This window comes from Bartonella sp. AA97HXZ, from assembly GCF_042196985.1.
In the GTDB taxonomy this organism is placed as follows: domain Bacteria; phylum Pseudomonadota; class Alphaproteobacteria; order Rhizobiales; family Rhizobiaceae; genus Bartonella.
Genome location: NZ_JBHIRC010000001.1, coordinates 1 through 115,343, shown reverse-complemented (window position 1 = coordinate 115,343; position 115,343 = coordinate 1). Strand labels below are relative to the sequence as shown.

At 37.1% G+C, this 115,343-nt stretch carries 94 protein-coding genes, 1 tRNA gene and 6 pseudogenes (1 of these 101 running past the window's edge); 43 read left to right on the top strand and 58 right to left on the bottom strand.

All coding sequences use genetic code 11. The annotated features are described in order from the left end of the window. Positions 1-274, top strand: partial view of a BA14K family protein gene (locus ACFINE_RS00505; RefSeq protein WP_375620701.1) — the final stretch only. Its footprint begins 512 nt before the window's first position; 274 of the gene's 786 nt are visible here — the last part of the coding sequence; the start codon falls outside the window, past its left edge; its stop codon occupies positions 272-274. Between the two features lie 68 nt (positions 275-342). Here the strand turns inward: ACFINE_RS00505 and ACFINE_RS00500 are convergent. Further along, positions 343-654 (bottom strand): annotated as a pseudogene (locus ACFINE_RS00500) (MBL fold metallo-hydrolase); the annotation flags it as partial. Between the two features lie 4 nt (positions 655-658). Here ACFINE_RS00500 and ACFINE_RS00495 point away from each other — a divergent pair. Together ACFINE_RS00495 and ACFINE_RS00490 are read left to right on the top strand one after the other, a co-directional pair. Beyond that, a pseudogene (locus tag ACFINE_RS00495) lies at positions 659-1,057 on the top strand (sensor histidine kinase); the annotation flags it as partial. Between the two features lie 472 nt (positions 1,058-1,529). Beyond that, a complete protein-coding gene (locus ACFINE_RS00490; protein WP_375620700.1) occupies positions 1,530-2,153 on the top strand; it encodes a BA14K family protein in 624 nt (207 codons plus the stop codon). A 69-nt stretch (positions 2,154-2,222) separates the two neighbouring features. Here the strand turns inward: ACFINE_RS00490 and ACFINE_RS00485 are convergent, their stop codons facing one another. Continuing rightward, positions 2,223-2,873 carry an MBL fold metallo-hydrolase gene (locus ACFINE_RS00485; RefSeq protein ID WP_375612975.1) on the bottom strand — a complete coding sequence of 217 codons (651 nt, stop codon included), beginning with the start codon at positions 2,871-2,873 and terminating at the stop codon, positions 2,223-2,225. Positions 2,874-3,018: 145 nt separating this feature from the next. Here ACFINE_RS00485 and ACFINE_RS00480 point away from each other — a divergent pair, with 145 nt between their 5' ends. Together ACFINE_RS00480 and ACFINE_RS00475 are read left to right on the top strand one after the other, a co-directional pair. Beyond that, on the top strand, positions 3,019-3,723 hold the full coding sequence (locus tag ACFINE_RS00480; protein ID WP_375612976.1) for a response regulator: 705 nt from the start codon (positions 3,019-3,021) through the stop codon (positions 3,721-3,723). Between the two features lie 8 nt (positions 3,724-3,731). Next, a complete protein-coding gene (locus ACFINE_RS00475) occupies positions 3,732-5,072 on the top strand; it encodes an ATP-binding protein (protein ID WP_375612977.1) in 1,341 nt (446 codons plus the stop codon). Positions 5,073-5,117: 45 nt separating this feature from the next. Here ACFINE_RS00475 and ACFINE_RS00470 read toward each other — a convergent pair whose 3' ends face one another. Both ACFINE_RS00470 and ACFINE_RS00465 read right to left on the bottom strand, forming a co-directional pair. After that, positions 5,118-5,618: a YbjN domain-containing protein gene (locus ACFINE_RS00470; RefSeq protein ID WP_273724125.1), complete on the bottom strand. Its 501-nt coding sequence runs from the start codon at positions 5,616-5,618 to the stop codon at positions 5,118-5,120. A 403-nt stretch (positions 5,619-6,021) separates the two neighbouring features. Further along, positions 6,022-6,267 (bottom strand): accessory factor UbiK family protein, encoded by a 246-nt coding sequence (locus ACFINE_RS00465; RefSeq protein WP_273791228.1) that lies wholly within the window; start codon positions 6,265-6,267, stop codon positions 6,022-6,024. A 305-nt stretch (positions 6,268-6,572) separates the two neighbouring features. Here ACFINE_RS00465 and lgt point away from each other — a divergent pair, with 305 nt between their 5' ends. The 4 genes from lgt (at position 6,573) to ACFINE_RS00445 (ending at position 10,805) form a co-directional block, all read left to right on the top strand. Further along, positions 6,573-7,451 (top strand): prolipoprotein diacylglyceryl transferase, encoded by an 879-nt coding sequence (gene lgt, locus ACFINE_RS00460; protein ID WP_375620699.1) that lies wholly within the window; start codon positions 6,573-6,575, stop codon positions 7,449-7,451. Continuing rightward, positions 7,426-8,505 carry a class I SAM-dependent methyltransferase gene (locus tag ACFINE_RS00455; RefSeq protein WP_375620698.1) on the top strand — a complete coding sequence of 360 codons (1,080 nt, stop codon included), beginning with the start codon at positions 7,426-7,428 and terminating at the stop codon, positions 8,503-8,505. The genes lgt and ACFINE_RS00455 overlap by 26 nt, the downstream gene beginning before the upstream one ends. Positions 8,506-8,607: 102 nt before the next feature. Further along, the gene (gene pgeF / locus ACFINE_RS00450) at positions 8,608-9,399 is read left to right on the top strand and encodes a peptidoglycan editing factor PgeF (RefSeq protein WP_375620697.1); all 792 of its coding nucleotides are present in this window, start codon (positions 8,608-8,610) and stop codon (positions 9,397-9,399) included. Between the two features lie 473 nt (positions 9,400-9,872). Next, positions 9,873-10,805 carry a ribose-phosphate pyrophosphokinase gene (locus tag ACFINE_RS00445; RefSeq protein ID WP_375620696.1) on the top strand — a complete coding sequence of 311 codons (933 nt, stop codon included), beginning with the start codon at positions 9,873-9,875 and terminating at the stop codon, positions 10,803-10,805. On the opposite strand, the gene ACFINE_RS00440 is transcribed toward ACFINE_RS00445, so the two are convergent. Then, positions 10,802-12,301 carry a helicase HerA domain-containing protein gene (locus ACFINE_RS00440; RefSeq protein WP_375620695.1) on the bottom strand — a complete coding sequence of 500 codons (1,500 nt, stop codon included), beginning with the start codon at positions 12,299-12,301 and terminating at the stop codon, positions 10,802-10,804. The genes ACFINE_RS00445 and ACFINE_RS00440 overlap by 4 nt on opposite strands. A 292-nt stretch (positions 12,302-12,593) precedes the next feature. Between ACFINE_RS00440 and ACFINE_RS00435 the strand changes: the two genes are divergently transcribed. Both ACFINE_RS00435 and pth read left to right on the top strand, forming a co-directional pair. Next, entirely contained in the window at positions 12,594-13,223 is a 630-nt protein-coding gene (locus ACFINE_RS00435; RefSeq protein WP_375611180.1) for a 50S ribosomal protein L25/general stress protein Ctc, read from the top strand. Positions 13,224-13,298: 75 nt separating this feature from the next. Then, positions 13,299-13,925, top strand: a complete 627-nt coding sequence (gene pth, locus ACFINE_RS00430; protein ID WP_375620694.1) for an aminoacyl-tRNA hydrolase — start codon at positions 13,299-13,301, stop codon at positions 13,923-13,925. A gap of 176 nt (positions 13,926-14,101) precedes the next feature. Here pth and ACFINE_RS00425 read toward each other — a convergent pair whose 3' ends face one another. Then, entirely contained in the window at positions 14,102-14,845 is a 744-nt protein-coding gene (locus ACFINE_RS00425) for a L,D-transpeptidase (protein ID WP_375611178.1), read from the bottom strand. Between the two features lie 265 nt (positions 14,846-15,110). On the opposite strand from ACFINE_RS00425, the gene ychF reads away from it, so the two are divergent. Then, a complete protein-coding gene (gene ychF, locus ACFINE_RS00420; protein ID WP_375612983.1) occupies positions 15,111-16,214 on the top strand; it encodes a redox-regulated ATPase YchF in 1,104 nt (367 codons plus the stop codon). Positions 16,215-16,373: 159 nt separating this feature from the next. Here ychF and ACFINE_RS00415 read toward each other — a convergent pair whose 3' ends face one another. From ACFINE_RS00415 to petA, 4 genes are all read right to left on the bottom strand, one after another. Next, positions 16,374-16,814 carry a PRC-barrel domain-containing protein gene (locus ACFINE_RS00415; RefSeq protein ID WP_375611176.1) on the bottom strand — a complete coding sequence of 147 codons (441 nt, stop codon included), beginning with the start codon at positions 16,812-16,814 and terminating at the stop codon, positions 16,374-16,376. Positions 16,815-16,924: 110 nt separating this feature from the next. After that, positions 16,925-17,821 (bottom strand): cytochrome c1, encoded by an 897-nt coding sequence (locus ACFINE_RS00410; protein WP_375620693.1) that lies wholly within the window; start codon positions 17,819-17,821, stop codon positions 16,925-16,927. Next, positions 17,815-19,071, bottom strand: coding sequence for a cytochrome bc complex cytochrome b subunit (locus tag ACFINE_RS00405; protein WP_375620692.1), 1,257 nt, complete (start codon positions 19,069-19,071; stop codon positions 17,815-17,817). Before ACFINE_RS00405 ends, ACFINE_RS00410 begins: the two co-directional genes overlap by 7 nt. A 4-nt stretch (positions 19,072-19,075) precedes the next feature. Next, on the bottom strand, positions 19,076-19,624 hold the full coding sequence (petA, locus tag ACFINE_RS00400) for a ubiquinol-cytochrome c reductase iron-sulfur subunit (RefSeq protein WP_375620691.1): 549 nt from the start codon (positions 19,622-19,624) through the stop codon (positions 19,076-19,078). A 726-nt stretch (positions 19,625-20,350) separates the two neighbouring features. Here petA and ACFINE_RS00395 point away from each other — a divergent pair. Beyond that, a complete protein-coding gene (locus ACFINE_RS00395) occupies positions 20,351-20,827 on the top strand; it encodes a tRNA (cytidine(34)-2'-O)-methyltransferase (protein WP_375620690.1) in 477 nt (158 codons plus the stop codon). A gap of 452 nt (positions 20,828-21,279) precedes the next feature. Here the strand turns inward: ACFINE_RS00395 and ACFINE_RS00390 are convergent, their stop codons facing one another. Beyond that, positions 21,280-22,533 carry a CCA tRNA nucleotidyltransferase gene (locus ACFINE_RS00390; RefSeq protein ID WP_375620689.1) on the bottom strand — a complete coding sequence of 418 codons (1,254 nt, stop codon included), beginning with the start codon at positions 22,531-22,533 and terminating at the stop codon, positions 21,280-21,282. 245 nt (positions 22,534-22,778) lie between these two features. Here ACFINE_RS00390 and ACFINE_RS00385 point away from each other — a divergent pair, with 245 nt between their 5' ends. The 5 genes from ACFINE_RS00385 (at position 22,779) to ACFINE_RS00365 (ending at position 31,092) form a co-directional block, all read left to right on the top strand. Next, positions 22,779-23,810 carry an AAA family ATPase gene (locus tag ACFINE_RS00385; RefSeq protein WP_375612988.1) on the top strand — a complete coding sequence of 344 codons (1,032 nt, stop codon included), beginning with the start codon at positions 22,779-22,781 and terminating at the stop codon, positions 23,808-23,810. Continuing rightward, a complete protein-coding gene (locus ACFINE_RS00380; protein WP_375620688.1) occupies positions 23,811-24,722 on the top strand; it encodes a DUF58 domain-containing protein in 912 nt (303 codons plus the stop codon). Continuing rightward, complete coding sequence (locus ACFINE_RS00375) at positions 24,719-27,517, top strand: DUF4159 domain-containing protein (protein ID WP_375620687.1); 2,799 nt, start codon at positions 24,719-24,721, stop codon at positions 27,515-27,517. Before ACFINE_RS00380 ends, ACFINE_RS00375 begins: the two co-directional genes overlap by 4 nt. Next, on the top strand, positions 27,514-29,610 hold the full coding sequence (locus tag ACFINE_RS00370; RefSeq protein ID WP_375620686.1) for a glutamine amidotransferase: 2,097 nt from the start codon (positions 27,514-27,516) through the stop codon (positions 29,608-29,610). The genes ACFINE_RS00375 and ACFINE_RS00370 overlap by 4 nt, the downstream gene beginning before the upstream one ends. 597 nt (positions 29,611-30,207) lie before the next feature. Next, positions 30,208-31,092 (top strand): metallophosphoesterase family protein, encoded by an 885-nt coding sequence (locus ACFINE_RS00365; protein WP_375620685.1) that lies wholly within the window; start codon positions 30,208-30,210, stop codon positions 31,090-31,092. Between the two features lie 1,375 nt (positions 31,093-32,467). Here ACFINE_RS00365 and ACFINE_RS00360 read toward each other — a convergent pair. The 12 genes from ACFINE_RS00360 to ACFINE_RS00305 all read right to left on the bottom strand — a co-directional run bounded on the left by ACFINE_RS00360 (position 32,468) and on the right by ACFINE_RS00305 (position 46,923). After that, entirely contained in the window at positions 32,468-33,292 is an 825-nt protein-coding gene (locus ACFINE_RS00360; protein ID WP_375620684.1) for an outer membrane protein, read from the bottom strand. A 451-nt stretch (positions 33,293-33,743) separates the two neighbouring features. Continuing rightward, the gene (locus tag ACFINE_RS00355) at positions 33,744-36,668 is read right to left on the bottom strand and encodes a bifunctional [glutamine synthetase] adenylyltransferase/[glutamine synthetase]-adenylyl-L-tyrosine phosphorylase (RefSeq protein WP_375620683.1); all 2,925 of its coding nucleotides are present in this window, start codon (positions 36,666-36,668) and stop codon (positions 33,744-33,746) included. A 91-nt stretch (positions 36,669-36,759) separates the two neighbouring features. Further along, positions 36,760-38,142, bottom strand: coding sequence for an ATP-binding protein (locus tag ACFINE_RS00350; protein ID WP_375620682.1), 1,383 nt, complete (start codon positions 38,140-38,142; stop codon positions 36,760-36,762). Beyond that, complete coding sequence (locus ACFINE_RS00345; RefSeq protein ID WP_273791552.1) at positions 38,139-38,825, bottom strand: response regulator transcription factor; 687 nt, start codon at positions 38,823-38,825, stop codon at positions 38,139-38,141. Before ACFINE_RS00345 ends, ACFINE_RS00350 begins: the two co-directional genes overlap by 4 nt. Before the next feature lie 72 nt (positions 38,826-38,897). Then, on the bottom strand, positions 38,898-40,409 hold the full coding sequence (locus tag ACFINE_RS00340; protein ID WP_375611163.1) for a Do family serine endopeptidase: 1,512 nt from the start codon (positions 40,407-40,409) through the stop codon (positions 38,898-38,900). 216 nt (positions 40,410-40,625) lie between these two features. Then, the gene (locus ACFINE_RS00335; RefSeq protein WP_375611162.1) at positions 40,626-41,036 is read right to left on the bottom strand and encodes a cytochrome c-type biogenesis protein CcmH; all 411 of its coding nucleotides are present in this window, start codon (positions 41,034-41,036) and stop codon (positions 40,626-40,628) included. Between the two features lies 1 nt (position 41,037). Further along, positions 41,038-43,017 (bottom strand): heme lyase CcmF/NrfE family subunit, encoded by a 1,980-nt coding sequence (locus ACFINE_RS00330; RefSeq protein ID WP_375620681.1) that lies wholly within the window; start codon positions 43,015-43,017, stop codon positions 41,038-41,040. A gap of 7 nt (positions 43,018-43,024) precedes the next feature. Beyond that, positions 43,025-43,504, bottom strand: coding sequence for a cytochrome c maturation protein CcmE (gene ccmE, locus ACFINE_RS00325; RefSeq protein WP_375611160.1), 480 nt, complete (start codon positions 43,502-43,504; stop codon positions 43,025-43,027). A gap of 72 nt (positions 43,505-43,576) precedes the next feature. Further along, positions 43,577-44,347, bottom strand: coding sequence for a tetratricopeptide repeat protein (locus ACFINE_RS00320; RefSeq protein ID WP_375612997.1), 771 nt, complete (start codon positions 44,345-44,347; stop codon positions 43,577-43,579). Positions 44,348-44,581: 234 nt separating this feature from the next. Continuing rightward, the gene (locus tag ACFINE_RS00315) at positions 44,582-46,000 is read right to left on the bottom strand and encodes an ATP-binding protein (RefSeq protein ID WP_375611158.1); all 1,419 of its coding nucleotides are present in this window, start codon (positions 45,998-46,000) and stop codon (positions 44,582-44,584) included. Beyond that, entirely contained in the window at positions 46,000-46,665 is a 666-nt protein-coding gene (locus tag ACFINE_RS00310; RefSeq protein ID WP_375620680.1) for a response regulator transcription factor, read from the bottom strand. Before ACFINE_RS00310 ends, ACFINE_RS00315 begins: the two co-directional genes overlap by 1 nt. 21 nt (positions 46,666-46,686) lie before the next feature. After that, positions 46,687-46,923: a hypothetical protein gene (locus ACFINE_RS00305; protein ID WP_375620679.1), complete on the bottom strand. Its 237-nt coding sequence runs from the start codon at positions 46,921-46,923 to the stop codon at positions 46,687-46,689. Between the two features lie 346 nt (positions 46,924-47,269). On the opposite strand from ACFINE_RS00305, the gene ACFINE_RS00300 reads away from it, so the two are divergent. The 4 genes from ACFINE_RS00300 to ACFINE_RS00285 all read left to right on the top strand — a co-directional run bounded on the left by ACFINE_RS00300 (position 47,270) and on the right by ACFINE_RS00285 (position 51,883). After that, complete coding sequence (locus tag ACFINE_RS00300; protein ID WP_375620678.1) at positions 47,270-49,420, top strand: transglycosylase domain-containing protein; 2,151 nt, start codon at positions 47,270-47,272, stop codon at positions 49,418-49,420. 17 nt (positions 49,421-49,437) lie between these two features. Further along, positions 49,438-50,034: a DUF1214 domain-containing protein gene (locus ACFINE_RS00295; RefSeq protein ID WP_375620677.1), complete on the top strand. Its 597-nt coding sequence runs from the start codon at positions 49,438-49,440 to the stop codon at positions 50,032-50,034. Then, entirely contained in the window at positions 50,027-50,566 is a 540-nt protein-coding gene (locus ACFINE_RS00290) for a hypothetical protein (protein WP_375620676.1), read from the top strand. The genes ACFINE_RS00295 and ACFINE_RS00290 overlap by 8 nt, the downstream gene beginning before the upstream one ends. Positions 50,567-51,097: 531 nt before the next feature. Beyond that, positions 51,098-51,883 carry a DUF1499 domain-containing protein gene (locus tag ACFINE_RS00285; protein WP_375620675.1) on the top strand — a complete coding sequence of 262 codons (786 nt, stop codon included), beginning with the start codon at positions 51,098-51,100 and terminating at the stop codon, positions 51,881-51,883. A 1,938-nt stretch (positions 51,884-53,821) separates the two neighbouring features. On the opposite strand, the gene ACFINE_RS00280 is transcribed toward ACFINE_RS00285, so the two are convergent. Further along, a complete protein-coding gene (locus tag ACFINE_RS00280; protein ID WP_375620674.1) occupies positions 53,822-54,655 on the bottom strand; it encodes a hypothetical protein in 834 nt (277 codons plus the stop codon). 254 nt (positions 54,656-54,909) lie between these two features. On the opposite strand from ACFINE_RS00280, the gene ACFINE_RS00275 reads away from it, so the two are divergent. From ACFINE_RS00275 to ACFINE_RS00265, 3 genes are read left to right on the top strand one after another with little or no spacing between them, the layout of a single operon-like run. Then, on the top strand, positions 54,910-56,577 hold the full coding sequence (locus ACFINE_RS00275; RefSeq protein WP_375620673.1) for a peptidase domain-containing ABC transporter: 1,668 nt from the start codon (positions 54,910-54,912) through the stop codon (positions 56,575-56,577). Further along, a complete protein-coding gene (locus tag ACFINE_RS00270; protein WP_375620672.1) occupies positions 56,567-57,892 on the top strand; it encodes an HlyD family type I secretion periplasmic adaptor subunit in 1,326 nt (441 codons plus the stop codon). Before ACFINE_RS00275 ends, ACFINE_RS00270 begins: the two co-directional genes overlap by 11 nt. Continuing rightward, positions 57,892-58,356: a toxin-activating lysine-acyltransferase gene (locus tag ACFINE_RS00265; RefSeq protein ID WP_375620671.1), complete on the top strand. Its 465-nt coding sequence runs from the start codon at positions 57,892-57,894 to the stop codon at positions 58,354-58,356. The genes ACFINE_RS00270 and ACFINE_RS00265 overlap by 1 nt, the downstream gene beginning before the upstream one ends. Before the next feature lie 231 nt (positions 58,357-58,587). Here ACFINE_RS00265 and ACFINE_RS00260 read toward each other — a convergent pair. After that, positions 58,588-58,662: transfer RNA gene (locus ACFINE_RS00260), tRNA-Gln, on the bottom strand. Between the two features lie 881 nt (positions 58,663-59,543). On the opposite strand from ACFINE_RS00260, the gene ACFINE_RS00255 reads away from it, so the two are divergent. Beyond that, positions 59,544-60,146 carry a superoxide dismutase gene (locus ACFINE_RS00255; protein ID WP_375620670.1) on the top strand — a complete coding sequence of 201 codons (603 nt, stop codon included), beginning with the start codon at positions 59,544-59,546 and terminating at the stop codon, positions 60,144-60,146. A gap of 82 nt (positions 60,147-60,228) precedes the next feature. Here the strand turns inward: ACFINE_RS00255 and ACFINE_RS00250 are convergent, their stop codons facing one another. Continuing rightward, positions 60,229-62,322 carry a S9 family peptidase gene (locus ACFINE_RS00250; RefSeq protein WP_375620669.1) on the bottom strand — a complete coding sequence of 698 codons (2,094 nt, stop codon included), beginning with the start codon at positions 62,320-62,322 and terminating at the stop codon, positions 60,229-60,231. A gap of 855 nt (positions 62,323-63,177) precedes the next feature. On the opposite strand from ACFINE_RS00250, the gene ACFINE_RS00245 reads away from it, so the two are divergent. Continuing rightward, the gene (locus tag ACFINE_RS00245) at positions 63,178-63,615 is read left to right on the top strand and encodes a MucR family transcriptional regulator (protein ID WP_012754848.1); all 438 of its coding nucleotides are present in this window, start codon (positions 63,178-63,180) and stop codon (positions 63,613-63,615) included. Positions 63,616-63,713: 98 nt separating this feature from the next. On the opposite strand, the gene ACFINE_RS00240 is transcribed toward ACFINE_RS00245, so the two are convergent. Together ACFINE_RS00240 and ACFINE_RS00235 are read right to left on the bottom strand one after the other, a co-directional pair. Beyond that, a complete protein-coding gene (locus tag ACFINE_RS00240; protein WP_375611146.1) occupies positions 63,714-64,124 on the bottom strand; it encodes a SufE family protein in 411 nt (136 codons plus the stop codon). Between the two features lie 108 nt (positions 64,125-64,232). Further along, on the bottom strand, positions 64,233-64,607 hold the full coding sequence (locus tag ACFINE_RS00235; RefSeq protein ID WP_375620668.1) for a DUF5330 domain-containing protein: 375 nt from the start codon (positions 64,605-64,607) through the stop codon (positions 64,233-64,235). A gap of 1,049 nt (positions 64,608-65,656) precedes the next feature. On the opposite strand from ACFINE_RS00235, the gene ACFINE_RS00230 reads away from it, so the two are divergent. Beyond that, positions 65,657-66,490 (top strand): peptidoglycan-binding domain-containing protein, encoded by an 834-nt coding sequence (locus tag ACFINE_RS00230; protein WP_375620667.1) that lies wholly within the window; start codon positions 65,657-65,659, stop codon positions 66,488-66,490. A gap of 848 nt (positions 66,491-67,338) precedes the next feature. Here ACFINE_RS00230 and ACFINE_RS00225 read toward each other — a convergent pair. From ACFINE_RS00225 to ACFINE_RS00210, 4 genes are all read right to left on the bottom strand, one after another. Beyond that, positions 67,339-67,539 (bottom strand): hypothetical protein, encoded by a 201-nt coding sequence (locus ACFINE_RS00225; protein WP_375620666.1) that lies wholly within the window; start codon positions 67,537-67,539, stop codon positions 67,339-67,341. A gap of 716 nt (positions 67,540-68,255) precedes the next feature. Then, positions 68,256-70,922 (bottom strand): pyruvate, phosphate dikinase, encoded by a 2,667-nt coding sequence (gene ppdK, locus ACFINE_RS00220; RefSeq protein ID WP_375611144.1) that lies wholly within the window; start codon positions 70,920-70,922, stop codon positions 68,256-68,258. A 174-nt stretch (positions 70,923-71,096) separates the two neighbouring features. After that, positions 71,097-71,753: a DsbA family protein gene (locus ACFINE_RS00215; protein WP_375620665.1), complete on the bottom strand. Its 657-nt coding sequence runs from the start codon at positions 71,751-71,753 to the stop codon at positions 71,097-71,099. An 82-nt stretch (positions 71,754-71,835) separates the two neighbouring features. Further along, positions 71,836-72,336, bottom strand: a complete 501-nt coding sequence (locus ACFINE_RS00210; RefSeq protein ID WP_375611142.1) for a DUF721 domain-containing protein — start codon at positions 72,334-72,336, stop codon at positions 71,836-71,838. A 203-nt stretch (positions 72,337-72,539) separates the two neighbouring features. Here ACFINE_RS00210 and mutY point away from each other — a divergent pair, with 203 nt between their 5' ends. After that, a complete protein-coding gene (gene mutY / locus ACFINE_RS00205) occupies positions 72,540-73,598 on the top strand; it encodes an A/G-specific adenine glycosylase (RefSeq protein WP_375620664.1) in 1,059 nt (352 codons plus the stop codon). Between the two features lie 757 nt (positions 73,599-74,355). Here mutY and ACFINE_RS00200 read toward each other — a convergent pair. Further along, entirely contained in the window at positions 74,356-75,444 is a 1,089-nt protein-coding gene (locus ACFINE_RS00200) for a site-specific DNA-methyltransferase (RefSeq protein ID WP_375613050.1), read from the bottom strand. A 370-nt stretch (positions 75,445-75,814) separates the two neighbouring features. Between ACFINE_RS00200 and ACFINE_RS00195 the strand changes: the two genes are divergently transcribed. The 7 genes from ACFINE_RS00195 (at position 75,815) to ACFINE_RS00165 (ending at position 86,668) form a co-directional block, all read left to right on the top strand. Beyond that, positions 75,815-76,510, top strand: a complete 696-nt coding sequence (locus ACFINE_RS00195) for an HAD family hydrolase (RefSeq protein ID WP_375620663.1) — start codon at positions 75,815-75,817, stop codon at positions 76,508-76,510. Between the two features lie 1,998 nt (positions 76,511-78,508). Beyond that, positions 78,509-78,865: a hypothetical protein gene (locus tag ACFINE_RS00190; protein ID WP_375620662.1), complete on the top strand. Its 357-nt coding sequence runs from the start codon at positions 78,509-78,511 to the stop codon at positions 78,863-78,865. Between the two features lie 190 nt (positions 78,866-79,055). Next, positions 79,056-79,421, top strand: coding sequence for a hypothetical protein (locus ACFINE_RS00185; RefSeq protein WP_375620661.1), 366 nt, complete (start codon positions 79,056-79,058; stop codon positions 79,419-79,421). Between the two features lie 208 nt (positions 79,422-79,629). Beyond that, complete coding sequence (locus ACFINE_RS00180; protein ID WP_375620660.1) at positions 79,630-79,992, top strand: hypothetical protein; 363 nt, start codon at positions 79,630-79,632, stop codon at positions 79,990-79,992. A 636-nt stretch (positions 79,993-80,628) separates the two neighbouring features. Then, the gene (gene thrC, locus ACFINE_RS00175; protein ID WP_375611136.1) at positions 80,629-82,026 is read left to right on the top strand and encodes a threonine synthase; all 1,398 of its coding nucleotides are present in this window, start codon (positions 80,629-80,631) and stop codon (positions 82,024-82,026) included. Between the two features lie 83 nt (positions 82,027-82,109). Then, complete coding sequence (locus ACFINE_RS00170) at positions 82,110-83,384, top strand: M16 family metallopeptidase (protein ID WP_375611135.1); 1,275 nt, start codon at positions 82,110-82,112, stop codon at positions 83,382-83,384. A gap of 398 nt (positions 83,385-83,782) precedes the next feature. After that, positions 83,783-86,668, top strand: coding sequence for an EAL domain-containing protein (locus tag ACFINE_RS00165; protein ID WP_375620659.1), 2,886 nt, complete (start codon positions 83,783-83,785; stop codon positions 86,666-86,668). A 42-nt stretch (positions 86,669-86,710) separates the two neighbouring features. Here the strand turns inward: ACFINE_RS00165 and ACFINE_RS00160 are convergent, their stop codons facing one another. Beyond that, complete coding sequence (locus tag ACFINE_RS00160; RefSeq protein WP_375620658.1) at positions 86,711-87,295, bottom strand: YqgE/AlgH family protein; 585 nt, start codon at positions 87,293-87,295, stop codon at positions 86,711-86,713. A 71-nt stretch (positions 87,296-87,366) separates the two neighbouring features. Between ACFINE_RS00160 and ACFINE_RS00155 the strand changes: the two genes are divergently transcribed. After that, positions 87,367-88,245 (top strand): protein-disulfide reductase DsbD domain-containing protein, encoded by an 879-nt coding sequence (locus ACFINE_RS00155; RefSeq protein ID WP_375620657.1) that lies wholly within the window; start codon positions 87,367-87,369, stop codon positions 88,243-88,245. Positions 88,246-88,271: 26 nt separating this feature from the next. Here the strand turns inward: ACFINE_RS00155 and rnhA are convergent, their stop codons facing one another. From rnhA to cyoE, 4 genes are all read right to left on the bottom strand, one after another. Further along, on the bottom strand, positions 88,272-88,739 hold the full coding sequence (gene rnhA, locus ACFINE_RS00150) for a ribonuclease HI (RefSeq protein ID WP_375620656.1): 468 nt from the start codon (positions 88,737-88,739) through the stop codon (positions 88,272-88,274). A gap of 5 nt (positions 88,740-88,744) precedes the next feature. Then, positions 88,745-89,704: a homoserine kinase gene (locus ACFINE_RS00145; protein WP_375620655.1), complete on the bottom strand. Its 960-nt coding sequence runs from the start codon at positions 89,702-89,704 to the stop codon at positions 88,745-88,747. Further along, positions 89,704-90,759, bottom strand: a complete 1,056-nt coding sequence (gene ispH, locus ACFINE_RS00140) for a 4-hydroxy-3-methylbut-2-enyl diphosphate reductase (RefSeq protein ID WP_375620654.1) — start codon at positions 90,757-90,759, stop codon at positions 89,704-89,706. The genes ACFINE_RS00145 and ispH overlap by 1 nt, the downstream gene beginning before the upstream one ends. Positions 90,760-90,941: 182 nt before the next feature. After that, positions 90,942-91,877: a heme o synthase gene (gene cyoE, locus ACFINE_RS00135; protein WP_375620653.1), complete on the bottom strand. Its 936-nt coding sequence runs from the start codon at positions 91,875-91,877 to the stop codon at positions 90,942-90,944. 343 nt (positions 91,878-92,220) lie between these two features. Here cyoE and ACFINE_RS00130 point away from each other — a divergent pair, with 343 nt between their 5' ends. Then, complete coding sequence (locus tag ACFINE_RS00130; protein WP_375611128.1) at positions 92,221-92,760, top strand: invasion associated locus B family protein; 540 nt, start codon at positions 92,221-92,223, stop codon at positions 92,758-92,760. A 110-nt stretch (positions 92,761-92,870) separates the two neighbouring features. Further along, positions 92,871-94,295 carry a metalloprotease TldD gene (tldD, locus tag ACFINE_RS00125; RefSeq protein ID WP_375611127.1) on the top strand — a complete coding sequence of 475 codons (1,425 nt, stop codon included), beginning with the start codon at positions 92,871-92,873 and terminating at the stop codon, positions 94,293-94,295. 507 nt (positions 94,296-94,802) lie between these two features. Here tldD and ACFINE_RS00120 read toward each other — a convergent pair. The 8 genes from ACFINE_RS00120 to ACFINE_RS00085 all read right to left on the bottom strand — a co-directional run bounded on the left by ACFINE_RS00120 (position 94,803) and on the right by ACFINE_RS00085 (position 103,431). Further along, the gene (locus tag ACFINE_RS00120; RefSeq protein WP_375620652.1) at positions 94,803-96,056 is read right to left on the bottom strand and encodes a class I SAM-dependent RNA methyltransferase; all 1,254 of its coding nucleotides are present in this window, start codon (positions 96,054-96,056) and stop codon (positions 94,803-94,805) included. Beyond that, positions 96,053-96,796: a TlyA family RNA methyltransferase gene (locus tag ACFINE_RS00115; RefSeq protein ID WP_375620651.1), complete on the bottom strand. Its 744-nt coding sequence runs from the start codon at positions 96,794-96,796 to the stop codon at positions 96,053-96,055. The genes ACFINE_RS00120 and ACFINE_RS00115 overlap by 4 nt, the downstream gene beginning before the upstream one ends. A gap of 16 nt (positions 96,797-96,812) precedes the next feature. Beyond that, positions 96,813-98,720 carry a 1-deoxy-D-xylulose-5-phosphate synthase gene (dxs, locus tag ACFINE_RS00110; RefSeq protein WP_375620650.1) on the bottom strand — a complete coding sequence of 636 codons (1,908 nt, stop codon included), beginning with the start codon at positions 98,718-98,720 and terminating at the stop codon, positions 96,813-96,815. A 241-nt stretch (positions 98,721-98,961) separates the two neighbouring features. Further along, positions 98,962-99,216 (bottom strand): exodeoxyribonuclease VII small subunit, encoded by a 255-nt coding sequence (locus tag ACFINE_RS00105; RefSeq protein WP_375611123.1) that lies wholly within the window; start codon positions 99,214-99,216, stop codon positions 98,962-98,964. A 7-nt stretch (positions 99,217-99,223) separates the two neighbouring features. Next, entirely contained in the window at positions 99,224-100,327 is a 1,104-nt protein-coding gene (gene ribB / locus ACFINE_RS00100; RefSeq protein ID WP_375620649.1) for a 3,4-dihydroxy-2-butanone-4-phosphate synthase, read from the bottom strand. 15 nt (positions 100,328-100,342) lie between these two features. Then, positions 100,343-101,431 carry a chorismate synthase gene (aroC, locus tag ACFINE_RS00095; RefSeq protein ID WP_375620648.1) on the bottom strand — a complete coding sequence of 363 codons (1,089 nt, stop codon included), beginning with the start codon at positions 101,429-101,431 and terminating at the stop codon, positions 100,343-100,345. 148 nt (positions 101,432-101,579) lie between these two features. Beyond that, on the bottom strand, positions 101,580-102,398 hold the full coding sequence (gene fabI, locus ACFINE_RS00090; RefSeq protein WP_375620647.1) for an enoyl-ACP reductase FabI: 819 nt from the start codon (positions 102,396-102,398) through the stop codon (positions 101,580-101,582). Positions 102,399-102,525: 127 nt separating this feature from the next. Beyond that, positions 102,526-103,431: a DnaJ C-terminal domain-containing protein gene (locus tag ACFINE_RS00085; RefSeq protein WP_375620646.1), complete on the bottom strand. Its 906-nt coding sequence runs from the start codon at positions 103,429-103,431 to the stop codon at positions 102,526-102,528. A gap of 325 nt (positions 103,432-103,756) precedes the next feature. Here ACFINE_RS00085 and pdxH point away from each other — a divergent pair, with 325 nt between their 5' ends. Beyond that, complete coding sequence (gene pdxH / locus ACFINE_RS00080; RefSeq protein ID WP_375620645.1) at positions 103,757-104,380, top strand: pyridoxamine 5'-phosphate oxidase; 624 nt, start codon at positions 103,757-103,759, stop codon at positions 104,378-104,380. A gap of 237 nt (positions 104,381-104,617) precedes the next feature. Here the strand turns inward: pdxH and ubiA are convergent, their stop codons facing one another. Then, positions 104,618-105,622, bottom strand: a complete 1,005-nt coding sequence (gene ubiA / locus ACFINE_RS00075) for a 4-hydroxybenzoate octaprenyltransferase (RefSeq protein WP_375620644.1) — start codon at positions 105,620-105,622, stop codon at positions 104,618-104,620. 90 nt (positions 105,623-105,712) lie between these two features. On the opposite strand from ubiA, the gene purD reads away from it, so the two are divergent. Continuing rightward, positions 105,713-106,996 carry a phosphoribosylamine--glycine ligase gene (gene purD / locus ACFINE_RS00070; RefSeq protein WP_375620643.1) on the top strand — a complete coding sequence of 428 codons (1,284 nt, stop codon included), beginning with the start codon at positions 105,713-105,715 and terminating at the stop codon, positions 106,994-106,996. 629 nt (positions 106,997-107,625) lie between these two features. On the opposite strand, the gene ACFINE_RS00065 is transcribed toward purD, so the two are convergent. The 3 genes from ACFINE_RS00065 to ACFINE_RS00055 all read right to left on the bottom strand — a co-directional run bounded on the left by ACFINE_RS00065 (position 107,626) and on the right by ACFINE_RS00055 (position 110,672). Next, entirely contained in the window at positions 107,626-108,153 is a 528-nt protein-coding gene (locus tag ACFINE_RS00065) for a DUF6101 family protein (RefSeq protein WP_012754813.1), read from the bottom strand. Between the two features lie 144 nt (positions 108,154-108,297). Next, a complete protein-coding gene (locus tag ACFINE_RS00060) occupies positions 108,298-109,707 on the bottom strand; it encodes an FAD-binding oxidoreductase (RefSeq protein ID WP_375620642.1) in 1,410 nt (469 codons plus the stop codon). Positions 109,708-109,709: 2 nt separating this feature from the next. Next, positions 109,710-110,672, bottom strand: a complete 963-nt coding sequence (locus ACFINE_RS00055) for an L-threonylcarbamoyladenylate synthase (protein ID WP_375620641.1) — start codon at positions 110,670-110,672, stop codon at positions 109,710-109,712. A gap of 278 nt (positions 110,673-110,950) precedes the next feature. Between ACFINE_RS00055 and ACFINE_RS00050 the strand changes: the two are divergent. After that, positions 110,951-111,231 (top strand): annotated as a pseudogene (locus ACFINE_RS00050) (type II toxin-antitoxin system RelB/DinJ family antitoxin). A gap of 9 nt (positions 111,232-111,240) precedes the next feature. Beyond that, positions 111,241-111,514 (top strand): annotated as a pseudogene (locus tag ACFINE_RS00045) (type II toxin-antitoxin system YafQ family toxin). A 61-nt stretch (positions 111,515-111,575) separates the two neighbouring features. Here ACFINE_RS00045 and ACFINE_RS00040 read toward each other — a convergent pair. From ACFINE_RS00040 to ACFINE_RS00005, 8 genes and pseudogenes are all read right to left on the bottom strand, one after another. Beyond that, entirely contained in the window at positions 111,576-111,794 is a 219-nt protein-coding gene (locus tag ACFINE_RS00040; RefSeq protein ID WP_375611113.1) for a hypothetical protein, read from the bottom strand. Further along, a complete protein-coding gene (locus ACFINE_RS00035; RefSeq protein ID WP_375620640.1) occupies positions 111,787-111,993 on the bottom strand; it encodes a hypothetical protein in 207 nt (68 codons plus the stop codon). The genes ACFINE_RS00040 and ACFINE_RS00035 overlap by 8 nt, the downstream gene beginning before the upstream one ends. Beyond that, a complete protein-coding gene (locus tag ACFINE_RS00030) occupies positions 111,926-112,153 on the bottom strand; it encodes a hypothetical protein (RefSeq protein ID WP_375620639.1) in 228 nt (75 codons plus the stop codon). The genes ACFINE_RS00035 and ACFINE_RS00030 overlap by 68 nt, the downstream gene beginning before the upstream one ends. Further along, positions 112,150-112,504 (bottom strand): annotated as a pseudogene (locus tag ACFINE_RS00025) (lysozyme); the annotation flags it as partial. The gene ACFINE_RS00030 and the pseudogene ACFINE_RS00025, both read right to left, overlap by 4 nt. Continuing rightward, a pseudogene (locus ACFINE_RS00020) lies at positions 112,499-113,511 on the bottom strand (hypothetical protein); the annotation flags it as partial. The pseudogenes ACFINE_RS00020 and ACFINE_RS00025, both read right to left, overlap by 6 nt. Positions 113,512-114,239: 728 nt before the next feature. Further along, complete coding sequence (locus ACFINE_RS00015) at positions 114,240-114,716, bottom strand: hypothetical protein (protein ID WP_375620638.1); 477 nt, start codon at positions 114,714-114,716, stop codon at positions 114,240-114,242. A 64-nt stretch (positions 114,717-114,780) separates the two neighbouring features. Beyond that, positions 114,781-114,909: a hypothetical protein gene (locus ACFINE_RS00010; protein WP_375620637.1), complete on the bottom strand. Its 129-nt coding sequence runs from the start codon at positions 114,907-114,909 to the stop codon at positions 114,781-114,783. Beyond that, positions 114,897-115,295: a hypothetical protein gene (locus tag ACFINE_RS00005; protein WP_375620636.1), complete on the bottom strand. Its 399-nt coding sequence runs from the start codon at positions 115,293-115,295 to the stop codon at positions 114,897-114,899. The genes ACFINE_RS00010 and ACFINE_RS00005 overlap by 13 nt, the downstream gene beginning before the upstream one ends. Positions 115,296-115,343: the final 48 nt, after the last annotated feature.

Sequence of the window (115,343 nt, the reverse complement as noted above, 5' to 3'; positions counted from 1 at the left end):
AGGTACGATTCTTGGTACAATTTTAAAAAAACCAGAACAGCCACAAGTGGTTTATCAAATAGTACCACAAAATCAGGTAATTTATCAAAAAGTTCCGCAAAATCAAAGAGTTTATCAAGTGCAGCAAACAGTGGCATATGAGCCACTCCAGCAATCATTAGAATCTGATTGGCTTAACTATTGCAAGAAAAAATACCGTTCCTTTAACCCTAAAACAGGGACCTTTCGAGACCGTAATGGTTTGGAACACATTTGTTATGCCCCAATAAATTAACTTCTGTTCCGTCCTACTAAAAAGTCTTAAATGGCACAAAAAAACGCTTCAAAGCGTTTTTTATTTGCTCATATATTAAAATCTTGAAGAAAAGGATTATTTTGGCGCTCATAGCCTATGCTACTTTTGGGACCATGCCCACAGATAAAACAAACATCATCGCCTAAGGGTAAAACTTTTTCTCGAAGGGATTGCATCAATTTTTCATAAGAACAGAAGGGGAAGTCCGTACGTCCGATAGAACCACGAAAGAGAACATCACCCAAGAGGGCTAAGCGCTCTTTTTCATTGAAATAAATAACATGACCAGGGGAATGCCCCAGTGTATGTAAAACCCTAAACTTATGTCCAGCAAAATACACACACTCACCATCTTCTAACTATATCGAACAACGCACCACGATGCTTTCGGGTGTAAGCCATGATTTAAGAACCATTCTCACCCGTTTTAAACTTCAGAAAACATTAGCAAATACTGACTTTGATATCAAGCCGCTTGAACAAGATGTGAGCGACATGCAAAATATGTTAGAAGATTACCTTGCTTTTGCCCGTAGTGAAGAAAGTGAGTGTGTTAAAACTTTTGATTTAAATGCTCTTATGCAAAAATTCTCTACCGATGCGCATCTTCACAAACGTCAATTTTCCTACACCATTGAAAGCCCTACACCAATACAAGCACGCCCACGTGCCTTCACGCGTCTCATCAGCAATCTTGTGTCAAATGCATTTTGTCATGCCAATACTGTCAAACTAACAGCCATATCCCAACAAGAATGTTTCCCATATATCAAAAAAAGTTCCCGCAATATATTATATTTATACAGTTATAATATGATATCGAACTCAATATTTAGCCTCACAAGAGAGTAGTCAAACAGGACTGTATTCAATCACACAAATAAGGTTCTATCTTAGCACCATAAGCCTATAATAAAAAACGATAACTTTTGTTCATACACCTATTGTTCAATTCATATTGTATCAAGCAATAAAAAAGTACTCATCAATGAATAATTTATAACCAATAGTAAAAAATCTGGTGCTCTAAATACAAGCTGCTTAATTAACCTTAAGAAGAGTACATTAATTGAAATCAAAATTCTGTCATGATTTTATTTTACTGTATTGATAATAGTTTTAACTAAATGAATTTTTATTTTTTTGTCACAATAAAATCCAAAATTGTTCAGGCTCTATTCAGTTTGACACGTGTAGGATGTGAAAAATACGAATTTACACAAGGAGCATCATTATGAAAAAAGTGATCAGATTAGCGGTATTATCAGCAATGTCTACTGTGACCGTTTTGATGCCATTAGATCCAACGCTTGCGGATATGGCATGGTATCATAACTATGACATGAGAAGGGAGGCTGGTTTACCGTCTCACAATTTTAGCTCCCATTTTTCTCATAGTGAACATCACTCTTTTGATAACCCCCACACGCGTCATTATGTTAGCCATAAATGGGGAGCACAACAACACCATCATGTTGAACATAAGACATATCATTATGTCGAGCGCAAAAAGACAAAACACAGTAGTATTAATATAAATAACTCAGGAGAAGCTTTAGCAATGGGCATTCTTGCTCTTGCAGCAGGTGCACTTCTCGGCAAAATTTTTAAAAAATCAGAACAGCCACAAGTTGTTTATCAAACCGCACCACAGCATCAAATTGTATATCAACAGGTTCCACAAGAACAGATAATTTATGAAACTCCGCAAACGGTGGAATATGAGCCAGTACAACAATCATTAGAGTCTGATTGGCTTCAATATTGCAAGAAAAAATACCGTTCTTTCAACCCTAAAACAGGAACTTTCCGAGACCGTAATGGTTTGGAACACGTTTGTTATGCCCCAATAAATTAACTTCTGTTCTGCTCTACTAAAAAGTCTTAAATGGCAAAAAAAACGCTTCAAAGCGTTTTTTTTATTTGCTCATATATTAAAATCTTGAAGAAAAGGATTATTTTGTCGCTCATAGCCTATGCTACTTTTGGGACCATGCCCACAGATAAAACAAACATCATCGCCTAAGGGTAAAACTTTTTCTCGAAGGGATTGCATCAATTTTTCATAAGAACAGAAGGGGAAGTCCGTACGTCCGATAGAACCACGAAAGAGAACATCACCCAAGAGGGCTAAGCGCTCTTTTTCATTGAAATAAATAACATGACCAGGGGAATGTCCTGGGGTGTGAAAAACCTTAAACACATGTCCAGCAAAATGAACGCACTCACCATCTTCTAACCATTGGTCAGGAATACAGATGCAAGCATCAGTGATGCCATAATTTTTTGCGCTTTCGCTCACGGCATCCATCACAGGCTTATCATCGCGATGTGAACCGATAATTTTTACATTAAGCGCTTCTTTCACTTGCATTGCTGCTCCTACATGATCAAAATGACCATGTGTTATCCAAATAGCCTCAACGATAACACCATTCTTTTCGATTACGTCTTGAATTCGTGGCCAATCACCACCAGGATCAACGAGAACCCCCGTTTTACTTTCACTATCAAAAAGCAAAGTGCAATTTTGTTGGAATGTCGTAACTGGAATAATATGTATATTAAGACTACCCATAATATCCTTTTCAAAAATAACTTTTTTAAATTTATAAATAAAACTTTCTTTCCTTTAAGGTAAAGGTGCTGCTCGACAGCTTTATACAACTTATGTAAACTTGCATTTTGTGTAAACTAAATTTTTATCAAGGTTTTTTTTAAGAATGAGCAATCACGTTCAAGTTTTGTGTGACGATGCCCCTCACCTTCTTGTGATTGATGACGATACACGTATTCGCAATCTTTTATTTCAGTTTCTCATTAAAAATGGATTTCGTGTTTCAGTTTCAGCTAATGCGAATGAAGCAAGACGACTGTTAGCAAGTTTAGATTTTGATCTTCTTATTGTTGATGTCATGATGCCTGGCGAAAACGGTATTGATCTCACTCATTCACTCCGCCAAACAAAAGATGTCCCTATCTTTATGTTAACAGCTTTATCAGAAATAGACAATCGTATCCGTGGATTAGAAGCAGGGGCAGATGATTATCTGGCTAAGCCGTTTGACCCTCGTGAACTTCTCCTTCGCATCAACGCCATTTTACGACGTGGTTTTCCCCCTCACCAACCTAAAATTGAGCAAATAGTTTTTGGTCCTTATATATTTTCAATTTCACGACGCGAACTCAAAAAAGGAGGAGAAATTATTAAATTAACAGATAAAGAACAAGAAATGATGGTCATGTTTGCCGAAAATGCAGGCGATACAATTCCGCGCCATAAATTCGCGACCGATGACAGCAATATAAGTGAACGTGCCATTGATGTGCAGATCAACCGCCTTCGTCGTAAGATCGAAAAAAACCCAGCACTGCCTATATGGCTCCAAACCGTGCGAGGAATAGGGTATAAACTCTCTATTGAATAGGCACAAGAATGATCAAACCTTTAAGATTTTTTCTTCGATGGTTAACGAAAAAAATGCCTAAACGGCTTTATGTTCGCTCTTTGATCATTATCATTGCTCCCATGGTGCTTCTGCAAACGGTGATTGCTTATGTCTTTATGGAACGCCATTGGCAAATGGTAACGGAGCGTCTTTCAACGGCTGTCGTGCATGATATTTCAGCCATTATTGATATTCTTGAAACATATCCCCAACAAGATAACTATGAAGATATCAAGCGTATTGCACAACAACGTATGGGATTAAATATTTCTATTCTATCTCCTACCTCCTTACCCCCTCCAGGACCTAAGCCATTTTTTGCAATTCTTGACTATTTTTTAAGTGAAGAAATCACCCGCCAAATTAACCGTCCCTTCTGGATCGATACCGTAGGAGATTCTGATCTTGTTGAAATCCGTATCCACCTTGGTCACAACATCTTACGCGTCTTTGCTCCACGCAGCCAAGCCTATGCTTCCAATACTGCTATTTTTTTAAGCTGGATGGTAGGAACAGCTCTTGTTTTATTGCTGATAGCAATTTACTTTTTACGCAATCAAATCAAACCGATTCAACAATTGGCTGAAGCAGCAGAAAGCTTTGGACGCGGTCGTCCTTTACCAAAAGGATTTCAACCACAAGGAGCTGATGAAGTCCGTCGTGCAGGCATCGCTTTTTTACGTATGCGAGAACGTATTGAACGCCAAATCGAACAACGCACCATGATGCTCTCAGGAGTAAGTCATGATTTAAGAACCATTCTTACACGTTTTAAACTTCAGCTAGCATTAGCAAATACTGGCTTTGATATTAAACCGCTTGAGCAAGATGTAAGTGACATGCAAAATATGTTAGAAGATTATCTTGCTTTTGCTCGTGGTGAAGGAAGTGAAAGTGTCAAGACTTTTGATTTAAATGCTCTTATGAAAAAATTCTCCGCCGATGCTCATCTTCACAAACGTCAATTTTCTTACACTATTGAAGGTCCTACAGAAATCCAAGTACGTCCCCGTGCTTTTACACGCTTGGTCAGCAATCTTGTATCAAATGCATTTTGTTACGGTACGACCGTTAAACTAACCGCTAACTCTCAACAAGAATCTTTTATATTGATAATCGATGATAATGGACCTGGAATTCATAAAAATATGCGCACAGAAGTTTTTAAGCCATTCTTTCGACTTGATAAAGCGCGAAATCAAGATGCAAGTGGAACAGGCCTTGGTCTTTCTATTGCTCAAGACATAGCACGCAGCCATGGTGGCAATATACAATTAGATGAGAGCCCACTCGGGGGATTGCGCGCTATTCTTGATATCCCCCTATGAGCAATATTTCAGCAAACCATCTGTAAAAATAACAAACTGCATATTTTAGGCATTCCCTACAGTTTCAAACAAAGTGTACTGTAGTGCCTTGTAAGCACTTTCTCCCGACAAAGCAACCATCTGAAATGCAACATAATGGCTTTCACAGGCTTTAAGTGCATGTATCAATAATGTTTCAACCTGTATATGAGATGGATGCATCCCACCAGCCAAAAGAAGACCTTGTCGATAAATAACTGAATTATTCCTTTGCCAGTAATCAAAATGTCCCAACAACAACTTTTCATTAATTGCTAGCAATAAGCGCTGTATTTCAGCTGTTCGAGCATTTTTAATAGAAAGATCAAACGAACAAGCTAAATGAAGTGCTTCATGCTCTTCCATCCATGAAAAAGCAAGACGATAGTTTGCGCGTTTTCCTTCCACACAAACGCTAATTTCATCTTGTGCATCCCGCTCAAACGACCAATCATATTCACAGGCAATCTGTTCGATAAAGTCAACAGGGTGCTCTTTTCTTTCTGTGGCGCAAAATGCAAGCCTCATCACAATCCTCAATCATCTTAAAACATTGTCAACAGAATATAAACCGTCTCAACTGTAACAATATTTTGCTACAATCAGAACCTTTACACCAAACAAATACACATAAAAACATCGACAGTACACAAACACCCAGAACACAATCGCGCTGTTTAGGGCAACCTGATAGTCATAAAACGAATCATCAAGTCTTTTCAGTGTATTGATACAATTTCATAGCGCCAGCCCCCCTGATTCAAAAAAATGTACTTTACCCAAAAAAAAATCAAAAATAAACAAATGCTCCGCTCTAACAGACTCAAGATTAAGCATTTTTTAGTTTCACGCATCATATTGAAAAATTGGGGATATTTTTTTGAAGATTCTTTTTTTTAAACTATTTTACTTTTTTGTGTCTGCGTTTTTTTTAATCATCTTTTTTTAAATCATCAAGGCGTCTTTTCAAATCAGCGTTATCAGCATGGATTTTCAGCACCATCTCCTTAAAAGTCTCAAACTCTTCGCGAGAAACAAGATCAAGTTTGTTTGCTATCTTTTCAGCCTGCACACGAAAAGCTGTTCCAGCTTCACGTCGTATGCCTTGCGCAACGTCAGCAGCATCCGTTGCTAATTTTGCTAATTCATCAAGAATACGATTTGATCCATTACGCATAACCTTTTTCCTTAAATTTTAATTATTGACGCACGCATTATAGCGTATTCTCATAACATTTAGATACTGTAATTTGTTCCTTTTACTCTATATTTTACATACTGTGCAGATTTTTCATAATGATTTTGTTTAAGATTTTTTAATATTCCTTTTATCACCATATTTTTTACCGCGATAAATCAGTGGAAATCTATCTCCCTTTCTGACTAGCCTCCCTACTGACTTGACCATTGTGTATTCATCTGTCATTTCTGACCATCAGAGTCACTTCATATTCATCTCGTATAATGTAAGATGCTTAACTCATGAACAATTTGTCTTGTCCAACCATTGCTTTTCCGTCTTTTCTTGATCCTGTTATTATCCAGCTAGGTCCCATAACACTTCATTGGTATGGACTTGGTTACGTGCTGGGTATTCTTTTTGCTTGGTGGTATGCGCAAAAATTATTAAAAAAAACATCTCTATGGTATAGAAACTATCCTCCTATGGATAAAGAAAAAATCGGAGATTTTGTTGTCTGGTCTGCCATAAGTGTTGTTGTCGGAGGGCGTTTAGGACAAGTTCTTGTATGGGATCCCATTTACTATTTTAACCATCCAAGTGCTATTATTGCCGTATGGGATGGGGGAATGTCCTTTCATGGCGGACTTATTGGTATTATCATTGCTATGATCTGGTTTGCCCGTAAAAATTATATTAACATACGAGCCATGTTTGATATCATTGCTGCAGGTGCTCCTATTGGTATCGGCATTGTACGAATCTGCAACTTCATTAACCAAGAATTATGGGGTAATATTACTACACGTCCTTGGGCTGTTTGTTTTCCTCTCGATCCTTACTATTTACCGCGCCATCCAAGCCAGCTTTACGAAGCATTTATGGAAGGATTTCTTCTCTTCATCATCCTGTGTCTTCTTATTTTTGGGTTCAAAGCATTAAAACGTCCCGGTACTGTATCAGGAACATTTATTATAGGCTACGCAGTAACACGCAGCATTTCTGAAATTTACCGTGCGCCTCAAGAAGATCCAGAATGGTTTTCGACTCTTTTCCATTCTACTGGTTTTACCTATGGCATGGCTTTATCTCTTCCCATGCTTCTTGTAGGGTTTTATCTTCTTCTCCACGCCTTTAAATATAAACCGACAGAAAATGGCCAATCTCAAAGAAAAAATTAAAGAAATTATTGTCCTTAATGGACCAATCACTGTTAGCCAATATATGACGTTGGCACTCACCGATCCCCAATTTGGTTATTATCACACACAAACCCCTTTTGGACATGCTGGTGATTTCATTACAGCACCTGAAATAAGCCAATTATTTGGAGAGATGATTGGCATTTGGACTCTTGCAAGCTGGAAAGCTCAAGGGTGCCCTCACCCTTTTATTCTCGCTGAAATAGGTCCAGGACGAGGAACTTTGATGGATGACATTTTGCGAACTATCCAAAAGCTCTCTCAAACGGCATTTAATGCTGCTGAAATTTTTCTGATCGAAATAAGCAAAAAACTTGCAAAAGAACAAAAAAAGCGCCTTTTCTCTTATCAAAAACAAATCCATAGCATTGAAAATTTTAATCAAATTCCTTCAAATCCTCTCTTCCTCATTGCTAATGAATTTCTCGATACACTCCCTATCAACCAATATATTAAAGTCAATGGAGAATGGAAAGAGCGCCGCATTACAGTCAATCAAAATGGAGATTTCATCTTTATTGCTGCCCCGCATAAACTTCCCTCTTCTTGTCTACAAACCTATTGTTCTAAAGTGCCTGACGGAACAATTTTTGAACATGCCCCCTTACGGCATCAATTCATGCAACAAATCAGCCACCATTTAGTGCAAGTGACAGGTTCTGCTTTACTTATCGACTATGGTGCTTGTGAGCTTGCCTTTGGCGATACCTTGCAAGCACTCTCAAAACATAGATTTCGTGATGTTTTTGATGCCCCTGGTGAACATGATTTAACATCCCATGTTGATTTTTCTTTTTTAAAAAACATAGCTCTTGAACAGGGCTGTTTTGCTGAAATCTTAGAGCAAGGAGAATTTCTTTTTAAAATGGGGCTACTGGAGCGCGCAAACCAGCTTGGAGTTGGCAAAAGTGCTCCTTTGCAAGACAAAATCCGCCAAGACATCGAACGGCTCGCTAGTCCAGATCAGATGGGAAAATTATTTAAAGTTTTACATTTCAGTGATAAAAATATCTCCATACCTCCCCAATTTTAATGATCGGCGCTTTTGTCAATAAGCACATCATTATCTGAAATATTCATTGACAAATATGAACATCTCCATCCTCACTTTAAATAATCTCCATAAGGAACTTTTATGAAATCTATCCCTCATCCCATTCTTGCAAAAAATCTTTCTACTTTACACACCCATGGGATAAAACATGGATTTTTTACACGTCAAGGTGGTGTTTCAAAAAATCTTTATCATAGTCTTAATGTTGGGAAAGGTTCAAATGATCAGCTTGAATATATTGTACAGAATCGTCTTTTGATCGCCAATTATTTTTCTATTGAGGCGCAAAATTTAGTCACAGTCAATCAAATACACTCCTGTAACGTTGTCGTAGCTCATCAAGCAACTATCGGTGCACCTCCTCAAGCTGATGCTCTGGTTACGACCACCCCAGAACTCGTTATTGGGGTTCTTACAGCAGATTGCGGACCCATTCTGTTTGCTGATCCACAAGCTGGAGTCATCGCTGCAACTCATGCTGGCTGGCGTGGAAGCTTAAATGGAATTATCGAGAAAACAATTGCTGTTATGGAAACACAAGGAGCCAAAAGACAATCAATAACAGCAGTCCTTGGACCTTGTATTGGCCCTTATCACTATGAAGTAACAAATGAATTTTACGACCAATTTATTGATTACCACAGCAAATACCAAAAATATTTTTTAAAAACAGACAAAATAAATCGCTTTTATTTTAATCTATGGGCATTTATTATAAACCAACTCAAAGAAGCAGGCGTTAATGCTTCTTGTGTAGAGCTTTGTACCTATCAAGATGAACAGCGTTTTTTCTCCTATCGCCGTGCAATACACCGCAACGAACCCGATTACGGACGGCAAATTTCTGCTATTATGCTGAAAAACAAAAGATGAGCCTCTTTATGCTTGAGAACAATACCAAAACTGCAAAACTAAACTTTTTACCCAAATGTAAAAATAAATCCCATTGTACTTTGCTTTTTTCACGAAATTATCTACCAGCCCATAAAATATGATAGCCTTCGCTATGATCATTTTCAATGTTTGGTTATAATGATTGAAGGCAAGATGATACTTCTTTTTATTACTCCCCTTCATTCATCTTAAATATGAAGCATTCCCCATATTGAAAGTATTTTTATAAAGTAATAACCAAAAAGCTTAATCAATATGTATTTCTTTGCCGCATGGAGAAAAAACTTTGCTCTAAAAGTAATAAACTTTTGGAAAAAGAGAAAACATACTGCATAGCTCTTTAATAATAATCGATAAAATTGTAAGGCTTTTGTAATTGTTCTCTTGCAATTTAATAAAAAGAAATTAAAAACCGTGTCGCATTCCCACCATGATGATTCAGAGGTTCTACTATGAAACTTTTCTGCGGAAATTCTAATCCACGCCTAGCTGAAGATGTTGCAAATTATTTGAACATCCCCTTAGGCAAAGCAACTGTAAAGCGCTTTGCTGATCAAGAAATTTTCGTAGAACTGCATGAAAATGTACGTGGACAAGATGTTTTTGTTTTGCAATCTACATCCTATCCTGCAAATGATCATTTGATGGAATTACTCATCATGATTGATGCCCTTCGTCGTTCTTCTGCGCGTCGTATTACAGCTGTTATCCCCTATTTTGGCTATGCCCGCCAAGATAGAAAACCAGGACCACGAACTCCTATTTCTGCAAAACTTGTTGCCAACCTAATTACTGAAGCAGGGGCCCATCGTGTTTTAACATTGGACCTTCATGCAGGACAAATTCAAGGTTTTTTTGATATCCCTACGGATAATCTCTATGCTGTTCCTGTCATTTCTCGCGATGTCAAAGTGCATTATTCTCTTGAAAATGTTATCGTTGTTTCACCTGATGTGGGTGGTGTGGTGCGCGCGCGCGCGCTCGCCAAGCGCTTGAACAGTTTGCTCGCTATTGTGGATAAACGTCGCGAAAGCCCCGGTGAATCAGAAGTTATGAATATCATTGGAGATGTATCGGGAAAAGATTGCCTTTTGCTTGATGATATTGTTGATTCAGGTGGAACTTTATGCAATGCAGCAAGTGCTCTGCTTAAACATGGTGCCAATAGTGTCACGGCTTATATCACGCATGGTGTTCTTTCTGGTAATGCAATCGAGCGAATTGCCAATTCAGAGATGACAGAATTGGTTATTACAGATTCAATTATGCCAACACAAGCTATTGAGAAAACCCATAATATTCGTGTTTTACCCATTGCCGACCTTATGGGAGAAGCAATAGCAAGGACAGCAGCAGAACAATCGGTTTCCAGCTTATTTGGTTAAAGTGGTTTCTTGGGGTCTCCCGGCGCTGTTTCAACACCAAGATCAGGAAAGGCAACAATACGTTGACCACTAAAATGCGTGTGAATAACAATAAGTCCACGCTCTTCAAAGTAGGTTAAAAGTCGGCGTGCACGGCTTAAAGAATGAGTCCCATAAAGACGTGCTAAAAATGCATCAGATGGACATGGCTTTCCCCCTAATGCGGCCTGTGCCACGTTCAAGAAGACTCCTTGAACATCTTCTTCCAAACTTTCTGATATCTGCAAAATATGTTTCCAATGTTCACTGACAGCCGTTTGTTCATCAACAAAAGCCTGAGCAATAGCCAATTTACGCCGAAATTGTGAAAGATTAAAAGGAACCTTTGACATACCATGGATACGACAACGAACTGAAAAATCTTGATAAAGCACCGCTGTTGAACGATAAAAAGCTTCAGAATCCTCAAGAATTTCCCGAATAATATGTTCTGCTTGCCCGTCACGCTCAACATCAGAAAGTTCAGGAAATAAACTTGGGTTTTCTTCTAACAACTCTTGTTTTTTATGCACGACCTCCTCTAACATCTCGTGCATTGATTTTTCCCTCATCGGCTCTCGTGTTTGTTTAAATGGCGTTAAAATTTCCTCTGGTGAAGCAGTAAAAACGAGCTCTTGCACATCATCCCGCTCTGTTGGAAGTGGCATTAATTTAGGGCTAGAAGAGCGTGCCAAAGTTTCAACAGAACCGATAATGATTGGTAAGGGACGTCGTGATAAAGCAGGGCCTAAAGCTATAAAATTTCCTCGTTCAAGATCTCTAAACATTTCCGCTTGGCGACGCTCCATCCCCAAAAGATCAGCGGCGCGCACCATATCAATATCTAAAAAAGTCCGCCCTATTAAAAAGTTTGAAGCTTCAGCCGCAACATTTTTGGCAAGCTTAGCCAAACGTTGTGTCGCAATAACACCAGCAAGACCACGTTTACGTCCTCGACACATCAGATTGGTCATAGCGCTCAAAGAAATTTTACGCGCTTCATCAGAAACTTCTCCTGCTGCAGTTGGAGCAAACAATTGTGCTTCATCGACAACGACAAGCATAGGATACCAATAATCACGTTCCACATCAAACAGTGCCCCAAGGAAAGCCCCTACAGCACGCATCTGTTGTTCAGTGTCCAAACCTTCAAGATTAAATACCACCGAAACCCGATGTTGTCGAATGCGATGCGCAATACGTGTCAATTCTAGTTCGCTCCGTTGAGCCTCTACAATAACATGACCAAATTTATCTGCCAAAGTTACAAAATCGCCTTCTGGATCAATTACACAATGCTGCACCCACTTAGCACTTTGCTCCAGAAGACGGCGTAAAAGATGTGATTTCCCTGAACCAGAATTACCTTGTACAAGAAGACGTGTCGCCAATAATTCTTCCAAATCAAGAAGTGCTGGCATCGATTTATGCAAAGCACGACTTTCTGACATCTCACCCAAGGCAATCTCAACCTTCATAACATCTCCAGTGTTTGATTTTGAACATATCAGTGCCAGCACATATTGGTTGATTCTCCATCCACACCGTAATTTGTAACATTTCCTCCTTTTTAACGGTAGAAATCATCGATTTTTCCCACAACTCTTGCATCTATGAATAGTTTGAACTATAGAACAAACTTCTGCGTAGACACCCTTGGAGGCAACGTAGAATGGAGTGATCGCTGTTGGTTAGCGCATATCTTCATATCCATGCAAAAACTATTACTGTTTTTGAAGGATCTCCAATCATGTAAAAAGGACTTAAATTATGAGCAAAAGCTACACTCTTAAGGCCGAAAAACGCGAGCGGGTTGGTAAGGGGTCCTCCCGTGAACTTCGCCGCAACGGTCTTATTCCTGCTGTCATTTATGGTGAAAAACAACCACCTTTGGCAATAACAGTTCCCTATAAAGAAATTTTCTACAAAATTCATGCTGGTGGTTTTCGCACCACCATTGCAACGATTATTCTTGACAAGCAAAAAATTATGGTTTTGCCAAAAGATTATCAATTAGATCCCGTGCGTGACTTTCCCCTCCATGTAGACTTTTTGCGCATTTCAGCAAAATCGGTTGTAGAAGTGAATATTCCTGTCCACTTCCTCAATGAAGATACGGCACCTGGACTTAAAAAGGGTGGTGTCCTCAATATTGTTCGGCACGAAATTGAATGTACAGCTCCAGCAAGTGCTATTCCTGAAGCTATTGAAATTGATCTCTCCAGCTACTCTATTGGTGATTCTATTCACATTTCAGCAGTGCAACTGCCAAAAGATGTGACTCCCATCATCCAAGATCGAGACTTTACCATTGCAACCATTGCAGCTCCTGCTGGCATGGATGTCAGCGATGAAACTTCTGAACAAGAAAATGATGAAGAAGACACACAAACTTCATAAAACTCAAAAGGCGGGAATTTTTCCGCCTTAATCTATGAGACATTACCCTTACTCATACTTTGACTGAAGATACACATGTGGCTTATTGCTGGTCTTGGCAATCCTGGTTTACAATATCAAAATAACCGCCATAATATCGGTTTTATGGCTGTTGATGCCATTTATCAGTCCTTCTCTTTTTCTCCATGGTCAAAGAAGTTTCAAGCAGAAATCTCCAATGGTTTCATAAATAATGAGAAAATTTTTCTTATAAAACCACAAACTTTCATGAATCTTTCTGGTCAAGCTATCGGTGAAGCTTTGCGATTTTATAAATTAGATTTAAAGAATTTGATCATCATTTATGATGAACTAGACCTGTCACCGGGGAAAGTTCGTATAAAAATTGGTGGAGGACATAATGGGCATAATGGCATTAAGTCTATTGATGCCCATTGTGGTACTGACTATTGTCGTATACGCATAGGAATTGGTCATCCTGGAAGCAAAGAACTTGTTCATCAGCATGTCCTGGGAAATTTTACCAAATCTGATCAAGAATGGTTATCCCCTCTCTTAGAGACAATTGCAAAAAATATCGCTCTCCTTATAAAAGATGATAAATCCCTCTTTATGAATGAAGTTTCACAAACGATAAAACACAATCAGAACCATTGGCTTGCGTGTCCCAGTCGCGTGAAGAATATGGATAAGAACTCTTAAAAAAATCCTCTTATAAACTTTCTCAAAGGCAAAATCTGTTGGCAACGTGAGAAGCTAGAAAATAGAACAGAATACAAGCTTGTATACATCTTTGAAAAAGAAAGGCTTATATTCTCTTTTGAGAGAAAGAGAAGATTGAACAGCAAACACAGCTCTCTCCAATCTTCTCCCCTAAATTAAAAAAAATCATTTGGCTGAATGGTCGACTGTAGCGGATCGTAACCATTTGATTGTTGACTATAAACTGTAGGAATACTCCTATTGTTTTGCAATACCACAACACGCGAACCAATGGGAACACGATCATAAAGATCGATAATATCTTGATTAAGCAAACGGATACACCCACTTGAAATAGCACGCCCAATTGACCACGATTCGTGTGAGCCATGAATACGGAAAAGTGTATCTTTCCCATTTTTGAACAAATAAAGTGCCCGCGCACCTAATGGATTATCGGGCCCTGGTGGCATTCCTTTTCCAAGATGACCATAACGTTCTGGTTCTCGAGCCATCATAGCTGCAGTAGGAGCCCAATTTGGCCACCGACGCTTGCGCTGTATAACCCCCTCACCTTCAAATGCTAGGCCTTCTTTACCGACACCAATCCCATAACGCAAAGCTTTTCCATTTTCACCAATAAGGTAAAGAAAACACTCTTGCGTATCTATAACCAATGTTCCAGGCGCATAAGATGTATAATAAATCACCTCTTGTCGCCAATATTTTGGATCAATTGTCGCAAGATCAACAGCAGGTAACGAATAGGTCTCATTCGTTACAGGACCATACAAAGCCTGTATTTCTGGTGGAATGTATCGAACTTGTTGAAAAGGTACCGATGACATATCTGACTGACGTGTAGCACATCCAGCCAAAGCCAAAAGTGCTGCAATTAAAAAGGCACAACGAGATAACACTCTTCTATTTTCTCCGATTAATTATTTATGCAGATTTGCATACCATGAAAAACTTAGCACAATATTAACATTAATTCGAAGTTTTCTTATCCTTGTAACTAAGGAGAACAATAAGGTAAGAAGAACTAAGGTAAAAAAGTAGATACCTATTACTTTAGACTTTTTTCTCACTTATCGCAAGACCAGGACTATAACTCTTCTGAAAATATGCTATAAAAAGGAAGCTTTATCTTGACCATAAAATTAATAGAAAAGAAAGACTCTCATGGGCTTTAAATGCGGTATTGTCGGATTACCTAATGTCGGGAAATCAACTCTTTTTAATGCATTAACAAAAACAGCCACTGCACAGGCTGCCAATTATCCTTTTTGTACCATTGAACCCAATACCGGAGAAGTTGCTGTTCCAGATTTACGAATGGAAAAAATTGCATCAATCGCTGGTTCAAAAGAAATGATTCCTACACGCATTAACTTCGTCGATATTGCGGGACTTGTGCGAGGAGCTTCAAAAGGCGAAGGTTTAGGAAACAAGTTTTTAGCCAATATTCGCGAAGTCGATGCTATTGTCCACGTTTTACGCTGTTTTCAAAATGAAGATATTACCCATGTAGAGGGACGTATTGATCCTGTTTGTGATGCGACAACGGTTGAAACCGAACTCATGCTTGCGGATCTTGAAAGTCTTGAGAGACGAATCATACAAATCCGTAAACGAGCAACCGGAAAAGACAAAGAAGCTCTCACAATTTTACCTATTATGGAAAAAGCATTAAACATACTGCAACAGGGAAACCCTGTCCGGTTATTACTCAAAGATATTTCTTCCGATGAACACCACATTCTTAAGAGTTTGAATCTTTTAACCTCCAAGCCTGTACTTTATGTTTGTAATGTAAGCGAAAATGACGCCGCTCGTGGAAATAGCTTTACCCAAACAGTTGAAAAAATGGCAACAGAGCAAAATGCGCAAAGCATTATCATTTCTGCTTCTATCGAAGCGGAAATTACACAACTGAGTGATGCTGAAGCATCAGAATATCTCAATGCGCTAGGACTCTTTGAACCGAGTCTCAATCGCCTCATTCGCGCTGGTTACCATTTACTTGATCTCATTACTTACTTCACCTGTGGGCCTAAGGAAACACGAGCATGGACAATTACGCGTGGTACAAAAGCTCCCCAAGCAGCTGGTATTATTCATTCAGATTTTGAGCGCGGTTTCATTCGTGCCCAAACCATCAGCTATAATGACTATATTGCTCTGGGTGGAGAAAGCGGTGCAAAGGAAGCAGGAAAAGCCCGCGATGAAGGAAAGGAATACATTGTGCAAGATGGCGATATCATGTTATTTAAACATAATACTTAAATCTTCACTCTGTCTTAATAGTTTATCTTGAAAACTTTGGTAATAGCTCCTTGGAATCTTGTCGCAAAAATTCTCAAGAGTTTTTAGAACAAAAAAACTGTTGCTAGCATATGATTGTGATAGCAACAGCTTGGTCCATTAAAGAATAGAAATATAAAATTAGCGTGTCCAACGCCCTTCGTATTTAAATGTTGGAGCGTTCTTTAAAGAATCTTTTGTCGCATTTGTAATGAGTTTCCATTTACCATAATCATTTGTCATCTGGATTGTTTCTGGAGAAACGACCACATAACTCTCGCCTATGCCAAGAAAACCACCAACAGCAATAACAAATCCTGCAATATTATTTTCACGCAAAATAATATCTTTTACTTCACCAATATTTTCATCTTCTATATTATATACATTGGCGCCTATAAGACTGGAAGCAACAAAATCCGTTGCTAAAGGTGTCACATAACGCACAGACTTATCTATCCCCACCTGTACAATACCCGTCGAAGAAATCATTTCAGGTTTTGAAGGCACTTCAAAAGACTGAGCATAAGTACTAGAAACCATCAAAATTGACATAAGAGTAGTACATGCAATTTTTTTCATTTTAACATCTCCATTTTTACTTTGCTTTTACTTTATAAAACCTCAATGCATCATAAAAAGATTTGTTCCTTATGCTCTTTATACTCTATACTCTTTTGAGCCTTATCACTTTACCCTTTTCTCTTTATTTCGTCTTTTATTTCTTTCTCTAATTCTTCTTCTAAACGACACCAAATACGATTTTTTAAAATATAAACAAACCCTGCAAAAATGATTAAAAATAAAATAACACGAAAACCGGTTTTTTTACGAATTTCCATATGAGGATCGGCAGCCCACATCAAAAAAGCAGAAACATCGCGCGCATAATGTTCAATGATTTCTGGGGTTCCATCTTCATAAGTAACCATACCATCACTCAAAGGAGGAGCCATAGTTAAAGAATTACCGGCAATAAAATAAGGATTGTACCAATAACCATTCAAAATTTTTATCTCCTTCGGTGCCTTCTGATATCCTGTTAAAAGAGCTGTAATATAATCTGGACCAGCTGTATCATAATGAGTCAATGCATCAGTAATTAAAGCAGGAAACGGCAAAGATACCCCACGTGCACGTGCCATCAATGTCAAATCTGGAGGATAAGCACTATTCAAAATAAATCTTGCTTCTTCTTCATGTGAAAAGGGAGAAGGAAAATAATCCGTTGCAACCCCAGCACGTTTAAAAAATTTTCCTTCTCGATTAGGACCATCGCACACTTCATATTGCCCCGCCAAAGCTTTTATCTGTTCTTGATCATACCCAAGATCTTTTAAATTACGAAAAGCCACATATTTTAGCCCATGGCAGCTGGAACAAACTTGTTTATAAACCTTTAATCCACGCCTCAATTGCGCCTTATCATAAAGCCCAAATGGACCTGAAAAACTCCATTCTTGTTTTTTAGGAATCTGTAAAGGAAAGGAAATAAATCCCTCTTCCTGATCAGAGGCATCACTCGCTAAACTCTGAGCAGAAAAACTCATAGCAACAATAACAACCAACCCAACAAAAACATTTACCATAGTCTCTTTTTTTTCTGTTTTAAATCTTGCATAATTGAAGAAGGAAGAGAACAATTTTTTTCAAACGCTGGCAAAATCGGCAAAATAACCAAAAAAAATATAAAATAATAAACCGTAGCCAATTGTGTCCATAAAAGAATTTTGTCACTTATTTCTCTTGACCCCAACCAACCAAGAAAAACGACATCAATAACCAACGCCCAAAAGAAAATTTTATAAATAGGTCGATATCTTGCTGAACATATTTTAGAGCGGTCTAACCATGGCACAAAAATTAAAACGCAAATCGAACTGACGAATAAAACAAAGCCAACAAAGTTTGAAGAGAAAATACCGATATCAAAAGTTATAGCACGAAGCATCGCATAAAAAGGCAAAAAATACCATTCTGGAACCACACGAAGAGGTGCCTTTAAAGGATCTGCCACACTATAATTTTCAGCCTGCCCCATATAATCGGGCATATAAAACAAAAACCAGGCAAAGAAGATGAGAAAAACAGTAATAGCAAGAATATCTTTGATAAGCGCATAAGGCGAAAATGGAACCGTTTCCTTATCTGATTGTATAGCAAGACCTGTTGGATTGCCTTGCCCAACACAATGAATTGCCCAAATATGCAGCCCCACAAAAAGAAGCAAAACAAATGATAAAACATAATGGAAAACATAAAAACGATTCAACGTTGGTTGTCCTACGACATAACCACCCAGAAGTGTCTCATGCAACCATGTCCCCACCAAAGGTATCGTTTTTAAAAGCCCTGCAATCACTGAAGCCGCTGAAATAGACATCATCCCCCAAACAAGCACATAACCCAAAAATGCTATTGCCATCATGATGATATAAATAAAAATACCTGTAACCCATACCATTTCTCGCATATTTTTATAAGAACCATAATAAAGTCCACGTGCTAAATGGATATAAACAGCAATAAAAAAAAACGAAGAGCCTACACAATGCCATGGACGAAAAAGCCAACCAAACTGCCCTTCACGCCGAAATCGTTCACTAGTTTCAAAAGCCAAATGAATATCCGGAACATAATGCATAGCCAAGACAATACCAGTCAAGAGCTGTGATAAAAGCATAATGGTTAAAATACCGCCAAATGTGTAAAAGTAATTAAGATTACGCGGAACAGGAAAAATCACAAATGCATTATAAAAAAAACGAGGAAGAGGAAAACGCTTATCAAACCAACGGGCAAGAGCACTTTTAGGACAATAAGGAGGAAACCTTATCATGACTTTATCCTATTTTGAGCAAAGTATCAGAAAGAAATTGGTAAGGTGGAATAGTCAAATTATAGTTAGCTGGACCTGACCGCACTCTTCCAGCAGTATCATAAACAGACCCATGACAGGGGCACAACCATCCTCCAAATTTACCCGATTGCCCAAGTGTTACACAGCCTAGATGCGTACAAAGATTAATAACAATAAGCCAATTTTCACGTCCTTTACCTGCTGAACGCGCAAAATCTGTTGCTTCCTTTTCACCTTCAAGATTAGGATTGCGCGCTTGACGATCTTTTAGAAGTCTCAATTCAGTAGCGCGCGCATCAGCAATTTCTTTTGCCGTACGATTTCGAATAACAACAGGCTGTCCTCGCCACTTTACCGTTACTGACATCCCCTCTTCAATACCAGAAAGATCAACCTCAACAGAGGAAGATGCCAAAACAGCTTCATCTGGACGCAACTGACGGATAAAAGGCCACACAACCGCTCCCATTCCAACTGCTCCTGCAACAGCTGTTACCAAAAACAGAAAATCCCGCCTCGTTTGCTCACCCATGGACTTAACTTAAAGAGACACTTTGCTAAAATATTCTTTTACCATACCCTCTCCCATTGTACAATGCTTGATCACTCCGTTACCTCAACCATAAAAACATCCCCGTAAAAAACTCCTGCCATTTGTATGGTTTATACAAAAAACTGTTTTATAATGATAATTCATCGTTTTACAGAGTGAATGAAATCCCTAAACACCGTAAGGTTTTTTCATTTCAAACCTATTCATATTAATCAATCAAAATTACTCCCCCGCCCGTGAAAATCAGAGATAGCATGTAAATAAACACTTCTAAAGAAAGAAACATAGTCTTGTTATGACCATATCTCAGTAAACAAGTTGAGCTTATCGGTTATTTCTTTAACACATTTACAGCATCTCTCCCTCCCTCAATTCCAACTGGTTGCATGAGTATTTTTTTCGCTTCTGTTTTTGCATAAAAAGCATATTTTGTTGATTTTAATTAAAATTGATGATCTAACCTCATTAAATATCCCACTTTTCAACATAATGAGCCAATTCATTTCATGGATTGCTCAATAAAAGGAAGTCCCTAATAGGGAGCTTCTCTCTGATCCCAAACAGACCTGTATACATAACTTTTTCCCTGAAATTTAAAGGGAATAAAAATGAACCATAAAAAACATGTATTTCTCAAAGCATATTTTTCGAATAAATTGTGGTGCTTCTTTACAAAGTCGAAAGAAAAATCATATTACAGAGAACATGACACTTCATATAGCTCTTTTCCAACCTGATATTGCTGGTAATACTGGAACGATTTTACGTCTTAGCGCTTGCTTTGGTTTACATGTGCACATTATTGAACCTGCAGGCTTTAATCTGTCGGATCGTAATCTCAAACGCGCAGGATTGGATTATCTCGAATATGCTTCCTTAGAACGACACATTGATTGGCAACATTTTATAAGCTCCATGAAACACTTTAACCGCCGCCTATTGCTTTTAAGTACAAAAGCAAAAACATGCTATACGCAGATATGCTATCAAAGAAATGATGTTTTACTTTTTGGTCGTGAAACAGCTGGCGTTCCCAATTATGTTCATGAAGCGGCCGATTACACATTGAAAATTCCCATGCAACCACAGGCACGCTCTCTAAATCTCGCCATGAGCGTAGCCATAACAACAGGAGAAGCATTACGCCAAATTGGTTATCATGAAAAAAACTGTAATCTATAAAAACATAAATTATCACGAAAAACAATAATACAACATATAAAGAACAGTTAGAGCGTATAATGCCTATCATTTTCCAACCATTAAGTGCTGTTAAAATAAACATTTCTTAGTGCCCATCACATCCATTTCATATCACCTCATAGTAAAAATCCAGTGAACATCCCCCTCTTTATGGTCATACAAGGTGCAAACCGCTACCACTATTCTCTTTATTCGTTCTCATTTTCGAGAATCCTTATCTTTGAGATGATTCATAAGAGACATTTTTCCTCTCTGTAATCATTTTGCCTCACTTGTGACGTGTAAGGCAATAACTTTGATTGATGTAATATGAACAGGTTTGAAATAACCTTACAATATTGTGAACTCTTATTTTACATGAATAATGATTATTATAAATTAATATGTTGACTTAAAAAATATAAACAACAGTGAGTTTATAAACAGAAATATTATAAATCAATTTTTTCTAATAGTGCATGACGATCCATTAAAAATCCGCTTTCAATCCATATCATTTCTAGCTCTTTAAGCTTTTTTCCTAAAAGTACACCTTTCGTAAAACCTTTCTTTATTAAATCGTTACCATTAATGGGAAAAGTTGGAATTTGCCATTTTTTGGCAAATTGATAAAGCTTGACATAACCCTCTGCTTTTTGCAAAGCATCACTTTTTTCCAGATGATCAAGATGTGATGCAGCGACAGACAACGATAATTGATCTAAAACTGGCTGTCGTCCATGAAAATAAATCAGTTTTTGCACAAAATGATCAGAACAGTTTTGGTTTATTATTTCTAACTCCGCCCATTCTTTTAATCGCGTTGTTTCCTTAAGAGAAAAACGCAAGCGCTGTGCCATTTCATGAAGACGCATGGGATCAGGAGGAAGAAGGCTTTCTAGCCGTAACAATGGATCAACTTTCCAACCAAGAGCCTGTTCTGTCTTCACCAATGCGTGAATTGCATCAATGCCCCATCGTTCTGTTTCAGGAAAAATGAGTGCCAAAATTCTGCTTTGTCGCATCCATAAAAGAGCACGCGTTGGATCAAACGCCGCAAGAAGCTTTTTCATTTCTGCCCAAATACGTTCAGAAGAAAGTTTTTTTAAACCATGTTTTAAACGAACACATGCCTTCAATCCTTGCACATCAGGTCGCCCTGCTCCATACCACGCAAAAAAGCGAAAAAACCGTAAAATACGCAAATAATCTTCGCAAATACGATCTTCTGCAACCCCAATAAAACGAACTGTTCGGCTAGCAATATCACTCAAACCTCCCACATCATCATAAAGGTTGCCAGCAGCATCACAATAAAGCGCATTTATCGTAAAATCTCGCCGTTCAGCATCTTTTTTCCAATCACGACCAAATGCCACTTTTGCATGACGACCATCTGTTTCAATATCGCAGCGAAGCGTTGTAACCTCATAAGAACATGAATGAGCAACTACTGTTATTGTACCAAAAGCAATCCCTGTAGGAATAGCTTTAAATCCTGCTTCTTCTACACGTGCAATAACCTGTTGCGGCAAACAGGTTGTTGCAATATCAATATCACTAATAGGCTGCCCTAGCAGTTGATTGCGCACTGCTCCCCCTACAATACGCGCCTCTTCCCCCTCCACAGACAAAACACGAAGAAGTGTTTGGATATCACTTTGTTGTAACCACGCAACCTGTTTGAAGTTCTGTCTTATATTCACCCTTTAACCTTTCAAAAAAGTTGTCTTCATTGCTTTAAAAAACTCTCTTCATAAAACAAATTTTTTAAGACATCCCTTATAAAGCACGTCTATTCTTCCAAAGAAACTTTTCTCTTCTATACGAATATGAAAAAAAACGGCATATGATACTTCATTTCTTCTCATTTTCTGTTACAAACAATAAGATATCCATTATCATGCAGAGAAAATTACCATTTTTGCGACAAACGCCTTAAGGAAGAAATATGAGTCAACATGATCCATCATCCAATTCTATAAAAAAGGTCAATATCAATCATGAAGCTCAAGTCATTATTGATGATATTGATACGGCACACAAAGAATTGGATATTTTACAAAAAGAAATTGACAAAGTTATTTTTGGGCAAAATCAGGTAATCGAATATGCTTTAATCGCTATTTTTGCTGGTGGTCACGCCCTTCTTGTCGGTGCTCCAGGACTTGCAAAAACACGTCTTGTTGAAACATTGGGAACAGTCTTAGGGCTTGATGAAAAACGCATCCAATTCACTCCTGACTTAATGCCATCGGATATTATTGGTTCTGAAATTATGGATTCCGATAAAGACGGTAAACGTTCTTTTCGGTACATTCAAGGTCCTATTTTTACGCAACTTCTCATGGCCGATGAAATCAATCGTGCTTCCCCACGGACACAGTCAGCCCTTTTACAAGCTATGCAAGAATATCATGTTACTGTTGCAGGTAACCGTTATGATTTGCCACAACCTTTTCATGTTCTTGCAACGCAAAATCCTCTTGAACAAGAAGGGACCTATCCACTTCCTGAAGCACAACTGGATCGCTTTTTGATGCAAATCGATATTGACTATCCTGACCTCACAACAGAGCGACGGATTATTTTAGAAACAACAAAAGAAAAAAAATCAAATGCAAAACCAATTTTATCCGGCAAAAAATTGCAAAAAATTCAAAATATCGTTCGCAAAATGCCTCTTTCAGAAAGTGTGATCGAAGCTATTTTAAAAATTGTCCGCTCATCTCGCCCTCATAAAGACAATAGCCTTGCTAATACTTATGTTTCTTGGGGACCTGGTCCACGGGCATCACAAGCCCTTTCACTTTGTGTTCGCGCCCGTGCTCTTTATTATGGACGCTTAGCCCCTTCACTTGATGATGTTGAAGCATTGGCCTATCCTGTATTACAACACCGCATGGCTCTTAATTTTTCTGCCCGTGCTGAAGATATAACCGTAAAAGATATTATCAATAACCTTGTGAAAGATGCTCTTTGAATGGCACTTGGCAAAAAAGTTTTACAAAAGCCTCCATTGTCGCTGGCAAATGAACTGCATAAGGATACTGGCAAAATGCCATATTTCCTTTTACAAGCGCGTCATATCGCTAATACATTGATAACCGGGTGGCATAGACAACGTAAAAGCGGTAATGGGGAAAACTTTTGGCAATTTCGTCCCTATATGGAAGGAGAATCCATTACCCGCATTGATTGGCGTCGCTCAGCGCGTGATGAAAATACGTATCTCCGTGAACACGAATGGCAAATGACACAAACCGTTTGGCTTTGTCCTGATCAGAGCGCATCAATGCATTACTGTTCCCGCTTTTCTAAAATCTCTAAAGGTAATCATGCCATTATTCTTACCCTTACCTTGGCATCCCTTCTTGCACGCAGTGGCGAACATATTGCTATTCCTAACTTAATGTCCCCCACAATGACATCCAATGTCGTAGAACGCATAGCCTTTGCTTTAGAAAATCATTCAGATGAAAATTTATTTCCGGATTTTTCAACGATTACACGCTTTTCACATGTCATTATAATGAGTGATTTTCTCGACTATCCTGAAAAAATCATCCAATATTTAACCGTTTTAACTACAAAACAAGTGACAGCGCATTTAATTGAAATTTCTGATCCCGCAGAAGAAAGCTTTCCCTACACAGGTCACACAGAATTTTTGGATCCTGAAACGAAAGAGAAACATGTTTCCACTAAAGCAGAAGATCTTCGTAAGAGCTATTGTAAACTATATCACGCAAGGCGACAAGAATTGGTAAATTTTTGCGCACGCCAAGGATGGTCTTATCACGTTAGTACAACAGATCAACTTTTAACAGAGACCATTTTTCATCTTGCAAATACAATGAGCGACTCTCCATTGCAAAAAAGGAGGGCACTTTGAGTTTTGCTGCTCCCTTTCTGTTACTAGGGCTTTTGTTCCTACCGGTCATTTGGTGGCTGTTGCGGATAACTCCTCCATCTCCGCGTAAAGAGCTTTTTCCCCCTTTTCGCTTCTTACCCAAACCAACTCATCAACAAGAAACAGCAAAACATACACCTTGGTGGTTGCTCTTGTTGCGTTTAACCATAGCGGCACTTGTTATCATAGCTCTAGCACGGCCCACTTGGAATCAAAAACCAATAAGCTTTTCCGGATCTCAACCCCTTGCACTCATTATTGATAATGGTTGGGTTTCTGTAAAAGAATGGAAACAGCGCATCTCTATCGCTGAAATGCTCCTTGCACAGGCAGAAAAACAGCAAAAAAATATTTATCTTGTTGCAACGGCTGAAAATAATATCTCCAATATAGAGCCCCAACCAGCCAAGATTATAAAACAGCATTTAATGCATTTGCAACCGCGTCCTTGGCCTGTCAACCGTGTGCATGCCTTCAAAAAACTCAGCGAAAGAACCAAAGGAAAACCTCTTGATATTGCTTATTTAAGTGATGGATTACAAACAAATGAAGATGAGCAAGCTTTTGCTCTTCTTGAAGAATTAAAACCTAGAAACTTCTTGTGGTATTTGACTGATATTTCCGATTTAACCGGCATAACATCCATAGAAAATAACAATGGAAACATGGGCGCGCGTATTATCCGCTCAACAACACACAGTAATACTCCCGCTATACTCAGCCTTTACGATTCAAATAATCAACTTCTCGGTCAATTTACGAACAATTTCTCTGAAGGAGAAACAACAGCACTTGTTCCTTTTAATGTACCACTTGAACTACGCAATGATATCGCTTGGATAAAAATAAACAATCAAAACCATGCTGCTGCAACCTTCTTGGTAGATAGCCATAACAGGATAAGCCGTGTTGCTCTTCTCTCACCCGATACCAATGAAATGGCACAGCCTTTACTTGCTCCATTTTATTACATTATCAAAGCCTTACAAGGTCATACACAGCTTATAACAGCCGGTGGAAGAGAACTTTCAACGGATATTGATCATTTGCTTAAACAAAATCCATCTGTTTTGATTACGGGTGACATTGTTAACATACCCCCAAAAGCAGAAAAAAAACTTTCTGATTTTGTGAATAAAGGGGGAACACTCATCCGCTTTGCAGGAGAAAAACTCAGTAGCGCAGAACATTACGATAACCTTCTTCCGATACCACTGCGCCCAGGTCAACGTTCCCTTGGAAGTATTATGTCTTGGACAAAACCACAAAAGCTTGCCCCTTTTGCAAAAAATAGCTTTTTCTTTGGTCTTCCCTTTCCAGGAGATGTTACTGTCTCGCGCCAAATCCTCGCAGAACCAACCCCAGATCTTTTTGAAAAAACGTGGCTTAGCCTTTCGGATGGAACTCCTCTTGTTACCGCAGCAAAACGTGGTAAAGGAACCCTCATTCTCATTCATGTTGCTCCTGACCCAACATGGTCTAACCTTCCTCTTTCTGGCTTTTTTGCACAAATGCTGCAAAAATTAATCACATTAGGTTCTAACGAAAACACAAACCTAACACACAGAGAAAAAAGAACAGTGATACAAAACCCTTGGCGAACTATAGCCGTTGACGGACAATTACAAGTACCACCCTCTGATGTTGTTCCTTTGATCTTTGACTCTCAAAATCCACCCCATCCTTCCTACCATACTCCCCCAGGACTTTATGGTGCCAAAAACAATTTTTATGCACTCAATCTCTTAACTCATTCGTCGCACTTGATGAAACAATCATCATTGCCAACTTCTCTTAATAAAAGCCCTTTATCTTACGATACAAAAGAAAAAAATCTTATCGGTCCACTTTTAGGATTAGCCATCTTATTATTCGCCTTTGACAATTTTCTCATTTTATGGATGGGAGATATTTTTTCTTTCATGAAACGGCGTAATATGTTTCTCGTCCCCTTTATAAGTCTTATTGCCTTGTTTTCATATGATCCAACTCTTCATGCACAAACGAAAGAAAATCATCATGATAGTGTACAAGCTGCTGGCGCAACACATCTTGCCTATGTTATAACCAATAATCATGAAATTGATACAACGAGTAAAAGTGGTCTAGAAGCGTTAAGTCAATTTATCGCAGAGCGCACAATGCTTACCCTTGGCTCTGTTACAGCACTTGATCTCGATAAAGATGAACTCTCTTTTTATCCTCTTATTTACTGGCCAATTGATGTTAAGAGTCCTATACCCCCCCCCCAAAGCCTTGAAAAAATAAATAACTTTATGAAACATGGGGGAACAATTTTATTTGACACGCGCGATCAGATAAAGAGCAATCTTAATCTTGAAGGAGACGCTACTCCAGAAACGCAAAGATTACGAGATATCTTAAAAGAGTTAAATATTCCATCCATTGAGCCAGCATCAACAGATCATGTTGTTGCACGTTCTTTTTATATTATGCCAGATTTTCCTGGTCTCTACCGTGGTTCACCTTTATGGGTTGAATCCTCATCAACAAACAAAAAAAATAAAAACTCTCTTGCCAACGGCGATAACGTAAGCTCCCTTCTCATCACCGCAAATAACTTTGCTGGGGCTTGGGCACTTGATGAAAAAGGGGCATGGAAATATCCCCTTGTTCCCAATGATCCAATGCAACGTCTATGGGCATTTCGTGCAGGTTTAAATATTGTCCTTTATGTGCTTACAGGAAACTATAAAGCGGATCAAGTGCATGTTCCAGCACTCTTGGAACGCTTTAAAAGAGAAAGAAGGCAATGATATCATTTTTCACTTTTCAGCCTTTTTTACCACTCTTTTGGATTCTGCTCTTAAGCGGAATATCGATTCTTTTTGTCGTTGTTAGTCTTGTTACGCAACGGCAAGGTTCTTTATTTCGTCTGATGGCATTAAGCGCCCTTATCCTTGCTTTGCTCAATCCAATGATCATAAAAGAACAGCGCGAACCACTGAAAAGCACAGTAGGCATTGTCATTGACCGCAGCAAAAGCCAATCATTTGGAACACGTACAAATGATAGTGATGAAGCGCGCAGGCAATTAGTCGAAACACTGGCGCATTATCCACAATTTGAACCACGTTTTATTGAAGCTGGGAAACTTGCTGATAATCAATATGCGCCCTCAACGAATTTGTTTGAGACTTTAACACAAGCAGTATCTGATGTACCGCTCTCTCGTTATGCAGGAACCATTTTTATCACCGATGGACAAGTGCATGACATCCCTGACCTATCAGACCTTCATCATGAAGCACCTCTCAATGCCCTGATTACAGGATACTCAGATGAATTTGATCGCCAAATCAAGTTTATTTCTCCTCCACGCTTTGCCCTTGTCAACAAACCACAAACGCTCTCCATTTTGGTAGAAGATAAAGGCCCCGCCAAAAAAATAATATCACAGAAAGCAAATATTACACTAAGCGTCAATGGACAAGACATTGGCCATTATTCTGTAACTCCTGGCGTGATTTTTCAAACTGAAATTACCCTTCCTCATGCTGAAAAAAATATTATCCAAGTTATAACTGATCCACACAAAGGTGAACTAAGCTTTGAAAACAACCGCGCCATAACAATTATTGAAGGAATCAGAGAAAATTTACGCGTTCTTCTTATTTCAGGTGCTCCTTATAATGGAGAACGGACATGGCGAGACCTTTTGAAAGGTGACTCCAATATTGATCTTGTTCACTTTACTATTTTGCGTCCCCCCACCAAAGCAGATAATACGCCCTCAAGCCAATTATCCCTAGTGGTCTTTCCCACAAGAAAACTCTTTGTTGAAGAAATTAATAACTTTGATCTCATCATCCTTGATGGCTACCAGCACTCTACTGTTCTCCCCTTAATCTATTATGATTATATCGCCCAATATGTACAAAAGGGGGGTGCATTGTTGATGGTAACAGGACCTGAGTTTACCCAAAAAAACTCACTTGCGAAAACACCTTTAATAAGCATTCTACCGGCATTGCCCAATGGAACTATTATTGAAAAACCTTTTCGCCCCACATTAACCAAAGAAGGTGAGCGCCATCCTGTCACAAGGGGGCTTGCAACACTTAACCTTCCCGCTTCTCAATGGGGGCAATGGTTGCGACAAATTGCTATTCAAAACATAAATAACGGAATCGCCCTCATGAAAGGAGCGGATGAACAACCACTTTTACTTCTCTCGCATGTTGATAAAGGACGTGTAGGCATGTTGCTCTCTGATGAAAGTTGGCTTTGGGCACGAGGTTTCGAAGGCGGTGGTCCTTATGCTGCTCTTTATCGTCGTATTGCCCATTGGCTCATGAAAGAACCAGAACTTGAGGAAGAAAAATTAAGTGCGACCAGCAGCCATCATCATTTAACAATTCGCCGCCAAACCCTTAAAGAGCATCCAGAGCCCGCTGAAATAATCTTTCCCTCTGGAAAAAAAGAAAATATTACTCTGACCAAAGAGAAAGAAGGCCTTTTTACTGCAACTGTGACCACTGATGAGACAGGAATTTTTAACATTAAAAATGGCGGTTTAACAATACTTTCTTCTGTAGGGATGCTCGATAATCTTGAGTTGTTTGACTTGATTTCAACACAAGAAAAACTAGCCCCCATTATTAAGCACACTGGTGGCTACATCGGACGTTTACACCCTGAAGGAAAAGAAAACTTTCATCTTCCTCCATTTAAGCTGATTCAATCAAAAACAAGTCCGTCCTCTTCCCCAACACATTCAATTGTTCTGAAAGAAGCAACAGAAACCCGTTTAATCAATACCTTTTATTTTTCGATATTTTCTGGTTTTTTTGCACTGCTTGCTTGCCTTTTACTGTTGAGCAGCATGTGGTATTATGAAGGCCGTTAAAAAGTCTGAGATTTCGTATAATAGTTTTTAAATTTAGCTTATCCTTTTACGTATTTACTTGTCTTTTATAATTATATAACGTATTGATTTATAACTCAAAATACAGTGGAATTCTCCTTATTTCCAATGTCCTCATATTAAAAAAATAAAAAAACATTCTCTTGCGTATTATTAGAAGAGATGCTGTATGGATAGAAAACATCGAAGAAAAGAGTGAAATACCTCTTATGAATCCTCTTAAAACAAAGCAAGGATTTTCATAAAATTGGGGGAAAATAGTATGATGTTTTTTATTTGCACCTTGTATAAGCGTAGAGATGGTAGTGTACAGTAAGCCCTATATAGTTCACAGAAGCTTTCTATTATAGCATCAAATACCGGTCGTGAAATTAGCTCAAACACATTGAGAAATGTTTTTTTTACAAATATGTGAATGTATAACACAATGATATTTTATTAGGGATATTCTATTTAGAACATCCCGCTTGAGACATTCTTTTTTGCAAGCTAATTTTCATTTACAATCTTTCTTGCCTTTAAGCACTAACTTATCTTATGTTTATTCTTTAAATCGTTTTTAATACTCTACGAGCTTTTATGTTTTATCTTGCCCATATATCGGATGTACATCTTTCCCCTCTCCCGCAACCTTCCCTTTTTGAACTTTCTGGGAAACGTCTTACCGGTTATCTGAACTGGCAAAAAAAACGTAAGAGTCAGATGGCAACAGATGTCCTAGAAACTTTAATAGATGCCTTGAACAAAACAAAACCTGATCACCTTGTGATCTCTGGTGATCTTGTAAATCTTGCTCTCGATAAAGAATTTGTACAAGCTCATCGTTGGCTACTTAACCTAGGAAAACCTCAAGATATTTCTTTGACATTTGGAAATCACGATGCCTATGTCCGCGGCGCTTTACAAAAAGCATGCACTCTCTTTAAACCTTGGATTACAGGTGACATCCCTCAAAAAAGTGCCTTTCCTTATATGCGCATTCGCAAAGATGTTGCCATCATAGCAGCTTCTTCAGCCATTGCGACATTGCCTTTTCAAGCTTCTGGCTATTTTGGTAAAATGCAAGCGCAAACTTTACCGCTCTTTTTAAAGGAAGCAGCACAGCGCAACCTTTTTCGTGTCGTCATGATTCACCACCCCCCCTTTCCAAAGGCCACGTCTTGGCATAAAAAACTACGGGATATAAAACGTTTTCTAGACGTTATCAAATACCACGGTTGTGAGCTTATTCTTCACGGACATACTCATTTACCCACATTGAATTACATTGAAGGACCAATTAAAAAAATTCCTATTGTTGGTGTTCCTTCCGCATCACAAGCTTTTGGTGATAAAAAAACCCCCGCAGGCTTTAATTTATTTTCCATTGAACGCTTACAAAATCAATGGCATTGCCAATTAAAACGTTATAGCATTATCAACCCCAAAAACGAGATTGCATGTACTGAAACAATTAATCTTTAAACACCTTCATAGTTGCCCAAACAACAAAAAATAAAAATATTTTTATTTCATATCCCTTTGGAAATCATAATTCTTATTTCCCTTTTTCTCCTTAAAAGATAAAGTTTCACCTTCTCTGTCAATAGATCAATTTTTCTCAGACAGTTCCATCTGCTGCCCCACTTATGTGACTAGCTTTTTACAAACTTATCGGTTTTCTTCCTTCCCGCTCTAAAGGACGAAAATTCTACCACATCTGATTTATAAATAATTCGGATTCTTGTCTCACGGGTTCCAGCCGCTAATTGCGCATGTGATTTACTTCACAAAGCTCTACACATAAACCCTGCTTTGAATTTCATCATCCACTCCTCCAAAAGCATCTAATGCGTAAAATCCTTATATTATTACAATGATGATATTTTATAGAATAATAGAGACGCTCATTCAGCTTCTATACCTGAAAATCAATGGCTAAAAAAGCCAAATAATAACTAAAGTATATAATTTAAATAACCCAACCTACTTGTGATTCATAAACAAATGATGTTGATTGATTTATCGTAAATAGATTTGAAATGATCCATTACTATTTCACTCAAAATTTATTATCATACATTTAAAAAATTAGGAGAATAATAGATTATATTTCGATAACAGACATAGGTAATAATGTTTTTTATGTCTCAATAAATTCCTAATTTTCTCTCTATTTTTTCCTATAAATCACTTTATAATACTCTTTATAATTATTTTATTATTGAGTTATATTGCGGATGTAATTTTACGTTCTTTAGAATTTTTTGCGAGCTTTTTGTTATTAAATAAAATATTTTACGATACCGCAAAACAGAAAAGTTGATTGTATGAAAGATCTTTCAAATAAAATAAAATGCCATTAGCTTGCCAATTCACATGTTGGTTTAAAAAGCATCTTTTAAAGCACCCAAACCCATTTCCCGACGGTACCTATGAATGATGTAATGTTAAGTCCATTTAGCAACACCATCTTCACGTTTATGGAAAAGCAAGCTAGTATCAAAATCTCACACTTTGCCACCCCCTAATGTAGCGACAGCCTTTAGCACTTAAAATGGTTCATAAGAAGCATTTTTATTCTTTCTTTAATGTTTTTATCTCACGACGCCCCCTCTTTTTGACGTGCAAAAGACATGGTTTTGATCGGTTCAATATGGTATAGGTTTAAAATGAGAAAATCTTATGACACTTGGGTCTCTCACTCAACATGACAAAAAGTAATTTATGTTTACAAATCAAAGTATTGTTCGAATAAAATAGTAGCTCTTTTGAGTAAAGGATATTTACTAGAACATATCTGAAAAATAAAAGCCTCATTCGAAAATGAGACTTTTGAAGTGTTTAATTCTGCAAAAAATTAAAATTTATAAGCTACACCCACACGAAAATCATTTGTCTTGTAGCCCATTTCAAATTTATCCTGTATGAACTTCTTTTTGCCAAAATCTGAATAACGATATTCTGCACGTACAATAATATTATCAGTCATTGCAAAATCAATACCACCTCCAAGGGTATAACCAATCATGGTCTTTTTTTCATCATGCAACCAATCAGAAAAATCAACTTCTCCACTTTTGCTATCAGCTACTGCCGCAAAAATATTCTGAAGCTGCGTATAAGCAATCCCTCCAGAAATATAAGGCATCATACGCTCAATCGCAAAACCAACTCTCACCCGTGTAGCACCAGCCCATTTTTGTTTTAAAGTATGACGTACAGCTTTAATAGGTGTTGTCGAATCCTCCTCATGCAAATCTCTTGTTAGACTTGTTTTTTCTACAAGTTTTGGTGTTTCTTCAGTTGGACTTTTTTTCGGTAGATTGACATCTTTAGAATCCTTTTTACCAAACCACATAATATCTGTATCAATACCTATAATAAAACTATTATCGATATCAATATTGGAACCTGCATAAACTCCCCCGATAAAACCAGAAAGTTTAGGTAAATTCTCCTTTCCAATTGGATTCCATATCCCTGTCTCATGTTTTAAATAACTTGCAGTCGTTTTACCTGAAAAGTTACCAATCTGTCCTCCAAGATAAAATCCTGTCCAAGACAAAGCAGGTGCTGGAATAACAGGAACAGGTTGTTCAGGAATAACGATATCCGACGCCTGTACTACAGAAATTGAAATTAAAGAAAATATAGATGTTGAGGCTAAATACTTTGTAATCATAATTGCTCCCCTAAAAGCTAATGTGATACATAAATAATGGTAAATCGTTTCACAATTTTTTGAAAAAATCTATAGCAAAAATGACACAGTTAAAAAATTAAAATTAGTTTTAAATAAAGCTTAAATATTATTTATAATTTCCAGAAGCTATTAATCTATAGCATCTTTTATAGCTTCATATTGATCATTATTATCTGAAATTATATAAATAATTATAATGTCAATTTTTTGAAAAAATGAGATAACGCTCATAAAAAATATGATTAACTAAATTAATCACTCATCGCTTTTTGTATAAAGAATGATACCTAGAATGGAGAATTTTTTCATCACACTTGAAAAAACAGTAGAGAACTTCACTCTAACCCTCTCAAGCGTCTATGAAATGAAAGACAAAAATTAATATATAAAAATGGAATTAATAATTTTTATTTATTCTTATAGAATTATTTTAATATTTCATGATTTTTGTAAAAACTGAACAGACCAATTGCCCAGTTTCTGCAATTAATTTTTCCACACGAAGCAAATCAGGTTCCCCAACACTATTCAACAAAAGATCACTTAATCTAGGTGGCATGTCATTGGGATCAAGAGAATCATTTAAGCAAAGCCGTATAATTTGACTCAAATTTGTATAAAGACGATAGGCATAATGTAAATCAGCAATACATGACTGATTAAGAAAACTGTTTGGTAAGTGATCTAAAATATCCGCTGTCGTCGCTCCAATTTGAAACGCCATGACATGCGTAATAAGAGAAAATTGAGCAATAAACTCCAAATCCATAATGCCACCAGACATCGTTTTTAAATCCCATTGATTTTTTGGCGGCTTTTCTTTTGCAATCAAGGCACGCATTTCACATACTTCTTTTGCAACTTCCTTCTTATCACGAGAAATAGCAATAATTGCATACACTTCATTTTCTAGCTTTTGTAAAAAATCAGGGTCTCCTGCAATGCCTCGAGCCCTTGTTAAAGCAAGATATTCCCATATCCATGCTTCTTGGCGATAATACTTTTTAAAAAATGGAAAAGAAACAGCAATAGGTCCTTTATTGCCTAATGGCCGTAACCTTAAATCAACGACATAAAGAATACCTTGGCTTGTAAGAGTGGATAAAGCAGAAACGAGGCGTTGTGCTAAACGCGTATAATATTGAGAGATATAAAGAGGCTTTTCTCCATCAGATATTTCTGCATCATCATCGTGTTCATAAAGCAAAACGAGGTCAACATCGGAATCTGCTGTTAATTCGCGACTTCCAAGCTTCCCCATACCCAATATGCCAACACGCCCCCCTTTAATACGACCATGAAGACGAGAAAATTCCTCTTGAACGGTAGCAAATGTTTTTGTAATCATAAGATCAGCAAGCGCAGTAAAAGCAAAACCCGCTCTTTCTCCTGTAATTGTACCGTTTAAAATTCGAATACCAATCAAAAAACGTTGTTCATCTGCAAAAATCCTTAAATGGTCAAGAATTTCCTCATAAGAAAGAACATTTTCAAGAAAATATTCAAGCCGTTTTTCTAAGTACGTTTTGGTCGGTAATTCTGAAAGAATATTCGGATCTAACATTCCATCAAAAACATGGGATCTGCGTGTAATAATTTCTGCAAGACGTGGAGCAGCACCCATAATAAGGACAAGCATATCCAAAAGAGAGGGATTAGACTGCAAAAGACTAAAAAGCTGAATTCCTGAAGGTAAGCCCTGTAAAAAACCATCAAAACGCAACATCGCCTCATCAGCTCGTTTTGTCCCACCAAAAGCTTTCAAAAGAGCTGGTGTTAATTCCGTTAATCTCTCGCGTGCTTCGGCTGATTGCGTTGCTTTATAACGACCAAAATGGAGCGTGCGCATAATACGACAAATATCACTTGCTCTTTCGAAGCCTAAACGGCTTAACGTTATTAATGTCTCCGGATCATCTTCTTCACCGGTAAAAACTAAATTACCAATTTCTAAACCAAGTTCTTGCTCATTCTCAAACAGTGCTGCATAATGTTTTTCAACAACCTGAAGTGTTTTTAATAAATCACGGATAAAATTGCTACTGTCTTGATAACCCATTAAATAGGCAACACTTGTGAATTGAGCAGTATCATTTGGAAGAAGATGTGTTTGTTCATCGAAAAGCATTTGAATACGATGTTCCACATTTCGAAGAAAAGCATAACTTTTTATAAGGCTATTTCTCGTTTTCTCACTGATCCAACCAAGCGTGTGAAGTTCTGCTAACATTGCAACTGTCTGACGTCCACGTAATTGAGGAAAACGTCCACCAGCAATGAGCTGCTGTGTCTGAACAAAAAACTCAATCTCACGAATACCACCACGACCTAACTTTATATTATGCCCATAAGCTGCAATTTGACCGTAATTTTTATGCGCATGAATTTGACGTTTGATCGAATGAATATCAGCAATAGCAGCATAATCTAAATATTTCCGCCACACATAGGGAAAAAGCTCTTTGAGAAAGTTAAAACCTGCCCTCTTATCACCAGCAACTGGACGTGCTTTAATCATGGCTGCTCGTTCCCAATTTTGCCCACGCCCTTCGTAATAACGCAATGCAGTCCTTACTGGTAAGGCCAAAGGGGTTGAACCTGGATCTGGACGAAGACGAAAATCAAGACGAAAAACATATCCTTCCGCAGTGCGTTCTTGAATGATACGGATTAATCGGCGTACCATTTTAGAAAATACGTCAACACTTTCAGAAAGATTACCAATATGAGGTGATGTTTCATCAATGAAAACAATAAGATCAATATCAGAAGAATAATTAAGTTCCCCTGCTCCTAACTTTCCCATCCCTAAAATAATTAAACCACAGTCTTTTTCTGGATTCTCACGGCTTAATAAATTGATCTTACCATGATCATGCGCTTCTCTTAATAGAAAACGTAGTGCTACACTTAATGCTGCTTCGCCCAAACGTGTCAACCAAGCACATGAAACTTCGTAAGTAAAAACACCACCCAAATCAGCTAAAGCAATAAGAACATGCGCTTCTCGTTTTTTGCGCCTTAAAGCAGCCATCAATGAAGTTTCATTTATAGCTTCATCCTTATCAATAGCTGTAATATCATCTATAATTTCGCTCAGCCTTGTTTCTATATCAACATTTAATAAAGCACTAAGATATGATGGGTTGGCAATTAAAACCTCACGCAAAAAAGGAGATAAGGTCATAACCGAACTGATAAAATCAATCTGCGTTCCACTCTCTGAAATGATGGAAACAAGCGATTCTAAACCTTCTTTCCTTGCTTGTTCTTCCATGTCTTTTAACCATTGGGAACCACTTTTATCGAGAGGACATAAAGGGAGAAGCTGTGTTTTTAAAAAAGCTTGTTTCATCTGTGCTCCCTTGAAAAGCATTTTGCTTTCCTTTCTATTGCTTTATACTTTTAAAATAGTTGTTACGTATGAAAAGTGAAGAAAAATATCTTTAAGGAAATAACAAAACAGCCCTAAGCCCTGGATTTGCATTTTCAAGTAACAATTCACCCCCGTGAAGCTTCATAACCGCTTTTGCTATACTTAAACCAATCCCAAACCCAGGTTGTGTGCGGCTTTCTTCAAGACGAACAAATCGTTCTGTCACTTTTTCACGTTTATCCTCTGCTATTCCTGGTCCATTATCGCTCACAACAACTAATAAATGTTCATCACGATATTCCATTGATAAGCAAACCTTCGCTTGCCTTCCACCTTTAGGCGCATATTTAATTGCATTATCTATAAGATTAAAAATTGATTGCGCAACAAGCTCACGATTCAATTTTAGCTCTTTATCAAATATATCTCCCAACTGAAGTAAAACACCTGACTCTTCAGCAAAAGGTTCGTAAAGCTCAACAGCATCCTCAAGGATCAGTTTCATATTAATCATTTCAAGATGTTCAATTGCACTGCTGGCCTCAATACGTGAAATCATTAAAATCGCATTGAACGTACAAATAAGTTGATCTGATTCTGCAATAACCCTATCAAGGACCTGACGATATTCAAGCTTTGTCTTATTTCCTGAAAGCGCTTCTTCAGCGCGATTTCTAAGACGCGTTAACGGCGTTTTCAGATCATGAGCAATATTATCTGATACTTGACGTAAACCAATATTTAACTCTTCAATGCGGTCTAACATAACATTAAGATTGGTTGACAATCGATCAAACTCATCCCCTACTCCAGAAACAGGTAAACGCCCACTGAAATCACCATCCATCAAGCGCTGTGATGCAGCCGTTACATGATCAATCCTTTGTAAAGCTCTCCTGCCAACAAAAAACCATATAAGTAAAGCGCCTCCAACCATTGCAGCAAGTGCAATGATCACAGCTTTGCGAATAACAACAGCAAAACGTTCTGGCTCATCCAAATCACGTCCTATAAGAATCTTCATAGCATTAGGTAAATCAACAATAACCGCCAAAGCGCGATGTTCACTTGTTTTGCCATGTTCTCCAAAACGGGAATACAAAAAAGAGGTAGAAATAAAACCACTCTGATTCAAAAGACCTAATTCAATACGTGCTACATTTCCAGCTAAAATACGCCCCATAGAATCTGTAACAAGATAAAGAAATGCTCCTGGTTGTCTTGAACGATAATCAATAGTGCGCATTAATAAGGATAATCCCCCATAATTATAAGCATTTTCAATATACTTTAATTCTTCATGTAAAGCCTGTTCAGTTTGCTCTGTTAACAATGAAGCAGAAAATGCCGTCATATAAATAGAAAGTCCTGTTGCCACCAATCCAAACAATAAAATGTAAAGTGCTGAAAGCCTTAGCGCCGTCGTGCGCATTATATTAATCAAACGATTCATGCTTTGTTATCTGGTACTTTCAGCATATATCCAGCTCCACGCACTGTATGGAGAAGGGGAACATCAAAATCTTTTTCAATTTTGGCTCTCAAACGAGAGATATGGACATCAATGACATTCGTTTGTGGATCAAAATGGTAATTCCAAACGTTTTCCAAAAGCATAGTGCGTGTAACAACCTGCCCCGCATAACGCATCAAATATTCAAGTAAACGAAACTCTCGTGGTTGCAATAGAATGTTTCTATCACCTCGTTTTACCGTATGTGCTAACCGATCAAGCTCAAGATTACCTACACAGTAAACAGTTTCTGCTTCTTTAGGATTTTTCCGCCGTTGTAAAACTTCAACACGCGCAAGAAGTTCAGAAAAAGCATAAGGCTTTGTTAAATAATCATCTCCCCCTGCACGCAGCCCCGTTACACGATCATTAACTTGCCCTAAAGCAGACAGAATAAGAACCGGTGTTTCATTGCCTTTAGCGCGCAATTCAGCAATAATAGAAAGACCATCACGATGCAAAAGCATTCGGTCAACAACCATAACGTCATAATTTTCCGTGGTTGCTAAAGCGTATCCCGTATCTCCATCATAAGCAACATCAACAGAATGCCCTACTTCCAAAAATGCTTTTTCGAGATAATGCCCCGTCTCATGATCATCTTCAATAACGAGTATCTTCATAAAACGTATCTCCATTATTTTATTATGTTGTAGGACAAATGTTTAATAAACATTTGTCCTACAACTAAAGCCTTATTTTTTGAAAATTGGAAGAGCAACAAAACGATTTTGATCATTTGTTCGCACTTGTAAGAGTATAGCCTTTCGTCCTAACTGCTGAGCATTTTTGATTGTGTTAATAATATCAGAGACTCGTTTAACTGGTTTATTATTTACTGTCACAATGATATCACCAGGGCGTATCCCTTTATCTGCAGCATCTGAATCGGTATCGACATCCGTTACGACAACCCCTACACCATCATCAGAAGGCATAACAATCAAACCATAATCTTCCAATGTTTCATCTAAATCACTCTGTCCATTTGAATATTTTGAAGTCTCTTTCTTACTTTCGTCTTCAGACATTGAAGCGAGTTTAACCTTTATACTCTCCTCCTTACCTGATCTCCAAATCCCTATGGTTACCATTTCTCCTGGTTTAATATTTGCAATACGTTTCGCCAGCTCACGCGCATCAGCAACTTTTTCATTATTCACTGAAATAATTACATCACCCGCTTTAATACCAGCCTTTTCTGCCGGTCCTTTTAACGGATCAGTAACCAAAGCACCTTTGGCTTCTTTCAATCCTATTGAATCGGAAATCTCCTTTGTTACCGGCTGAATCTGAACACCTAACCAACCACGTTGAACTGAACCTTTTTCAATAAGTTGTTGTACAACCTGTTTTACAGTCGCTGCTGGAATAGCAAAAGCAATCCCAACATTTCCTCCAGAAGGAGAAAAAATTGCTGTATTAACCCCAACAACCTTTCCATTAAGATCAAACGTTGGACCACCAGAGTTTCCTCTATTAACAGCAGCATCAATCTGAATAAAATCATCGTACACACCAGTGCCAATATCACGTCCACGTGCAGAAACAATACCTGCTGTCACAGTTCCACCAAGACCAAATGGATTCCCAATGGCAACAACCCAATCCCCAACACGAAGCTTTGAATCATCACCAAAATCAACATAAGAAAATTTTCTTTTATCATTCACTTTTAATACGGCAAGGTCGGTTTTTGGGTCTTTCCCAATGAGCTTTGCGTTCAATTCTGTACCATCATCAAGAACAACAGTATAACTTGTTCCGTCAGAAATCACATGATCATTGGTCACAATGTAACCATCAGATGAAATAAAAAAACCCGATCCAAAAGCAACAGGACGGAGTCTCTGCGATTGGTGCGGAAATTTATTTTTAGGTTTATCAAAATCATAAAACTCTTTAAAAAATCTTTTTAAAGGATGCTGATCTGGTAATTGATCAAGTCCTGGACCACTAAAAAAGTTGCTAAAGAACCTATCTTCTTTCTTTTTATTGCTCTTTACTTGTACTGCCACAACGGCTGGTTTCACTTGAGCAACAATATCGGCAAATCCCTGTTGTTGCATTAACGAAGTAAATACAGAACTTGCATGAGCCTTTGTCATCCACAAGCTTGATGTACATCCACTAAAAAACAGTGCACTTTCCAATATCGCAGAAAAACTCACTGCGACAAATGTTTTAAAGAAAGCCTTTTTAACCATTTATTCTATGCTCCTATTCAATCATACCTTTATTTCAATTCCGATCACTTATAAAATACCAGACCTTACCATTTTCTGTCTAAATTATTAAAGTTTTGTAAGGTTTCAGTATTCCCTAATATAATTACAATAAGATTGTCTGCTCATTGCAGATGATCTGATTTTTTCTTTTATGTAACATTTTTTTAATGCAATGACATTTTTGACTGTTCTTTTTCATTCACATAACGCATGATTATTCCGTTTGAAGTGGAAAAATATGATACTTACGCCAATGATAATAATGATCAAAGGCGAGAACCATAAAAACCAAGTTATCTTATTCAATGGTGGTTTCAAGAGAATAAATTCACCATATCGCTCAACAAGAAAGTCAGTGACTTGCTGATTACTATAGCCCATTTTTAGCCTTTCCCGAATTAAAAGCCGTAAATCACGTGCTAAAGCAGCATCTGAATCATCAATTGATTGATTTTGACAAACCGGACAACGTAAATGCGATGAAATATGGCGTGCTCGCGCTTCAAGAATCTTATCCTTTAAAATCTCATCCGGCTCTACTGCTATTGCTAATCGAAAAGGAAATGTTGCAATTAAAAAAAATACAATCCAAAGAATTTTTTTCATCTCAATGTCTTTTCCAAAAATTTAAAGCAATCACTACCCTATTGTACATGCCAATGCGAAACCAATACCCCAGAAGAGAAAGACATCCCCCCATAGCCATCATGAATGCCCCTAACCAAATACATATTACATAAGGCTTCCACCATACGTGCACAACGAGACCCCGATTATCAATATGTCCCGGTACAATATATAGCTGTGATAAGCCATGATTTTTAAGACCAACTTCTGTTGTTGATGTATTTTGGCTTGAATAAAATCGCTTTGAGGCTGTTACATTACCTACAATGTTTTTATTTTCATATATTTTAAAATAAAACTCCATTGTCGAATAATTCGAACCAACACCATCATACACTGCATCAAAATGAAGCGTTTTATCCGCTATCGTCACCCTATCCCCTACGTTCATGATTAAAATACGTTCTTGCCCAAAACTTGCCACGCAAACAATACCAAATAATGTAACGCCTAATCCCATATGTGCTATTGCTGCACCAAAAGTAGACCATGGCAATCCAAGAAATCTCTTAACGCGTACTGAAAAAGCTCTCTTACCATATCCACTCTTTCCCCATAGATCCGCTAAACTGCCTAAAAAAACAAACGCTGAAAGCCCAATCCCTAAAACTGCAAAAATATCACGCACAGATGTCGCATAAAATATTATAAAACAGACGATACCAACCAATACAAAAACAAACCACAACCGTTCAAAAACTGCAAGAAAATCACCGCGTTTCCATGCCACCATTGTCCCAAACGGAACAAACAACAACAGCAAAACCATTAGCGGTCCACAGGTAAGGTTAAAAAAAGCAGCCCCTACAGAAATTTTTTGCCCTGTTAATATCTCAATAAAATAAGGATAAAGCGTACCAATCAATACTGTTGCTGTTATTGTTGTCAGTAACAAGTTATTTAAAACAATAAACCCTTCACGTGAAATTGGTTGAAAAAATCTTTCTGTTTTTAAAATAGGGGTACGCAAAGCAAAAAGAAGAAAAGCAGCTCCCGTAAAAAAAAATAAAAGAGCAAGAATTGCTTGCCCGCGTGCTGGATCAACAGCAAAACTATGAACAGAAACTAAAAGCCCAGAACGCACAAGAAAAGTTCCCATCAGAGAAAGGGAAAAAGTAAGAAGCGCTAAAAACAGAGTCCAACTTTTCAATATTTCTCGTTTTTCGAGAACAAGAGCAGAATGTAAAAGAGCCGTTCCTGAAAGCCACGGCATAAACGAAACATTTTCAACAGGATCCCAAAACCAATACCCCCCCCATCCTAGCTCATAATAAGCCCAATAAGAGCCAACCATAATACCCAATGTCAAAAAACACCAAGAAAGTAAAAGCCACGGACGAATCCCACGCGCCCAAATTCTATCAACATGTCCCATAATCAATGCCGCAACGGCAAAAGAAAAACAAAGTGAAAAACCGACATAACCTAAATAAAGTAGCGGTGGATGAATTGCTAATGCGATATCTTGTAAAAGAGGATTGAGACCATTTCCCTGCAATGCTGGTGGATTTACGCGTAAAAATGGATTGGATACAAAAAGAATAAATAAAAGAAAAGCAGTTGTAATCCAACTTTGGCAAATTAAAACAAGCGTCTTAAAATCTTCTGGCAAATGTTGGCTAAAAAAAGCCATCAATGCGCTAAAAAAAGCAAGACTTAAAACCCATAACAACATAGAGCCTTCGTGGTTGCCCCAAACACCTGTAATTTTATAGAGCATCGGTTTTTCTGAATGAGAATTCTCAACAACGTTCAAAACAGAAAAATCAGATACGACATAAGCATAAATTATCACTAAAAAAGATAAAAGCAGTAATGTAAAAGTGATATATGTTAGAGGAACAACTGTTTGCATTAACAAACGCTCTCTCCACCAAAAACCTAAAGCAGGTAAAAATGCCCCTAATAAGCTTACTGAAAATGCTGCAGCTAAAAAAATATGACCCAGTTCGACAAGCACAATCGAATTATTTCTCCATAATGTAATGTTTTTTCAAACGATCAGCTGTTTCTTTAGGCATATAAGTTTCATCATGTTTTGCTAAAATACGCATCCCTATAAAAAAGCCCTGTTTATCGAAATGCCCTTCTACGATCACCCCCTGACCTTCACGAAAAAGATCCGGTAAGGCACCATTGAAAACTACTTTTTCATGTTTTTTGTTATCCGTTACAAAAAAAACAACGCCTCTCTCTCCAACATATTGAACAGTTCCCTTTTCAACAAAGCCACCCAAACGCAAAGGGCGCTCCGTTAAAATATCTTCTCTTGTAATTTCAGAGGGCATTCTAAAAAAACTGACCGCATGACGCATTGCATACACTATGAGACTTGCTGCAATTGTCATAACCAAACAACATAATAATATGATCAGTAAGCGCTTTTTTTTTCGCTGCTCTAAAATAACCTTCCATGAGGCAGAATTCTTTAAAGATTGACTGTTCATAGACACTCTGCGAAAAAATTTACGTTATAATTAAGTATCAATATTTTATTTTTTAAAAGCTTTGCACATCTTCTACATAGGTGCAAGATTTCTTTTCTTTGTATGCTCACTCGATAAATCACGTAACTGAATTATCATTTTTTTAACACGTGATTGTCCTGAAAAATTTTCAGGCATTGTGTCAAGAAAGCTTTGTAAAAATTGCACTGCCTGCGCAGTTTTTCCTGCTTGATGCAATGCATCAGCCAACAATAAACGTGGATAAAAATCTGTTGGCGCTAAATCTGCTGCTTTTTGAAAAGCATTTTGCGCTTCTTGCGTTATCACTCCCCCTTCATAACCAACCAATGCTAAACCGTATCCTACAAGCCTTGGAGCTGTTTCTCCATTCAAACGAAGTGCATCTAAATAAGTATTCACTGCTTCTTGAAAAAGGCTTTCTTCGAGATACCCTACCGCTAACGCATCTGCTAGCTTGCCATCATGAGGTGCACGGAAAAAAAGCACTTGTAAACGAATAAGCTTTTCTTGCTTACTAAGAGTTTGAGGATCCTTATCCATTAATTCGCTAAAAAAATAACTTTTCACTTCTGGATTGCCTGTCAGCCCATAAATATTCCATGTCATAAGGAGAACAAATAAGATACTTAAAGCCTTAAGAATATTTCTTTTTTTATAATGCATATAAAGCTTGTTAAACTCAATCATACGCTTATGGCTTCTATAACCACCCACGGTTTGAACTTTCCATTCTTTTTTTATCTCATCATCAAAACGTAGTGAAAGAAAAAGAACACTTGCCAGAAAAATCAGAAAAAATGCTGCAAAAATCAATAAGAGCATATCGTTTTTTTCCAATACGAACAGAGAATAACTCGCTTACATTTTATCCTCTTCATGAGAAAAGTGATGTGAATTAATAAAAATTCATTTTTTCATGGAGAATATTATAAAATCTATTATATATATCAATTAAACAAAGAAACTAAAAACAATGTTTCCCTACTCTTTGATGTATTATCTGAAAATACTGCTTTACAAACTTTATAGATATTTCTTGCTTAAGGAGAAAATATGTTATTCTCCCATCTTAGGTAATAAAACTTTTGCATACAACCCACCCAAATCAGAACGTGATAAAAAGAGATTGCCACCATATTCACTGACCATATCTGAAACAATTGCTAACCCTAAGCCTGACCCTAGTTTACTTTCATTAAACCGCCGCCCTCTTTTTAATGCTTCATCAATTTTGTCTTCTGTTAAACCAGGACCATCATCTTCTACAAAGATACTAAAATATTCTGTTTCTTCAGCATTTTCTTCTAAACAACAAGAGATCAAAACCTTTGCGCGAGACCACTGAGTAGCATTTTCAATCAAATTCCCTATAATTTCTTCTAAATCTTCCTTCTCTCCAGAAAAAACAATATCATCAACATCCATAATAAATTGAATTTGTTTTTCAGGATTAAGCTTTTTCATAACCCGTACCAAGCGTTCAAGCACACTGCGAACAGACGTATGATAGACAACACTATCGCATTGTGCTGCAATCCGCGCACGCTGAAGATAATGATTGATTTGAGCTTGCATTATTTGCGTTTGCTCTCTCAACAAACTAGCCTTTTCTCCGCGCATCTTATCTGTCTCATTCATAATCACGGATAGAGGCGTCTTCAATGAATGCGCGAGATTACCAACCTGTGTGCGAAATCGCTCGATAATACGCTGATTATTATTAATGAGAGCATTCATCTCTTGTACAAGCGGCATCACTTCGCTTACTAAATCCGTATTCACATAATGAACTCTTCCTTCGCGAATATCATTCAATGCACGTCGAATAAGCTTCAACGGTTGAAAACTAAAGAAAATAATAGCAATATTAATAAGAACACTCCCGATACCGAAACTCCAAAGAAAAATTTGCAAAGTTCGCTTAAATTCCTTTACCTGGGCATGAGCTTCATCGATATTCCCAACAAGCCGAAAACGTGCAATATGATTTTTATTATCAAGAACAACATCACTCTCAATCACTTGTAGCTTTTGACCATTGTTCCCCGTTATCCGATAAGAGCGAAAGAATTTATTGTCAAAAGGTATATCAACATCACTTGGTGTAAATATCTCCCCTGTTCCCAATGAGGGAGATGTCAATCTTCCTTTTAAATTATGGGATATCGCAACAACTTCCCAATACCATCCTGTTGTTGGATCAGAATAACGAATATCATCAATCCCAGCCCCTCCTATCAAAGTACCTTCCGATGACACCGTCACTGTTGCAATAAGACTGTAGAGTTGAGCAGAAAGGATACGCTCTAGGCTTTGTTCAGTCGAACGCTTATAAAATAAAATACTTACTGCAGAAATCGATAAAAGAGAAATAACAACCCATAATGTTGATAAGATCATAACACGTAAACTGAGAGATCGAGTAATTACAAAAAAGAACCTCCTATACCAATTATTCTCTTCAAAAACATTCATTAATCACCTCGCGTTCTCACGCGATATCCCATTCCTCGAATAGTTTCAATCAAATCCATTCCAAGCTTTTTCCGTAACCGACCTACAAAGACTTCCACCGTATTCGAGTCCTTATCAAAATCCTGATCATAAAGATGTTCAGTAAGCTCTGTTCTTGAAATGACCCTGTCACAATGATGCATGAGATACGAAAGCAGTCTGAATTCATAAGATGTTAGTTTAATCAATTGACCATCCACAAAAACACGAGACGTCTTTGTATCCAACAAAACATTTCCGCAACATAATGCACTTGTCGCATGTCCCGTAGTGCGACGAATTAATGCTCGCAAGCGCGCCATCACCTCCTCCAAATGAAATGGCTTCACAACATAATCGTCAGCTCCAGCATCAATACCGTGCACCTTATCAGACCAACGGTCTCGCGCCGTTAGCATTAAAACAGGCATGGAGAGCCCTTCTTGACGCCATTTTTCAACAACACTAATACCATCAATCTGCGGTAAACCTATATCAAGTATCACCGCGTCGTAAGACTCTGTGCTCCCTAAAAAATAAGCCTCTTCACCATCGAAAGCACTATCGGAAACATATCCTGCACGTCTTACAGCTTCTGCTAATTGATGGTGAAGATTCCGATCATCTTCAACGATTAAGATACGCATCACAACACCATCTGCCAAAAACTAATCAGCAGGAACAAAAAATTCAACACGACGTAACTTTTCACCATTACGGGCTGGTACAACAACTACAATCGTACACATGTCCTTTCCATCCTGAACAACCGATTTTGAACGGACGAGAACCCCGCTCTCTTGCGCAGCAGCCTTCTTACCTACTTCAGCACACCCAGAAGCTAGAACAGAATCTGCTTCTAAAAAAGCTGCTATTATTACGAATAAGAATTTTTTTTTCATCATAAATATTTCAATAACCCATCTCTTCTCTTCCTTGATAAAGGATAAAAGAAATAATGGTTTTTTTTGGTCGATTAAAAAATCACAAATGGAAACAATTTATCCTCTATCTTACAGAAGAACATATTAACATTACTCCAAATTTTTAAAAAATCAAAAAAATATTTTTAATAATGAGAATAAAATTTATTCAATAAAATAATAAAATATTAATATACTATCTTACAAAAAATGAATAATTCTAAAACAAATTCTTTCTCTGTTAGAACTATAGAAAAAAAATACTTCTACTCCATATAATTATTGTAGATTTGTTTGGTTGTATTGCTTTGCCATAGGCTCTCTTTAAATGTTTGATTTTTTTAAAAAAAAGAAAGGGCAACACCGTAAGCCATTTCATAGTCCTGCTCTCATTGAATTAGACGCACGATTAGACACAGCGTTTTATCACATTCGTTCTGCTAACAGTTTTTTCTGGAAAAAGGCAAAAATCATCTCACAAAATTTTCATCTTCAAGGATGGAAACGTTTTATCGTTGAAGTTCTCGATGAAATACTGACATTAGGGTTGATGGGATTTACTCTTTTCACTATTTTGGGCATTTCTGTTTTTGAACTGACCAAAACAGATTGGTCTTCTCCTAAAAACTTTTCCATTCTTTTTCTAGATCGCTATGGAAATTCCATTGGGCACCGTGGTGCACTGCCGGCAATCTCTGTCCCCGTTGAAGAAATGCCTGACACTGTCATTAAAGCGGTTCTCGCTACAGAAGACCGTCGTTTTTTTGATCATTGGGGCATTGATTTTCAAGGACTTACACGGGCAATTTCACAAAATATGCAAGCTAAAGGTGTGGTGCAAGGTGGTTCAACTCTCACACAACAATTGGCTAAAAATTTATTTTTAACAAACGAAAGAACCATAACACGTAAAATCAAAGAAGCTTATCTTGCTCTTTGGCTAGAAGCAAATTTTAGCAAAAAGCAGATTTTACAACTTTACCTTGACCGAGCCTATATGGGAGGAAACAATTTTGGTATTGCCGCAGCGGCAAAATTTTATTTTGGAAAAAACATACGTCATGTCTCTTTAAGTGAATCTGCTATGTTAGCAGGACTCTTTAAAGCTCCAACAAAATATGCTCCTCATAGTCATCTCTTTGCAGCTCAAACACGTGCCAATATCGTCCTTTCTAATCTTGTTAATAGTGGCTTTATGACGAAGAGCCAAATTATCAATGCGCATCGCCACCCTGCTAAGGCACTTCCCCAAAGAGAAAATAATCAGCCAGATTATTTTCTTGATTGGGCATTCGAGGAAGTCAAAAAAATGCGTAATCAACTTCCAAGCCATAGTTTAATTATTCAAACGACCCTTGATCCGAATATTCAAAAAGCAGTAGAAGAATCAATTGCATATCATTTACATCAATATGGTCAACAATATCGTGTAACACAAGCAGCCACCGTTATACTCGATAATAACGGTGCGGTATGTGCAATTGTTGGAGGACTAGATTACAAAAAGAGCCAATTTAACAGAGCAACACAGGGCGGTCGACAACCTGGTTCTTCATTCAAACCTTATGTTTATGCAGCCGCAATGGAACATGGATTATCACCCTCAACAATCGTTCTAGATGCTCCCATCAATTGGGGAGGTTGGACACCCAAAAATAATTCTGGTCGTTATCTGGGAAAAATTGACTTAGCAACAGCTTTAGCCTTTTCCATTAATACAGTCCCTGTTTATCTCACCTACCAATATCTTAACCGCGATACCCAACCTATCATAGATCTCATTAAAAATATGGGGATTAACGCGCATATTTTATCACACAAAACGATGGTTCTTGGCACTTCCAACATGACCCCCATGGATCAAGCTACAGGCTTTAATGTCTTTGCCAATGGAGGAATAGCGGGTAATCGTCATGGGTTTACGCAAATCAAAACAATTGATGGTCGTGTTGTGTGGGATTTCGAACATAACGGAAAAAAACTACACCGAGTTCTGAGTGAACAATCAGCAGCTTATATGAATCAAATGATGGTGGGTGTCACAACACGAGGATCTGGTAAGCGTGCTGCGTTGCCCATGACTCTTGTCGCTGGGAAAACTGGAACATCACAATCTTATCGTGATGCTTGGTTTGTTGGCTTTACGGGAAATTATACGGGAGCGGTATGGATGGGAAATGATAATTTTTCACCGATGAATCGTGCTTTTGGGGGTGGCGTTCCTGCCATGATATGGCATCGTATCATGCTTGCTGCGCATCAAAATATTATGCTCAAACAGCTCTATGGTGTTAAAGATTCTCTCCTTCCTTATCAGCCTCCAGTACTTTCTTCCCGTGTAGATTCTGAAGTTCCTTCCCCAATACCCTCTACGCTTTCTCCTGAAACATTAAATATCGTGCGATTGATTAACAAAGATCTGAAAAAACCATCTGCAATTTCTTTGAAGATGAAAACAACTGGAGATTCAACATTTTGAATTCAAGATATTCACTGATGTTTTTTAATATCACCATTTTCTTTTTTATCTTCGCTTTTTCCATTTTATGTGGAACACTGAGTGTCGATTATGTGCTCAATTCCTTTCCTCATTTTGGACTCTTTAGAATTGGAAAATGGAGTGCTTATCCCCAAATGGGAACCGCCAATATGGATCCTTATACCCGCGCCCGCACCGCTAAACAAGGCATTGTTTCACTCGGACGAACTGAAGGTATTCAATTCCAGATTTGGCAAGATAACCAAGGGCGTCCACTTCATCATCACTGTCATTATTTACTCAAAGGCACCATCCCTGAAACCCGTCTTTTTACCCTTTATACAGCTGACAAATCCCTAAAACCCTATACTTCATCCAAAGAAATACCTTTTGAACTCCACACGAACGCTATTATTTATGAGCATGATGGCTCATTGCGCATTAATATTTCACCCACACCGCAAACCGGCAATTGGCTTGCAACAGTTAGTCAAAAAGAATTCGGGCTTATTCTTACCTTATACGATACCTCAATCATCTCTGCAACGGCATTACAAAAGCTTACAATGCCATCAATAGAACAAATTCCATCAGGACAAATAAATTGTGACTAGATTTATTCATACCGCACTTCTTGCAATCATTGGCGCTATTATCGTTCATATTTGCGTTCTCTTTCTGATCCCCTATTGGGCACAAGATAATATATGGACAGCACTAAAAAAATCTGGAACCTCTTATCAATTTGTCGATTTTACGCCCAATAATCCTATTCAGCAATCTGCTGATCCACTCTTTCTTCTTAAAGTCTGCAGATTTAATCTTGAAAATGGACCTGTTCATTTAAAAGCTTTGAAAACACAACAATTTTGGTCACTAGCAGCCTACACACACGACGGAATTATTTTCTATAGCCTTAATGACCGAACAGCCCCTGATGCGACACTTGATCTTATCATTGGAAAACCAATACAAATCATAGAACTCAAAAAATCAAAACCTAAAAAAAATGCCAATTCAGTTTTGGTTGCTAAAAATTTGAATGAAGGGTTTGTTATTTTACGTATTTTTGTCCCTTCTTCCCTTGCAAAAAAAGAAAGTGAAGCTTTTCTTTCATCTGCAACCTGCCGCATATTTTATGAATAAAAACGGACTAACCTCTCATTTGTACAACACCTTCCTTTCTATAAAATACATAAAGCCTATCAAAATGGTTATCTTTTTTCTCTATTAATCAAATATTCGAATTCAGATTTATCTGATTGTAGATCCCTAAATTTTTTATTGAGGTAGAATGAAATCTCTATTGCACATCATCATATCCTATTTGAGACGCATTATCTGACAGAAAAAACTCCTCGCCATTAGAAGAGAAAAATCAAGAGTAAAGTTCTAAAAATATATGCTGCTAACAACCGTAGAACTTGTTATTTGAGTTTATTTCTTTTTATTTACAAACATTCCCATAAAATTCGCATCAATGACATGATAAATTATAGAAGAAATACTGATCACTTTCAATGAAGTGCTAAAATAACCGCTGGAAACTTATAAGACATTACACATCCTTGACCTCAAAAATAAGTGCTTTATTTTTGGTTTATGAGCAGAAGCTTTTTGTAAGATAGCACTCTGAAAAAACTTGGCTTATAGTTTACAATCGAGGGGAAAAACTTCATGAAGAAGAGATATGTTCGGTTCGTTTCAAGAGCAGCAGTATGGTCCCCTCGATTTGGTGGATTGTCGTTCTTTATTTTATTATTTTCAGTCATTTTACAACGTTTTTCCGTCATTAACGTAACTGACTTCATAATTTTGATCGGAATCTCTACTGGCTGTGTAATTATTTCTCTTTTTCTGGCTATTAAAGCACTTCATAGTTTGTGGGTCTATGGTGCTCTAGGGGGAATGAAAGCTTTAAAAGGGATCATTTATTCGTTGATAACAGCCACACCATTGATGCTCTTTTTTGGACTTTGGTTTACCTTACCGGCTCTTTACGACGTTTCTACCGATACACAAAGACCACCGGCTTTTTTTCGCACAATACGTCCCAGCGATGCTTTACCACTCAAAAGTGTTTTGACTGAACAAGCAGCAATACAGATGTCACAATGGCCAGAAATATCGGGGCGCCGTTATGATGGCTCACCTGACCGTATTCGCGAATCCGTTCTTAATGTTTTAGCAGCCTATGATTGGCCTGTTGTGGCTCAACGAGAGTTTAAAGGTGAAGAAAATGCGCTTTATATTGAAACAATGGCAAAAACTTTTTACCTTGGTTTTATTTCAGACATTGTGATACGCTTAACCAATGAAGGGGATACAACTTTTGTTGATATGCGTTCTGCTTCTCGTTATTTGCTAAGAGATTTGGGAACGAATGCTGCTTTTATTATCGATTTTATGGATGCCCTTGATACAGAAATCGCCTCACTTCCTCTCTCACAAGACGATGAATAACAATCTAAGAGAAATAAGGCATTTTATTTCATAAAAGTTGCCTATTTTTCAATAAATCATGATACATAAGCAAACAATCACTTTTCAAAAACTATAAATTGATAATCCTTATACAAAAGATAATAATCTCAAAACAACCCATGCTTGAAATAATGAAAAAGATTAAAAAAATAGGAAATAAAAAACAGAAATATTGATAATAATATTAAAGTCTCTGTCTAACTGTAATCAGTAAATATTTTTTAAAGTTTAATATTATATAAAAATAATAACTTATTTTTTATAAATAACTCTACAAATAACACCTTATAATTATATTTTTAAAATAATATAACAACTTGATTTTATATTATTTTAAAATTCCCATATATTCAATTAATAAATTTGCAGCATAATATAATATAAAAAACCTAATTGTTGTTAATATTGTCCTTTTTATACTCCAGTTCTTACCTTTAAATCTATTGTAAAAAAACATGCAAAGTCCAAATCCAATTGCTGTCATTAAGGAGCTAGTAAAAGTATGCATAACAAAAAATCCAGACTGAAATTTCATCTACTTTATGAATGATTTAAGAGAGAGAGCAATAGAGTATAATTCAAATAATAAACTTAACTTAATTAAATATAATTTTATATATAAACAATCTTTATAAAATTCCCATATATTTAACTAATAAAATTCCAAAATAATATAATATAAAAAACATAATTGTTGATAATATTTTCCTTTTTATACTCCAGTTCTTACCTTTAGATCTATTGTAAAAAAAATTGAAAATCCATATATAAACGTTACCAATAAGGCGCCAGTAAAATTATTCATAACAAAAAAATCCAAAATAAAATATCTATTGTCTTAAACAAAAATATCCCTGAAATCAGTTTAGCCATAGCTTTAAAGTATGTTTACGATATCACTGATCTCAGAAATATCTTTATCGTTATTTTCTAAATAAATTAGAAACAGTGTTCTTCCACTTTACGGATGGCATTGATTGTACTTATCTATCAAACCGATAGGCAGCTCCTAATAATCCGCCTCCTACTACTCTAGGTAGACCAGCTACTGCACCCAGCCCCTCCTCCTAATAAAGGGCTCCCACGAGACCGCCTGTGCCTACTGTTTGAGCATAAGAGCCTGCGCTACAACCATCTTATTCTGGAAAAAGCCAACTTTTGGGATGAGAGTTACTACTTTAATCATCTGATGATGCATGCTATTTAGCAAAAAAATCAAATATAATTTGTAAAATGTATAAATTATGATAAATAATAAAATGCTGATAATAACGTAATTCTATATTATTTTAAAATTCCCGTATATTCAATTAATAAATTTGCAGCATAATATAGTATAAAAAACCTAATTGTTGATAATATTTCCATTTTTATACTCCAGTTCTTACCTTTAAATCTATTGTAAGAAAACATTAAAAATCCATATATAAACGTTGCCAATAAAGAGCCAGTAAAAGTATGCATAAAAAAAATCCAGACTGAAATTTCATCTACTTTATGAATGATTTAAGAGAGAGCAATAGAGTATAATTCAAATAATAAACTTAACTTAATTAAGTATAATTTTATATATAAACAATATTTATAAAATTCCCATATATTTAACTAATAAATTTCCAGCATAATATAATATAAAAAACATAATTGTTGATAATATTGTACTTTTTATACTCAAGTTCTCACCTTTAAATCTATTATAAAAAAACATGCAAAGTCCAAATACAATTGCTGTTACTAAGGAGCCAGTAAAAGTATTCATAACAAAAAAAAATCCAAAATAAAATATCTATTATCACACACAAAAATATCCCTGAAATCAGTTTAGCCATAGCTTTAAAGTATGTTTACAATATCACTGATCTCAGAAATATCTTACTAGCTATTTTCTAAATAAATTAGAAACAGCCTCCCTCCATTTTACGGATGGCATTGATTGTACTTATCTTTTAAACCGCTAGCAGCTCCTCCTAATCCGCCTGCTACTGCTCCACCTAGACCACCTAATGCACCAATTAATGCTCCTGCGCCTCCCTTTATGGCTGCTGATTCGACATAATCGCCTGCTTCACAACTTGGATTCGGATGGCATTCATTGTACTTATCTATCAAACCGTTAGCAGCTCCTCCTAATCCGCCTACCAATGCTCCAGGTAAAACGCCAACACCTTCAGCTGCTAAACCAATTACTGCACCACTTGCTGCTCCTATGCCTCCGTGTATGACAGCTGCTTCAACATAATCGCTTGTTTCACAACTTGGTGCCGTATAGCATGCATTGTATTTATCTACCACAGCGTCACCAGCTCCTGCTAGTCCACCTCCTATTGCTCCATTGACAAAGCCAGAACCGACACCTCCCGGTCCAGAAAAAAGACCTCCAACGGCACCAGCAATACCTCCTATTAATTCTCCTACGATGCCACCTGCACCTGCTGCTTGGGCATGAGCGCCTGCGCTACAATCATCTTCTTCTGGAAAAAGCCAACTTTTTGGATGTGAGTTACTACTTGAATCACCAGCTCCTCCTATTCCGCCGCTTACTGCTCCACCGAGTAAGCCAGCAACTGCACCTCCTGGTCCAGCAATAGAACCTCCAGCTGCACCAGCACCACCTCCTAATATTGCTCCTACAATGCCTCCTGTACCTGCTGCTTGGGCATAAGCGTCTGTACTATAATCATCTTCTGGAAAAAGCCAACTTTTTGGATGTGAGTTACTACTTGAATCATTTGATGAGCTTGAACTACCCATTTAAATCCTCCTTTTATTATTAAAAATAACTGTATCACAACGATACAGTTGAAAATTCATTATTGTTCATTTTAGAAAATGTCAAATATAATTTGTATAAATAACAATAAAAATACTGTATAAACAATAAATACATTATGTTTATATTATATTCACACAAAATGTATATTTTGTATAAATATAATACTATTTACAATACTGTTTAAATATGCGACATCAATCGCTCTTTCTCTTAAATAAAATCATAAATTCAAATGAGTCATTCACAAGAAAAACCTGTATCATTCTCTTGGTTTACAAGAACAACAAAGAAATATATCTATTATGTCATCGAACTCAGTTGCGTTGCTGTTGTTTTGCGTTTGCTGGGCTTGGTGAATCCTTTTATTTTTCAAGCGATTATCGACCGTATTCTCCCTTTTCAGCGTATTGAAAGTCTCTATGCTATCGTTGTCTTGATGGTTGCTATCATGCTGTTTAGCACAGCTCTTAGCACTCTATCAGGCTACTTAGGTGCTTATTTAGCCAATCGGCTTACGTTAGAATTTGGACGGCGCATTTATACCCATCTTTTAAGTCTCTCTTTGCCCACTTTACGCCGTTGGCAAGTAGGAGAATTGTTTTCACGTATTGGAGAAGTTGATACAATTCGCGGTTTTTTAACAGGAACCATCGCCACAACTGTGCTAAATGTTCTGTTTGCCATTATTTATATTGTTGCACTCTTTTCCATTAGTCCGAAACTTACCTTCATTGTCCTTATCATTTTACCTTTACAAATGGGGTCTTTAGCGTTGGTCGGTCCCTTCTTGCGCCGCCAATTACGCCGTGCTTTCACTCTGCAAGCTGTCCATAAATCGCGCCTTATTGAAAGTTTTACCAATCTTGAAGCCATTAAAGCACATGTAAAAGAAGCTGCTCATACGGTACGCATGCAAGAAACTCTAGCCCGTAGTTTAGATCAAAGCCTTACAACCAGTAAATTGCATCTTCTCAATGGAGCCATGAGCCATATTTTTGGTGATCTTTTCACTATTTTTATTATCTTTTTTGGTGCTCAGGCAGTTCTTCAAAACCAGATTACGCTAGGGCAACTTATTGCCTTTCATCTCCTCGCTGGAAATGTTTCTGGTCCTATCTTAAGCCTTGCATCCCTATGGGAAGAATGGCAGCATTTGAAAATCTCTCGTCTTCGTTTGGGCGATATTCTTAACTCCCCTTCAGAATGGGAAGAAGAAAAGCCGCCTCTTCAACTCAGTGCTCCTCCTCATCTTGAAGCCAACGATCTCTGTTTTTCTTATGGAGATAAGTCCATTATCAATCATCTTGATGTCTGTTTACAACCTGGGCAACCAATTATGTTACTTGGTCCTTCAGGGTGCGGAAAAACAACCTTGGCGAAGCTCCTTTGTGGACTCTACCCCCCAACAAGCGGAAAGATATTGATTAACGCCCAACCTTTACAGAATTTTGATGTCCGTAGCGTGCGTGACACAATCGCGTATTTTCCCCAAAATCCTTGCCTTTTTTCCGGAACCATTCTTGAGAATATGCTTCTTGCAAAACCAGATGCCACTAAAGATGAAATCGACTCTGCACTATATGTTAGTGCTTGCCATGATTTGATTGCTCAGTTGCCTCTAGGACTCAATACTCAAGTAGGAGAGCAAGGTGGTTTTTTATCAGGTGGTCAGCGCCAACGCTTGGCTTTGGCTTGTTTCTTTCTGATAAACCCAAGCCTGCTTATTTTGGATGAACCTACTTCCGCATTGGATGATACTGTCAGTGCACAAATTGTTGAGCATTTATATAAACTTTCACAAGATCGTATTGTTCTTGTTATTACCCACAAAAGTGACCTCTTTCCTCAGCATGCAAACGTCTTAAACTTTACTGATTTGGAGGCAAAAAATGGCAGATAAAGCTCCCTATTTGCGCCCTTTGTCACCAACGCTTCATATGGTTGTTGCTGTTTTGGTCACCTTATTTCTCTTTATTGTGATCGGCAGCTTTATCGCAAAAACAGAGATTGTTGCACGGGGGCAAGGAAGTGTTATTCCCACCGCTTACGTTCAGCTGGTCCAAGCGCAAAATACAGGACGCATTGAGAAAATCCTTGTAAAAGAAGGGCAATTTGTTCATCAAGGGGATCTCCTTATTCAATTAGATCCCCGTGAAGCCCTCAATGAGTGCGCACGTGTTCAAGCAGATATCGCGCAACAAACCCTTCAAGCACAAATCGCAACAGCTATTTTAACAGCTTTGCATGAAAGTGATCCTTTGGATAAAGATTTTGTGACCAAAGGACTTGCCTATCTGCCAGTTCCTCCTTCTGGCAACACGACTGCAAGAATAGAAGGGGAAAAACTCATTAGCGCTGCCCTTCAATCTCTCCAAGATAAATTAAGAGCGCTAAAAGCACAAGCGGACCGCGTCGAGCGCAGCGGTGCAACACAACATGCGCAATTAGATAGGTTGGAAGATGATCGTCAATTAAGCCAAGGAAAATTAAAGGCTGCAAAAAGCCTAATGGAAACAAAAGTCATCAGCCAAGCGGTTTATTTAGAGCGTTTACATGATTTTAAAAATGTCGAGCATGAAATTTTAACCAATCAAAGACGTTTGGAAGAAAATGCCGCCGAAATCAATACCCTTCGCCAACAACGGAAAAGTCTCATTTCCGATGAAATCGCCCGCTATCGCCAACTTTCGCGTGAAACAGAACTGAATCTTCAAGGATTAAAAGCAAAGCTTGATAGCACTCAATACCATCTTGACCACTTATCACTCTATGCGCCTGTTGATGGACGTATCGATGATTTAAGTATCCATACTTTGGGCGGCTTTGTAGAAGCTGGTAAAACGCTTATGCGTATTGTCCCTGATGCAGGTGGTCTCATTGTTGAAGCGTTTTTTGATAATCGAGATATTGGTTTTTTAGAAAAGGGTCAACGTGCTTACATCAAGTTTTCTGCCTTTCCACCTGAACGTTTCGGTGTTATCCACGGTACAGTCGTTAATGTAGGCGCTACAGCGCGCTATAATAAAGAAATTAATGGTGTCTATGCTGTTTTAATAAAAATTGACCAAGATCACATCACTTTGAATAACAAACATCTTAAATTTATCCCTGGCATGACTGTGGCAACGGATGTCATTACCTCAAAACGGCGTCTCATTTCTTATTTCTTTGAACCTATCACCAAAGTTTTAGAACAATCTCTAAAGGAAAGATAATGTCTGTAAATGAAAATTCATCACCATCATTCATAGACCCTCTTACAGCGTTAGGAGCTATGGTTGTTTTAATGCTTACATCTCCCTTATACCGCCGCTGGCGAATCTGGGATATCGAACGAAATTTAGGACCAGCTTTACAGACTGGGCAATACAAGCTCTATAAAAATGAACGTGGAGAATTTTGTGCCTTTATCACTTGGGCTTTTTTAGATGAGAAAAATCATCAATCTATGCTTGATAAGGGAGAATTTTTACCTGATGCCAATTGGCAGAATGGAAAATACGTATGGTTTATTGATTGTGTAGCACCCTATGGCCATACTGCTCATATTGTACGCGATATGCAACGAAATATATTTCCTGATCAGCGTTATTGTTATGCTGTACGACGTAATGAAGATGGTGGAATGCGAAAAATTGCACGCTGGTGTTGCTGTAGAGCGCAAAATCCAGCCAAATAGTTTTTCTAAAGCAAGTGCGCATCAATCATTTACCCCTCGTCTTATAGAAAAGAATCTTTTAAAAGAGCTCTTTAAGCGATAGCTATAGCAAGAGAACCTTACCATATTTAGAGCTAACCCGCTACAAATAGGTGTTTTTCAGCTTACAAAACTTGCTATGAATAGCAACAGACGGTTAAGGGGATTGATCCACTCTCAAGCTGAAATTTGATTAACTAATTTCACTAGAATTGGCTGGGGTACCTGGATTCGAACCAGGGAATGCCGGTACCAAAAACCGGTGCCTTACCGCTTGGCTATACCCCAAAAAAACACGCTTTATAGCGACTCTTGCACCTTATAGCGATTCCTGTGATTGGACGCAATATCTGAAAATCAAAGACTTTACTTTTTTATCATAAATTTCTGAGTTTTGTATGGCATTGCCATCGATACAAATTCGTAGCAGAAACTGATATACAGTTGTGATTTTAATATAAGTAGGAACCATTTATCCATCAATTATTTTACTCTTTGTATTGATTTTCTAGGAACAGAAAATGAAAATCTTGCAGTTTACTCATGTATCTAATAAATTTGCATATGATTTACTTTTCTTGATATATTAAAATCTCATCTTGCTCAATTTAAGAAAAAAGCTGTCACCACATTGGCAACCGGTAAGTGTGTGATAGTGCTGCTGTGCTCTTGCATTAAGCATAAAGATGGTAATGTCCACTAATTTTTACATTATATTATTCATGGGTAGCACCATAAAATGAAATCAAGCACATTGAAAAATATTTCCTAAAAATAACACTTAATATTCTGTTGAAAACATTATGATACACCAATAAACTGGAAAAGTTTTGCAAAAATTAAAAACATTTTAATTTTATATGGTATTTGAAAAAATAGAGATACCAAAACAAGGAATAATCGCTATTTCCATTTACTTTTTATTCAAAAGATAATGATATTTATTACCCACTCATAGATGTAAAAAAATCTTCAGAAGCAATCTTTATGTAGACCAATACCCTTTTTGATTGATGAATATACACTTCCTAAAAGCTTCTTTTACAAAAAGACAGACATTAAAACTAATTTCATACAAACTAGGTATTCAACATTTGCTTTTAAATGCGGTAAATGGCAAATTAGGCTTATGAAATAAGCTTAACAATTAGAATCGAGGAGATTTTTAAATGGCTTTTGAATTGCCCCCATTGCCTTATGATTACGATGCCCTTTCGCCTTATATGTCACGCGAAACGCTTGAATATCATCATGATAAGCATCACCTCGCTTATCTTACCAACACCAATAATTTTGTGAAAGAGTTAGGCTTAGAAAATGAAAGCCTTGAAGATATTGTTAAAAAAAGTTTTGGAAAAAATATTGGTTTGTTTAATAATGCAGCGCAGTATTACAATCATAACCACTTTTGGCTTTGGATGAAAAAAAATGGTGGTGGCCAAAAACTTCCTGAAAAGTTAGCAAAAGCTATTGACGCTGATCTAGGTGGTTACGACAAATTCCGCGCTGATTTTATTGCTGCTGCTAGTGCCCAATTTGGTTCTGGATGGGCGTGGGTTGCTGTTAAAGATGGCAAGCTTGAAATTATGAAAACGCCTAATGGTGAAAATCCCTTAGTGCACAACGCTTGCCCTATTTTGGGTGTTGATGTGTGGGAACATTCCTATTACATTGATTACCGCAATGCTCGACCGAAGTACCTCGAATCCTTTGTAGACCATTTAATTAATTGGGACTATGTTTTGAAACTTTATGAAGAATGTGAATTTTAAACTGTCTCAATAATTTTTTAGTGTATGAAAGTCTCTATAATCCAATAAATTATCGGAGACTTTCATACAGAGATATTATGGATTAGCAAAAGTCTTTTCCTGCTATCTTTAGAATATATGCATAGATATAGGCAACTTCTTCTAGCTTTGAAAAACGTCCAGCTGCACCAGCGTGCCCTGAATCCATATTAATACGTAATAAAACTGCATTATCGTCTGTTTTTAGGTCTCGTAATTTTGCCACCCATTTTGCAGGCTCCCAGTAAGTTACACGAGGATCTGTTAATCCTGCCATCACAAGTATAGGGGGATAGTTTTGAGCTTTGACATTATCGTAAGGGGAATAGGAAGCAATAAGCTTATAATCTTCTTCTGATTCAAGAGGATTCCCCCATTCGGCCCATTCTGGAGGTGTGAGTGGCAATGAAGCATCTAACATTGTCGCTAAAACATCAACAAAAGGCACATTCGCTACGATCCCAGCAAAATCCTGTGGAGCTATATTGGCAATAGCTCCCATCAACATCCCCCCTGCTGAACCACCATGAGCAATCAGCCGGTCGTGAGAAGTAAATTTATTGTTTACAAGATAACGCCCACAAGCAATAAAATCTGTAAATGTATTGTGCTTAAAGAGATGTTTTCCTTTCTCATACCATTCTACTCCCTTTTCTTTTCCTCCGCGAATATGAGCAATGGCATAAATAAAACCTCTGTTCACTAGAGAAAGTACATTACTATTGAAACTGGCAGGAATAGAAATCCCATAAGCACCATAACCGTAAAGCAGACAAGGCGCACCACCATCAAGGGGAGTGTTTTTGTGGTAAAAAAGTGAAATAGGAATCTTCTCACCATCGTCTGCTATTGCTGTAATACGTCGTGTTACATATGCATCTTTATTATGCCCAGAGGGAATTATTTGCGTTTTTAAAAGCATTCGTTTACAATTTTTCATCTCATAATCAAACACTTGATCAGGTGTTGTCATAGACGAATAGGAAAAACGAATAGTTGGACTGTTATATTCAGCAACTCCTTGCAGACCTAAAGAATAAGCCTCTTCAGTAAAAGCGATGGAATTAACTTGTTTAGTGGTACGTTCCATTACTTTTATACGTGGAAGCCCCTCAAAACGTTCGATCCAGACAAGAAAATCTTGATAAGCATCATGGGATAATATTAGGCACCCAAGCTGATGTGGGATAAACTCAGACCAATTTTCTGATTGTGGAGATGTATATGGCGCTACCATAATTTTGAAATCTTTTGCATTATCTAAATTGGTTAGAATATAAAAGACATCACCACCCTCTGTAAGTGAATATTCAATACCTTTTTGTCGTTTCCGTACACATTGGGGAACAGTAAAAGGCGCCTCAGCAGGAATTAACCAGATCTCGGATGTTTCATGATCATGAATATTAATATAAATAACATCATTAAGCTTAGAACCGCTTACATCTAAGAAAAAACCTGGATTGTCTTCACGAAAAATAAGCTTATCTTGTGATTGATCTGTGTTTAATTGGTGATAATAGAGCTCTGAAGGTCGGTGGTTTTTATCCATCTTAGTATAGAAAAAACCTTCAGACCTAGCATCCCATACAATTTGACCAGATGTATCAGTAATTGTGTCCGTACAGTCAGACAATGTCTCAAAATTACGAATTTTAGCTGTATAGAACTCTGATCCTTTGTCATCATAGGTCCATACCACATGTGTATGGTCAGGAGATTCTTGAACTGAACCAAATTTAAAATATTCTTTGCCTTCTGCCAAGACATCACCATTAAGGTACACGTTTTTTTCTCCGCCATTCCTTGGTGTCCGAAAATAATGTGGTTGTTGGCCTCCGGTAACATAAGAGAATCCGTAAGCAAAAGGACCATGTTTTATAGGAACAGAACTATCATTCTCTTGGATCCTGTTTTTCATTTCGGTAAAAAGCAAATCTCGTAATGGTTTTGTATCAGCCATTTGAGCTGATTGATAAGCATTTTCTTTTTCAAGATAATGTCGAATATTGGGATCAAGACAGTTAGGATCTTTAAAAACATCTTGCCAGTTAGACGCACGTAGCCAATGATAGGGATCATCACGAAAAATACCATGATATATTTCCTTATGAGTGATTCTAGATGCTTTGGGAGGAATTGCAAAAGTGCGAGTCATACACAATCCTATATTAAAATATGTTAATAGCTTCGTTTATATGTTAGAATCACAATGATTGATGCAAGTGTAAAAATCTATAAGTTCTATTCACTTGCAAAAATAGCACCATGATAATTTTTAAAACTAATACCTTTCTGTTCATTACATATCACAGCTATTGTTTTCTAGGGATATAACACCACTTTTATAATGAAAGTGACTGGTAAAACAATTAAACTATTAGAAAAAGAATTGATTTTTTTTGAAACAGTATAATCGCATAATTTTACAGAGAGGAATAAATATATCTAAAATATTATTATTACTGTATAAAAAATAAAAATATCCTATCTCCTTTTAATGAGTAGTTTTATATTAAAAGTAATACTATTATGTCATTTTTATAATATATCATGTTTTTTATTATTAAATTTTATAAATATAAACAATAAAAACAAATTTAAAACTTATTAAAAATAAACTTACTAAAATATAATTATTCAAAATAAAATATAATAATTTATATATTATATTTTTATAATTAGTAATTTTATTTTTACGTTCTCAAAAAAAATAAATAAATTTTATCATATATTTTTTTATATTTGTGATGTATTATATATTATGTATGATATGTTATAGGCTAAAAATATATTTTAGCATGTAATAATTTCGTTTTTCTTATTGTATATTATGACAAAAAATGGGTATTTATTTGATTTTTTTGTGTTTTGGCAATTTTATAGAATAATTGAATTGACAAAAAAGATTTTTGTACAATATGAAACTCATGTGCATGAGATCTTTATATCATGAGTATATGCACTATATCTCGATTTTGAATTACTCAATTTTAAATTAAAGGAAACAAGAATGGAACATCGTGCAGTCTTAGAGACTGAAAGCAATTTAGTTATTACATTGGTTGCTGATATTGTTGCTGCCTACGTGAGTAATAATTCTATTCGACCGACTGAAGTGCCAAGTTTAATTGCTGATGTCCATGCTGCTTTTCGTAAAGCAGGGAATCTAGAGTTAACAGAAGTCGAAGTTGAAAAACAAAGGCCTGCCGTTAATCCGAAGCGTTCAGTATTTCCTGATTATCTCATTTGCCTTGAAGATGGAAAGAAGTTTAAATCTCTAAAGCGTCATCTCATGACACATTATGGAATGTTGCCAGAAGAATATCGTGAAAAATGGCAGTTAGATAGTTCTTATCCTATGGTGGCGCCTAATTATGCAAAAACACGATCGGCTTTGGCCAAAGAAATGGGGCTTGGACGCAAAAGCAAACGGAAAAAAACTAAATAATCTTATTTTGCGAAAAAATGGTTTCGTGTATAAAGTTGATTTTAGTATACATGTTTTGTGTGAAGCTTTTGTATATATAGCAATTTCTACCAAGGGGATTACATATAGCTTTCGTTACGAATCCGTTTAATCATTGATTTCAAACCATTTGATCGTTGTGGTGTAAGATTTTCATTTAAACCAAGTTTTTCAAAGAGCTCTTGAGCATCAGAATTGCGAATTTCAGAAGCTTTTTTGCCTGAATAAAAAGCAAGAAGTATGTAAATGAGTCCACGCACAATATGAGCATCGGAATCACCTTGAAACGTCAATATTGGATCTTTTGAGTTATTACGTGAAGATAAAAGCCACACTTGGCTAACACAACCAGGAACTTTGTGAGCATCATTTCGAGCGCTTTCTGGAAAAGGTGGCAATTCATAGCCAAGCTCGATGACATAACGATAACGATCTTCCCAATTATCCAAAAGCGAAAAGTTCTCTATAATATTACCGATTGTTTCCGCCATTATTTTAGTCCTGTTTCGTTTGAATAATCATTCTTGAATACACTTATAAAAAATAAATATTTATTCTTCCTAACATAAATAACACGAAGAACGTTAAAAATCCTTATTTCAAGATAACATTGCATGGTTTTGTAAGAACTCTTGTATTTCGATTTTGTAAGAAACATTAGGGGAAGTCTCTGATATCATTTTTTTTCCTAATATGTTCCCTAAATATTCATAAGCAGCTCTTGCACCGTAATATGCGCGCTCGCCAAGTGAACTTAAAAAGGATTTTCCTAATTTGCAGGTTTTTATATTACGGTCACAAAATGCGCCTAAGTCATTTAAGGCTTCCTTAAAAGCAATAATCACATCGCTCGTTGTTGTCTCATTATTTTGGGGGCTAGAAGAATGGTTACTGCTTGGATCTGCTACAAAAAATGAAATAATGACAAAAATAAAAAATAAAAAAAATGATAATTTGATTAAAAAACGTATCATGGACAATCAATGTACCGCAGTGGTAAATACAATAAAAGGAGCATTTTATACACTGTTGCTTTATAAACAATTTATAAAATGTGTTTTTTATAAAATTGAGTATTCATGTATTGGATCTATATCATTGGCTTTTTTATAAATATGGCACAATTCCGCTGTATAAAATGGGATACATTGTCTATTCAGTAAAAAAATAACATCAAAATTATACACTTACAAGCTGATCATGTTAATGAACATACTATGATAAAAAATGAGAAAGATAATCATGTTGTGTACATAATTATTTTAAATAATAGTCCACCATCTTAGCTTAGTTGAAAAGGCTAAAAAGAGTAAACTCTGTTATTCTGACTCTAGTGTCGATAAAATATTTATATTATCTATAAAATTTTTACTGAAATGTTATGAAAATGGTCAACCTGTCGATAAAAACATCAAAAAACAATTGCATCTCTTATGATTACATCTCAAGCCAGTTTTTTCTATAACATTGTAAAGATCAATTTAATTAATACTTATGAAAATTATTTAATAGAAGGAATTTATACCAAAATATAATAATATTAAGAGATAATTATTATTACCAAACCGTTTATGGATAAGTAACCATCTATATGTAAATTATAAAGAATAGATAATGATTGTCATCTTTTTAGCGTTATAGGCAAATATTTTCAATTTTATTTTAAATAATAGGCAAACATATGCCCCAAAATGAAGAATAACGTGGCATTATTGTTTAGATAATTATATGTGATAATGTAGTTTGCAAACACCAAAATGATCTTGAATGCTAATCATTTGGTGCTCTCTTTATACACATTAAAGATTTGTATAAAATAAAATGAATAAACGTTGATAAGAACTCTTGTTGATTTATCAACTTATAAATTGATATAATGAAGCTGCTCATTCTAGGAGTTTGAAAGGAAAAATCAATAATGTCAATGCACTTCTCTCTGGCTGGAAGTAAAAACTGATTCATATTCATTTCCTAATTTATATTTGTTTCTTTGTAAAAAATAAACGCAACTGAAAAAAAAGTAATGGCAACAAAACGAAAGACCTACCGAAAAAAAACTGTAAAACACCGTAAATACTATAGTAGTATTGTTATAACACTTCTTCTTATAATTTTTCATTTTATTTTTTGGAGTGCAAAAACTATTTATTTCTATACACGAAAAAATACTTTATTTTTTGTTGGATCTTTTCTTTTTAGCATTAGTTTTTTATTTATTTCATTTAATGCTTTATTTTCGCAAATGACAACGCATCAAAATATTTTAACTCAAATGAAATTTTCCTCTGTTCAAAGTATAGGTAAGAGCTCTACTTTATCGGAAAAAGAAGAAAAATCACAAGAACTCTCCCGTGTAACTTCTGTACATTCTCAAAGTCATAAGTACACAAATTCATCTTTACCCTCTCAATCAGCAAGCATGCTGGAAAAGCAAAAAGAACTAGCAAAATTAGGACTTTATGATGGACCATTAGATGGACTGGAAGGACCTAAAACACGCCGAGCCATCACTTTATGGAAACAGCAAACTGCTCAGAGAATGCAAAAGAATGTTCTATCTAATCCCGCAGCAGATGAAATCGCGATATTAATTAAGCAAAGCGAAATAGAAACAAACAATACAAAAAATATGACACACTTAAAAGAAGCTATTTTAGAGCCTTCTGTTGAAGATATTATACAAGTGCAAAAAGCTTTACATATTTTTGGGAATGAGGAGGTTATTGTCACAGGAATAGAAGATCAAAAGACGATAGAAGCCTTAAAACAGTTTCAAAAAATATTTGATCTTCCTGTAACAGGTAAAATTAATCACACAATTTTAATGAAAATGCGTGAAATTGGTTTATTAAATTGAAGCTAATCATAATAATCTCTTAATTTATAATGATAATTCATCTTTCGTTTGTTTAATGCTCCCCTCAAACATTCCTTCATCTCAAGCCCTCTTATTTTCAATCAATCAGAATGGTTTTCTTACACATTACATATTGAGCCGTATAATTTGCTTCAAAAAAACCACAACCGATTGCAGAAAAAAGAATATTGCAAAATAGCAAACGCGCTTGTTCTAGCATTTTTATTGCCTCTGATGATAAAAGGACACGAAATTTTTGTAGTATCACGTAAACCTTTCATATTATCGAACCACGAATTGTCCATATATTATCGTCAATTTGATCTTTATAAATATGATGCAAAGAATTTGTGCAAACACCTGTAAGGATAAGTAGACGTAAAGCTAATTGTGTTATGGTTGTTGTTTTGCAAAGTGTCTGATAAAAAACCGGCACTTCTCTCTAATCTATTGCTGGAAAGTTATGTGTTTTATGACATTGTCTTCTTAAGAGAGCGTGTGCGTTTAGTATTGTCTATAAATCAACATCCAAACTTACCGCAGCAGTATGTTTGAAAAAAATGTTAAGACAGTTTAGTACTTCTCTCAGCTGTTATAGCTTTTATATGCCAAATGGAGGCAAGAATATTGCGCATCTCTGTTTGTATAATCTCTTAAAACAGGAAAACAGCCTAATTTGGGAAGAATATGAAATTTTAAGGTAAACACCATTTTTCATCTTTGCCATTTCCTTTTAATTCAGCTTTACGCCTTTCAAAGACATCTAAAGCAATATCTTTAAAATAACGGAAATTACCTATTGCCTCATGCTCTTACTTTATCACATGTCTTTTTGGTCTCACTCCCCCTCACCTAAAACAAAATGTCCCAAACGGAATATACTTGGATTGCCATTCACGGGCTTTCTTAAAAAACATCTCTAAAGCACCCAAAACCACTTTGCAACAACGCCCGTGAATAATAATAGCAGGCCCCCCCCCCACAACAACTGCGCGACAGCGTACATCATCTTTACGCTTGTGAAGAAGCAAGCCGGCACCATTACACACTGTACCTACCTTCAATTTGTGATAGCTCTCACTTGAGACGTTTCATAAGAGGCATATCCTTGCTTTATTTTTTTACCTACAGACGCTCATCCCGCCTGTAACATACAAAAAACATGGTTTTGATTGATTCATTATAAAAGAAGTCGAAATAAGAAGATCTTATGATATTTACAGCTTTCATTCAATATGAGAAATAAAAAATTATCTTTATAAATCAATAGATTGTGTAACTTTGATATTCCTTTATAAATGTAAAGATGGGAGTGCATAATGGAGTTTATAAATTTTGGGAAGATTTTTATAAACTTACGGGGAGTTTTACATAATCCCCATTCCACGAATATCAATGTGAAATGGGGCATCACTGAGAAATGTCTATCTCAAACAGCATGATGCGCAAAAAAATGCATTTGTTTGCAGCATTCTATTTTGCGTGAGGAGCTCATTCCCCTATAAAAAAGCAAACGCGTAAATTGACTGCACAATAACACGTTTCTCTCTATCAAGAGGTTCGCCAATAAAAAGTGCATTAATAATACATCTTTGTCTATCCTGTGCTTTATATTTTCTCTCATAAACCTCTAAAAAAACACTTTCTCGCGTAACACAACTTATCGTGCATTTTAGAAGCATTTTTATTCCCTTTATTAAAGAAAATAAAAGAATATATAAAAATTTATTTCAGTAATAACGATACAACAAAAAATATTAACCCATTACATCCTTTTTGCTATTGCAGCCTGAGCTGCTGCTAAACGAGCAATTGGCACTCGAAAAGGAGAACACGAAACATAATCTAGGTTATTTTCTTCGCATAAAGCAATAGAGGCAGGATCGCCTCCATGTTCACCGCAAATTCCCAATTTTATTTTTGCACGCTTTGAGCGTCCACGCTGTGCAGCAATGGTAATAAGTTCCCCTACTCCATCACGGTCAATAGACACAAAAGGATCTTGCTCTAAAAGACCTTTTTGAAAATAGGTTGCCAAAAAAGGAGCTGCATCATCACGGGAAATCCCAAAAGTAGTTTGTGTCAAATCGTTTGTTCCAAATGAAAAAAATTCAGCAGTTTCAGCAATTTCATCTGCTCGAAGCGCCGCTCTTGGAAGTTCAATCATCGTCCCAACCATATATTGAATAGTGCTTCCCTTTTCTTTCATCACTTCCTCAGCAACCTGATCAATACGCGCTTTCACAAAATCGAGTTCAGATTTAAGCGCAACCAGTGGCACCATAATTTCAAGCATAACAGGAGATCCAGATTTTTGGGCAGCTTCTGCTGCTGCTTCAAAAATCGCCCGCGCTTGCATTTCTGCAATTTCAGGATAAGTAATAGCTAAACGGCATCCTCGTAATCCAAGCATAGGATTAAATTCGTGCAACTGCTGAGTGCGTTCAGCAAGCACTTCAGCAGAAACCCCCATAGCTGTTGCAACATCAAGAATTTCTGCTTTCGTTTTAGGCAAAAATTCATGTAATGGTGGATCTAGCAAGCGGATAGTAACAGGTAAACCACACATAATTTCAAATAATTCACTAAAATCTGAACGCTGCATTGGCAAAAGCTTATCTAGTGCTTTACGACGACCACTTTCATCATGACTTAAAATCATTTCACGCATGGCAACGATACGTTCATCAGAAAAAAACATATGCTCCGTACGGCAAAGACCTATACCTTCAGCCCCAAAAGAGCGCCCCATACGGGCATCAGATGGTGTATCAGCATTAGCGCGAACTCTTATACGTCGCATCCCATCAGCCCATTCCATTAATTTTGCAAAGTCTCCGCAAAGCTGAGGCTGCAACATTGCAACTTTCCCTTTGAAAATTTCTCCACTTCCACCATCAATTGTGATAACATCACCTTTTTTTAGGCTTTCTCCTGAGGCAAACAACGTATTTGTGTTATAATCAATCCGCACACTGCCAGCACCAGAAATACATGGTTTTCCCATCCCCCGCGCAACAACAGCAGCGTGACTTGTCATACCTCCACGCGTTGTTAAAATTCCTTCTGCAGCATGCATACCATGAATATCTTCTGGGCTTGTTTCTACCCGGACCAAAATAACTTTGCGACCTTCCGCCGACACAGTTTCTGCCTCTTCTGAAGTAAAAACAATTTCACCAGTTGCGGCTCCAGGAGAAGCAGGTAAACCACGTCCTATAACAAAACGTTCTGCTTTGGGATCAAGTGTTGGATGCAAAAGTTGGTCAAGCGACTTTGCATCAATACGCATCACAGCCTCTTCACGGTTTATTAACCCCTCCTCAACCATTTCAATTGCCATCTTGAGAGCCGCACGAGCCGTGCGTTTTCCTGAACGAGTCTGAAGCATCCATAATTTACCTTTTTCAATGGTAAATTCGAGATCTTGCATATCCCGATAATGCTGCTCAAGATTCTGCGCAATCTGACATAATTTCAAAAAAGCCTCAGGCATAATTTTTTCTAACGACGGTCTATTTGAACCAGCAACAATACGCGCATTTTCTGTAATATTTTGAGGTGTTCGAATGCCCGCCACAACATCTTCCCCTTGCGCATTAACTAAAAACTCACCATAAAGTTCTTTTTTCCCTGTCGATGGATTGCGTGTAAAAGCAACGCCCGTTGCCGAATCTTCTCCCATGTTACCAAAAACCATAGCTTGCACATTAACTGCCGTTCCCCAACTTTCAGGAATGCTATGTAAACGGCGATAAGTAACTGCACGTGCTGTCATCCAACTTGAAAAAACGGCTCCAATCGCCCCCCATAACTGTTGTTCAGGATCTTGTGGAAAAGGGGTTCCTAATTTTTCTTCAACATAGGCTTTATAAGAAATAATAACATTCTTCCAATCATCTGCTGTCATTTCTGTATCAATAGTGTAACCATTGCATGCTTTTACTTCATCAAGAATCTCTTCAAAATACGAATGGTCTAGCCCCAAAACAACGTTAGAATACATTTGGATAAAACGCCGATAACTATCATAAGCAAAACGTTCATTATTGGCTTGTAAAGCAATTGCTTTTACAGTTTTATCATTCATGCCAAGGTTCAGCACTGTATCCATCATCCCTGGCATAGAAGCCCTAGCCCCTGAACGAACAGACAGCAAAAGTGGTCTTTGTTCATTCCCAAATTCACGTCCTGTTTGTTCAGCAACGTATCTTAGTGCTTGCTTAACAGATTCCTGTAGCTCTTCTGGATATGATTTGTCATGGGCATAATAAAAATTACAAACTTCTGTTGTCAGCGTAAATCCGGGTGGTACGGGCAAACCAAGATTACTCATTTCTGCCAAATTAGCCCCTTTACCTCCGAGAAGGTTACGCTCACTTGCACTTCCTTCTGCCTTTCCATCTCCAAAACTATAAACCCATTTTTTCACTGTACAAATCCTCCCATATCAGCTTCAAAACATCATTCAACCCAGGCTCACTTAAAAGCAATGATTTGATTCAAATTTGGCTCAACGATATCGCTTCATAAATGCATAATATTAATCCTTCCAAAAGAGATAATGACCAAAAGTATCACTATCCATCTTCTGGAAGATTAAGATTCAGTTTTTTAGAAAACTATCAATCACCGCAAAAAATTCTTCTACTTTCATGGCACCTTCATATTTACTACCATTAATAAAGAAAGTAGGTGTTGCTGTGACACCAAGCTCTTTACCGCGTTCAAAAGATGCATTTACTTCATCTAAAATGGACTGATTTTTCAAACACGCAGTAAAACTTTCATCTGTAAAACCAGCCATTAAGCCAATTTTCTTCAATGGTGTTAGAGCATTTTTTCCGAAAGCCCATTCATTTTGTTTTTGAAATAAAACTTCTATCAAAGGAAAATAGCGATCTTCCGGTGCACACCGTGCCAACATAAAACCTGCTGTTGCCCGAGGATCAAAAGCATATTCTCGGAAAATAAGTTTTACTTTTCCTGTTTTGATATATTTTTTACGAATTTGGGGAAGTATATCATTATAAAAATGCGCACAATGGGTACATGTCAACGAAGCATACTCAACAATGACGACTGGTGCATCCGCCTCTCCCTCAAAGCGATCCTTTACCTTACCCGATTGGAGAAGCTCTGCCATATCAACAGTTGCCACTGATTTGGGATCACGCGCTAAAGCAACTGTTACACTGTTTTGTACAATCGTTATGAAGAGAAAAATTATCCCGAAAGATAAAAAAGAACGATATTTTACCATAAATAATACTTTTCTGTTGTTATTAACGAATAGGAATCCAATGCTTTCTCATATATTAAAGAAAAATATATAAAATATCTTTCTATTTATTATTTTTTTCCAAAAAAATGCAACAGCCAAGTTGGTAAAGTGCTTGGTGCAAACTTTTATCTTCAATTCCTTCAAGCATTTTTTCCACGTATTTTTTGTCTTGTTCACTCAAAGGCGGTTTTAGAGGCAAGTGATTCATAAAAACCGACATACTCCTTTGCTCAATCTTGATGCGATCAATAGCAATATAGCCAAAAAATCCGTTAATTCTATGAAGTAATTCCTCTGTTTCATGCATCAATTTTAACGCAGCAAATCCTTCACATGCGACAACAAGTGTTGCTGGCTGAAAAACTTCATCTTGATCTGCACGACGTTTCCAAATAATTTTAAGCGGCATTGTATGTTCACTGATATCATAGCCTGCAATCTGTGGCCAATGTTCTATAAGCGCTACATTAAGCCCTGTCCGTTTGCGTAAAACTGGATCAAGTATTTTGTATACCGCCTCAGAAAGAGAATAAAAGATACGTTTTTTAAGTTGTTTTCTCATTTTTAGATCATTGTTCAAGCGCTTACTAAATTAAAATCATTTGTTTCATCTAAAAATTGTTGCCTCCTCAATTTATGAAATATCAACAAAATAAAAAGCCTTTTCTCACCAGAGCCTTGACAATAAAAGAGCAAAAAACATGAATTACAAAATAAATAATTTTTTCTTTTGCATTTTATATCTCCCTATGCTTGAAAGCAATCATGTATGAAATTTCTTCGCACCTCCTTGCTTGGTACGATCAAAATCACAGACATCTTCCATGGCGGATTACCCCCGAAAAGCAAAAACAAGGTATCCGTCCTGATCCTTATCAAGTTTGGCTTTCTGAAATCATGCTTCAACAAACAACCGTTGAAACAGTTAAGCCTTATTTTAAAAAGTTTCTAAAACTATGGCCTGATCTTTCCTCTTTAGCAAAAGCCTCCCAAGATGATATCATGAAAGCATGGGCTGGACTTGGTTATTATTCACGCGCACGTAATCTTAAAAAATGTGCGCGACAGCTTGTTGAAAACTACGCGGGACAATTTCCACAATCTGTAAAAGAATTGCGAACTCTAGCCGGTATTGGAGATTATACTGCCGCAGCCATTGCTGCGATTGCTTTTAACCACCCTGTAGCAGTGGTTGATGGTAATGTCGAACGTGTGGTAGCGCGACTTTTTGCTATCACTTCAATACTGCAAAAAGCAAAAGTTGAAATTAAAGAAAAAACACAAAAAATTACTGCTTTAAATCGTCCTGGTGACTTTGCTCAAGCAATGATGGATTTGGGAGCAACAATTTGTACTCCACGCAAACCATCTTGTTATACCTGCCCTCTTCAATGTTTATGCAAAGCAGAAAAGATGCAACAACCGGAGTCTTTTCCAGTTAAAGCCCCTAAAAAAGAACGCCCTTCAAAAACAGGTATTGCTTTTGTGGTCCTTAATAAAAAGAAACAAATTTATTTGGAAAAACGACAGACGCAAAAGCTCCTTGGTGGAATGACCCAAATTCCTAACAATATTGGCATAAACAACGAAAATGGGCTACAAAACGCACCCTTTACTGCCAATTGGCAATTCAAAGGACAAATTACGCATGTTTTTACTCACTTTTCTCTAAAACTTGATGTTTACTATACCGAAGATGTTCATGAAATGAATTGTGAAAATGGTTGGTGGTGTAACATTCAACATCTTGCCGAAGAAGCATTACCTACTGTTATGAAAAAAGCCATTTCCGTAGCACTTCCCAATTCTTTTAGATTTAAATAACCTTCCCTATTCATAAAAATGTTTTCTAATGGAGACTTTTGTATCTCTAGCGATCATTTACTAATCTGTAAAAGAAAAATTTTAAAAAATGAAATAACCAATTTTTTCTACAGACAAAAATTAAGGAGGGATAGAAACGCTTAGAAGCTTTAGATTTAAATTTCAGGATCTATCCTTTTTTCGCTTATGACGGAGCAAGTTAGCACCATCGTTATATTTACCAGCCCCCTCAACATCCCTTGGTACGTGAAACGGATTATAAGAGGTACTTTTAGTTCTTTCGTTAACAATTTTTATTCACACGCCAACCCCGTTTATGACATGCAAGAAAGTAATTTTCATCGATTCAATATGGAACAAATTTGAAATAAGAAAACTTGACGATATTCCGAGGGCAATTCGATATGAGTTGCGCTAAATTATATTTATAATCAATATATTATATTGCACTTTACAGATGTACGTATTCAAAAAAGCACTTAATTTTGAACTTCTGAATGAACCTTTTAATTCTGATATTTCATTTTTATAAGCTTATATTGAAATTTTACTGTTTTGCAACTAAAACGAGAACATAGAGTGAAAATTTCTCATTTTAATTTCTTCTAAAAGAAGCATAAAAATACTCGCTTGTCGCTTACAAGCGAGATTAGTGTGTCAATAAAAAACATCTAATAAAGGCATAAAACGCCCTCACGTCCATCTCAATCAAGATCAGGTACATTGGTGGTCAATAGAATGAAGCGATCAGCTTAGTTCATAAAACACCCGTTTTTAACATTTGTGAACGTATGATCATTCTTAAATGATCTATGGACTTCAACCGTCCATTTTCCTCATAATACCAAAAGGTCCAACCATTACAACTCTGCGAATCTTGAGCCTTTCTTCCCATTGCGTGAATTGAGCCCGCTTCACCACCATGCATAATCGTACCATCAGCTCTTACAATAGCAGATACTTGCTTCTTACGATCATACAGAACTTCTCCAGGATAGAGTAAACCTGCTTCAAGCAAACTGTTGAATGCTACGCGCGGTTCTGCTTTTTTTCTATCCAAAATCGCTAGTTCTGGTTGCGCTAAAGGTTGAACCGCCGCGATTCTCTCACATGCTGCATCGATGTAATCTTGCTCGCGTTCAATTCCAACAAAATCACGCCCTAAAAGCTTGGCAACAGCACCTGTTGTTCCCGAACCAAAAAACGGATCGAGAATAACATCACCAGGTTTACTAGAAGCCATAATAATACGCGCTAATAACGCTTGCGGTTTTTGTGTTGGATGTAATTTACGCCCCGAATCATCCTTTAAACGTTCAGCTCCAGTGCAGAGAGGGAAAAGCCAATCTGAACGCATTTGTAGATCTTCATTTGCCGCTTTTAAGGCATCATAATTAAATGTGTACTTTTTATCTTTTTGATCTCGCACGGCCCAAATAAGCGTCTCATGAGCATTTTGAAAACGGCGCCCTCGAAAATTAGGCATCGGATTATTCTTGCGCCAAATAATATCATTAAGCATCCAAAAACCTAAATCTTGTAATGCCGTCCCAACCCGAAAAATATTATGGTAAGATCCGATAACCCAAAGTGTTCCGTTGGGTTTTAATACACGACGACAAGCAAGCAACCATGCACGAGTAAAAGCATCATAAGCAGCAAAACTCTCAAACTGATCCCATGCATCATCAACCGCATCAACAAGCGAATGATCTGGACGGTATAAAGCTCCATCCAATTGCAAATTATAGGGTGGATCCGCAAAAATCATATCAACAGAATGTTTTGGAAGTTTTTCTAAAACGGAAACACAATCTCCTTTAAAAATTTTATTGCGCCATGGCATTTGTGAGGGAGTACGAAGGAAATCTTTTTGAAGCTGAATAACTGTCATGAAAAACCCAACAAAATTAACTGAATTTGCCCTATAATCAACCAAAATAGTTTATAGGCCCGCATTACCAATCTATATTTACAAAATAGCGTAAACGTATCGTTAAAGTTCTACAAAATTGATAATTGTTTTTGTTTTTTTAGTAAAAAAACTTTCATATGAATGAAACCTTAATTTTCTTTTTTTCAATGTACTGTTCCCATATCTTTTATTTCGTAAAAGAATTAAGAATCATTTTCAAAGCGTATTTTTATGAAATAAGATCTTCTCAATATCGTTTTCATGAAAGTTGTCCATCTCGTAACATGTAAAGGAATATCTTATGCCTCAGATAGATCTTATTATTTTTGATTGTGACGGAGTTCTCGTCGATTCTGAATATCTTGCAGCAAAAATTGGATCTCAATTGCTCAAACAAACAGGATATGAAATATCACCCGAAGAATTGAGTGAGCGTTTTGCAGGGCTTATCTTTCGCGATATTCTTAAACACGTTGAACAGGAAACAGAAAAACCTATTTCTGCTCATCTCATAGATCAAATGACTAATATTTTTCGTACACAAATAAAAACTAAATTACGGGCTATTGATGATGTAAGAGAAGCTGTAGAAATTATCCAAACACGCTATCCCTACTGTATCTGCTCTAATGCAAAAAGCGTAGATATAAAAGAGATGCTCACCACGGTTGACCTCTATGACCTTTTTGAAGGTAAAATATTTTCAGCACCTGAAGTTGGAACAAAAAGAACGAAACCGGCCCCTGATGTTTTTCTTTTTGCCGCACAACAATTACAGGCAGAGCCCCAAAACACTATCGTTATAGAAGATTCACTTCATGGTGTACACGCAGCCATAGCAGCAGGCATGCGTGTCATCGGCTTTACGGGAGGATCACATAGCTATCTTGGCCACTCTAATGCACTTGCAGAAGCTGGTGCAGAAACAGTTATTGCAAAACATGCTCATTTAGGAGAAGTCTTAGAAGCAATGGCAGTATGGCGAGATCTATTATAAAAAATCTCTTGAATATATCAATTTGTAAACTATTGTAAGAAGTATTTTTATTCAAATGTCCTTCTCTTCTCGCTGCTCCTTTTATAATAACTTCAATAAATGCGTAATTCACGACACGGGTGAATTGCATCTCAATGTGAAGGAAAAATATAGCACCTCATTGAGATCATAAGTCAGTTAACCATTGTACGTGCTTTTAAAAAAGCAAAAAACAGGGGTACAAACTCATAAAAATTAAACCCTGCTTATCTATCTCAAATCCGATATCCCACTCCCAACCACAGCAGCCTATCCTGATAAATTATTATATTTGTCAAACAAAGGAATATTACGATGCCTTGCTCGATAAGATGTGAAAATTGATAACCTCTTTCATCTGATCAAAAAAATCACACACTATGGTAAAATTGTAGGGGATGCGCATATTGATCATGGAAAACAATATTAAAATTCACGTATTCTATAGAATACAAGACTTTATTGAAAATGACAAATGCGTCCTTGTTGAGTTACAAAGGCTTATATTTACTCAATCCAAATCTCATAAACTTGTTGAAGGCTTATTTACTTTGCTGCTTAAATAGTATTTTAACAGCATCAATTGGTACAACCTCCCTAAGATTACAAAAAACAAAAAGAATACACTCTTATGAAGATGTACCTTTTATCAAAAACATTTCATACCAAGTAATTTACAGACAATATATTGATTTATAATCATAATTTATCATTATTCAAATTAAGCAAAAAAACCGAATATTGTAAAATTCTCTCATTTCAAATCTGGATATGTTGAATTAAATAAATAAAGAAATAAAAATGCCTTTTAATGAATCATCTTAAAAGGCAAAAATTGTAGCAACATTAGGAGCGAGAAAAGTGTATGCCAATACCATCTTTCTTCTTTATAAACGTCAAAAATTCTGATGCCCTAAGAATTTTATATTATGGGGGCTTTATCATCATATCTATCATTGCAAAATAGGCTTGAGTACCTTGAAAACGGTTTCTTTAAAAAAGCACATAAATATGAAACATATAATCATGTTAAACAAGCGACAGAGATACCAATAGTTGCTTAAAATTTTCCGAAAGCATTTAATATACTTTTTAAATAAGCAATGAAATCAGATCTTTTCAAAAGTAATCCACTTTCTAAAAATAAAAGCGGCTTTTCAGTTTGGAAAAAAGAAAGTGTTGAAAATATTATCTAATGCTGATCTTTCGGCACTCATAAATATGTCTAAATTATATTCTTCTATACACTGCCTTGCATCATAGTAATATGCCGTTCACATTAGCGATAAAAAGATAATATCATTTATCTCTATCCAATTCGAGCTCTACTTTACACTATGAGAAAATTGTACATTTTTTAGTATCTATAACATATTATTATCTATAAGATAAATGTATATATTTAATAGTAAATTAAGAAGTATTATTCTGCTATCACAATGCAATTAAATAACCATTGAATAATAACTTAAATAATATCTATATAACACACATTATACAATAATGACTATCTATAATAAATACTATAAATAATAAAATTTTATCGTATCCATTCATATTTTAATTGTTAATAATATTTTTATAACTAAATCATAATTTTCATGTTTTCTATTATACTATCGATAATAAATAAATTTTTATATATTAAATATGTAAAAATTTTGATCAATTTTATTATCTATTAATGTATTTAAAAAATATATTAATATCGTTTTATAAAAATTATACGATAACCATATGCTGTTTTATATATAACACATAATAAAATATTCTATAAAGTTTTTAAAAATATAATTTGTAATTATTACTGTTACTTTTTTACAATAATGTTTGTAAAAAAATTATAGGTATATTTTTATATGTATTTTTATTATTGACTAAAAATACATATTGAACTATATGACTTGTATATAGTGTGAGATACATAAACATTATGTATATTTCTTACATATATAAATTAAAAATATTTGAGGTAAAGTTATGGTAAAAATATTTAAAAATTATATTTTAAGCATTTTTATAGCGAGCACTTTTTTTATTTCACAAACTGTAAATGTTAATGCAAACTATTTGAAAAACGATACTCCAAAAGAGGAACTTTCTGTTTTCCCAATGGAACAAGTAAAATATGCGAAATCCGATGTAGTTTCTACGACTGCTTTCTATGCTCCGTCTGTAAATTATCAAACAGAACATGGAACAATAGGTGAAGGAAAATTAGAAAAGGTCTTTGAGCCTATGACTGTAAGAGGGGGACTATTGTACGCTGGATATGCAATAAGTTTTATAGGATCGATAATAAATTGGATAAATGACATAGTATTGATGTTCAAGTAATTCAATCTATTGTAGAAATATAGAATACATAGCTTCATTATGTTATTATTAATTATTATAAATTTATTACATAATGAAGCTTCTATTTCTCTTACTATAACTATAAATTCTGTAAATTACATCCAAAAATCCAAAGTATAATTTATATACATACATATATATATTGAATACTATAAATTATTTGAGGTAAATGATGATTAATTTTTTTAACAATAATATGTTAATTATTTCTATGATATCTGTTTTTTACATTTCACAGACTGTAAGTGTACATGCCAACTATTTGCAAAACAATATTCATCGTGAGAATATTTTTATTTCTGTAACAGAACAGAACAGAAAGGATGCAATCAGTACGATTGCTCTCTATACACAAAATCTAAATCGTCGTATGGAAAATGAAATTACCGTCGAAGGAAAATTTGAAAAGGTTGTTGAACCTCTTACACTCGGGGCTTTTGGTATGGGGATGGCACTTGGATATGCATCAAGTACGATAGGCATGTTTTTAGGATGGATAATAAGTAAAATAATATTGTATTTTAAATCTCGTTAAAATTGAAATTTCATCAGAATAAGACCTTCTCATATGAAATATAAACTATGAACATATTCTGTGTTTATCCATTGTTGATGATAAAACTAATGAATTATCACACTAAGAGTGAAAAAAGCTTTAAATGCTTCTGTTTCTCTCAATGTGCACTAATTCTGCCGATGCATCTATTCAATTCAGGTTAAAATAAAAGTATTGGTGGTAAACTATGATTAAAGTATTGAAAACTTACGTATTAAATATTTTTATAGCAGTTGCTTTTTTGCTTTCACAAGTTATAAATGTTCATGCCAATCATTTGAAAAATGATACTCAATGGGAAACTGTCTCTCTAATAGAACAAGGAAAGAAAAAAGCTATCGATATAGCTGCTCTTTATGTCCCAAGTTTCACTCATAGAGCAAAAAGTGAATCTGCCTTTGAAGGAAAATTTGAGAAAGTGTTTGAACCAATTACGCTAGGAGTTTTTTCTACAGTAGGAGCTTTGGGTTTTGGATTCTTGACTGGATCTGTTATGGCCATATTTAGTGGGATAATCGGATGGGCAATAGGAAAAATTAAAGGCAAATAATTCAAAGATACTTAGTTATTTTTTTCTATTTAAAATGAAAATACTTTACAGCCTGCTTCCCATCATTTAGCAGGCTGTTGTATGTTTTCTATGGATAACCTTTAGGTTACCATACTGTATAGCACAAATATAATATCTATTATTATACAAAGTAATAAATTAAGCTAAAAAAGATTATTCAAAGTATAGATTTGCGCACGAAATGCCATAAAATTACCTTATAAATCTTCCAATGTGAGTCATGAGATGTATCATTTTAACATTTCGTTTAGCAGATTTAATTGTTACAGAGTATTAAGAGCATAAAATAACTATCAATGATTGATTTTTATACAAAGTTCTTCAGTAAATACTATTCTATCTATTTAATTTTATTATTTAAGAAGGTGTACAAGTGAAGATACGTTTTAAAATCTAAGTGAATGAATAATAGAGAGAAATTTTTGACTGTAACAGATTTTCTGTGAACATTTGGCGTTTATATCTCAAAAATAAAAATGCTTAAGGCTATTTCCTTTCATTATTGAGTTAAAAAGAAGAAAAGAAGCTCTATCCATTTAATAATTTAAATATTATGAAAAACGTGAAATAAATAACTTCACCAATTTGCCAGAAATAAAAAAAAGGATAAGACTTATGGAATATATCAGCACGAGAGGTGAAGCTCCTGCTTTAAGCTTTACGGAAACAATCATGACAGGGTTGGCAAGTGATGGGGGACTTTATTTGCCAGATAAATTTCCTCAGCTATCATTTGATGCGTTACGAGCACTTCGTGGTCAGTCCTATACAACAATTGCTAAAACTATTCTGTGGCCCTTTGTGAATAACGAAATCGAATATACAGCTTTTGAAAATATGATCGCTGAATCTTATGCAACCTTTCACCATCCAGCAATCTGTCCGTTACGACAAACTGGAGCAGATGAATTTATCCTTGAACTCTTTCATGGTCCTACTTTAGCTTTTAAAGATGTAGCAATGCAGTTTCTTTCTCGACTGATGGATTATGTTTTGACTGAAAAAAATAGATGTGCAACGATTATTGCTGCAACATCAGGTGATACAGGAGGAGCTGCGATACAAGCTTTTGCTGGAAAAGAACACTCAGATATTTTTATTTTATTTCCTAAAGGACGTGTATCGCCTGTTCAACAACGGCAAATGACAACCAATCATTGTTCCAATGTTCATGCCATTGCCATTGAAGGAAATTTTGATGATTGCCAAGCTCTTGTCAAAGCAATGTTTAATGACCACAATTTTCGTAAAAAAAGAGCACTTTCAGGTGTTAATTCTATAAATTGGGCGCGTATCATGGCGCAAATTGTTTACTATTTTTCATCTGCACTTTCTTTAGGAGCACCTGATAGAGCTGTTTCATTTACTGTTCCTACTGGAAATTTTGGTGATATTTTTGCAGGTTATGTCGCAGCCCGTATGGGATTACCCATTGCTCAACTGGTCATCGCAACGAATGATAACGACATCCTTGTACGTACATTGACCAGTGGTACTTACGAAACACAACCAATAGTCCATACAACATCACCTTCTATGGATATTCAGGTCTCTTCTAATTTTGAACGTTTGCTCTTTGAAAGTGGCAATCGTGATCCAATGTGGATTCGCAATGCAATGGAAAACTTGAAAAAAACGGGGCTCTTTACTCTTGATGAAAAGCAACTCAAAAATATTCGTTCCCTATTTTCCGCTGGAAAAAGCAACATGGCTGCAACAGCTCAAACAATTGATAGTGTCTATAAGGAAAGTGGCTATCTTGTTGATCCACATACAGCGGTCGCTCTTCAAGTAGCGCGTGAAAACAAAAAACCGCATATTCCAATGATCGTTCTTGCCACGGCTCATCCAGCTAAATTTCCTGATACTATTAAAAGCGCTTGTGGCCTTCATGCTCCATGGCCATCTCATCTCAATGATGTAATGAAACACGAAGAACATTTTATAAATCTTGCTAATGATGAAAAAATAGTAAAAGATTATATTTCTTTAAAATCGCGTGCATCTTATTAAAGTTAGCTGCATTAATTTAAATCAAGAATATTCTGATACCCTTACAATGAGGTGTTTAGCTTATTTAATGGAGTTGTAGATACATGGATGTAGATATATGTCGCCTTAGTAATGGTTTGACTATCGCCACACATACAATGCAACAAATTGATAGTGTTGCTCTCGGAATATGGGTTAAAGTGGGCTCACGCAATGAAACCTCCACACAGCATGGTATTGCTCATCTTCTTGAGCATATGGCTTTTAAAGGAACCGAAAACCGTACTGCTTTTCAAATTGCAACCGATATTGAAGATGTTGGCGGTGAAATCAATGCTACAACCAGTATTGAAACAACAGCTTACTTTGCACGTGTACTTAAAAGCGATATCCCACTTGCTATAGACATTTTAGCCGATATTTTAATGCATTCAAAATTTGACGACGATGAACTAGAACGAGAAAAACAAGTAATCTTTCAGGAAATTGGTGCTGCCCATGACACTCCTGATGATATTGTTTTTGATCACTTTACAGAAACAGCCTTTCGTCATCAATCCCTTGGACGCTCTATTTTAGGAACAGCTAAAACTATTCAATCATTTACATCTACTGATCTCCATGATTTCATCAATAAACAATATAGTGCAGATCGTATGATTGTCGTTGCTGCAGGAGCTGTAAAGCACGAAAGTTTCTTGCGAGAAGTTGAAAGTCGTCTTGGTACTTTTCGCTCCCATTCAACCGCACCTCTTACTAATCTTGCAAATTATGTCGGTGGCGACTTTCGTGAATATCGCGATTTAATGGATACACAAGTTGTTCTAGGGTTTGAAGGGCGTGCTTATCACGCGCGTGATTTTTATGCAGCCCAAATTCTTTCAATCATTCTTGGTGGTGGTATGTCTTCACGTCTTTTTCAAGAGGTAAGAGAGAAACGTGGATTATGCTATTCTATTTATGCTTTTCATTGGGGATTTTCAGATACTGGGCTTTTTGGTGTTCACGCAGCTACCGGACAAGAAGGGCTCAAAGAACTTATTCCTGTGATTCTTGATGAACTTTCCAAGGTCAGCAAAAATATTCACGCCAACGAACTGCAACGAGCACAAACGCAATATCGTGCAAATCTGACAATGTCACAGGAAAATCCCTCTAGTCAAGCACATCTCATTGCTCGCCAAATACTCCTTTATGGTCGACCAATTCCAATATCGGAAACAATTGAACGCCTCAATCTCATCACTCCTAAAAGATTAACTGATTTAGCACATCGTCTTTTTACAAACTCCACTCCAACACTAACTGCTGTCGGACCTGTAGGACCCCTTATAAATTTTGATGATTTAACGTCAACTCTTTCATACAAGCTAAAGTAAAAACTTCTTTTCAATGCAACATCACAATAACGTCACATATTTTATCATAAAATTTACCACAAAAGCTCTCCTCATTAAATAAGTTTTGGAAATATTGGGCAAATAGGCGTACAAAACTACCCAATTCATACTTCATGTGATAAAGATTCTAATAAGTGAAGGTATATCCGTGAAATCTGAAAATTCATGGTTTAACTTTGCACTTTTAAAATATAAAACTTCATTCGCTTCAGGTTCCATTGAAGCAAATGGGTGTGTGGTCTATTTGTATATAAAATCACATAACTTAAGAAAAAGTGATAACAATTTATTATGTAAATAAATTATAAAAGGTGGACGTTTTTTCTCAAAAGTCGAAATGAAAATTAAACATCCTAAAATATTGAGAGTGGGACATTGTGAAGAGTTTGCGTAAAATAATTGACATCATTTTCATTGTAGTCGTTAGTTCTTTTGTCCATCTTACATCAGCACAAGCAATTGAACCAGTTAAAATTTCTTCTCAAGATGCTGCTCTTGATCTCTCAAAAGCAATTGAAATTCACCATACAAACAACTCTATTTTTCAAACAAGTACAGCACCAGGACCAGATGGTATTGTATGGCGTATTGAAGTGCAGGCAAAAAATGAAAAATTTTCCGGAAATTGGGCAGTTTTTTCTCTTGCAAATCCAACAGATGAACAAGTTGATCGTCTCATCGTTGCCCCCCATTACCGCATGGCACGTTCTGGATTTTTTTGGCCAGACCTTGGATCATCAAGGATTCAATCCATAACGCCAAGCGAAGGTTTTTCCCTCGATCGTCAACTTAGTGCAAACTCTGATATCTTTCGTATTACCCTTAACCCTGGTGCTGTTATTACATTTGTAGCCGAACTTAACTCTGCAAATCTACCGCAAATCTATTTATGGCAACCTGAAGCTTATAAAGATGCAATTAATTCTTATACGCTTTATCATGGTATTCTTCTTGGGATATCAGGTCTCTTAGCGCTTTTGTTAACTGTTCTCTTCGTCGTCCGTGGAACGGGGCTGTTTCCTGCAACAGCGGCAGTTGCTTGGGCAGTGCTTTTTTATATTGGTATTGACTTCAACTTTTTAAATAAATTCTTTGCAGTTACACTCACAACCCAACCAATCTGGCGTGCTGGTACAGAAGTAGCACTTACTGCTACACTCTTCATTTTTCTTTTTACCTATCTCAGCCTTAACCGCTGGCATTATCATTTTAGTTACGGTGCTATCGCTTGGACCATTGCGTTTTGCAGTCTAGGAGCCTTTGCTATTTACGATCCCATCAGAGCAGCTGGAATTGCGCGTTTGTCTTTTGGCCTTACCGCTGTGCTTGGTATAATATTAATCATCTATTTCTCAATCAGAAGCTATGACCGCGCCATTATGCTTATTCCAACATGGTTGCTCATTAGCTTTTGGTGTGTTGGAGCCTATACCTGCATAGCTGGACATTTAAACAATGATATTATCCAGCCAGCATTAGCAGGGGGATTAGTGCTCATTGTTCTTCTCATAAGCTTTACTGTCCTGCAACAAACTTTTTCTAATGACGCTTTCCATGAAGGAATATTTTCCGACCTTGAACAACAAGTACTCGCAGCAAAGGGAGCTGGAAATATTATTTGGGATTGGAATATTGAGCGTGATCGTATTGTTGTACATCCAAACATGGCAACCCTTTTTGGTACTGAAATTCATAACCTCAATGGACCTATGCGCAACTGGATTTCAGCCTTGCACCATGATGATCGTGAACGCTTTCAAGCCGTATTGGATATCATTCTTAAAAATAAAAAAGGGCGCATTGATCAAATTTTTCGGCTTTCTTCCGGTGGTGGTTATTATCATTGGTTTTCTCTTCGTGCACGTCCGGCTATGCAAAAAGATGGAAAAATCACACGTGTCATTGGAACCATTGTCAATATTACTAACCATAAAAAATCCGAAGAACGCTTATTGCATGATGCAATCCACGACAGCTTAACTGGACTTCCTAACCAACAAATTTTCTTTGATAGACTACAAAATTATACCTCTTTAGCGAAAGCAAATATCAAAATTAGACCGACTGTCTTTATGATTGATTTTGACAATTTTCGCCAAATTAATCGCAAATTAGGCATAGCAGTTGGGGATACTGTACTGCTTATAATCGCACGTCGTTTAAATCGTCTCATTAACTTTCAAGACACCTTATCGCGTCTTTCAGCAGACCGCTTTGCAATTATTTTACTCAGTGAAACCGAACCACAAAAAATTGCAGCATTTGCAGATCATTTGCACAAAACAATTTCAGCACCTATTTCACTTTCAGAAAATAAAATAATCCTTTCAACCTCTATCGGATTGGTTACATGGAGTGAAAGCCGATCGACGGCTAAAGATATTTTTAATGATAGTGAGTTAGCGATGATTCGCGCAAAACAAATGGGTGGGAACCATATTGAACCTTTTCGTCCTAATTTTCGCACTTTGGGTCTCGAACATAATACTCTGGAGAAAGATGTTCATTATGCCATAAAACGTAATGAGATGAAAATCCTCTACCATCCTATTCTTAATTTATCAGACGGACATATTATTGGTTTTGAAACAATTGTAGAATGGCATCACCCCACTTATGGAAATTTAAATGTCTCTGATTTCATAAAAATCGTAGAAAATGAACAAATTGTTATGGATTTGTCACAATTTATCATTGATAATGCCATTATTGATCTTATAAATGTACAAGAAAAGTTTTCCCAACAATCTTTCTTTATTTCAATTAATTTACCAAGCGCAGAAATGATTCATCCTCGTTTTATCAGTCAATTGCGTGCCGCTTTGCTTCGCCATCCGCTCCACAAAGGGCGTCTGATGATTGAAATATCTGAATTTGTCTTAAGAAATAATCCTGAACAATCAGCGCACTTTCTTGAACAAATTAAAACACTTGGAATGAATCTCGCACTCGATAATTTTGGAACAGGTTATTCGTCTCTGACCTATCTCGTACGTTATCCATTTGATATGGTTAAACTTGATCGTTCACTTATCTCAATCGACTCTCTTAAGAAGAAAATTGTTCTAAAGTCTATCATTAATATGGCAACAGATCTTAATTTGCAAATTATCGCAGAAGGTGTTGAAAATGAAAAAGAAGCAATCTTCCTCCGTCAAGAAGGCTGTAAATATGTTCAAAGTACACTTGTGACGAAACCGATTGCCATAGAAGAATTAATTACGCTCGTTCAGAGCCATTTCCCTTATAAAATAAAAACATAAGGGATAAAATAACGTGTAAAGTTAAAAAGCTTAGAAAAAACTCTACGCGTGTCCCATTTCAGAAGCAAGATAAGTTGGATCGATACCCATGCGTGTTAAACTTTTATCATACTTGCAGCTTAAATCGCTTTCAAAAAGAAAACTAGGTGATGTAGAACTGATTAGCCAACCATTTGTAGAAATTTCTGCCTCAAGTTGCCCCGCTTTCCATCCAGCATAGCCTAATGCGACCAGTGCATGTTGCGGACCTTGTTCGCAACTGATCGCTTTTAATATATCAATTGTCGCAGTAAAACAGATCTTATCTGCAATAAAAACAGTTTCTTCACAAGTATAATCATCTGAATGAAGGACAAAACCACGCGAAGGATCAACAGGACCACCATAGCGAACAGGAAACTGTTTTATTGGTTCAGAAAGACTTTTTTTTTGGCCACTGTCTATGACTCCCAAATGAAGCAAAAGCTCTGGAAAATCAATATGATGCAATTGATTAAGAATGATGCCCATCGCACCGGCATCAGAATGCGCACAAATATAAATAACAGAACGAATAAAGCGTTTGTCATTCATCCCAGGCATTGCTATGAGTAATTGTCCACCTAAAAAGCCATTACACCGCTTCATTAATCTGTTATTCTCCATAATTTACATGATAAAAGTTTGTTCATTTAGCACACTAGGAAAATAAAACTCCAATGAAAAAAAGTCGTATATTTACAAATTTACAAAATATCGCAACTTTCTTTTATAAAAAGCTTTTAGTTACTTTAAGCTTAACATTCATAGTTTTAGAATTACTTAACATTCCTGTAAATGCTCAAACAGAACAAAAACTCCAGCTTTTCGCAACATCTTGGTATGAATCAGATGGTGGTCGTATCCGATTAGCGATCACTGAACCTTCTCTTTCTGGAATAAGAGAAGGCATTATTGAAATTGAGCTTAAACCAGGATGGAAAACTTACTGGCGTAATCCAGGTAATTCTGGCATGGCACCATTTTTTAATTTCAACCAACAGATTTCTTATGAAATCTTTTATCCTACTCCACAGCTTTTTGAAACAGAAAATGATTGGTCATTAGGTTATAAAGATAAAGTAATATTGCCCTTCAATCTTTCTGGTTCAAGCAAAAATTTAAGTGGTGCTTTCACTCTTGGATTATGTAATAAAATCTGTCTTCCATTTACTATTAACTTTGATTTTTCGCCATCTGCTCTTAAAAATAAACAGCTTCCTGCTTCCTTCTTAAAAAAGGCGCAAGATTCTTTGCCCCGCATGATGCAGAATGCACTAAAAATAAGTGCCGAAAAAAATAACAGTACCCTTCTTATAAAAATACAAAATAACAACAAAACCACTCCTTCCTCTCTCTTTTTAGATGGAGGAGAAATGCAAATTGGAGCAGCAAGAAAAGTCAGTGATAACGCAGAATATACACTCTTCAGTGCTCCACTCTATTTCACACCAGAAGAAATAAACCAAAAAATTTTTTATACAATTTCTTTTAAAGATCACGCCTTAAGTGGAACATTCATATTCCATACGCAGCCAACCCCTCTTGCGTCTCCATGATAAAAGAAAAAGCTCTCAAAAAGCAATTATGCTGGAAAACGTCCATTTTCACGATATTGAGTAATTGCTTTGCGAGCAAGGGCATCTGCGCGTTCATTTTCTGGATGTCCCGCATGCCCTTTTACCCAGTGCCATCTAACTGTATGACAAGAACTAGCATCCTCAAGAGCTTGCCATAGCTCCATATTTTTAACAGGATTTTTTGATGCAGTGCGCCAATTATTCTTTTTCCAATCTTCAATCCACTTAGATATACCGTTACGTACATAAACTGAGTCTGTATAAAGATCGACCAAACAGGGCTCTTTAAGCGCCTTTAATGCACAAATTGCCGCCATGAGTTCCATTTGATTGTTTGTCGTATGGACCTTACCGCCATAAAGCTCCCGTTCATGACCATTCCAGCGTAAAATTGCCCCCCATCCTCCAATTCCAGGGTTCCCTGAGCAAGCACCATCTGTATAAATTTCAACGACTTTTTGTGGAGTTGCCATAAAATTTAAAAACCTAATTCACTTAGCGAATTTACATTACTGAAAAAACAAAGCTTGTGCCAATACTCCCATGGATCTTTCTTAATAACAAAGCTATTAGGCGGTGTATTAAACCAATCATATAGACGTGTGAGTAAGAAACGTAGAGACGCACCACGAGCTAATAAAACCATCTTGTCCAATTCTAAAGGGATCAATGGTCTTATTTTTTGATAACTTTCCAATAACTTACGTGCTTTGGTAAGATTATAGGAATGATCAGGCTCAAAGCACCAAGCATTTAAACAGATCGCTAAATCATAAGCAAAAAAGTCATTACAAGCAAAATAGAAATCTATCATCCCAGAAAGACGATGATTCACAAAAAAGACGTTATCATTAAATAGATCTGCATGAATAATGCCTATTGGTAAATTGAACGGCCAATTTTTCTGTAAAAAAGCCAATTCCAACTCAATTTTTTGTCCAAATTCTTTTAACAATGCATCTTCTTTGGTTTGACAACGTTGCCACAAGACCTTCCAATCCATAACAGAAAGAGTATTTTTACGACTAAGTGTAAAATCCTGTCCTGCTAAATGCAATTGTGCTAACCCCGTCCCCACTTCGCCACAATGATCTATATTGGGCTGGCGGATCCACTCTCCTTCCAGAAAAGTAATAATAGCGGCAGGACGTCCTGCTAATTCACAGATCATCATTCCATCATTTTGAATAACAGGTTGAGGACAAGGAATTCCACGCTGTCCTAAATGCTGCATCAAGCAACAAAAAAAAGGTAAATCATCTTTTGAAATACGCTTTTCATAAAGTGTTAAAATAAATCGCCCTTGTGTTGTCTCTAACATAAAATTAGAATTTTCAGTCCCCTCCTCTATACCTTGATAAGACAAAAGTGATCCTATTGCATAACGTGTTAAAAACACTTTTAAATCATTTGGGTGAATATCTGTATAAACGGCCATTATTCTGCTTTCGTTGTAGATATGTTTGTATTCTGATTTTCATTTTTTGCACTATTTGCTTGACCATTGACGAAAGCCATATCTTGAGACGTTAAAACGACGTCACGTAATTCGCGACTCACTAAAAATTTTTCCGTTTCTACCGCTGTTTCAGCTAATTCTATTGTGACATCATAACGCTCACGAAATGCTGAAATAATTTCATCAATAATAATTTCAGGAGCCGAAGCCCCTGCTGAAAGACTGACAATAGAAAGAGATTTTAGGTTTTCAAAATTAATTTCATCAGCGCGCTGAACTAAAATAGCTTGCCGCGCACCAGACTTTTCGGCAACCTCTACTAAACGTCGTGAATTAGAAGAATTTGGTGCTCCAACAATCAAAAACAAATCGCTCCCCTTTGCCGCTGCTTTAACCGCATCTTGTCGATTCGTTGTAGCATAGCAAATTGACTCAGCCGCTGGGGCTGCTAATGTAGGAAAACGTTGTTGTAATATATCGATAATTCCTGCAGTATCTTCAACAGAAAGCGTTGTTTGTGTCACAAATCCTAATTTATCTGGATCATTGGGTTGATAATGCAAAGCATCTTCTATCGTTTCAATAAGCGTCACAACTCCTTCTTCAAGCTGTCCCATTGTCCCTATCACCTCAGGATGACCAGCATGACCAATCAATATAACATGACGACCATGACGTTGATGTCGTATCGCTTGTTTATGAACTTTCGAGACCAACGGACATGTTGCGTCAAGATAAAACAAATTATAGTATCGTGCTTCTTCTGAAACAGATTTTGGTACACCATGAGCAGAAAAAACAACTGGTTGATTGCGATGTTCTTCTGGAATCTCATTAAGTTCTTCGACAAAAACAGCACCCCGTTGCTGTAATCCCTCAACCACGTAGCGGTTGTGTACAATTTCATGACGGACATATACTGGAACACCATATTTTTTTAATGCAAGCAGAACAATCTGGATAGCACGATCAACCCCTGCACAAAATCCACGTGGACCACAAAGACGTATCGTTAAAGGGGGAAGTCCAGACATAAATCATCCTTAATCTCTATAGTTTTAGCTATATATTCAAACAACCTATTATTATACATGAATAAGCAATGTAAAAAAACGTGCAATATCATCTTTTGCATAAGAACACACTCTATCGTGTTTTCTTACAGAATTTTCTTGAAGAAAAGCTCTTTTAAAATTTGCTCTTTCATTTTACGCAACTAAAGAGCGATAAAATACCAAACAAGAGATTCAATCAAAAGAATTCCAAAGATAGCTGCCAAATACAGTAACGAAAAGAAAAACGTTTTTTTGGCCATCAAAATAGTTTCATTATGTGTATCAGCTTGCCATAAACGATAGGCAAAATAAATAAAGATAATGCTTAAAATTGTTGAAAAAATACCATAAAAAATTCCGCCAAGACCAGTAAAGCAAGGAGCAGCAGCACACAATGCCATCAAAATAGTATAAAATAAAATCTGTTTTTTTGTTGAATGTTCACCTCGTACATTAGGCATCATAGGGATACCTGCAGCCTCATAATCAAGAGATGAAAATAAAGAAAGAGCCCAAAAGTGAGGGGGGGTCCACATAAAAATGATTAAAAATAATAAAAAGCTATCAATACTCACTGTCCCTGTTGTCACGGCCCATCCAATCATTGGTGGAAAAGCCCCAGAAGCACCACCAATAACAATATTTTGTGGTGTGATACGCTTTAACCAAATTGTATAGATAACGACATAAAAGAAAATCGTAAACGCAAGAAAAAATGCCGCAAACCAATTAATGAAGCTCCCCATAACCAATACCGAGAGCATAGAAAGAACCATGCCAAAAATAAATGCCTTTTGGGAGCTGATTTTACCCATGGGAATAGGACGCTTTTTAGTCCGTTCCATCACAGCATCAATGTCAGCATCATACCACATGTTCAGTGCTCCCGCACCACCGCCACCAGCAGCAATACATAAAATTGCTAAAAAACCATACCACGGATTGATAGGAACAGGCGATACAAGCAAACCAACCAGAGCCGTAAAGACCACAAGAGACATAACACGTGGCTTTAATAATGTGATGTAATCACCAATACCGGATTTTGGTGGCGTTGATTTACCATTCACAACCGATAACTCTTCTGAAACTGACATTCCACTCAAAGCCCTTTTCCATTTCTGTCATTCACAAACCCAATATTATCTGACAAATATTATCTAGCGTATGGAAATAACCCATTAAGACCAATCGTATTTTTGAGAAAATATGAAATATCTCTTTCGCACGTATCCCCTAAAAGTAAATGGAAATATTGGCAATAAAAATACATTTTTTCAATCAACGTTCTCTCCACATTACAAATGTATCATAAAAATATATCATATGAATTAATATATTTGGGTAAATACTGATTTTGTGTTATAGTTTTTTATAGGGAATTCATTTTTTATGTAAATCTATGCACGGTTGTGGGTGTTGAATCGGATAGGATTTTCTGTGATACTTTATAAATTACTCAAAAAAACTTTTTTTATTGGTGCTGTTCTTTACACACTTTATAGTAGTTTTATCAGTCATGCATTTGCACAAACACCCTATGCACAAGATGTTCCTGCTCCGCAAACCTATGGTGCATGGACAAAAGTGTGTTCTCTACCACCAGGTACACCTAACATGCAGTGTGAAGTTGTACAAAACGTTCACACACAAGGGCGTCAAGATATTACCTTGCGCGTTACATTTTATAAACTTCCTCAAAAGCAAGGTGCTTTGATGCGTGTTTTTGTTCCGATTCGCGTTGAATTACGTCCTGGCGTTGGAATTAAAATTGACGATAAAAATATGGGCAGAATGGAATATCGTCGTTGTCTTGGTGATAATTGTGTTGCTGAAGCCTTTCTTAAAGAAGACATATTGCAGCTCTTTTTAAAAGGAAAAATGGCAACCTATTTTATCTTTACAACTCCTGAACAAGGGATTGGAGGTTTTGTTGACCTTCATGGTCTTGGCGACGCCTATGCAACCTTACCGACATGAATGAAATCAATACATTTTAAACAATCAAAATCTCATCGTATATTTTGAAAGATTCTTAAAATTAGATTGATAAAAATCTTCGAAGCCCCCATACAAATAGGATAATTCTTATGAAATCGCTGATTGATCATTTTGATATTGCTTCCTCTAAAGTGCAATCACTTATACAGGAAACACTTCATCATGCTGATGATGGTGAGCTTTACCTTGAGTATACAGAAAGCGAAGCTCTTTTATTTGATAATGGACAGCTTAAAAACGGCTCATTTCATCAAGATATGGGATTTGGACTACGCGTTGTTGCTGGAGAGGCTACTGGATATGCTCACTCTAGTGAGTTATCAGCTGCTGCACTCAAACGTGCCAGTGAAGCTGCTAAAGCTGTTACCTATAATAATCATGCAGGGACTTATAGCATAGCACCTCAACAAACAAACAAAAGGCTTTATCAACCGCATAATCCCCTTGATGCTCCATCATTTGAAGAAAAAAGTGCTCTTTTGCAAAAAATTGATGCCTATTTACGTGCTAAAAATGATAAATTGCATCAGGTGACTGTTTCTCTTTCCGGCTCGCTACAACATGTTGAAATTTTACGTGCAGATGGTTATTTGGTTCGTGATATTCGTCCCCTTGTGCGACTTTCTATATCTGTGGTCGCAGCTGAAGGCAATCGTCGTGAAAATGGTTTTTATGGATGTGGAGGGAGACAAGCATTTAACCAATTTATTCATGAAGACAATTGGAAAAAAGCCGCGGATGAAGCCTTACGTATGGCTTTAACAAATTTAGAAGCAGAAGCAGCACCTGCTGGATCTTTTGATGTTGTCTTAGCTAACGGATGGCCTGGTGTTATGCTCCATGAAGCCGTAGGTCATGGTTTAGAAGGTGACTTTAACCGTAAAAAAACATCGGCTTTTGCTGGACTTTTAGGACAACAAGTTGCAGCAAAAGGTGTTACAGTTGTTGATGATGGAACAATTCCACAATGCCGTGGCTCTCTCACTGTCGATGATGAGGGGACCCCTTCAGGATATAACGTTCTCATTGAAGATGGAAAACTCGTTGGTTTTATGCAAGACAGGCTTAATGCACGGCTTATGGGAGGTAAATCAACTGGAAATGGACGGCGTGAATCTTATGCTTATGCACCAATGCCACGAATGACCAATACAATCATGCTAGGAGGAGATAAAACACCTGAAGAAATCCTTTCTTCACTTAAAAGTGGTATCTATGCTGTTTCATTTGGTGGAGGACAAGTTGATATTACTTCCGGAAAATTCGTCTTTGAATGTACTGAAGCATACCGAGTAGAAAATGGCAAAATTTGTGCACCAATCAAAGGTGCAACTCTTATTGGAAATGGACCGGATGCTATGAAACGTATCACAATGATTGGTAATGATAGTAAACTAGACAATGGTATTGGTATGTGCGGAAAAGCAGGGCAAAATGTCCCTGTTGGTGTTGGTCAACCTCATCTTCGAATCAATAATATGACAATCGGTGGGACTGCGCTTATAGAGGAATAAGCTTGCTCATTCCTTCCCAGTATTGCCTCCTTCTCGTCTATTACGACCATTTTGTGAGGGGGAGATTACAATGAATTGATTTATAAAGATAATCTAGCGTTATTCATATTGTATTAGAACCTTGAATACCGCAAGATTCTCTCATTTTAAATCTGTGTCTGTTGGATCAATCAAAATCATTCGTTTATACGTTACAGGCGGGGAGAGTTATATGGATAAAAACTGTACAAGAAAAGACTAAAGATTCCTCTTATGGGGCGTCTCAAGTGCCAAGAGTTTTAAGAAACATTAGGGGATGGCAAATATAACGACGGCACAGGCTTATTCAGACACATCTTTTTCGTAAGATATTAGTCTTTTGTGTGGGGTAACTTGTCTTTTATATTCATAATAAAAAAGACTTTCTACATTTAGTGCTCTTAAATCAACGAGAAAAAGGTTATTATTATAGATAAATTTTGGAGAGATTTTATAATAATACTCAGGTAAACTTTTAAAAAAATTAGGCTAAAGTTTCCAACCTTTCTTTTTTTTCTTTTTGCTCAAAACAGCAACAATTTCGACATGTGGTGACCATAAAAATTGATCAATCGGTATGATTTTTTCTACTGTATACCCCCCTGCAACAAGAAGAGATAAATCACGAGCAAATGTAGTAGGATTACAAGAAATTGCCACAACACGTGATACTATAGTCTTCGCTAATTCACGTACTTGTTGCTCTGCACCAGCACGGGGAGGATCAAAAACAACACTCTCAAAACATTCAAGTTCCTTTACAGAAAGGGGATGTCGGAAAAGATCACGTTTTTCACAAGTGACCGTTTTTAAACCAGTCGCAAAACGTGCTGCTGTATTTAGATTTCTTAATGCATCTTCATTATTTTCTACTGCATGAACATTCATCTTTTTTGCCATACGCAAGGTAAATGTTCCTACCCCTGAAAACAAATCAACAGCATTCTTTGCTTTTTTTAAATGAGTCAAAATAATATTGCCCATTATATTTTCAGCTTCACAAGTTGCTTGCAGAAAACCACCAGAAGGAAATTCAACACGGACATCTCCAAAGTAAATCTCTGGTTTTTCTCGTTCAACCAAAACTTCACCGTCAACAGATAAACGTATAATCCCATATGAAAGAGCAGCACTGATCATTCTCTGACGAAGTGATTCATGGTGTATAATGCAACCGCTTAAAGCAACATCTAAACCATTTTCAACACATGTTATCGTAACATGAAACCGTTTGGCAGAGCTCTTTAGAAAAGCACAGAGCTCTCTGATATTATGCAACTGAGAAATAAGCTCTGGACGGCTTACTGGGCATTCCTCAAGAGCTACAATCTCATGAGAGAGATAACGGTTAAAACCAACTTTTTGCCCCTGTGGGGTCATGGATGCTGTTAGAGTAATCCGCCGTCGGCTATAAGGTTTACATTCTATTAAAGGCGCAACAACATTATTAAGTCCATACTTTTTAAGCGCCTCAACAACCAATTGTTGTTTCCATACGCGATAAGCATCCATATGCCAATGCTGAAGAGTACACCCTCCACATTCTCCAAAATGCTGACAAAGAGTATCAATGCGTTCTGATGATTTTTCTTTTAATGTTATATATGTTGCATATTTTCCATGAACAGTAATTTCAGCACACTCTCCTGGTAAAGTAAAAGGAACAGAAACGAAGCCGTGAGACGTCTTAGCAATACCATAACCATTTGCTCCGATATGATCGATTATGACATTGTCATTCACTCTTGTTTTTCTCCGAATAGTAAATATTCCACGTTGCCATCACCACCTGTAATAGGGGAAGAAATTAAACCTTTTGCACTCCACCCTGTTTGTATATTTAACCAAACAAAAAGCGCCTCAGCAGTTTCTTTAGCACTTGATGGACTTAATATTCCTCCCTTACTAAAGTGTTTACGACCAACCTCAAACTGAGGCTTTACCAGTAAAACAGCTTGGGCACCCTTCTTGGCTAAAGACAACACGGGAGGCAATGCAAGTTTGAGCGAAATAAAGCTAACATCTGAAACGATAAGATCAATTTCTCGCCCACCTAAATGTTCCTGTTTAAAATCTCTGACATTCAAGCCTTCTAATAACGTTATAGCACTGTTGCCCAATAAACGTTTATCAAATTGATGATGCCCAACATCAACGGCAATGACATGATCTGCTCCACGCTCTAAGAGAACTTGCGTAAAACCACCTGTTGATGCACCAACATCAATGGCTGTCACTTTATCTGTTATAATTGGAAATGCATCAAGTGCAGCAATCAATTTTAACGCTGCCCGAGAAACATAATTCTGCGCTGGATCACAAACGGTAATCTCTGCATCGTCAAAAACGATTTGCCCAGCTTTAAAAACGATTTCTCCGTTAACTTTAACAGTTTGGCGCATAATTGCATCACGTGCGCGTGAACGTGTCGTAAAAAAGTTTTTTTCAACTAAAAGAATATCGAGTCTTTTTCTGGAAGCCATCTCATACTCGAATTTTCTATCCTGTTCGAATCTCGCGTCCCAAAACAGCAAAAACCGTGTTTAAAATACCCATAGCGTCAAGTCCGACACGTGAAAGAACTTTTTCTGGTGAACCATGATTCAAATATTCATCAGGAAATTTTAGTGTACGAACTTTCAAACCATGCTCTAAGAGCCCTTCTTGCGCTAAAAATTGTAATATGTGCGCTCCAAATCCACCGATTGCCCCTTCTTCAATTGTCACCAATACCTCATGCTCACGTGCCAAACGACGCATCAAATCTTTATCTAAAGGTTTTGCAAACCGTGCATCTGCAACCGTTGTAGACAATCCTTCAACCTCCAACGCATCAGCAGCTTGCAACACTTCTGACATCCGCGTTCCAAAACAAACCAAAGCGATTCTATTTCCTTCACGCAGAACGCGCCCTTTTCCAATTTCTAATAACTCACCACGTTGCGGTAAATCTATACCAATCCCCTCACCACGCGGATAACGAAAAGAAATTGGTCCCTGATCATAAGCTGCAGCTGTACGCACCATATGCATCAGTTCAAGCTCATCAGAAGGTGCCATAACAACAAAGTCAGGAAGAGTGGCCAAAAAAACAATATCAAAACTTCCAGCATGTGTTGCACCATCTGCCCCCACAAAACCTGCTCGGTCAATAGCAAAACGTACCGGTAATTTTTGAATTGATACATCATGAATAATTTGATCATAAGCACGCTGTAAAAAAGTAGAATAAATTGCAACAAAAGGCTTATACCCTTCACAAGCAAGTCCTGCCGCAAAAGTTACGGCATGTTGTTCAGCAATACCAACATCAAACATTTTTTCAGGAAATTTTTTCGCAAAAGAATCAAGGCCTGTCCCTGTTGGCATCGCTGCTGTTATGCCAACAATCTTATCATCATTGCGAGCTTCTTCTATTAAAGCTTTAGAAAATACCTTGGTATAGGGTAGAATATTACTTGATGCTTTTACCTGTTTTCCTGTCGTGACATCAAAACGATTAACACCATGATATTTATCAGACGAGGCCTCTGCAGGTGGATATCCCTTTCCCTTATGGGTTACAACATGCACCAAAACAGGACCATTAGGATATTCACGAACATTTTTAAAAACAGGCAATAAATGCCCCAAATTGTGCCCATCTATGGGTCCAACATAATAAAAGCCAAGCTCATCAAATAAAGTTCCCCCAACCAAAAGTCCACGCGCAAATTCCTCTGAACGACGAGCTTTATCCAAAAAAAACTTTGGCAATTTTTCGCTCAACATCTTTACGCGTTCACGCAAATGACGATAAGAAGGACGAGACACTAATCGTGCAAGATGTGCACTCATAGCACCTGTAGGTGGTGCTATAGACATATCGTTATCATTAAGAACAACAATCAAGCGTGCATTCAAAGCACCAGCGTTGTTCATGGCTTCATAAGCCATGCCCGCAGACATTGCACCATCACCAATGACAGTTATGATATTGCGTCTTGTCTCTGCTTTCAAAGCACTTGCCACTGCCATACCAAGCCCCGCTGAAATAGAAGTAGACGAATGCCCCGCTCCAAATGGATCATACACACTTTCTGAACGTTTTGTAAAACCAGATAATCCGCCCTCCTGACGTAATGTGCGAATTTTTTCTCTACGCCCCGTTAAAATCTTGTGTGGATAGGTTTGATGACCAACATCCCAAATAATCCTATCCTCTGGTGTATTAAAAATATAATGTAATGCAACAGTGAGCTCAACAACACCAAGTCCCGCCCCAAGATGACCACCTGTTACAGAAACCGCATCAATTGTTGCGGTCCGCAACTCATCAGCCAACTGTACCAAATCAGACTCAGGCAATGCCCGCAAATCTTGCGGAAAACAAACACGGTCAAGCAATGGTGTTAAGACCTGAGACAAAAAAAATCCTTCCTATTATCTTAACTCAAGAAAACACAATGATAAAAATATATCTTTTCTACTCTTTTATTTACAGTTTTGCATCTTTTTTACTGAAAAATGCTCTTTTCTATTTGAGATGAGCTATAATTTCCTCATTTTTAACTTATTTTATAAAAAAGAAATCAATAAAACTTTCTGTTTATAAACTAAGGTTATTGCTTCTCTTAAGTCCCACAATAAATATCCAAAAAGATTTAAATTATTTAGCATCAAGTGGTTCCACTCCTTCTGGAAAACCTTCTTCTGAAAGCTGGATTTTTTCAACTTTAGCTTCAGCAACTCTTAAGAGTTTTTCACAATGCTTTTTAAGCGCTTCACCGCGTTCATAAATATCAATGGATTGTTCCAAAGGCACATCGCCACGTTCCAAATTTTCGACAATAACTTCAAGTTGCTTAAGCGCTTGCTCAAAGCTTAAGGTCGTAATATCCCCCTCTTGTATCTCTTTTTTCATATGAACCTCAAAAAATATCTGTTCTGGATATACGAACTCCAAAACCTTCCAAACCTACATAATGATGCTCTTTAGAAGCATAAATAATAACAGAGCCTATTCCTAAATATTTTAAAATTTGTGACCCTAAACCAATTTTGCGCCATTCTTCTTCGCGTTCAATCGCCTGCACATGGTTTTCTGAATTGTTTCTTGTCATGTTTTGAATACCAACAGTTGATTGTATAACAGATCCTTCACGCAAATAAATAAATACGCCACGTTTTTCTTTTTCCATCATACGCCGCATCATCACCATAATATCTGAAGTTTGACAAAAAACGTCACTTATAATGTTTTCATGATGTAAATGCACAGGAATATTCTCACCCTCACGGACATCACCAAAAACAATTGCAATATGCTGAACGACTTCCCAAGGGAGTTGATAACTTTGAACAATAGCGGGACCTACGAATGTTTCAATAGGCATTTCTCCAACATGCTTGATCAATATTTCCTTACGTTGGCGGTAAGCAATTAAATCTGCAACCGTTATAATATGCAACCGATGTTCTTGCGCAAATTTCATAATCTGATCGCCATGTTTAACGCTTCCATCATCATTAACTAACTCACCGATAACACCAACCGGCGGCAAATTAGCTAATTTACATAAATCAACAGCGGCCTCCGTGTGACCTGAACGCATAAGCACTCCCCCTTCATGCGCAATTAAAGGAAAAACATGCCCTGGACGAACAAAATCATCCGCACTTGCATTTGAATTCGCAAGATTACGTACAGCTAATGTACGGTCATGTGCTGAGATCCCTGTTGTTATGCCGTGTTTAAAATCAACAGTAACCGTAAATTGCGTCCCATGTGCAGAGTTATTATCTGGTACCATAGGAGAAAGATTAAACCGTTTTGCTTCTTTTTTTGGCATAGGTGTGCACACAATACCTGTTGTGTGACGAAGAATAAACGCCATCTTTTCTTCTGTACAATGCGCTGCAGCAACAGTTAAATCACCCTCATTTTCACGGTCATCATCATCTGTCACCACAACAATTTCACCGCGTTCAAAAGCTTTAAGTGCAGAAACAATTTTTTTTTCATCATACGCCATTGTTCACCTTTTCAATCACCCAACTTGACCGCGATGTCTTAGATAATGGTCAGCAATAGCACAAGCAACCATCGCTTCACCAACAGGAACGGCACGAATCCCAACACATGGATCATGACGTCCCTTTGTTATAACGTCTATATCATGACCATCAACATCAATGGAACGACGAGGTGTTAAAATTGATGAAGTAGGCTTTACAGCAAAACGCGCAACAATTGGCTGTCCACTCGATATTCCCCCTAAAATACCACCAGCATGATTGGATAAAAAAAGCGGTTTTCCATCATTTCCCATTCGCATTTCATCGGCATTTTCTTCTCCCCTCAAGCGGGCTGCCGCAAAACCATCACCAATTTCCACACCTTTTACCGCATTAATCGACATAAGTAACGAGGCAATATCTTGATCAAGCTTTGCGTAAATAGGGGCTCCTAAACCTGCCGGAACATTTTCTGCAACGATCTCAACAACCGCACCAACAGATGTCCCCTCTTTACGGAGTTTACTGATATAGTCACTAAAAATGTGAACCATCTCTGCATCAGCTGTAAAAAAAGGATTATTATCAACCTCTGACCAATCCCAACGATCACGATTAATATTATGAGGACCAATTGCTATCACTGCTCCTCGTACACTCAAACCAGGAACGATTTTACGAGCAAATGCACCTGCTGCAACACGTGCTGCCGTCTCCCGTGCCGAAGCACGTCCCCCGCCTCGAAAATCACGAATGCCATATTTAATATCATAAGTATAATCCGCATGTCCTGGACGATACTGATGAGCAATTGCTCCATAATCTTGAGAGCGTTGATCTGTGTTTCGAATCAACAGAGAAATTGGTGTACCTGTTGTCACCAATGTCGTTCCATCGTCTTGAACAACAACTCCTGAAAGGACCTCTACTTCATCTGGTTCTCGGCGCTGCGTTGTGTATTTTGATTGTCCTGGCTTGCGTTTATCAAGATAAGCTTGAACTTCTGCAAGAGTAAAAATAATTCCAGGTGGACAACCATCAATGACACAACCAAGAGCAGCACCATGACTTTCACCCCATGTTGTTACACGAAACAAATGACCAAATGTATTATGCGACATGAAAAAAGATCCATTTCTCTGTCAAATATATACAACGATAACGTATGTTGTGTGCTATACACAAAACAGCTCTTTTCTCCCAAATACTCTTGGACACCTTAAATTTGGTCAAATTACTGCTGTCTAATAAAATCTTATAAACCAAACTTTATTCTTTAACGACAGAAATGTCTGGGGCATCAACTGCTTTCATACCTATGATATTATAACCCGAATCGACATGATGGACTTCACCGGTAACAGAACGAGACAAATCTGAAAGAAAATAAAGCGCAGAATCACCAACCTCTTCAATTGTTACCGTACGACGTAATGGAGCATTATATTCATTCCATTTTAAAATATAACGAAAATCACCAATACCAGAAGCCGCTAACGTTTTAATTGGTCCAGCAGATATAGCATTAACACGAATATTTTGGGGACCTAAATCTACCGCTAAATATTTCACGCTCGCTTCAAGAGCGGCTTTGGCAACCCCCATTACATTATAATTGGGAACAACCTTTTCTGCACCATAATAGGTTAGTGTCAAGATTGAACCACCATCTGGCATCAATTTTTCTGCACGCTTCGTTAGAGCTGTTAGCGAATAAACGGAAATATTCATGGTCATCATAAAATTTGATTCGCTGATATCAATATAACGACCACTTAATTCATCTTTATCAGAAAAACCAATAGCATGAACTAAAAAATCAAGTTTTCCCCATTTCTTCTCTATTTCTCTAAAGACCGTATCAATAGAGACACTGTCAGAAACATCACAATGTCCACAAACAAATCCATTTAATTCTTCAGCCAAAGGCTCGACACGCTTTTTCATTGCTTCACCCTGATAGGTAAAAGCAAGCTCTGCCCCTGCGCTACTTGCCGCTTTAGCGATTCCCCAAGCGATGGAGCGATTATTGGCCAACCCCAAAATTAAACCACGCTTACCGTACAATAAACCATTACCCTTAGCCATCAGCACTGCCCCATTGTTACTTAAAATTAGTATTATTCACCTGCCTATGACACAGGTCAACTTTTTCTTCAAGCAATTGGTTTAAAATCAAACAAAAACTACGCTTTTATATATAAAATTTTTAAAATTAATCTTGTTGCATTTGCAAAAACTGTTCTAGTGCGGCGGCATTTTCATCTCCCGGCAACATAATGCGAACATGCACATAAAGATCATCTCTTGTACCATTTTTTAAACGAAGCCCTTTCCCTTTCAACCGTAAAACGCGATCAGAACTTGACCACGCAGGAATCGTTAAAACCACACGCCCCTCCAACGTCTCAACTTCTTCTTTTGCTCCCAAAACAGCATGTTTGAGAGAAACTGGTAAATCAAGATGGAGTGCTCTTCCTTCAACCCGAAAACGAGGATGTTTTTGAATCTGAATGGTTATTAACGCATCTCCTGCTTGCCCGTGAGGTACCTCTTCTCCCTGACCTTTTAAACGAATAGTCTGTCCGTCTTCAATATAATCTGGCAGTTTAATTTTTAACTTTTTTCCATTTGGAAAAACAGCTTCCACCTTTTCTGCGCCAACCATCTGCTCTAATGTTATGGCAAGATTAGCACGAACATGTGCTCCTTGTTGGGGACGGTTATAGTGTGTAGAATTCGAAAAGCTACCTCCTCCTCCAAACAGATCCCGAAAAATATCACTCGCATCAAAACTTGCACCACCTGAAGAGGAAAAATCAAATCCCTTTGCTCTTCCTGAAAAGGGATTTTGTTTATTGCTAAAATTTTCACCAGCACCATAGGCTTGATAAAGCGGTTTTCCTTCCATATCAATTTCACCGCGGTCAAATTGTGCCTTTTTATCTTTATCACCTATAATTTCATAGGCTTGATTAATTTCAGCAAATTTCTCTTTAGCCTTTGTATCATCTTTATTATGGTCTGGATGATATTTCTTCGCTAATCTTCTAAATGCCGATTTAATCTCTTGCGATTTTGCGGTACGTGCCACACCCAGAATCGTGTAGGGATCACGCATATTGCCCTCTTTTCAATTTCTTCGTTTTCAAAATATCAACTGATACGTTGTTCAATATCCCTTATAGCTTCATCAGTCTATTCTAAAGAATAATTTCTTCTTTTCTCTTTATATGTCTATCAATAAACTAAAATACCAGATAAAATGAGATATTTATTTAATATAGCTCCTTGTAGTCTATGCTAAAGTAAAAATAATTAAATTACCATAGAAATACACGATAGCATTGGCTTTTTGAAAATAAGAAAAAATGGTACTGTGACTTCTTGATGATAAAGTAAATGAGAGAATGCCTCACCCATGCTCACTGATATTTGGAGAAACTATGAGCAAAAAAATACCAACAGATGATCATTTTATGCAAATGCAAAAACCTTTTGAACTTTTCGCAAAGTGGCTTGAAGAGGCAACGATAAGTGAAATAAATGATCCGAATGCTATGGCATTAGCAACAGTTGACGAAACAGGACTCCCTAATGTTCGTATGGTTCTCCTCAAAGACTACAATCGCCAAGGCTTTGTCTTCTATACCAATTATGAAAGCTGTAAAGGACAAGAAATTTTAAAATCAATGAAAGCATCCTTAGGTTTTCATTGGAAATCACTCCGTCGTCAAGTCAGAATTAGAGGAATCGTTGAAAAAGTAAGTCAACAGGAAGCCGATGCCTATTTCCAATCGCGACCACGTGGTAGTCGAATTGGTGCATGGGCCTCTAAACAATCTCAACCTTTAGACAATCGTTTTGTGCTCGAAAAAGCAATTGCTCAATATACTGCGCGTTATGCTCTAGGCAATATTCCACGACCACCTTATTGGTCTGGGTTTCGTGTTAAACCCCTTTCTATAGAGTTCTGGTGCGATCGCCCATTTCGTTTACATGATCGTCTGCTTTTTACACGGGATTGTGTTGAACACAGCGATTGGAAAAGACAAAAACTTTATCCCTAATCCTTCAAACTTCATCGTTATGAAGATTTTTTCTTCGCAACAATTAAACAAATATTTTTTATTCGAAAAATTCTAAAAGAAGCTGATTTATTTTATTTAAATAGAAGAATTTTATTTTCACTGTAAAGGTTAATTGGTGATATTTTCTACTGTATTGCTTAAAAATAGATTATCAACAAGCTTATTAAAAAAAACATACTGTATTCAATAGAAACTATGATTTTAGCTAACTTATTTTTAGACCGCAGAATAAAATATCATCCATATACCCCCACATACTAAACCAGCAAAAATCACAAAACCAATAAGCGAATTAGATTTGAAAAGCCTGAGGCATTGTGAACTATCATCTATATCAATGACTTTAATTTGAATAAACATATGGATGCTTGCCACAAAAATCCCAAAAAAACTAAGAACAGGAACTCCAGCTAAATAAAATGCTAGACTAACGAACATCACAAAACCACCATACAAAAATACTAAAGCACGCTTGGTTGCTTTACCAAAAAGAAGAGCCGTAGAACGGACACCAACAGTAATGTCATCTTCTTTATCTTGATGTGCGTAGATTGTGTCGTATCCTATGGTCCACAAAATTGATCCCACATAAAGCAAGATTGGTGCCCAGCTTAAACTTCCAAAGACAACAGCCCACCCCATTAATGCCCCCCAATTAAATGCAACGCCTAAAAAAAACTGCGGCCAATATGTTACGCGTTTCATAAAAGGATAAAATGCAACAGCTATCAATGACGAAATACCTAGAAAAAAACTAAACCTATTAAATTGTGATAAAACAACTAAACCAACTAAACATTGCACAAGTATAAAAACTCTTGCTTGCAACCGACTCACATGACCTGTCGGCAATGGGCGAGAACGTGTCCTTTCTACCTGAGCATCAATTTTATGGTCAATAAGATCATTCCAAGTACATCCTGCCCCTCGCATAGCAATAGACCCCAGAAAAAAAAGAAAAAGATACCAAACCCAATGAAGAAACATTGATAAAAGAGTATCGTAATGCATGTTATAAGAGAAAAAAGCCATTGTTGTTGACCAAAAACAAGGCCACATCAACAATTGCCAACCGATAGGCCGATCCCAACGCGCCAATTGCGCATAAAACCATAAAGAACGGGGAAGGAAGCTGTAGACCCATTGTTTGGAAGATGCATCCATAACCCGTCCTTGGCTATCATAGGACTGAACATGCGCGATATTTTTATTTTTTTTCATCAAATGATTTACCTTTGGTCTTGCGATAGAGACATTTCATTCTTATGAGAAGGGGATGAGATTAATTATCTTTTATGAGAGGAGCAAGCAATGAATATTCTTCTTATTGGCTCAGGTGGACGAGAACATGCTTTAGCATGGAAAATAGCAGCATCACCACTGCTAACAAAGTTATATTGTGCTCCTGGAAATCCTGCAACAACAGAATTTGGTGAAAATATTAATTTGAACATTGATGACCATCCCCTTGTTATTGATTTTTGTAAAGCACATTCTATTGATCTTGTAATTGTAGGACCAGAAGCACCCTTGGTGGCGGGTATAACAGACTCTCTTAATAGCGCTAACATCTGTGTATTTGGTCCTACTCAAAAAGCTGCTCAACTAGAAGGTTCAAAAGCCTTTACAAAAGATTTATGTCGGAAGAATAACATTCCTACAGGAAGTTACCAATGCTTTAATGATGCCTCTAAAGCTAAAGCTTACATTCAGCAACAAGGTGTTCCCATTGTTATTAAAGCTGATGGCTTAGCAGCTGGCAAAGGTGTCGTGGTTGCAACAACTATGGAAGAAGCGTTTAACGCAGTTGATGCCTGCTTCAAAAGTACATTTGGAGATGCAGGAAACAAAATTGTTGTAGAATCTTTTCTTGAAGGTGAAGAAGCAAGCTTCTTCTGCCTTTGTGATGGTAAAGTTGCTCTTCCTTTTGGATCTGCTCAAGATCATAAACGTGTAGGTGATGGGGATACTGGAGCAAACACCGGTGGTATGGGTGCTTATTCACCAGCGCCCATCATGACCAAAGAAACAGTGAATCGTACCCTCAAAGAAATTGTTGAACCAGCTTTAAAAAGCATGAACGAAATGGGAACCCCCTTTAAAGGCATTCTCTTTGTCGGATTAATGATAACGCAAAAAGGACCCGAATTAATTGAATTTAACGTACGATTCGGTGATCCTGAATGTCAAGTTTTAATGATGCGCCTCAAAGATGACATTTTGCCAATTTTTCTTGCTGCTGCTCAAGGAAAACTTGAAAATGAGCCTCTTCAGTGGTCTGAAAAAGCTGCTCTCACCGTTGTTATGGCTGCTAATGGTTATCCAGACTCTCCCCAAAAAGGTACTGTTATCCGTAACGTTGATCAAGTAAACTCTCTTCCCGATGTGAGAGTTTTTCAAGCTGGTACAGTGTTGCGTGATGGAGAACTCATTGCAAATGGTGGACGTGTTCTCAATATAACTGCAACAGGAAAAACGATTACGCATGCACAAAAACGTGCCTATGAAGCTGTTGATTGTATTGATTGGCCAGAAGGTTTTGTTCGTCGTGATATCGGATGGAGAGCCGTTGCGCGAGAAAATAAAATCCTTTGAATATTCTTTATTTACGATTTTATTATTTTATATAAGAGCATGACACACAAATTTTCTCACTGTTTTACGTTGACCATAATTTTGAAAAAATGAGTGTGCTTTCCTTTGAACAATCAAATATTATAAATAGAATATCTACTCATGATAAAATAGGAAAATTTTCTGAATCTGAAAAAAATTCAAAAACACTTCCAGTAATCTTCTGGTGTTTTAATGATGTGACAAAAACCCAAAATTATACCGCAAAAAAACAGTTTCTATTGTTATGAAAACCGTTTTTACCTCTCCGAAAAAAGCGTTTAACGTAATTGATTCCTGCTGCAAATGTATGGTGTTAAAAAACTCTTCATTTACAATCATTGGCTTCCTCTTTGTCTTCAAGAACCAAAAGTCACACCAAATTCCGTCTGTAAAGGTCTGGATTTTCATTGAGCGGATTCCTCTTGCTTCCCACTCATATGCTGCACTTACACAAATACCTACAAGCAAACTTAAGAATATTTGCCATATCTTCTAAAACACTTCATGTGTGAAGTTTACACGCCTTATATTACCGCTCCAAACAACGATGTTTTACAGCACAACAAGATAAATGCTGACGGTAGTACAAAAATGAATACATGTTAATATTACTGGAGTGCAATTCGATTCGCAATCACCAAACGCAAGCCTAACGGATTGCTATAACGAAGTAAAAAACGCTTTTGTTTAGAATGTGCTGTTGTACCAAAAAATCGATGTAAATCAGAACGATCTTTTACAACCAGAATGCGATTATCTTCATTGATCATAAGCATGGGAAGGCCATAAGTATCCGCCCATAACCGCCAATCCAGAAGAACATTATTCAAATCTCTGGAAACCAAAAGCGGTATACAAGCTTCCTCATCGGCATGAAGTAATTCTAATGCAACAGCTCTTTCTCCTGAACGCGTTTTTACGGTACGTGCTGCAATTCCTTGGAAATGATAAGGGGGTATTAAATGCGATAAACTTGAAGGCATATCCGTTTTAAAAGAAACACCACGCTCATTTAACGAACAAATAACCTGATTACCCGTTTTGGATGAAAAATATGTCGTCGTTTGTGGCAAATGGCACGGATCTAACCGAAATTCAAGCACCGCTTTTGCCTGATTAAAGCATTGATTAGCCATATACATTATCCCAATTTATCTTAAATAACATACACCCTTTAGCAGCTTTTTCTCATTGGATTATTAAAAGTTTGAATAAAAAACAACTGGTTTCTTTTTTGGTTATTAAAATCTAAACAAAAATACATGATCACCATTCTTGAATTATAATACTTTTCCAGGATTCATTATCCCTAAAGGATCGAGCGTTTTTTTAATCCCTTGCATAATATCCAATGCGACAGGCGATTTAAAAGAACGAAGTTCTTCGCGCTTAAGCTGACCAATTCCATGCTCAGCAGAAAATGCACCTCTATAGTCCACCACTAAACTATGAATGCGATGATTCATTGTTGACCATAACTGCAAGAACACTGCCGTATCAGCTCCTACAGGTTGTGTAATATTATAATGTAAATTTCCATCGCCCATATGTCCAAAACAAATCACCCGTGCTCCTGGAGCAATATCTTCAACAATAAGCGCTGCCTCAGCAATAAAATCAGGAATAGAAGCAAGTGGGATAGCAATATCATGCTTAATGGACCCTCCTGCTAACTTTTGTGCTGATGATATACTTTCTCGTAATTGCCAAAAAAAATCTTGCTGTTTTAAAGATTGCGCAACAACTGCATCTTCTATCACCGCATTCTTTAAAGCTTCTTCTAAAATAGTACTCAATACCGATAACGCCTCATCATTGCCTTGCAACGATGAAATGTTCATTAATACATACCATTCATGTTTCCGCTGAAGAGGAAGCTTCTCACACATCTTATAATCTAAAGCCATTTGCAAACTGAGATTTCCCATGAGCTCAAAACCTGTCAACATCCCTCCTCCATATTCTTGAGCCAGAGATAAAAACTCTAAAGCCTTCGCCGGACTATATAATCCCACCAAAGCAACAGCTTTTCCTTTTATTTTTGGAAACATCTTCAAAACGGCTGCGGTTATAACACCCAATGTGCCTTCTGCACCAATAAAAAGATCTTTTAAATCGTAACCGCTATTGTCTTTTTTAACAAAACGCAAATCATCTAAAATACGCCCATCCGGTAAAACAACTTCTAAACCAAGACAAAGATCACGCATATTGCCATAAGCTAAAACAGCTGTCCCTCCAGCATTCGACGAAAGATTTCCTCCTACTTGGCAAGAACCTTCAGATGCCAAAGAAAGAGGGAAAAAACGACCTGATTCATCCACTTTTTTCTGTAAATCCTGTAAAATAACACCAGCCTCTACAACAACAAAGTTTCCCTCAAGATTTATAGCTCTAATCTTATTTAATCGCTCCATGGATAAAAGAACGCCCCCTCCTCTTTCATCTGGTTGTTGCCCCCCCACAAGCCCTGTATTTCCACCCTGTGGCACAATCGGTGTGCGCGTTTTGCTCGCTAACTGCATAATCAATGAGACCTCTGCGCAAGAAGATGGACGTAAAAGTAAAGGTGTTTTTCCATGAAAAAGCCCACGCTCTTCAAGCAAATACGGTGCAATCAACGCTTGATCTGTTATAGCATGCTTAGCACCAACAATTTCCCTAAACCCCTCAATTAATTCCTGCTCCATGTTCATTTCTCCTTTGGAGCTGCAGCCCGTATAAGACGATCATTGATAGCCTCCCCTAATCCGTATAATGGAATAGGTTCTACTGCGATACATCTCACTTTAAATGAATCTAATTCCTTCATATATTGAAATAAATGAGAGGCTGCCTCTTCTAACTTTCCATCTTCGCTAAGGTTTAAAATAGACACGGCATTTTCAGCCCCCATAACACGCTTTGAACCAAATGCTAAAAGCGCTTCACCATTTTCCACCTTTTCTACATTCAAACGAACCGTAGCATTGGGAGCATAATGCGACTTTAACATTCCAGGAGCTTCAATCGCCGCCCTTTGATCTATCCGTTTTAAAGGCTTCCCCACAACTTCTTCAATTTCATCAGCCGCAAGCCCCCCTGGACGCAAAAGATAAATATTTTCACCACAAATTTTAATAATCGTTGATTCCAGACCTATTTTAGCAGGTCCTCCGTCCAATATCAAAGGAACAGATTCCCCCAAAGATGCAAAAACAGCCTCAGCTGAAGTAGGGCTAAGACGCCCCGATTGATTCGCACTAGGAGCAGCAAGTGGGCGGCCAAAATGTTGTACCACTTCTGCAAAACGACTGTCTGGAAAACGAACAGCCAAGGTATTCAAACCAGAGGTTGTTAAAGGATGGATATTATGCTGTTCCTTTAAAGGCAAAACCAATGTCAAAGGCCCTGGCCAAAATTCCTCCATTAATTGGCGTGAAAGAAAGTCAATTTTAACATAACGTTCCGCCATTTCTATGCCGCTGACATGCGCAATAAGAGGATTAATTTGCGGACGACCCTTTGTAGAATAAATAGAAGAAATTGCCCTTCCATTGGTTGCATCGCCCGCTAATCCATAAACAGTTTCCGTTGGTAACGCTACTAACTTCCCTTGTTCAAGAAGCGCTATTGCCTCTCTTATCGAAGCACTATCGAGTGGTAGAATCGTCATGACACATCATTTCTATAACACTCTTTTAGTGATATTATGCTCTTTTTTATTCATATATCACATTGATTTATATGTTTTTTTAAAGTATGTGGTTCATAAATAAAGGTTAGGGAATAGGATTTTCCAATATTCTTCTACAGAACATATCTTATTCTTCTAACTTTCTCTAATAATTTTTTGAATTTTGCTAAGTTCTCTTGTGAAAAGCTATTGTTGAAACTCTTGACATAGACTTAACGTGCAGTACATTGTACTACAATTGAATAGGGGATTTAGAAATGGGAAAAATTCAAGCCCGCATACCTGATCAAGTTCAAGAAATTGCAAGTGCAGTTATTAAGTCTACGGGTTTAACTGTATCGGATGCAGTACGCATGTTTATGACCCGCATTGCTAGAGATCGAACATTACCGCTTGGATCTTTCAACCAAATCCGGAAACATTACGAGCTATCGAGGATGCCGAAATGGGATGCGTCGAACGTACATCATTAGACGGCTTAAGGACCATGATACGCGAAGATAGAACCGAAATGCGTAAATCTGAAAAGAAAACCTAAGCTTGCTATATTGTCTATACGCGTTCATTCCGGTCTGACCTTAAACGTGAAAGCAAAGGTAGGTATGGCTAATACACTAGAGAAGGATTTGCTGCTTGTGGTCAAAGCGTTAGCGGAGAATGAACCGCTAAAAGCGCATTGGAGAGATCATGCGCTAACAGGTCAATGGCGCAATTGTCGTGATTGTCATATCAAGCCAGATTTAGTTTTGATCTATCGAAAGCCGAATACCAAAACACTAGGGCTCTTACGACTTGGTTTGCATTCTGAACTACGCTTATGATTGGATCTCCAATTCATAGTAAAAAGAATTTTTCGAAGTTTTTGCTTGTATGACAGTTTTTCTAATTCTTTGAGAACCACTGCTTCAAATGAGCGAAGATGTTGTCTATCGCATCCATGAGGCGTGCAAAATCAAGAATAAGCAAAAAAAGAAAAAATGCTATCCACTTCATCAAGCGAGACATCATTTTCACGCTTTGATAGGTGATGATCATTTCTTGAAGCATTTCTTTTTCTGATTCTGTAAGCTCTGTGTGTTTTTTGGATTTTTTTCTAACCATGTTTCCACCCACACAAGCGTTCACCTAGATTATTGTGCTTTAAGATCTCTCTTGCTAAATTGGAACTGATGGCGTTCAGATCTTTCTTGTCTAAATAAATTGGCAACCAGCCAACACAAGAAGAAGCATATTTATTTGTCATGCAACCAGTGAGAGAGAGCAGCACGCATATCAGCATCACTTTTTTGATTAACTTCACTTTCCACCTCAAGCCGTGTTGTGGCTGCTTTTAAAGCTTTTTCTGTTTGCTTTTGTTGCTCTACTTTTTTCCCAAGAGTAAAAGCTTTTGCTAAGGCAATAAAAAAAGCGGCTAAAGCCGCACCTGTTACCATCAAGTTTCTTTTCATCCATAAGATCATAGGCGGTGCTCCTGAAAGCGTTTAGCTACAAAGAAAATGCCAGTACATGCGGCTAAAACCATAATGGCGGATAAAGCCCATTGGATTGGTCCATTGCCCGCTAAAAACCCACCAAGACCTGAGAAAGAACCAATAATCGGTGCCAATGCTTCTGCTTTGAACCCCCCGTTGGTGCTTGCGTTTCTACTGTTTGATAATTGGAAGAAACATAAGCCCCTTTCGCCCATAGCCCTGCCTCTTCTACACGCCGGTGTACAAGACCTTGTAAACGTTTGCCTCCCGCTTTGGTCCATTTCTGCAATTCGGTTGGTACCGCTTCATAATCCCCCGATTAAGCCTTTTAAGTAGTGTTCTATAGGCTTCTTGAGGGCTTAACGTGTTGCCTATAACTTTCATGGCAAGATCTGGATATTGCGTGAGTGCTTGCGCATCTTCATCGCTATACCCTTTAGAACGTAAAAATTGCAAAGTTTGTTTATGTTGTGCGCGTTCCTTGTTGCCCTGCCGCATAAGGATAGATGCATTTGAAAAACTTTCTTGTGGTGTCTTTCCTAACGCAAGCCCTGCAAAAAAATCCATTAAATGTTCGGAAAATTCTGATTTTCTAAAACGCTCCCATAAGCTACTTGGATTTGCTCCTGTCTGAACAAAGTTATCAAGTGACTTGATATAATCTGTTTTTTGTTCAAGATCACCACTTTCTTTTAAATACTCCTCTTCTGGTAAGTGTGCATTCAAATGTTTTTCTTTTCCTATGGGTGCATCAAAAAGCTTTTCCTCATCATTTCCAGAATTGTTTTTCAAAGAGTTTTCCGCTATAGATTTCTCATTAAGTTGAGCAATATAATCCATCACATCTTTTTGCTGTCGCCCAGCTTCATCCCCATTAGACTGATCAATGTTCGCAACAAGTGGAGATTGAGGAATCATTGATGCAACACCTCCCTGCTCTGAAAAATCATGTTTTTGTTGCTCTGGTACCTCTTGTATCTTAACAGTATCCTTTGAAACATCCGGCAATGGAGGCATTTGGCGCTTTAAATCATCTGTAGACATAATCAATTCTGCTGGCGTTTTTTCCCAGCTTGTTCTGTCCCTGCTTGAGAACCGCGAATAAGCTCTGTAGGACTCAATTTTTGCGGAGTATTATCCCCATTGCTCGCATCAAAAGGGTCTGTGCGACAAGCAGCCCGTTCTAAAAAACTTGGCTTGTATCGTCCTTCCAACGGCGTGCTTGGAGGCATCGAGCGTTGTTGCAATAAATATCTAGGTAACTGCGGTATAACCTGATACATTAAAGGACGCAAAAATTTTGGATCAAACAACTTTAAAAGAGAATTTGTGTTTTCTTGTTCCATCACTGCACCCTTTCCATCTCGCAGCCACGCTTGCTATAATCTACATGCAAAAAACCTATCGCCTTATGCAAGAAAACAGCTTCAGGTTTTGACTTCAAAACATCTTGTGCCATCACCCCGCGATAACGCTCTGGATAGCCCCTGTAGTTATACTCATAGAGTTTGTATCCATCTCGCTGCCCTACTCGTACGATATTTTCTTTCGCTCTGATGTTGCTAAGCCCAGCAAAAGTACCAAGGATAGTTCCAACATTTCCAACAATCTCCCACGGATTAGGTTTTTTATATAACAAAATATTGATTTATAATAATAATCTAGCGTTATTTATATTGAATTAGCCTCCCGAATAACGTAGGATTCTCTCATTTCAAATCTGTTTATCTTGAATCAATCAAAATCACTTGCTTGCACATCATAAGCGGGGCTGATGTGTGGGTAAAAACTATAGAAGAAAGGAGTAAAAATGATTCTTATGAATCGTCTTAAGAGCCAAGGGCTGTAGCAACACCCACGAGCTGGTTTTGTACACTTTCAAAAATGATATCTTTACCTTCTCCCAAGGTGATATTCCCGCTCTGCTCACCATTTGCATAAACAGGATTGGTCCCAGCGATAATATCGGCTCCAACACCTTGAATGCTGCCTTATTTAAAGTGTCATCCGCTTGAATAAAGAAGGAGACGGCTTTGATCCCCTACTTCATTCGTGATTTTATCCAACGACCTTTTTAACGATGGGGAGGACGCTTTGGTGATCGCTTTTGTAAAGCTTTTTGCTTTTGCTGACGTTTTTTTTCATCCTCAAAATGCGTTAGTAAAGCGCTTTCCTGTTTCGTTTTGTTGGTCACACCAAAGGTGTCATTGTCCATAAATTGCTGATATCCTGCTATCATTAAATTGCTTAGGAATGAGCCACTTTTGGGAGGTTGTGTAAAATAGAGCCCTTTTGAATTTTGCAATTTATACCGGAAACCTGCTTTTTTCATGCACTCATAAACTGAGGCAAATTCACTCGCATACGAATTCATATCACTAGAAGAAGCATAAACCGGTTTCCAACCACATTTTGATAAGGATTGTTGGATCATCGCTTTATCGACACCTGGTTTTTCCCATAATGCTAAAGTTGATGGAGGAGGTTGGTTAACACATCCAGCTGTATTTAAGAGAGCTATGCAACTCAATAGTTTTAAGATTTTCTTCATTATTCCCCTCCTTCAGTGGGTTTCTTTACAATAAAACAGCTCGGAAGCTTGTTGATATTTTCTGTCACCGCTGCTTAAAACAACGGTGAACAATATTGAGATGATGGATTGAGGGAACAGTCCCGCCATTCCAAGAGAAGGCAAGGATAGCGGATTGTTGATCATCACAAACAGCAAGACTTAAGGCTCGCATTCAGGTTGTTCTGGATGCTTTGTACAAAAAGGGCTGTTCAAGCGCTTCTTGACACTGCGCTGTGGTATGACAGCACCTGGACGACAAATCGGCAAGTTTTTCTCTTTAAAAGTATAACACCAGTTACCCCTCCCTTTATAGTGGAATCCTGCTTGGAGCATGCAGGCATAAGTTGTTGCTTTAGCATTAATGCTCTGCTGTTGGTTTTCTGGAAAAACATCATAAGGGGTTGGCATACCACATTCTAACAATGCTTTTCCTATCTCCGTAAAATCTGCTCCAGACTTCTCCCACATACTTAGATACCCTGGAGGAGGCTTATCGATGTTACATCCAGCTACACTAACCAAAACTATTCCGCTTAATAATTTCAAGATTTGTTTCATTTTTTCCTCCCTGAATATTTTGAATAAATTGGCGTACGATTAGGTGAA

Bases quoted from the DNA above. Each gene is read 5' to 3' on its own strand.
- ACFINE_RS00490 (WP_375620700.1), top strand. From the start codon at position 1,530: ATGAAAAAAGTGATCAGATTAGCGGTATTATCAGCAATGTCTACTGTG.
- ACFINE_RS00485 (WP_375612975.1), bottom strand. From the start codon at position 2,873: ATGGGTAGTCTTAATATACATATTATTCCAGTTACGACATTCCAACAA.
- ACFINE_RS00480 (WP_375612976.1), top strand. From the start codon at position 3,019: ATGAGCAATCACGTTCAAGTTTTGTGTGACGATGCCCCTCACCTTCTT.
- ACFINE_RS00475 (WP_375612977.1), top strand. From the start codon at position 3,732: ATGATCAAACCTTTAAGATTTTTTCTTCGATGGTTAACGAAAAAAATG.
- ACFINE_RS00470 (WP_273724125.1), bottom strand. From the start codon at position 5,618: ATGAGGCTTGCATTTTGCGCCACAGAAAGAAAAGAGCACCCTGTTGAC.
- ACFINE_RS00465 (WP_273791228.1), bottom strand. From the start codon at position 6,267: ATGCGTAATGGATCAAATCGTATTCTTGATGAATTAGCAAAATTAGCA.
- lgt (WP_375620699.1), top strand. From the start codon at position 6,573: ATGAACAATTTGTCTTGTCCAACCATTGCTTTTCCGTCTTTTCTTGAT.
- ACFINE_RS00455 (WP_375620698.1), top strand. From the start codon at position 7,426: ATGGCCAATCTCAAAGAAAAAATTAAAGAAATTATTGTCCTTAATGGA.
- pgeF (WP_375620697.1), top strand. From the start codon at position 8,608: ATGAAATCTATCCCTCATCCCATTCTTGCAAAAAATCTTTCTACTTTA.
- ACFINE_RS00445 (WP_375620696.1), top strand. From the start codon at position 9,873: ATGAAACTTTTCTGCGGAAATTCTAATCCACGCCTAGCTGAAGATGTT.
- ACFINE_RS00440 (WP_375620695.1), bottom strand. From the start codon at position 12,301: ATGAAGGTTGAGATTGCCTTGGGTGAGATGTCAGAAAGTCGTGCTTTG.
- ACFINE_RS00435 (WP_375611180.1), top strand. From the start codon at position 12,594: ATGAGCAAAAGCTACACTCTTAAGGCCGAAAAACGCGAGCGGGTTGGT.
- pth (WP_375620694.1), top strand. From the start codon at position 13,299: ATGTGGCTTATTGCTGGTCTTGGCAATCCTGGTTTACAATATCAAAAT.
- ychF (WP_375612983.1), top strand. From the start codon at position 15,111: ATGGGCTTTAAATGCGGTATTGTCGGATTACCTAATGTCGGGAAATCA.
- ACFINE_RS00415 (WP_375611176.1), bottom strand. From the start codon at position 16,814: ATGAAAAAAATTGCATGTACTACTCTTATGTCAATTTTGATGGTTTCT.
- ACFINE_RS00410 (WP_375620693.1), bottom strand. From the start codon at position 17,821: ATGGTAAATGTTTTTGTTGGGTTGGTTGTTATTGTTGCTATGAGTTTT.
- ACFINE_RS00405 (WP_375620692.1), bottom strand. From the start codon at position 19,071: ATGATAAGGTTTCCTCCTTATTGTCCTAAAAGTGCTCTTGCCCGTTGG.
- petA (WP_375620691.1), bottom strand. From the start codon at position 19,624: ATGGGTGAGCAAACGAGGCGGGATTTTCTGTTTTTGGTAACAGCTGTT.
- ACFINE_RS00395 (WP_375620690.1), top strand. From the start codon at position 20,351: ATGACACTTCATATAGCTCTTTTCCAACCTGATATTGCTGGTAATACT.
- ACFINE_RS00385 (WP_375612988.1), top strand. From the start codon at position 22,779: ATGAGTCAACATGATCCATCATCCAATTCTATAAAAAAGGTCAATATC.
- ACFINE_RS00380 (WP_375620688.1), top strand. From the start codon at position 23,811: ATGGCACTTGGCAAAAAAGTTTTACAAAAGCCTCCATTGTCGCTGGCA.
- ACFINE_RS00370 (WP_375620686.1), top strand. From the start codon at position 27,514: ATGATATCATTTTTCACTTTTCAGCCTTTTTTACCACTCTTTTGGATT.
- ACFINE_RS00365 (WP_375620685.1), top strand. From the start codon at position 30,208: ATGTTTTATCTTGCCCATATATCGGATGTACATCTTTCCCCTCTCCCG.
- ACFINE_RS00360 (WP_375620684.1), bottom strand. From the start codon at position 33,292: ATGATTACAAAGTATTTAGCCTCAACATCTATATTTTCTTTAATTTCA.
- ACFINE_RS00355 (WP_375620683.1), bottom strand. From the start codon at position 36,668: ATGAAACAAGCTTTTTTAAAAACACAGCTTCTCCCTTTATGTCCTCTC.
- ACFINE_RS00350 (WP_375620682.1), bottom strand. From the start codon at position 38,142: ATGAATCGTTTGATTAATATAATGCGCACGACGGCGCTAAGGCTTTCA.
- ACFINE_RS00345 (WP_273791552.1), bottom strand. From the start codon at position 38,825: ATGAAGATACTCGTTATTGAAGATGATCATGAGACGGGGCATTATCTC.
- ACFINE_RS00340 (WP_375611163.1), bottom strand. From the start codon at position 40,409: ATGGTTAAAAAGGCTTTCTTTAAAACATTTGTCGCAGTGAGTTTTTCT.
- ACFINE_RS00335 (WP_375611162.1), bottom strand. From the start codon at position 41,036: ATGAAAAAAATTCTTTGGATTGTATTTTTTTTAATTGCAACATTTCCT.
- ccmE (WP_375611160.1), bottom strand. From the start codon at position 43,504: ATGAACAGTCAATCTTTAAAGAATTCTGCCTCATGGAAGGTTATTTTA.
- ACFINE_RS00320 (WP_375612997.1), bottom strand. From the start codon at position 44,347: ATGCTCTTATTGATTTTTGCAGCATTTTTTCTGATTTTTCTGGCAAGT.
- ACFINE_RS00315 (WP_375611158.1), bottom strand. From the start codon at position 46,000: ATGAATGTTTTTGAAGAGAATAATTGGTATAGGAGGTTCTTTTTTGTA.
- ACFINE_RS00310 (WP_375620680.1), bottom strand. From the start codon at position 46,665: ATGCGTATCTTAATCGTTGAAGATGATCGGAATCTTCACCATCAATTA.
- ACFINE_RS00305 (WP_375620679.1), bottom strand. From the start codon at position 46,923: ATGATGAAAAAAAAATTCTTATTCGTAATAATAGCAGCTTTTTTAGAA.
- ACFINE_RS00300 (WP_375620678.1), top strand. From the start codon at position 47,270: ATGTTTGATTTTTTTAAAAAAAAGAAAGGGCAACACCGTAAGCCATTT.
- ACFINE_RS00295 (WP_375620677.1), top strand. From the start codon at position 49,438: ATGTTTTTTAATATCACCATTTTCTTTTTTATCTTCGCTTTTTCCATT.
- ACFINE_RS00285 (WP_375620675.1), top strand. From the start codon at position 51,098: ATGAAGAAGAGATATGTTCGGTTCGTTTCAAGAGCAGCAGTATGGTCC.
- ACFINE_RS00280 (WP_375620674.1), bottom strand. From the start codon at position 54,655: ATGGGTAGTTCAAGCTCATCAAATGATTCAAGTAGTAACTCACATCCA.
- ACFINE_RS00275 (WP_375620673.1), top strand. From the start codon at position 54,910: ATGAGTCATTCACAAGAAAAACCTGTATCATTCTCTTGGTTTACAAGA.
- ACFINE_RS00270 (WP_375620672.1), top strand. From the start codon at position 56,567: ATGGCAGATAAAGCTCCCTATTTGCGCCCTTTGTCACCAACGCTTCAT.
- ACFINE_RS00265 (WP_375620671.1), top strand. From the start codon at position 57,892: ATGTCTGTAAATGAAAATTCATCACCATCATTCATAGACCCTCTTACA.
- ACFINE_RS00255 (WP_375620670.1), top strand. From the start codon at position 59,544: ATGGCTTTTGAATTGCCCCCATTGCCTTATGATTACGATGCCCTTTCG.
- ACFINE_RS00250 (WP_375620669.1), bottom strand. From the start codon at position 62,322: ATGACTCGCACTTTTGCAATTCCTCCCAAAGCATCTAGAATCACTCAT.
- ACFINE_RS00245 (WP_012754848.1), top strand. From the start codon at position 63,178: ATGGAACATCGTGCAGTCTTAGAGACTGAAAGCAATTTAGTTATTACA.
- ACFINE_RS00240 (WP_375611146.1), bottom strand. From the start codon at position 64,124: ATGGCGGAAACAATCGGTAATATTATAGAGAACTTTTCGCTTTTGGAT.
- ACFINE_RS00235 (WP_375620668.1), bottom strand. From the start codon at position 64,607: ATGATACGTTTTTTAATCAAATTATCATTTTTTTTATTTTTTATTTTT.
- ACFINE_RS00230 (WP_375620667.1), top strand. From the start codon at position 65,657: ATGGCAACAAAACGAAAGACCTACCGAAAAAAAACTGTAAAACACCGT.
- ACFINE_RS00215 (WP_375620665.1), bottom strand. From the start codon at position 71,753: ATGGTAAAATATCGTTCTTTTTTATCTTTCGGGATAATTTTTCTCTTC.
- ACFINE_RS00210 (WP_375611142.1), bottom strand. From the start codon at position 72,336: ATGAGAAAACAACTTAAAAAACGTATCTTTTATTCTCTTTCTGAGGCG.
- mutY (WP_375620664.1), top strand. From the start codon at position 72,540: ATGTATGAAATTTCTTCGCACCTCCTTGCTTGGTACGATCAAAATCAC.
- ACFINE_RS00200 (WP_375613050.1), bottom strand. From the start codon at position 75,444: ATGCCATGGCGCAATAAAATTTTTAAAGGAGATTGTGTTTCCGTTTTA.
- ACFINE_RS00195 (WP_375620663.1), top strand. From the start codon at position 75,815: ATGCCTCAGATAGATCTTATTATTTTTGATTGTGACGGAGTTCTCGTC.
- ACFINE_RS00190 (WP_375620662.1), top strand. From the start codon at position 78,509: ATGGTAAAAATATTTAAAAATTATATTTTAAGCATTTTTATAGCGAGC.
- ACFINE_RS00185 (WP_375620661.1), top strand. From the start codon at position 79,056: ATGATGATTAATTTTTTTAACAATAATATGTTAATTATTTCTATGATA.
- ACFINE_RS00180 (WP_375620660.1), top strand. From the start codon at position 79,630: ATGATTAAAGTATTGAAAACTTACGTATTAAATATTTTTATAGCAGTT.
- thrC (WP_375611136.1), top strand. From the start codon at position 80,629: ATGGAATATATCAGCACGAGAGGTGAAGCTCCTGCTTTAAGCTTTACG.
- ACFINE_RS00170 (WP_375611135.1), top strand. From the start codon at position 82,110: ATGGATGTAGATATATGTCGCCTTAGTAATGGTTTGACTATCGCCACA.
- ACFINE_RS00160 (WP_375620658.1), bottom strand. From the start codon at position 87,295: ATGAAGCGGTGTAATGGCTTTTTAGGTGGACAATTACTCATAGCAATG.
- ACFINE_RS00155 (WP_375620657.1), top strand. From the start codon at position 87,367: ATGAAAAAAAGTCGTATATTTACAAATTTACAAAATATCGCAACTTTC.
- rnhA (WP_375620656.1), bottom strand. From the start codon at position 88,739: ATGGCAACTCCACAAAAAGTCGTTGAAATTTATACAGATGGTGCTTGC.
- ACFINE_RS00145 (WP_375620655.1), bottom strand. From the start codon at position 89,704: ATGGCCGTTTATACAGATATTCACCCAAATGATTTAAAAGTGTTTTTA.
- ispH (WP_375620654.1), bottom strand. From the start codon at position 90,759: ATGTCTGGACTTCCCCCTTTAACGATACGTCTTTGTGGTCCACGTGGA.
- cyoE (WP_375620653.1), bottom strand. From the start codon at position 91,877: ATGTCAGTTTCAGAAGAGTTATCGGTTGTGAATGGTAAATCAACGCCA.
- tldD (WP_375611127.1), top strand. From the start codon at position 92,871: ATGAAATCGCTGATTGATCATTTTGATATTGCTTCCTCTAAAGTGCAA.
- ACFINE_RS00115 (WP_375620651.1), bottom strand. From the start codon at position 96,796: ATGGCTTCCAGAAAAAGACTCGATATTCTTTTAGTTGAAAAAAACTTT.
- ACFINE_RS00105 (WP_375611123.1), bottom strand. From the start codon at position 99,216: ATGAAAAAAGAGATACAAGAGGGGGATATTACGACCTTAAGCTTTGAG.
- ribB (WP_375620649.1), bottom strand. From the start codon at position 100,327: ATGGCGTATGATGAAAAAAAAATTGTTTCTGCACTTAAAGCTTTTGAA.
- aroC (WP_375620648.1), bottom strand. From the start codon at position 101,431: ATGTCGCATAATACATTTGGTCATTTGTTTCGTGTAACAACATGGGGT.
- fabI (WP_375620647.1), bottom strand. From the start codon at position 102,398: ATGGCTAAGGGTAATGGTTTATTGTACGGTAAGCGTGGTTTAATTTTG.
- ACFINE_RS00085 (WP_375620646.1), bottom strand. From the start codon at position 103,431: ATGCGTGATCCCTACACGATTCTGGGTGTGGCACGTACCGCAAAATCG.
- pdxH (WP_375620645.1), top strand. From the start codon at position 103,757: ATGAGCAAAAAAATACCAACAGATGATCATTTTATGCAAATGCAAAAA.
- ubiA (WP_375620644.1), bottom strand. From the start codon at position 105,622: ATGAAAAAAAATAAAAATATCGCGCATGTTCAGTCCTATGATAGCCAA.
- purD (WP_375620643.1), top strand. From the start codon at position 105,713: ATGAATATTCTTCTTATTGGCTCAGGTGGACGAGAACATGCTTTAGCA.
- ACFINE_RS00065 (WP_012754813.1), bottom strand. From the start codon at position 108,153: ATGGCTAATCAATGCTTTAATCAGGCAAAAGCGGTGCTTGAATTTCGG.
- ACFINE_RS00060 (WP_375620642.1), bottom strand. From the start codon at position 109,707: ATGGAGCAGGAATTAATTGAGGGGTTTAGGGAAATTGTTGGTGCTAAG.
- ACFINE_RS00055 (WP_375620641.1), bottom strand. From the start codon at position 110,672: ATGACGATTCTACCACTCGATAGTGCTTCGATAAGAGAGGCAATAGCG.
- ACFINE_RS00040 (WP_375611113.1), bottom strand. From the start codon at position 111,794: ATGGTTAGAAAAAAATCCAAAAAACACACAGAGCTTACAGAATCAGAA.
- ACFINE_RS00030 (WP_375620639.1), bottom strand. From the start codon at position 112,153: ATGATCTTATGGATGAAAAGAAACTTGATGGTAACAGGTGCGGCTTTA.
- ACFINE_RS00015 (WP_375620638.1), bottom strand. From the start codon at position 114,716: ATGAAGAAAATCTTAAAACTATTGAGTTGCATAGCTCTCTTAAATACA.
- ACFINE_RS00010 (WP_375620637.1), bottom strand. From the start codon at position 114,909: ATGCGAGCCTTAAGTCTTGCTGTTTGTGATGATCAACAATCCGCTATC.
- ACFINE_RS00005 (WP_375620636.1), bottom strand. From the start codon at position 115,295: ATGAAACAAATCTTGAAATTATTAAGCGGAATAGTTTTGGTTAGTGTA.